This window comes from Legionella saoudiensis (genome assembly GCF_001465875.1).
In the GTDB taxonomy this organism is placed as follows: domain Bacteria; phylum Pseudomonadota; class Gammaproteobacteria; order Legionellales; family Legionellaceae; genus Legionella; species Legionella saoudiensis.
Genome location: NZ_LN901321.1, coordinates 272,031 through 387,373 on the forward strand (window position 1 = coordinate 272,031; position 115,343 = coordinate 387,373).

Genomic DNA, 115,343 nt, shown 5'->3' on the forward strand with positions numbered 1-115,343 from the left:
GAAATTTGTAACACGTGCAATTGCCAAAAATCATGTGTTTGAATACATCGAAATATACTACAATCGTAAACGACTTCACTCAATGATCGGGTATAAATCCCCTGAGTTATTTGAAGTTAAAATGGTAGCTTAGTTAGGTGTCCGTTTTTTCTAGGCAAGATCAGATGAAGCGGATTATGCTAGTCCAAACTCTAAAATTAATTTCAATGAAAAAACAAAAATTAATGAGCTAGTAGAAAAATTAATTGGTGAAGATGGTATTTATATTGGAGTCACTGCAACACCTGCAAGATTGGACTTGAATAACACTTTTAAAAACGACAATACAAAATGGATCTATTTCAATCCTCCAGCTAGTTATCATGGACAAGATTGGTTTTTTCCTCCTAATTATGAAAGTTCCTCCTTAGTTAAAATGCTCCCGGATGAAAATGATAGTAAGAAATTCTTAAATGAAGCAATTTTTAATTTTCTTATTAATAATTCTTATCTAAACTCGAATAAGAATGGAGCTGAAGTCAATTATAGTATGTTAATACATACTAGCGGTAAAAAATATGATCATGAAATTGACCAAAAAAATGTAGAGAAGACACTCGATATTTTGGCTCATAGCGAACATAGGATGTATCAAAGATATTATAATGAAATTTGGGATTTATGTGTAAAGAAATTTAATGATGAACAACAAGCTAATAATATTGTTCAATATATATTGAATAATATAAATAAATCACAAGTAATAGTTATAAATAGTGAACATGATAAAGAAAGTGTGAAAGGAGCGACTAGTCCGTCTGCCTTATATACCTTTGCAATAGGAGGAAATATAGTTTCCAGGGGAGTAACGTTTGAAAATTTGTTAACAATGTTTTTTGCACGAGATGCGAAGCATAAAATTCAGCAAGATACTTACATTCAACGAGCGAGAATGTTCGGATATAGAGGTAATTATCTAGATTATTTTGAATTATATATTCCCAAAAAGCTTTATGCTGATTGGCATAAATGCTTTATGTATCACAGATTATCTCTTGATCTTATAAGAAATAACAAGGGAGCTCCTGTTTGGCTTGAGGATAACAGAGTAACACCCGTTGCAAAATCTAGTATAGATGGAAAGACCATAATGCTACATGATGATTCAATGATTTTTGGATTGTTTAATTATGACGCAATGGCTGATCAAATAATAAACGAGTCGTTAAATCCAAAACTTGAAATTTTAAATCAATTACATGAATTAATTGGAGAAAATGCTTTTCCTTTATGCGTGATCGAATTTATTAAAAATTCTATAAGAAATAGTGAGAAAGATATAGCTATACATAATTCAAGTTCAGTTGAGAAAAGAGATGTTGATCCTAATACGATAACACGTTCAACTGGGGGGATATTTAGTGGTAGTGATTACAATAGATTTCCTGAGGCAATACATCACATTAAAATATTTTATATTCCAAATGGCAGGGCGAGACTTTATTACAAATATAGAGAGGTAAATGTCAAATTTTTAACTAAAAGAGTACGAAAATGATAAAGGATTACGAGCTACAGCATGGAGTAGTTTTGGTGCAATTAATTAGTTCTATGATAGAGCCAATTTTTTTTGAAAAGTTTAACCCAAAATCAAATGCTTCATATGTAATCAATAATAAGATTGGTATATATATTAAATATTGCGCGAAGAGGCTAACCCCCTGGAGATTTACATTTTTAAGAGCTCACCAAGAGGAGATTGAAAATTTAAAAAATAATTATAATGATGTTTTTATCATCTTAGTTTGTCACAAAGATGGTATTGTAGCTTTAGATTGGAATTCTTTAAAGACCATTTTAGATAATGAACATAAAGAAGTAGAATGGATTGCTGTCTCACGAGGAAAAAATAAAATGTATAGTATCACAGGTTCGGATGGTATTTTAAATTTCAAGGTAAGTAAAAGTGATTTTCCTCAAAAAATTATTGAAAAAGTGTAGAGAAAAACTCCAATTAATTTGTTAAATTTTTTTAAAAAATCAGGCTTTAGCCATTGAGGGGCATTTTAACAGTGTCGTACTCAAACACGCAAATCTCTCGCAAGGATATTTTAGTTTTTTGGAGATTAAGTTATCAATTATTTAATTTAAGTGAATATTAAGAATACAGATCATTTATGCAACATATGTAATGAGTATTTAAGTTTGAAGGATATGTAGCCATGCCTCAATAATCATAACCATGGCCAAAGTATCTAATTCGCAGTATCTCAATAGAGCGTTTCTAAGTTCTTCACGTTCGGAATTGCTCATATTGGTGAACTGTAACTTTGCATAAGCTATTGTTGCGGCACCACCCTCTTTTAAGTCTTCGCTATCAAATAGAAGTTGAGCACCTTCATCAGAGATATCTTTATTAATTGGTGGTAACAAATGATAGGGATCTTTTATTCGATTATTTTCTTTAACTATCCAGCATTGATTTATAAAGTTATGGCTTTGAATTCCATTTACGGCTCCATAGATTGGGTGGCTATATTTTTCTTGAAGGAAATCTGAGCGATTTAAAATAGCTGGGAACACCTGTTTAATTGAGTTAGACCCATTGGTAAGGGGGTCATAATGAAAACGTTTGACTAACTCCAAGATATCAACCATGCACCGTGGTCCTTCCCATTTTACTTTACTTTTAGAAGGTGATCTTGTTATGGAAAAAATAAAAGAGCATAAATCTTCTTTGTCATTGGGTGGCTCAATCATTTGCTCTAAATATTCACGAATAAAATTTAGATAGGTATTTTCATGGCTACTATATCTAAATATTGTCCCGTCATCATTTTCTAATTCCTTTTTCAGATGGCGAACAAATTCGATGCTTGGATCAACTCCAGGCTCAGAATTAAGATACTGACCAACATGAGAAACTTGACCGTTTTCATTAAGTGTATGATGTGAGAATTGAAAGGCGATGCCTTGATAAGGACGCGCACCCTTATTAAAAGGAATTGGCAACATAGCTGTTTCAAAGTCTATAAAGTGGTAGGGGTATCGCCATGAGTCCATTTCCGCTTTTAGGTTTTCTTTATCAATCCAGACACTATTATCTTGAGTTTTAACTTTTTCTATCTGAAGCCATTGCCTTTTTGTTCTGGAAAGACCCGATTTATCTGATTCTTTTATTGTGAATTCTGTTTCGTCAATGTCCTTTAGTTTGATCAGTCCTTGCTGAAAGTATTTCGGTTTGTCCCGGCAATCCCATAAATTGAGAATGGTAGGGTCATTAAAATCTGATTCTTTGTACCCTAATGCTTCACTCCAGCATTCTTTAAAACCAGATAAGAGCCCGTCGGATTCATGTGTATTAAATTGGCAATCACTGCATTCGCCTTTTGCTTTAGGCGGAAACTTCTGTCCACTCAAATATATTTTGCTGAAGTGGTGAAATTGATCTTTTACGGTTTGTCCTTCGTCATTTGTTTCTTGCCAAAGTACATTTATATGATCATCAACATTAACTTCTTTTAGGATTTTCACAGACAAATCTTCTTCAGTTATCGGTGAGGTTAATGTGACAATAGCTTTGCCGTTGCTATCTTTTTGAACTAGAAACTTTTGATTTAAGCTATCAGTCGGGCAAATAGTATCTTTATCGACAAGCATTAAATAACTACTTATGGTGAAGGAAGGATAAAGTTGTTCTAGCACCCACTTTTGAAAAGCGATATCAGCAATATATGATCGCCATTTTTTAGTGGTCATCTTTGTTTCATCTTTTTTGCTGATGGATTTTGCTTTAACTTCAATTATTTTGATATGGCCTTGTCTTTTCTGCAGGATATCAGCACGTAGGAAATAGTTTTGATATTGAAACGAGGCTTCAAATAGGGTTATCGAATCCCTTTGAATTAACTCTTGAGTTTTGTCTAGTGCCTCCTTTGTACTGGAGGCCTCAATTGATATACCATCTGGAAAATAACATCTTGCCAATGCTTCTACTTGAGCGCCGCCTTCAGCCAATGCTTTTAGAAAAGAGTCTTCATCCAGTTTATTTGTATATTCATCAGGTCGATCATAATACCAGAGCTTAGTTGGGCATTCTAAAGCCATTTTGAACTTTGATTTAGTTAGGAGCTTTGCCATCCTTGTCTCTACAAGTATTGGTTTAAATATTTATGTTATTAAGTTTAGTTGATAAAAATAAGAAGCCCCAATCTGGGGCAATAGATAGAGCTATGAATTCTTTTACGATAAAGCCTATTTACAAAACAGCAAGAGAATCATACAAGAAGCAGCAAACAATGTGGCTGATGATACCAATGCGAACCGGCCGAATTTTTGTGTTTTTTGTGTTAAGGAGTGAGCCTCAATCAATGAATCAGAGATCAATTTCTTCATAGCTTCAACCGATTCTTTAGTAGATTCTTGCAGTAATTTAATTACAGATTCTTTACTGCAGGCCAATGCCACATTGAGAACCTTTTCAGCTTTTTCTTTGGCATCATCTTTCCATTGAGAGGAAATGCTTTCCATTTCCTCTCGGAACTGTACTAACAAATCTTGTTGGGCTTTTCGATTTTCCTCAATCAGTTGTTCATTCATAGTCTGAAGCATGAGGATTGGATCGTCTTTACCCAAAAGTACACCATGTTTGACAGTGATGTCTTGAACGATTTTATCAAGTTTCTCTGACATTAAATCACCTTGGCGCTATCCAGCTGTCCAAACAGTTGATCGCGAACGATTTTTAAGCGTTGGCGGGTCATAATGCTTTTCTCTGGCGTACCTAAAACTTCATCGAAGGTCAGTTTCTGTTGAAGCATCTCAGTTAGATCCCGGCCATAGGTTTCTTTTTTCAGATCGGGGATTTGAATTAAGGCTGATATTCTGTCTTTGTTATCTCGGTAGGCTTTCAGTTGCTCAAAGGATTTACCTTCATGCTCTATGGCTCCCCAATAGGGATTGAGCCAGACGACAAACTGTGCTTCATTTGCAAACTGGTCAATCAGTTGTGCAAAGCCATTAATGGTATCGAATAATGCCTGGCCTCCGGTAATGACCGTATGAATCACCATTTCATGATCTAGTTCTTTTAACAATGCGGGAACTTGGTTGCTGATGAGGTAATGAGAAAGGGGCACAAAGGAGCTAGCACCGTTATCTATTACTACATCATGAGTTGTTGAGGCAATTTTTTCGATGAGGGTATCAAAAAGACGGAGGTTAATTTCATCACCGCTCATGACTTGAATATGGTCGACGTTGAGGGCTTTAAAGCCATAAAAGGTTGAGTTGATGGGGTCAGTGTCAATGCACAGTGGTGTTTGGCCTTTGTGGTGTTTGTATTGCGCCGTTGTTGCTGAAATAAATGATTTGCCGACACCGCCTTTGCCTTGCAGTGTGATATGAATTTTTGCCATTACAAGAGTTCCTCCAGGTTGGGTTTGGGATTAAAAGTAAAACCGCGAATTTCGTTTTTTGCCTTACTTTTAGCCTGTTCATCCTTGGTGTTCTCCTGCATAGATAGCTTTTTTTCTGCAGCAATCAAACGTGCTACATAGCCACAAAATGTTTTATATGAAAATGAGATTTTGCCTTCTTCAACTAAGGTTTCCCAGACAAGCTTTATAGACCAGCCGTCGGCTAGCGCTGAAGCGATATCTTTTTTTAGCGCAAGAAAAGCGGCTTTGTTGACCGATTTATCAGAGCATTTCCTATTTATCTGCTTGGCTGCGATTCGTTCGCTGAGGGAGTTTCCCATGTCATATTGTCAATTTATTGTTGTTCTCTTCGATGGTATGAAATATTACGTTACACTGCAATAGGTTATGTAATTTTTCTTCCCTTTGGCGTAATTAAATAAACCATTAAATGCACTTAAGTGTAATTTATCGTAATTAATAGTAATTATCAGTAATTAATAGGGCGTTACGGAAAATAACCTTGAAATTACATAAAATTACCTGATAGTATCCCATTTAATGAACTTAAAACGCAGGGCAAGATAGGTGAAGTTAGCTAACCAGCAAGCTGGCTACCAAACCTCACGAGTCTTATTCGCACCTTCGGTACTCAACGAAAAAACTGTGTTTTGAGATCAAATCGATACTCAAAGGATTGCATAACCACTTAATTAAGAGGTCGGCATCCTTATGGACGAGAAACTTAAAACACCCACCAGAAAAAATGGTCGTCATCTTCGCGTTCCTGTTTTGCCTTCCGAAGAAATTCAAATTAAATCGAATGCGGCCAATGCTGGTCTTTCAATTGCTGAGTACTTAAGACGGATCAGTCTCGGATATCAAATTCAAAGTAGTGTTGATAAGGATTATGTACTGCAGCTAGCCAAAATCAATGGTGACTTAGGACGGCTTGGCGGACTGTTAAAACTATGGCTGACTCAGGATAAACGAGTTGCACACTTTGATCTCCAAACAATAAGAACATTGTTAACTCGTATTCAAACCACCCAGGATGCGATGTTTGAAGTGGTGAAAAAACTATGATTATTCGCCATATTCCTATGAAAAAAATAAGACTCAGCAGTTTTTCAGGTCTTGTCCAGTACCTTTGTAATAAACAAAACAAACAGGAGCGAGTGGGCAAAGTCAGATTATCGAATTGTAATAGTCTCGATTCCATTTGGGCTGTTCAGGAGGTATTGGCAACACAGGCTAAAAACCAGAGAGCGACGGGTGAGAAAACTTACCATATGCTCATATCTTTCGCATCAGGTGAGAACCCCTCGGATAAAGTCTTACGAGAAATAGAAGAAAGTGTGACGTCTTCCATAGGATTTAAAGAACACCAAAGAATCTCAGTTGTGCATCATGACACAGATAATCTCCATATCCATGTGGCTATTAATAAAATCCATCCCAAAAATTTTAATATGATTGAACCGTTCAGGGCATATAAGACTTTTGCTGAGATTGCATCCAGGCTCGAAATTGAATTAGGTCTTCAAATAACTAATCATCAAACCCGAAAAAACCGTTCAGAAAACCTTGCTGACGATATGGAACACCATTCAGGTATTGAGAGCCTGATTAATTGGATGAAGCGCCATTGCAAAGAAAAAATCGAAACAGCCACTAGCTGGAAGGAGATTCATGGTATTTTGGCAGAAAATGGATTGATGATGCGTGTTAAAGCCAATGGTTTTGTGTTCTGCAATGTCCAAGGGCTCACCGTTAAAGCCAGTTCAATTTCCAGAACCTTTTCTAAAAAAAATCTTGAATGCATGCTAGGTTCGTTCGTACTATGCTGCTCAGAAAACAACGTACCTGCATCAAATGTTTATCGTTATGAACCATTAAATAAAAAAGTACTTGGTTCCGAGCTCTATGCCAAATATCAGCACGAAAAATCACACAATAAACGTTTTATTTCACAAAAGCTCAAACAGTTGCGCGAGGCTAGAGCCAAACTTATTGAAAAAACGAAAAAGCGAGGTCGAATTAAACGAGCGGCTTTGAAATTAATGAACCTTTCTAAAGTACAGAAAAAGTACTTATATAGTCACATAAACAAAACGCTGCTTAATGAGATTGATAACATAAGGAAAAATTACGCAAAAGAACGTAGCCGGTTGTTAGATTCCCATCAAAACAAAACCTGGACTGATTGGCTGAAACAAAAAGCACATGGTGGCGACCAGGATGCTTTAATGGCAATGCGTTATCGTAATCGCAAAAATAAGCATGATTACACCATATCAGGCTCTTCTTTTTCTTCTTCTTTAAATTTTGGACAAATCGACTCTGTTACTAAAGAAGGTACTGAGATTTATAAAAAAGATAACAGTGTTATTAGAGACAATGGAAAGGAAATTATCATTTCTAAAGGTGGTTCTATTCATGCTCTTAAAAGAGCCTTGGAAATGGCAAGGCAGCGCTATGGTGACTGTATTTGTGTGAATGGGTCTCCATTATTTAAAAAGCTTATCTTGCAAATTGTTATTCAATATCAAATGCCAATCACTTTTGCTGATTTGGAGTTGGAAAATCAACGTCAAAAACTAAATTTTGAACAGGAGAAATCTCATGAACAATCAAGCTCAAACCGACAAAGCCATCGAGGAAGAACTTCAGGAGGCCATGAGGCTGCTGGAACAGCCACTGGAAATAGAAGGGGCAGCACAAAGTCCAACTCTTTCAGCATTAGACAAGGCTCGCCAGCCAAAGATCACAACAGCTTGCGAAACTTGTCCAAATGCGATCTGGTTCAGCTCTCCGGAGGAGGTCAAGTGCTATTGCAGGATAATGCACATGATCACCTGGAGTGGCAAAGATTCAAACCTGATAACCATGTGCGACGGAAAGTTTTTGGGTTAAATCAGAATAGTAAAAATCGAAAGAAATAAGATAGTTATCAAAGAAAAGACTACACTGTATATATCAATATATTCAATCAGTAATAATATGAAAGAATATAACGAAATTGATGATCTGAATATTACTTATAGATAAGAGAATACGATGAAATTAAGCAATAACAAGGAAATAAAAAATACGACACTGATTGTTATTTTAATTATTTCAGGGCTATTTTTTTCATTTTTAGGATTTGATTTTATCGGGGTAGTGTTTTCTCTATTTTTGGTAATAGGTGTGATTTATTTATGTTGTCCTAAAACCAAGTCTTTGGCAAAACCGCAAATAGATTCTTTAAAAAACTCAAACCATATAATTGAAGATCGAGTTGAAAAAATTTCATTAGAGTCAACATTAACTGATGAACAAAAAAAACATTTAATGGCTCGTTGGGATAAATTTGGCAGATTAGATGCAGTTTGCCCATCTTGTGGCATCAACTTAGTTAAGTTTCCTAAAAGAAAAATTAAATGTAAAAGTTGCAAAAAAAATATAAACAGAGGAAAAAACTATTTTAGCGGTGATTATCTTTTATATGATGACAAAAATGAGAAGCTATATGTAGAGTTATTATGGTTGTCAAATGGGACTTGGAAAAATTGGTTTGAGAGTTTTGATGAAATTGAAAAATTTAAAGAAAAATTAGCAGAAGCTTATAAATATAAGGGCAATGTGGAAAATATTCCTTTAAATGATGCTATATGGGGAAAAATTCAAAAAAAATTAGTCGAGCTATCTTCTCAAGGTGACTGGAATGGGTATAAATGGTTGCTTGAGTCAGGGATTCGGTTTTTAAATGATGAAAATAATACAGCAGCAGCTTTGCCGTTAATTTATCAGTTTATTTACCTCTCATATATTGTGGATCATTCTTATGAATCTGAATACGATAGCTTGGTATTGTTTCCAAAACAAATGAGCACGGGAGGTGTTAGTTTGTTAATGACAATGGTCGAGGACACACCTGATTTTGATGAAAAATATTTGAATTTTATAAAGACCACAGCATTACCTAGTATATTCAAAAAAGATATTATGGAGTCACTGAATCAATATAAAATTCAGAGTGGAGCATTTGTAAAAGAGTACAATGAGCGGATGCAGAGAGAAACTAAGTTGTAGAATAAATTAAGAAGCATAAAAGGCTATAGATTTTTCAATGGAATTTTTATGGCGACAATTGAACGCAAAAATTGTCGCCAATAAAATTGAGTCTATGTAATACGAACTACATTACCCTTTTGTGATAATCTCAGGTTGTTATATCGCTTAGCGATTCTATCAACCTTTGGTTTTATCTGCCGTTTTACCCCTTCAATGCCTAGCATGCTTCTGTTTGCCAAATCATTAAAATCGGTGAATTGGCCGGGGTTTAATGACTGTTCGTCTGGTGCAAAAGTTGGGATAATAATGAAGCCATTGACTGCATCTGCTGCTTCGCCTCCTTTTTCCTTTCCAGGATTGATGCCTTGAGTTAATTCAAGGTGTTTGTCATCGTCTGTGGCCACAATGATTGGGGTATGAGGATATTTTTCATGTAGCGCTTTCGCCACAGACTTGAGGTTTCCAGCATCAAACGCTGAAACGACAGCCGGCAGCTCGGTTGCCTCTTGTATCGTTGCAGCGGTGGCATAACCCTCCGTTATCAGAATAACGGGTACATCTGCAAGTTTGTCGATACCGCCCAATACATGAAAACAACCTTCTTTTCTTGAGTCTTTTGCAAAGCGCTTCGTTCCATCTTCGGCAATATACTGAACAGTCCAAAGTGTTCCTTCGCAATCTATTGCTGGAATGCAGGTTAATTTTTTTTCTTCATCTGTATATACGCCAGAATGAACCTGAATACCTTTGGCCTGCATATAAGGCGTGGATTCCACAACCTCTGTCATCATGGATAATTTTTGCTTGAGTCTTATTGCAGTTCTCTTTTGTTTGGCTTCAAGCTCATGTTGACAAGTTTGTCGATGTTCAAGTGCTTCTGCCTTAAGCGATGCCTTCTTTTCATCAGTTAAAATGTAACCCTTACATTTCCAGTTAAGCTCAGCTCCGGTTCGATTGTTTTTAATATATCCTGCTGGAATACCATCTAAATGGGCTACATAAAATCCTGCCTTCTCACCATTTTTATCGCCCTCCGTGGGGATACGATGAGGTTTCCCATCCATGATCGGATGCTCGCCTGAAACAATTGCACCAAGGCTTATCAAAGCAGCTTTAAATTCATCTACAGGCAGAAGCACTTTATCTTGAGATGATTCCTGACGTTCAGGAAGCCAGGCTTTGATTTTCTCAACAGAAACACCAGGGTTTGCATACCAACATTTTTGCACTTTATCCCAGGTAATACCCGGTGTTCCATCGGGGAGTTTTCCGATGGTGGATTTGGCAATCTCTTTTTGTCTGTAGGGAACGCTTAACCAGACTTTTTCAGAAGTGGTTTTTTCAGATGTCATAAAGACTTCCTCTTTGAGTTGCTCATCCTTGATTTCAATAAGTTCTGACTGTTGAATGTCTTGAGTTTGCTCTAACGCATACAGGTGATTCACTATTTTCTCTGCATCTGCGGATGCTCTGAATATTTCTAATGGCTCGTCTTCCAAAACACGAATCCATGATTTGATGTAGGCAGTGTGTTGAGAAGGGTCATGACCTATACCAAGCTCAGCACCTAAAAGCATGCTTGCAATTTCTGCTCTCAATTCTTCTTTGGCATAAGCATCTGAACCAAAGGGGTGGCCTAAATCTCTATCCAGTCTTGAAGGATGACCGCTCCAATGCCCTAGTTCATGCAGGGCAGTAGCATAGTAGTTCGCTGCGGATTTAAATTGGTCTTTCGGTGGAAGATGGATACTATCTGTCGATAATCTATAAAAGGCTCTGTCAGCCTCAGAATGAATAATGGTAGCACTGGAGTTATGCAATAGTTTTTCTGCTCTTTCAATTAAGGACCAGTCCGGCTCTTTTGCAATGAGTTCAGGCATATTATCAATTTGCGAGGCATGGAATACCGTTGCATAAAACACCTTGGGTCGTTCAAGATTCACCTGCACTTTTAATGGATTACCTTGTGCATTAAGTACAGGGTTACCAGCATCATCGTGTTTGGTTTGTTCTTCATGAAATTTCCAATATTGGATTGTGGTACCTTTTTCTCCCTTGCGAACTTGCGCACCCATACTTTGTGCTTGTTTGTAGGTTAACCAACGGTTGTCATCACTTTGGTTCAGCATTAAATACAATGCATTAATTCCTCGATAACGCTTTCCTGTGATCGGATTATATGGAATTTGACCATTGCCTATGCCTGGCTCCCATGGTTTCAACCAGGGAGCGGTTCCTGCTTTGAGGCTTTCAATAATTTGATTGGCAACGACTTGATGATAAGGCATTTTAGTCATAAATAGCCTCCATCGCATCTTCTTCATTGAGTGCATCTTCAACAAAAGCTCCCATTATGTCAGCTTCTATCGGGCTGACTTCGACAAGAAAGCCAGGGATTACTAAATCTTCGAATTTTTCTGAAATCACATCCACTAACTCGGTTTCGTGACTCATGTGGTTTTCTCCCGTTTATTAATTACCCATATGGGTATGATCATTCCCTTGATTTGTCTTGTGTGAACAAGACCATAATATCTACCATCGAATGACCATTCGCTTTGACTGGTCATGGTCATCACTTCATTTACTTTAAGCGGATAATCTAAGATCCTCCATTGAGGTAATGTTCGGTTAATTCCATCCTTTAACTTTGGTTTTGAAAAGGGAAGCAACGTTTGATTTATCAAGACCCCTTCAGGTGTCACAGAGAGAATATCGCCAGATACAGCAACCACTTTTTTCATTAAATAACCATATCCACCACAATTAAGACCATGGTCTATATAGCCTCTGCTCTTGGCTAACCTAAACGACTCCCTGTCATCAGGACAAAAAATCACATAAGCATTTTTGAGGGATTCCGCACTGGTGATGCGATATAAACCTATAGGTATGGATTCAGTCAGGTTTATCCTAAAACCCATGGCATGGAACAGTGCGCCTAAAGTAATAAGACTCATCAAGAAAATAGCGATGAAGACGGACAATTTTTTCATAACTTGATGATCTCATCTTTACTTAAACGAGTACGTAAAATATCTGAGTGTACTGGTGCCTCGACAGATGCTCTGGCTAAGAAAATCGGATCGTTAAAATAAAGCGGCTGTTTCCCATAAATCGCAGGAAAACCAGCAACATAAACCACCATATCTCCCGCCTCACGTATCAAACCATCGGCATCTTTTTTCGGTCCTGGCATACGTAAACATTCATCAACGGTTAAAAGAGGTCTCGATATTTCCTGAACGGTTTTTGATATTTGATTTAAGAACGTAGAAAAGCGTTTTCCACTGGTGGTGATATGTTCTTTAACAATAGTTGTTTGACCTGTCAGCTTGGAAAGATGTTCTGCGGTTTCAACCCTGTTGGGTGGATAAGCATTTTGGATATGGCAATTCGAAGTGATGGTTTCATCAGGACCATAGCCGCGTTCACGACTTTTAAGCTGATTAATGTCCTGACAAATTAAGTAAAACTTTAAACCATAGCCAGCAACAAAAGCTAATGACTCTTGTAGAATGTCGAGTTTTCCAAGACTTGGAAATTCATCGATCATGCAAAGCAGTCGATGCTTATACGTTTTTTTCGTTCTGACATAGGATAAGCCTTTATCATCCGATACACGCTCAAACTCCATTTTGTCAGCTAATAACCTCACTATCATATTAATCATGACTCGAACCAGAGGTTGAAGCCTTGCTTTGTCATTGGGTTGAGTAACGATATATAGGCTCACAGGACATTCATGATTCATTAAATCGCGGATGCAAAAATCAGAGGCCGAGACATTATGTGCTACCACTGGATCGCGGTATAACGCCAGATAAGATTTTAAAGTGGATAATACGGAACCTGCTTCTTCCTCGGGCCGGTCTATCATGTCACGGGCAGAGGCTGAAATCACAGGATGGGTTTTGCCCTCGATATGGGGGTATTGAGTCATTTCAATGAGCAAGTCGGCAATATTAATATTAGGATCAACCAGCATACGGTCAATGTTGGGAAATGTGGCGGGTTCCCCCTGGTTGTTGAGTTTGTAAATCGCATGCAGAACAAAACCCACCAAAAGGGCTTGTGAGGTTTTCTGCCAGTGGGTTTCAAGTCCTTTACCATCAGGATCCACTACAAGTGTTGCCAAATTTTGTACGTCACCCACCTCTGATTCCGTACCGACTCTAATTTCATCAAGCGGATTCCAACGGGCTGAACCAGTTAATGTTGCTGGTTCAAAGCGAATCACTTTATTGTTGGCATGCTTTTGTCTCCAGCCGGAGGTCATTGCCCAAAGCTCACCTTTTAAATCGGTAATGACACAGGAGTGCTTCCACGATAAAAGGGTTGGAATCACAAGACCAACACCCTTTCCCGAGCGCGTTGGCGCATAAGTTAAAACATGCTCAGGACCATTATGGCGCAAATAGTGAATCTCTCCCTGCTTGTCTTCAATAGCCCCAACATAAACACCTTCCTCTTGGGAAAGCAAACCAGCATCGTTTAAATCATCCCTATTCGCCCATCGAGCTGAACCGTGAAGGTATTCGCTGATGTTTTCTGTTTTTAAATGGCGACTCGCGAACATCAGCATCATTAAAAAAAGACAGTTACTCATCACCACCATGCCAAATGCGGCATTAAAATATTCGGGATGGTAATGATGATAGTTCATGTTCCACCAGAGCAGATTCCAGGGTAGATAAACATGCGCAAATGAAAAGCCTAAACTATTGTGATAATGAAACTTATAAGCCACATATTGTGTGCCAATTTCTAGACTGATTAAAAACCCCAGAATAATCATTCCAATGAGTCGTATGGTTTTCTTTTTATCCTGTTTTTTCCTTACCTGTGGGCCAATAGATTTATTAGGCTTATTCAGATTCATAGGCTGTCTCCGGAAGCTTTGCGATTGACAAAATGGCTGACTTCATCGTCATTCTCTCCAGAACTAAAACTTCCTTCTGGGATACCTATCGACGTAATGTTTTGAAATGCTGAGTCCTGCTGTTCCGATGTTGATAAATCGTTTTGTGAATCCACTCGTTGATGAATTGCATCAGCAATTTTACCACCTGTAGTTTCGGCCACTGTTGCAGCTATTGCTTCCTTCATAGTGCTTGCCTTTTCACGAGCTACATCAAATGCTCCAGTGGCCAAATGTGACCCGAATGAACCTGTAAATTTGGAGGCCTGTCCCATGGCTTGGGCCAAACTACCGGTTTTGGAACTTACATTGCCCTCTGACGCAGAACCTAAAGTACCAGCGCCCATACTTTGGGAGGCTGCTTTGAACGCAGAATGAAGAGCTGATAAGCCTCCTGCACTCTGAGCACCGATAGCTCCTGCGCTGCTTGCTAAAGCGGCTCCTGCAACACCGGCAGCACCTATAGCACTACCCAGGCCAAGACCCCCACCACCTGAGCCTCCACCAGATACAATGCTGGCAAGAACAGGGGGGATTTTATTAATCAATATCAGCAAAAGAATGGATACAACGAGCATCACAAACATTTCTTTTAAGAGAATGTCCTTTGCCATAGCGGCATAATATTGATCGACAAAAGACTTACCGATACCTATAATCAAAATCATGGCAAATGCCTGTAATGCAATACCAAGCACTGTTTTGTAGTATTGAATCGCGATATCCTGAGTCCATCTCCCACCACCAAAACCTAACAAGATGATTCCGCCATAGGTTAAAATCCAGGCGGTAATCAGAATAATTAGCATGTTAATACTGACCAGTGCCAAAACGACCAAAATCACCCCTGCAACGATCAATCCCACCGTAGTTGCCGCAGGGGACCATAGAGACGAGTTATCAATTGCTTTTGAGACAATATCAAAACCTACGTCAATAATGTCAGAGGGAGAAATGTGCGTATCAATTCCGGAAGCCTTAGCTGCGAGTTGTCGCATGGAATCGATGATTGCAGTTGCAATGGCTGATCCATTATCTAAAATCCAATAGAAAAAACCGACAACCACTAAAAATCGAACCGTTTCAGCCATAAACTCCTGAATATCTGCTCTTCGTAATGACATAAGCCCATAGGTCCATACCATGCTAATTAATGCCAGAGACCAGAAGAGGTATCGAGCATAACTTAATATGGTTTGGCTCCATGTAGAGGCTGTACTGGAAAACCGATACAGAATATTATCCAGCAAATCCCTGCTGTCCATGCTGCCTTGTGCATGAGCCGACACGGAAAACCCAATTAAAAGGAATACGATTAAATAAGTGAGTGTCTTTTTTTTCATAGGATTACCACTTTATGCCTGAACTTTTGGAGTAACTTCCGCCTTTAAAACAAGCATCCGCTATGGCCTGCAGCTCATCGGCTGTTCTACCTTCTTTGGAGCTGTCGCAGGTTAACGATGCGAGATACTCAGCCTTTTTTCGTGCTTTCATTTCAGTGCTGTCACAGCCTATAAGCAGAAATGCTAAAAGTGCTACGGATAATCCTAATCGTTTCATTGTTGTCTTCCTCTTGTTATAAATGAGTTACCATTTTTTACCTGAACTTTTATGGTAGCTGCCCGATCTAAAACGCTCATCAGCAGCGTTTTGTATGGCTTCTTTATTCGCGGCTGCTGCATCTTTTGTGGTTTGTGCGCTTTGTTGTGCTAACAAAAGTCCTCTTATTTGAAGCAGTTGATGGGATTGTTCGCTTGCCAGTTGCGAGGCAGCCTGGAGTGCCTGTTTTTGTCCCTGGGCAGTTTGAGCCTGAGTTTGCAAGGTACGCAGTTTTACCGAATCATCTTTTAAACTTTGCTGCTGTTTATCAATTCCCTTGAGCATGGCATCGTTAACCCGTTTTTGAGCAACTGAAGCTGAGATTTTACTTTGTCTTATTTTTTGGATTTCTTCGGGACTACACTGGTTACTGCCATTAAAGCAGGGGGTTTTTTGATAGTATTCCTGACTTTGATACCTATCCAGGTAACTCTGAAGGCTACCTGCTTCCTGTTTGTAATAATCAATCGTATCGGTCGATTCAAGCAGATTATCTATTACCCCATTGGCATTGTCCCACTGAAACGATGTAAGTGATCTGGTGTTGTCCAGCATGTTTTGATATTGCTGAATCTGGTTGTTGTATTGATCAACCTGAGTTTTATACTCTTTAATCTGATTCAGTAGCATTTTTCCATTTTGTACGTAATTGGGTAAATCAAACACGGGCATATTGGAGCAGGCATTAAATGTCCATAAATAAACAAACAGGATTCGAAGTTTCATCACAGTTCCTCTTTTTTGTTATCTGAACTGCCGGTAGGGCTTTCTAAAAGTTAAATCTTTTACGACAATGATGTTGAATCGATAACCTGGACGAATGTTTAGAGTCGGTGCTACATTCAGATTTTTTGCCACCAGTTGCGACGTTACCTCACCCACCTGTTGTCCTAATGCCTGACTTAATACACTGCCCGCTGTAGGGGGGCTAAATCCATACTGATTGGACTGATTACTATTTTGACTGTAACTGATTCCCCCAACGATACCGGACATCAAGAGGGCTGAACCATAAATTCGTAAGTAATGATTATTTACTTGATCACGAAAGCCTGCGAAACCTGCACTATCAGCTCCTGGCATAGAGCCAATATCCAAAGATTTTCCATCTGGAAAAGTAAGGCGTTGCCAGGCTACCAGCACCGAACTCTGACCAAAGCTCACCTCACTGGAATAAAGGCCAAAAATCTTTGTACCTTGTGGGATTAAAAGATGTTGACCTGTCGCCGTATCATAAACGTTCTGGGATACTTGACCGATGATTTGTCCAGGCAGTTCAGAAGAAATACCGCTTACCATCACTCCAGGAATAACACTTCCGGCTCTTAACTCGTATCTACTGTTGGGATTCTCGAGTCGTGAATTTAAATGCCAGCGCATTTCATCTTCCTCACCGCCCAAAGTTTGTGGCATGGGTCTAGCATTTTGTCGTCCCTCGAGCAGTTGAAGTTGCTCTTTAAAGGAACTGCCGCCATCGACATCGAATGGTGCAACAGAATTGGCTCTGTGTGTAGTCATACTTTCTCTGGTATTTAGGTGAGGATTATCAACCATAATTGATGTTTTTGCTTTGACCGCTTCTTCAAATGCTTGGGTTTTTTCCTGACGAATTCGTTCCAGCTCCGTATCGGATACATTTTGACTATCCATGTCTTGTTTTTGAAGGAAGTTTTGCTCCACAGGTAACTCAAGTACCGGCTCATGATTGATGATGAGTGCCTCAGGCATCACACCGGTTTTGTGATTCCCAACGATTTCATTGGCCAGATTTATGTTATTTTTCTTCTGTCCCGTGACTTTTATGACCTCTGGAGCTTGGTTTTGTGTATTGGCTCTCTTATGGGCAACAAACACGATTAACACGACAAAAAGGGTCAACACGCCAATGGCTATCACTAAAGGGAGGTTATTCACACGCTTGACTCCTGTTGCTTTGAGTTTTTGCGGTGAACTATTCGGTGATAATAAATCGATGTTTTGGTTCATTTTGTTACTCCTTGTATGACCATGGGCTGGCTGGAGCGATTTGTTCTTTAGTTTTGACATAGACTCTGCTTAATGTTTGCGAGCCGACATATAGGCTGACTCGATAAAGAGAGCCTTTTCGAACATCATCAATCACATAAAACAAATTTGCTTTTTGTCCTGGTTGGACGCTTTCAATCACGCCATAACCTTTGTTTCGCATTTCATGAATCAAATTAATGCCAAAGCCATCACTGACTTTTTGACTGATATAAAATGTATTTTGAGCCGGCGGATAAATATGTGTGAGTTGTAACGCAGCATCTTTAGCCAAATAAATATCTTTGCTCTGAGAGGCAACTGTAAAATTTCCATACTGCATGCTTGCGCAGCTCGACAAAACAGTTACCAACAATAAAACACTTAATTTCCTCATCTCTAGCACCTCGTAATGGTAATTTTTTCTTGAGAAGAGCCACTTCCGATAATCAGTATTGCCTTGTCGAACACACTATCAACAATATATCGGCAGCCCTGCAGGCGATAATTGACCATCACCGATTCTGGTTTTTTAAACAAACCACCATTTCTTAAGACCAGTAGTGCAGGGGCTTCGCTTTCAGACATGCTTCTAGGCATTTCAATAATGGTTTTCACACCATTGTTATAAACCCGAACCGGTTTCAATCGGGAATTGCCTTGTATCCTGTAATTGAAATGAAGGTCGCCTAAATATTCGTTGGTTTCGGTGAATGTATTGGCTTTTCGGCGCTCCGCTTGCATGTGCTGAATCAAACGCCATTTTGCTTTTGCATCATCTGGATAAGTAAAAGAGACATAGGGCATAAAATCGTTTTGATCGGACTTCAACCTAAAATGATAGGTTCTTCGGTCTGTAGTAACGACTAGAGAAGTATCTAGCCCAACATCTTTTGGTTTGATTAACAGGTGGATTTGTTGATCCATGCCTGAACCCGTAATCGAAGGCTCAACGAGAAAACGTGGATCGCCGACATTCATATCGTTAAGCTGCTCACCAGACTGCAACGCAATGTCGCAAACCTGTAATGGTGCGCATACCACCCTGATTTGACCTGAACCATAAACAAAACTAATTGCGCCATCGGAAGAGTGAAATGGTTTGCTGGTTTTATCCCCTTTTTGCCATTCTTCTGCAATGCTTAAAGCCTGCTTTTCTTGATTCGTGAGTTGCGGGATGCTTTTAGAAAAATAGAAATTAGCCAGCTCAGTGTTGTCCACAGCAAAGCTTGTCAAAGGAAGTAATAAACTGAGGGTAAAAATTATTTTTTTCATACATTTTCTCCATTCTTTAAGTCATAAGACCAATTGAAATCGCGGACATAAATCAGATGAGGGTTCTTTAAAATCGATTCATTGGATACATCATTGAGCTCATTATCCTGATACATTGTTACAAGTGCTTTCATCTGGGCGGGCTTTTCTTTAAGCGTTCCGTCACGATTTCTTACTGTCTCGACCCAATCAACCTGCCAGGTGTCCTCAGACTCTTGCAGGACAGAGCGTATTTCAATGCTGACGATTTCATGTGCTGCTCGGTCAAATGGATTTGAGTGTTGTTTGTCACTGTAAAATTCCTGAACTTTGGTCAAGGCCGCATCGTTCTGGTTCAAATAGGAATAAACTTGAAATACAGCCTTTTTCTGCAGTGCGACATCAACACTGACCATTCTGATGTTTTCAATAAAATGGGCTGCAGCTGCCCGGTAATCATCGATACTTGCATCACCGACATGGTCTGCACGAGTGACTGAAAGTGTATTGCCGCTGGCATCCTGCTGAAACACCAAGGGGATAAATTTGGACTGACTTCCAATTGTTATTAGTCCGCCAATAGCAGCCAAAGTGATTAAAAGACTACCCAAACTGACTAATTGCCATATTTGCAATGATTTCATAAGACCTGCAGTATGGAAATTCCAAGCTCTTTGGGCATTGAGGTAAGGATTATCAGTTAAGTCGTTTTTTTTCTTTTTAAGACTTAGCTTTTGTTTTAATTGGTTCATGCTGCTACTCCAAATTGATTCATTGTGATTCCTTTTTCTAAAAGCCAATAAGAGACCCACTCAGCGCCATATTTTTGCTCAAGCTGTTTCATTCGCTCGATGGAGTCAGGATCTGTGGCACCCACAAATGCTAACGCCATTGGACCTAAAGCCAATTGGTAAAGACGTTGTCCTTTTTCACTGACATAATAGTAATCACGCTTGGGTTGAGCTGATGCAATGATGTCAATCTGGCGTGGGTTTAACCCCATGCGTTCATAGATTAGGCGTGTTTCAGGATCACGAGCATACAGATTAGGTAAAAAGATTTTTGTGGCGGTTGATTCAACTATAATGTCTAAAATTCCAGAATTCGCGGCATGCGATAAATGTTGCGTTGCCATGAATACCACACAATTTTTCTTGGCCATCGAATCAAGCCATTCAGCAATTTTGTTTTTAAATACCGGGTGTGCCAACATCAGCCATGCTTCGTCGAGTACTATCAGGGTTGGCCTGCCATCCAGTGATGTTTCAATTCGCCGAAACAGATACAGCAATACGGGCAAAGCAAATTTCTCACCCAGCCCCATAAGATGCTCAATCTCAAAGGTCATAAATGAGGACAGTCCTAAACCATCGGTTTCGGCATCCAGTAAATGCCCCATCAATCCATCGATGGTGTATTGCTTCAGGGTTTCACGAATGGGTTCATCTTGAATGGTCATAACCAATTCAGATAATGTTTTAGAACCACTCTGATGCATGCTCATAATGGCATGACCGATTTCATTACGTTGGGCAGGAGTAGTATTTAACCCATTTAAGGCAAGAATCGTATCAATCCATTCCATTGCCCAGGCTCTATCTGCTTTGGTCGATAAAAACTGTAAGGGCGCAAATGAAAGAACGGAGTTTTTATCAGCAATGGTGTAATGTTCTCCACCGCTGGCCTTACACGTGGGATACATGGACATTCCCTTATCAAATGAATAAATGCGTGCATCTTTGTAGCGACGCCAGGATAGTGCAATTAATCCTAAGTGAGTTGATTTCCCTGAGCGTGTAGGACCAAACATAATGCCATGACCTAAGTCTCTTACATGAAGATTCAGGCGAAAGGGTGTGTTCCCCGTAGTGACACAATGCATTAATGGAGGGGATAATGGTGGAAACAGTGGGCAAGGGGATTTGTTTTCGCCGGTCCAAATGCTGGAGGTCGGTATCAAATCAGCCAAATTCATGGTGTTGATTAAAGGCCGTCTTATATTTTCAACACCATGTCCTGGAAGACTGCCCATAAAGGCATCCATGGTATTAATGGATTCTGTTCTTGCCGTAAATCCCAAGGCATTGATGTTCTTTTCAATCAAAAGTGCTGCTTTTTCAACTAACTCACGGTCTTCGTTCATCAAAATGACAACCGAGGTGTAATAGCCTTGACCCACCATTCCTGAATTGGTTTCAGCAATGGCTGATTGTGCGTCATTCACCATATTGAGCGCGTCTTCATCAATCACACCTGAATTGGTGTTAAAAACCTGGTCGAAAAATCCCCTGACTTTTTGTTTCCACTTTTTACGGTATTTGGTGAAATGCGCCACCGCTTCATGAGCATCCATAAAGATAAAACGAGAACTCCAACGATATTCAACTGGCAATTGAGTTAGGGCGGTTAGAATCCCTGGGTAGGACTCCATTGGAAACCCTTCAATCGCAACACACTGAATGAATTTCCGGCCAATTTTGGGTGTAATACCCGGTGTTAATTCCTGACCACCAATTAACCCATCAAGGTAAATCGGGTTTTTAGGAAGATTGACCGGATGGTTAAGTCCTGTGACACAATACTGAAGATGCCTTAAGAAGTTATCCTGAAGCAGGGTATTATTATATTCATCACGATGTTGTTCAGCGTTCAGTCGTTCGAGGTTAAGGGCTGAACTTAGTCGTGATTCAAAGGTTTTGCAGGCTTGTTTGAATTCTTCAATCAGTTGATGCGTCTTTGCCTTTTGACTTAAATTCAGTCCTTCGTCATCAAACATCAATTCCACAAAACGCTTTTGGGCAATCACTGGCGGATACCAGGTCAAGGTAATCACAAAATACCCTTCATATAGGGTTTCCATGCTTTCAAAGAGTATCCTTCTTTCCTCATCAATCGCATAGGAAATCGGATCTGGGAAGTGAGAATAAGCACGCTCGCTATAACCTGGAGCCGCTCGTCTTATAGCGTCTACATGAACCATCCAGCCATTGCCCATAGTAGACATTGCCTGATTGATTCGAAACGAGACCATCTCACGAGCCTCATCCGTTGTATTGGTATTGTCTTCACCCTGGTATAGCCAGGCTGCCATAAAGGAGCCGTTTTTACCGACAATCACGCCATCATCAACAACTGAGGCATAATTGAGTAAATCAGCAGTACCTCCTGAATTATGGCGATGATTTTTTAAATGGTATTTACGGCTCTTCTGGCGAATTTCCCAAAATAGGAGGCTCAAAAGTAATAATCCTGTCGTGCTGATTAGAAAGGTGATTAATGCAATCATTGATAACCTCTTTTATTAATTTTGAAAGGAGTTGAACGGGCCGAATAATAAGCTTGGTAACGTCTTTGCCTTAAATATATGGCTCTCATATAAGGATCGGATTTGGCCATTAAACGAAGCCCTTTCAAGGATAGAAACCATATGGCTATACCTGCAAAAGCCGCCAGCCAGTCTTGAGCTGCAAAGATTAGAATTGCTGATAAGAGCCCTGAGAACATGACCAGTTCACGGTCTCCGCCCATAAACAAACTGGGACGGTTTCCGCAGCGTCGTATTGGGATTGAACGAAGACTCATAGCCGGGACTCCGTTGCAACGATCCCAACAGATGGTTTAGAAATTTCAGCGCCTTTGCCAGTAATTGCCGTCATGGTATTTTGAGCTGCTACCAGAAATGAGAGCACCAATACAAAAAAGACAAGAGATCGCATAAATCCATTTAATTCACCGCCAAAAATAAGTGTCGCACCTGCTGCAACCAATCCGATGATGGCAGCACTAAAGGCAAAAGGGCCTGTAATGGATTTTTGAATTTTAGTCAGCCATGAGTCGAAGGGAAGTCCTCCACCTGCAGAGGAAGCAGCGGCTGGATGGGTGATTAACAACAAAAGTAAAACGATTAATCCCATTATCCAGTAGTTTTTTTGATTAAACAGAGTTGTTTGATTCATTTATTTTCTCCTTAAATAAGTTTTTCGATGTTGTATTGACCGTTTTCATAACCATGGACATTAATAATTTCTTGAATTTGTCGCCCCTGCGGAGTTCTTGAGATGTGCACAACACAATGGACAGCCTCTCCAATTAAAGGTTCGATCTCGGAAGGCGCGGCTGGATTTCTAGTAATGAGTGATTTCAATCGATGAAGCCCTGCAATACAGTTATTCGCATGCAAAGTAGCTGTTCCTCCCTCATGTCCCGTGTTCCATGCATCCAACAAATCAAGCGCTTCACTTCCGCGAACTTCCCCCACAATGATTCGATCAGGCCTCATCCTCAGTGTGGTTTTTAAAAGCTGGGTCATACTGACATCAAGCGTGGTATGGTATTGAACACAATTTTTTGCTGCACACTGGATTTCCCCTGTATCTTCAATGATAAAAATACGTTCTTCAGGCGCATGAATAACCATTTCATTTATAATGGCGTTCACCAATGTGGTTTTGCCAGAACCGGTGCCACCAATGACTAAAATGTTTCGGTGTGAAGAAACGGCTTTTTCAATAACCTCGCATTGTGCTTCGGTCATAATTCCCGATTGAACATAGTCATTGAGTGTAAAAACCGATAAAGCTTTTTTGCGGATGGCAAAGGTTGGACTCGAAACAACCGGCGGCAGTTGTCCGGCAAAACGTGAGCCATCAAGAGGCAGTTCTCCCTCCAACAAAGGCTTCATGCTGGTTACTTCTTTTCCATGAAAACCGGCAACAGTTTTGATGATGGATTCGGCACGCGCTGCATTGATATTTCCTATAAATCGCATGTTTTCACCAAGCCGCTCCTGCCAAAGCTTTCCATCCGCATTGAGCATGATTTCAACGGTTTTAGGATCCCTTAGAGCTTGTTCAATCATGCCGCCCAAGTCACGTCTTAGCTTTTCACGGGCTCGGTCTTTAACCGTTATCGCTTGTTCTTCTTGTGCTTTCATACGGTATAATCCTCAATTACTTGATGCTTTTTAAGCAGACTTCAACTCGTGTTTGAATTTGCTAATTAAGCGGTCAACAATGCTATCCTTATTGGGAGGAGATTCATTGAACCATTGATCTTTCTGACGTTCCCGATAAATGCGTCTTTGAATTTCATCACGGTGAATCGGAATCGATTGAGGGGCATCAAACCCAAGGCGAACTTCACCATCACGATAACCCACAACAGTGCAGTAAATTTCTTCACTGATAACAACGGATTCCCCTACTTTTCTTGTTAAAACCAACATATTGTTTTTCCTTCTGCTATTTAAATAAAAAGGCTTTGCACTGCCTGATATTCTCTTCAACCACTTCTTTGCTGGCTGGTTGATATTTTTCTGATGTGACATAAAAAGCACTTCGTTTTTTGATATCACGACAAAAGCCAATCATTTGCGGCAGGGTAGGAGGCATTTCGCAATGATCGCGACAATCAATAATGACCTGATTCAAAATCTCATCACTGAATTGACTTAAAGCTTCAAGCCACTCCTTCTTGGCAAACTCCAAAAAACCATCACTTTTAAACTGACTGCGCCATAGATGTCCGTAGAAGACCGCGAAGCGCGTAAAAAGTTTCTCAATACACTTTTTTCTACTTTCGGTAGCATTGCAGGTTGACGACATTTGATTGCTGGTATTCGTCTTCACTGGTGATCGCTGCGTCTCCTGTTTCTGGATTCCAAAATGGATCAATGGCTCTGTCCTTAGTATTTGGGCCGCACTTCTCATTCCTTTTCTCCTTCGTTAATTCAATTTTGACTTCATCTTCCCAACATCTTTGAGATAACCAGTTGGCTGGAAACTTCCATGCTGGAACCCATTCGCCATGCGCTTCTTTTTGTGTACGGGCTTTGATTTGTTTATCAAGAGATTGCAACATGCTTTGTAGCAAAGGCTCATCTGGATTGAGTTGTTTAAACATTTCAAAGGCACGCTCACGTGACTTTTTCTCGGGGTACATATGCCAGAAGTGGTCGAAACGTTGTAATAAATAAATATAATTATTTTCTATTAATAGAGGTGTGTCGGCTTTTATGATTTTATCTATGTCGGCTTTTACCTCTGTATCTTCAGAATCTCCTGTATAAACAAGAGGTTTTGTGTGCGGCTTTGTCTCTACTTGCTGTGTCGGGTTTGTGTCGGGTTTATTTTGGACACAATAACGGATATCCGCTAAAAGGCATTTTAAAATAAGATGTTTATCGAAAGACTGAATAGCAATAAGCCCTGATCGCTCAAGCCCTTTAATGGCTCGGCGAATTTGCTGACGACTAGGACTCCCTGATTCTGTAATGCCTTGATGGGGTTCAATATAAAGCACTTCAGCTAGCGATTGGTAACTAATTCGTCGCTTAATTCCTACTATGAGTGTGTTGCGATCCATGTAAGGTCGAATTCCTCTTAAGTAGGTAATTTGCTGTATATATGAAAGCCCACAGAGCGCATCCAATTCCTGATCATTCACTGTAAAGTACATAAATAATCCGTTATTCCTTAACTTAAAGTCTTAGCGACCAATGAAACATGTGATACCATTTTGAGAATAAAAGGCTAAAAATGGCTCTTAATGAGCATAATTACTCGAAACGAGTAATTAATGGATCTCAAAATAACACATAATGAGTAATAGTCAATGGGTAAATGAATTAATTTATTTGCCAAATACCGTGGAATGGATATGAACATCAAAGAGAAAATCGGTCAAAGAATCATGAGTGAACGAAAGGCCAAAGGATTGACGAGAAAGGCATTGGCTGAATTGACAGGTGAATTGAAAATCTCTCGTATTAATAATTATGAACGAGGGGACCGTACACCTGGCCCAACTGAGATAAAGTTATTGGCCGACGTGCTGGAAGTATCTGCTTCATATTTGATGTGTTTAACTGATAATCGTGAAGGGAAGATGACGAAATCCCTTGGCATGGGTGCATTGATTCCTGTCTTGGATTACAAACAAGCAATTGATCCAGCTGCTTTGATCCAGAAAATTAAAGAGGATGTTGATACTAAAGTTGAGTTTATCCCGGTCAGTACTGCTGTCAGTGATAGCATTGGAAAGAATGCTTTTGCACTACAAATTAAGGATGAAAGCATGATGCCGGAGTTTCGGATTAATGATATTCTCATCGTAGATCCCGAGACAAGCCCTAAACCTGGCGATTTTGTAGTGGCTTTGATTGAAGGAGAGCAGGAAGTGATTATTCGCAAGTATAAGCAATTATCGGCCTCTAAAGAGGCCCAGCAGTTTGAATTAATTGCACTTAACGAAGATTGGGCTGACATTCGTGTTGGTTTCAGTGAAATGAAAGCCCAGATTATTGGATGTGGTATTAGTTTGGTTAGGGGATTAAAAAGTTAAATACTTAGGAATTTGCCACCGCAATCCCGATAGTCATTGCCATGACATGTTAAAAGTATAATTTGATGTTTTTTAGATGCACGGTGCAGAATTTGTTTCATTTTCTCGCGCCTGATATCATCGGAATTAACCAGGGCATCATCGAGAATTACTGGAACAGAAGCCCCTTTTTCGGCCAATAAATCGGCATATGCCAATCGTAATAAAATTGCGAGTTGTTCTCGAGTACCAATACTTAAATTTTCGAATGGCTCTCGAATACCATCTCTTAAAATATGTTGAAGACAAAACTCTTCATCGATAATAGGTTCAGAGTTAGGGAATAAAATTTTCAGATAGGGTGTCATTGCTTCAGTTAAGGGTTTAACCAGCAGCTCCTTTGCAGATTGAATGTTTTCTCTAATCAGTTGACACAATAAGTTTAAAGAGCCAACGTGCATTTCCAGACGTTGGACTTCATTGCATAATTCTTTTAGCTCCTGTTCAGCTTGCTCTTTTTCTTCTGCCAGCCCTCGGTGACCACTGGTTTGAAGTTCGATGGTTAAATCTCTTATCGTTTGCTTTAAATCAGCCATTCTTTTTTTAGTGTTATCTAAAACTTGTTGACGCCTCTCTACTTCTGATGCAGCTCCTACATAATCAAGCGATAGCAAAGTATTCTCAAGCTCACTCAGCTTTTCTCTGAGCATTTGTTTTTCATGTGCTATCTTTTTCTCTATGTTTTTCAGCTGTTCATCAGTATTATCATTTCTTGTTTTTTCTATTTTTTTTATTAGTAGAACCAAATTTTCTTTTGTTGATGATAGGGCTATTTTAGCGTGTTTAAGTGCTTCCTGTTTTTTTACTAGCTGGTCATGAACTTGACGTTCATTATCACTACACTTAGTAAGTTCTTTAGAGGCAGAATTTTCAAGAGCTTCAGCCTCATCTATTGAAATCTGATCAGAATCACCCAGTTGCTTAATTAATGTATTTTCTTCTGTTTGATGATCTTTTAATTGTTGCTTCAATGATTCAATACCGTTGGGTGAAATAAGTTGAACTTGTGCTTGTAATGAGTCTATCTCGGTTGAAAGAGTTTTTTTCTTGTCGAACAGTTCCTCTGCTTCAGATAAGGAAACTATATGATGTTGTTCAAATTGATTAATAAGTAGTTTTTTAGCATCATCTAATTTCGTTTGGACCGCACTTAATTCTTCTCCTCCCGGGATAATACAAATTTTGTTACTCCCAAAGGTTATTATTGACTTATCAGATATGAATACTTCTCCCTCACCAGTAATAATATCATCATTCAATTTTACTGAGTCTTCATTAATCGAATATTTAATTCGAGTAGCCACAGCATCAAATTTTGCTTGTAATGAGTTAACTTGTTCCTTGAGCTTTCTTAGATCAGCTAAAGTTGAAGAGCCTATTAAGATCTCCGATAAGCTATGTTGTTTCTGTTTGATTTCATCATTTAGGGTTTGCGCTTTATTGAGCTGTTCTTCAATATGTTTAATATTTTTTTGAACTTCAGTTAATTTTTGATAAGACCTTGCTTTTTTTAGGGTCAACTGACTTCGCTCATGGCAATCTTTTGCTTTTGATAAACTCTCTGTGGCAATTTTAAAGTTTCTTTCAAATTGTTCAACTTCAGTTTCTAATTCTTGTATTTTTGTCTGAGCTGATTTTTCGTTTGCTGTTTCTATTTGTAGATTCTCAATTAAATCTAAACGATCTTTCAGAGCTTTTTGGGCACTTTCATGTTTTAGCTCAATCAATTCTACATCTGTCTTAGTTTTTTTATGTTGCTCATTAATTTCCTCAGCATGTCTAAGATGTTTTTGAGCTGTTTCAAGTTGTTCTTTATCTTTTTCTTCAACTTGATGATCAACAAGGGTAGCTAAGTCACGTTGATATTCGGATAGTTGATCGACTCTTTTTTGGTAATTACTTAACTCATCTTGTAAATTTTCTAATTTTTGTTTAGCAGCCTCTTTACTATCAAGTTTTTCTTTAAATACTCCTTTGGGCTTGCCGGTTTTTTCTGTTTGATATTCATTAAGCTCATCACTAAATTTTTTCAGTAGGCTTTCACCTTTCCCTTGGCTCAGCATATCTGTTAACTCATGATTGAGTACGCTTTGAATTGCCTGGCTAGCTTTAAGGTTATTTGATACGGAGAATTGTTGCCATGCACTGCCTTGTTCAACCCATAATACTCCATAAATTCCTTGTTGCTCGGACTTGGTAAGCCCTCTTTCAATCGTATCGAATTTTAATAATTCAGCCAGATGTATTTCGGCTTCTGTTCCTGTCCATTTTATGCCGTGTTCATTAGTTAGTATGGCACGACCTTCTTTTTTCTTAGAGAATATTTTTTCAAGATTGTAACTATTTCCACCAAGATCAAATTGAATTTTTACTTCAGGACAACCTCCATTATATCCAACGAAATCTTCTGCACCTTTACCATTAAATCTATCAAATAATATGGCTCGCAATGCTCGTAAAAGGGTTGATTTTCCAGCTTCATTGTTGCCATAAATTACATTTATACCTGCAGAAAGTCCTTTTAGTTCAAAAGGCTTGTCATATTGCTGGAAATTTTGAATGGAAATTGAAGTTAGCAACATAATTTAATTTGCCTTTTTATTTGATTGCAATTCTTGCCATAACATTTGTATAGCTCGTTCGGCATAGGGATTCTGTTCGTGTGAATTATTGTCTCTGATAGCCAACAGTTTCTCCAATGTATTGCTTAAGAAGCCAATAGAGTGAAAATCCTGTAAGTCCTCTTCCGAAGGACTTAATTTCAGATTTTGATCATTCGCTTCTAGCATAGCAAATTTAGCTTTCCAACCATCAAGTAATTGCTCCAATTGTTGTCGATTTTCTAGTGATAAATTGCCATCAAGGCTGAGTGAAATAACTTGATTTTCAGTACGGTTAAGCTTTTTGAAATGATTTTCTAATGCATCTAAGTCATTTTTCTCAAATAAGCTAAAGTTGGTTCGATGCCATTGGTATTTTCCTGTCTCTAATGATTCAACCTTCGGTACAGTTTCTTTTTTGTCCAGCGTTACCAATAAAGCTTTACCTGGTTCGTTATCATGGAAGCGATCTTGTTCCGGAGTTCCTGCGTACCATGCTTTTGTTGAGACTTTAAGTTGGCCATGCCAGTCACCTAGTGCAAGATAATCTAAAGCTGCTGTTTCTGTTCGTTGGAAAGAAATCATATTATGTAATTCAGCAGATTCAGGTAGAAAGCCCTCAATGGAACCATGAGCTAATCCGACTTTGAAAGCAGAGGAGGGGGCATGATATTCATCATACCATTCAGTTAAGTCTCTATATTCATGACGCAATTTTAAAGGTGCAGGCAATATATGAAGCTTATCATTTGCAATCAAAATTGGTTTTGGATCTAAAGCCAATATTATGTTTTCTGTCTTTTCTGGTAAATCTTTTATTCGAGTCCAAACACTTTGTGCTAAAGCAGGATCATGGTTCCCTGGTAATAATATCCATGGTCCTTTATATTCTTGCATGGCATTGAGTGTTTTTCTGATGGTTGTATCACTGATTTCGTTGGCGTCAAACACATCGCCAGCAACCAGAATAGCATCTGCTTTATGTTGATTTGCAAGATTGGCAAGCGTTTTAATGACATCGAATCTTGACTCGCGAAGGAAAGCTGCAATATCTCCTTTGATGTTGGAGAATTGCTTTCCGATTTGCCAGTCGGCTGTATGGATAAAGGAAATTTTCATTAACTCTCCTGAGTTGACGGCTTTGGAGCTCGATTCTTAAATTCAGTTAGCCATTGTTGTAATTCTTTAAAGTCTTTTTCTAGTTCACCGGGTTCTGGTAACCTAATAGGAGCTTCAATAGGTTGCGAGTGTTCATATCTTGAATATTTTGTCATTAGTTCATCAAAATATTTACAATCTTCCAACGAAATTTTTGCTAGATTGGAAATTTTCCCCATAGTGTTAACTGCACGTCGATAGCGCTCGACAACACCTGACATAAGCTCACATTCAATCATCCTTTCCAAGAGGATTCTAAAATCACTGCATAGCGATTTTACGTATGGATCATATGCTTCTCTTCCATATTCTTTTAAAAGCCCTTTTGCTTTAGAGAGACGATCATTTATAAGATGATTTAATGCTTTATCTGGTTTTTTTGCAAAGAGAGGAGTATCACCAGGTTCACCAGTACCCCATGATTCTTCTCGGATGCATAAGATTTCAGGCTCAATATTTGCTTTTTTTGCATAATCTTGAATCATACCTAAAAGAGATAGTCGATGAGTGAAGATAATTACTTGTCTTTCTGTAGCGAGAGAGCAGAGTCGTTGAACAACTGCTTCTTCATAATCTTGATCTAGGGATGAAATAGGATCATCAAATACAAAAGGAGATGGATAATTTTTTCCACATACATCTGCTAGGAATGCGGCAATAGAGACGACCCGGTTTTCACCTTCACTAAGCACATCCTGCAGATTGTGATCTGCACCTCTTAATTTGAGAGTGTGTAAGACTTTACCTTTTGAAACTCGCGATTTTATTAATTCGACCTCAAGTTTCGAGGCTCCCAATACTTTGAGCTCGCTATTAAAACGATCAACAAAAGATGCAGTGATAAGCATTTCAGAAAGTTCACCTTTTTTCTTAGATAAAGATGTCGAGTTGGTTTTCCTTTTAGCTTCATGAATATCATGAAGAATTTTAAGGCGACTAACTTCTTCTTGTATTGCAACTTTTTGTTCAGAAAGCCATTTTTTAGCTTTTATTTGATTCAGTTCATTATTTAGTGCTTCTGCATTATTCTTTTGAGCATCTTCTAAATACTTATCTGCTCTTTGTTTGTATCCTTGAGATATTGTTTGTAGCGAATCTATGGCAGTCTGGGCTGACAGAATGGGATTTAATTCAGACTCTGATTCGATTATTAATAAATTTGCTTTTCTATCACTTAGAAAACTAATTATATTCACCAATGAGTCTATAAGACTTCGATCCTCTATACCTGCAGCATCAAATTTTGTTTTAAATTCTATTATGCTTTGAATGTTGGGTAAATTATTTATAGCCTGATCCAGTATCTGTTTTGCCTGCTCGGCTTGCTTCTGTGTTTCTCCTCTTATGTATGATTCAAATGAAGAAAACCTCTTTTGGGCCTCTTCAGTTAGTTCTTGGTGACATAATACACAAACAGAATCTGTTTGAATAACTGGAAATTTTTGCTCAGTATAAGCCATTTTTTCTGAGTATTTTCGTGCAGCTTCCCATAGCTCTTTCCAAGTGTCAGAGCCTATGCCTTGAAGCTTTGCGTCGCTGAACACTTCATTAGCGGCAGCATCAGCAGCATCTTTTTTCAGAATGAATTGTTTTTTAGTATTAAGAAATTGTTTACATTTTTCATCGGATAATTCCTCTGAGTAGATTTTAATATCCCTAATAATGTTATCTACATGAAGTTTTCTGTTCTGCAATTGCTTCGCCTTGTCCGCTGGAGAATTTTCGGAAATCCTTTCATGTAAAATTTGTAACTCTTTTTCATCTTCAGCTGTAAACAGGCAATAATGTTCGATACTATCAGCGGAAACCTCATTATTAAGTTTTTTTAACCATTCTGAACTGACAGTGTTAAGTAATGTATCAGGCATTCTAGGCATTTTGGAGATAAGTTTTTCTGCTTCATTACCAAGTTTCTCGCCGACTTTCTCACATATATCAATGAGCTGGCTAAAAAAAGATAGAAGTAAAGGTTCATAGCTAACTTCATTTTCCTCTCCAACAAACACTCTACTAAAGGAAGCATCGAAAATATCAACGGAGCAGAGTTCATCACATATGCCTTGGCCAGACCATTGATACTCTATAGGTGTATGATTTTTTAGAAAAGATATTTTTGCATTTCGAGGCACATCATCTGATGAGAATACATTATTATGCAGCTCACCTCGAATACAATCCCGAACACCACATATATGTTTTAGTAGTCTAACGTAGCCCGTTTTTCCTGAGCCATTATGCCCATACACTACAGTTATATTACTACTTCCAAAATTCAGAGGTTTTTGTGGAGCAAGTTTGTTAACACCGCTAACTTCACTAATTGAACATAGCCGTATTTCCTCTGTGTCATGTGAATTAAAAGCATCATTTGGTATGCTGTAATCAATGTTAGGGAATTCATTGCTAGTTTCTAATCGACATAGCCTAACAAGTTCGTTAATAGTTGATTCATTAATTTCAGTAAACTCAATTATGCGTTTAGCAGCAACTTGCAGCCACCTAGGGCACTTTGACAACCATCTTGTTATCTGCTGGTTCTCAATATTCATGTTAACTCCCTAATAACTAGTTGCATAATTTGACTCCAGAAGCCTTTAGAAGACTAATTGTTATCTTTTAATTTTTTTTGCAATGGTAATTTTTAAAAGTTATTCGTAAACAGTCGTTCCCAAAATAGTATCTCTGCTATATCCAAACTTCGAATGCTTGTAAACGATAGTTCGATAAGATCTTGGGAGCTCTATGGTCTATTACCTATTATTTTGTAGCAAGTCCGATAAGTACCTCCCTGAAGCTATTGAGTCCCGCCTCCAGATTTTCAATGATTTCCTCAGCGAGATCATCTGGTTCAGGTAGGTTATCCAGATCAGTTAAACTTTTGTCTTTCAACCAGAAAATATCAAGGCTTGTTTTGTCGCGCGCAATTAGTTCTTCATAGCTGTACTTGCGCCAGCGCCCCTCTGGGTTTTTTTCAGGATGCCAAGTTTCTTTGCGGTCACTTGGATTCTTTGGGTTGTAACACGCTATGAAATCAGTCAAATCCTCAAAACGCATTGTCTTTTTCTTGAGGGTATGGTGGATATTAGTACGGTAATCATAGAACCAGACTTCTTTGGTCCAAACACTTGGGCTAGCAGGTTGGTTGTCAAAAAATAGAACGTTTGCTTTAACCCCGTTGGCATAAAAAATACCTGTTGGTAAACGCAGGATGGTGTGCAAAGTGGTATTTGCAAGCAGCTTTTTGCGGATAGTCTCACCAGCACCACCTTCAAATAAGACGTTATCTGGTACCACAACTGCTGCCTTGCCAGTGGTTTTAAGCATACTACGAATATGCTGTACAAAGTTAAGCTGCTTGTTTGAGGTGGTTGCCCAGAAATCTTGGCGGTTATAGGTCAGATCGTCAGTCTCCTGTTCTCCCTCTTCATTGGTAAAACTCATAGAGCTTTTCTTACCAAAGGGTGGATTTGCCAATACATAATCGACGCTGACAGGACTTGCTGCTACTAATGCATCATTCGGGGAAATCAGACTATCACCATCAATTTCGCCAATGTTATGCAAAAACATATTCATCAAACACAAACGACGAGTGTTTGCGACAATTTCATTGCCATAAAACGTACTGTGCTTCAGAAAATGTTTTTGCTCTTTGTCGAGTGAATAGTTTTCCGGGTTTGTCAAAAAATCATAGGCCGCAAGAAAGAATCCACCTGTGCCACAAGCTGGATCTGCAATTGTTTTACCCGGTTCAGGCCGAACGCATTCTACCATTGCGCGAATCAATGCTCTTGGGGTGAAATATTGGCCTGCCCCAGATTTGGTATCTTCCGCATTCTTTTCTAATAATCCTTCGTAAATATCGCCTTTAACATCCGCACCCATCATGATCCACTGAGTGCTGTCGATCATGTCTATCAAGCGATATAACTTGGCTGGATCCTGAATTTTGTTTTGGGCTTTCGTAAAAATCTGCCCCAACATACCCTTCTGCTTGCCAAGTTCGCGCAACAACTCAACATAAAGCACCTCAAGTTCTGCGCCTTTCTTCGAGGTGAGTGTTTGCCAGTTATATTTTTCAGGGATGCCCACCTTACGGTTGTAGGGAGGCTTAGAATACTCATCCGCCATCTTCAGGAAGATCAGATAAGTGAGCTGCTCAAGATAATCACCGTAACCTACACCGTCATCACGCAAAGTAGTACAGAAGCTCCAGACTCTGGAGACAATGGAAGAAGTATTCATCAAATTTGTTCCTTAGATTTAAACTTAAATGCCAATATTGGCCTGTTTTCAATTGTAAGCCTCATTGCTAACTTTTATTAGATCTTGTTTTGTCGCTAATTTTTTAACAGACTTTTTTTGCGGATCTTTCTCGGCTTTAATCCGTGCCAGTAATTTACTAGCCGACTCATCATTTGGGTTTTGCGGAACTAGCTTGCCGGAGAAAGCCTTTTTAAGGATAGATTGACGGAGAGTTTCTACAAGCTTTAAAGCTTGCTCGATCTCAGTTTCATTTTTATCAATGATCGAAAACTGTAATTCAAGTTCATCAACTATTTGCTTCTGTTCCTCAGTCGAACAATACGGAATTACTAAATTTTCTAAAGTGGTTAGATTGATATTTTTTTGTGCGGTGGCTGGTGCATATGCTTCTATACGAATCCGTATTGCCTTGATAAACAACTCCACATACTCAGGTAAAACCGAGTTGTAAGCAGTGAAACCAACAACACTATCAGGAAAACACCCATCAAAGCCTAAAAAAGCTGTTTCAGCAATATTAGCAGCAATAGTTATGCATAGCGTTCCAATAGGCCAAAGTTTACTTTGCTCTAAACCAAATTCACTATAAGTTTGTTCAAAATTTGTAATTTTACGGTTAGCAGCCTTAACTTCACCTGTTTGGATAAAGGGATATTTACCACCAAACAACCTTGAATCATTTCTTGGTCGATGTTTTGACTTTCCTCTACTAAGATCGCCAATATTTGCCAAATAAGTGTAGGTAAATCCCAATGGTACCTGAGGTAGGTTTTCTACTTCATCATTCGAAAGGGATATAGGACAAGAAGATTGTTTCGTCTTACCCGGCTTTTTCCCTTCTTTTCCCCTCGCTTCCCACTCTTTGACCGCTGCTTTCCATTTTTCAAGTTGGTGTTGGTAGCGTGTGTCGCGTTCTTTTTGGATGCGTGAGAGTAGTTGCTCTGAAGTTTCCAGTTTGTCGGCATTTTCCTCACGCCATTTGGCGGTGAGTTTGCCTTCAAAGGCGTGTTTGAGTATGGCTTGGCGGTAAACCTTGAGTTGTTCGCGGGCAGTTTTGAGGGCGGCGATGCCGTTGTCTAGCTCGGAGAAGAGTTCTTCGATTTTGGCGACGATGCGTTTTTGTTCGTTGAGAGGGGCTATTGGTATTTCTATTTGAGTGTAATCATTAAATTTCAGATTTCTTAGATTGTTGCTACCAGCTTGATACTCTGAAATTTTTCCTGACTTGTAAAAACTCTGAAGATAAAGATTCAAGTAAGTTGAATTTATCTCAATTGAGGGTCTTATAAGCCTAAAAAAGTTCGTACATATTTTTTTGTATTCTGTTTTTTTTGACAATACAGCTCTGTCAATTAATGCTGTGCGGCCGACAGGTTGGTCTGGTCCACCACCAGAAATCTCAAGAATTATATCTCCTTCACGTAACTCTCTTCTTTCTAGACTTGATTTTTTTACCTTGCGGAGCGTAGCTGTTTCGCCCCTTTCTTTATCCCAATTCCTAAGTTCCGAAGCTCTAATGCAAAGAACATCAATATAGTTTGGATCATTAAAAGTATTATCTTTACCCCAATCACCTCCTAATACATAAATAAGTAACTCTTCGAGGGTAGCACTTGACCAGTTAGCTGGATATGTCAATTTTTCCATCACGCCACTAACTCCCGATTCAATTCATCCATCATCCAATCCATTCGATCACCAAACAGTTGATACATACGGCCTAGACCACCTTGAGCATCAAAGGGCGACATCTCAAGGTCATCGCGTTCAAAGTGGGAGGAGCTGGCAATATGATCTCGGATTAAATGTAACCAAGCCATTTGTTGTTCGTTAAATTTGTCACTGTTACCTGAATGATACTTCATAATCCAATCCTGAAAATTCTTTCTAACGGTTTTATTAAATGGGGTGATACGCTTGTCGATACTACAGACACGGCGGATCAGCGCTACCAATGCTGTCAGTTCGCTTATCGGGTTATCCCCGTGATAGTTGTCAAGGTGTGCATAAGCTTGCCAGATACGCAGCGGAGCAAGTTTTGGTCTATCTAGCTTTAGCTGTTCCAGAACGGCTTTGATTTGCGGATAAGTGACCTCAGAGCGTCGTGCTGGAGTATGAAAGTAAATGCTCAAGGCATCGATTTTATCAGCTTGCTCATTAAGATATTCGGCAAACTCTTGAGTTAAGGCTTTAGCGTTTTCAGTGGTTTCACCAGCCCATTCGGCTTTAAGTACTGTGTCCAAATCGTCGTGAACTATAGTTTGTTCTTTGTCTCGTCGGATCGAGTCAATCAATTCTATTAGTTCACCGTTAAATACATTGGCTACTTGGCTCACCAATTCTTTTTGTGCTTGGTCGCGGGCAGTTTCTCCGGGATCGGAACCCACCGGTTGGTTTGTGATTTCCAGGGCCTTTTGCTCCACTCGGTCGCCATCAATGGCATTAAACAGTTCGCCGACAATCATCAACAGTGGTGTGCCTCCAGCTTTTTCGGCAATGCGAGCGCGCTCTTTATCGTCCAGCTGTTTATCAAGTCGTGCCAAGCGACCAGCAAGCGAAGACACTGTATCGCTGTCACTGGCTCCCATCATGACTCCCATCGCCAAATCTTTGAGTGATACTCCCGGTTTGGTGATCAAGGGTTGGCTGGCGGTTTTCAGCGATTGGGTGACGCCAATTGCATCGACAATCACGTAATGAGTTTTTGCACTTTGTGCCGAGGGTGTAACCTTTTGCAGGCTGTCTTTATCCAGCGTACGGGTGCCGCGGCCTTTCATTTGCTCGAAGTAGTTTCTGCTTTTTACATCGCGCATAAACAGGAGGCATTCTAATGGTTTCACATCAGTTCCAGTGGCAATCATATCGACTGTGACGGCAATGCGAGGGTAGTAGTCATTACGAAACTGAGCCAGCACCGATTTTGGGTCTTCACCTTTTTCTATGATGTTGCCATCAGCATCGGTTTTGTCATTAGCTACACGGTAGGTTACTTTTTTGCAGAATTGATTACTCTCGCCAAATTCTTCACGTATAACTTGGATTATGTCGTCGGCATGGCTGTCGGTTTTGGCGAAAACTAGAGTCTTAGGTACTTCATTGCGTCCAGGAAAAATAGAAGGTAGAGCCTCTTTAAAGGTACGGATTACGGTACGTATCTGATCAGGATTAACGATGTTTCGATCTAGTTGTTTGCTTGTGTAGGTTTCATCTTCATCCTGGGTTTCCCAACGTTTACGACGGGTGGTGCGTTCGCGTTTTTCCACCTGTTGTTTGGCGGTAATTTTTCCGCCTTGTTTGGTTTTCTCAGTTTCAATTACAAAGATCTCATTACCGACGTTAACACCATCAGCTACTGCTTTTTCATGGTCATACTCGCTGACTACATTCTTACGGAAGAAGCCGTAGGTTCGATTATCGGGTGTTGCGGTCAAGCCTACTAGATAAGCATCAAAGTATTCCAGTACCTGTCGCCATAAGTTGTAGATAGATCGGTGACATTCATCGATAATGATGACATCGAAAAACTCAGGTGGAATTTTTCGATTATAAACGACTGGTAAGGGCTCTTTCGGGCGGATGTATTGTTCCGCCGGGTTTTCTTCTTCCAAAGCTTCATCAAGCGGTTCATCTTTCAGAATGGAATACATGCGCTGGATTGTACTGATGTACACCTGGGCATCTTTGGCTATGTATTGGTTTTTCAGTCGTTGCACTGTATAGAGCTCGGTGAACTTGCGGTTATCGTCATTGGGGACAAAACTCATGAACTCCTGCTCTGCCTGTTCCCCCAGGTTTTTGGTATCTACCAGAAACAGGATGCGATTAGCACTCACAGGTTCTTTTAACAAACGATAGCTTGCAGTGATGGCAGTAAAAGTTTTGCCAGAGCCAGTGGCCATTTGCACTAATGCGCGGGGTTTGTCTTGCTTTAGCGAAGCCTCTAAATTAGTGATTGCTGTAATTTGGCAATTGCGTAGGCCATCGGTTTTCAATGGAGGGAAATCTTGTAGGCGACCACGCAGGCTTTTGCTCTCACACATCCATTTAGCTAATGTTTCCGGGCAGTGAAAATTAAATACTTCACGTGAACGAGGATTCGGGTCTAAATTATCAGTAAAACGAGTGAGCACCCCAGTGCTTTCGTATATAAAGCGCAATGGCTGGTTGTTGTTGACCCACTTTAGTTTTGCATTTGCATAATTAGAGGATTGCTCTTCAACGGTAGTTATTTTTTCGCCCCAATACTCGGGCTTGGCTTCAATGATACCTACTGCCATTTTGTCCACAAACAGTACATAATCAGCAGGGCCAACATCCGTTTGATATTCACGCACAGCCACACCTAGTGCGGCAGAGAAATCGATCTTTTTCTTATCCTGTACAGCCCAACCTGCTTTTTTAAGTAGGGTATCTATTTCATCGCGGGCTTTTTGTTCCGGATTTTGATTGACCATATTTACTTCCTGGCTAATTGAGCTACTTTCTTAATTATCATTCATTTCAGTTTGCTGCATGCTCCCAGCTTCGATCCAATCATCAACTTGAGAAACTTTAAACTTCCAAAGCCGCCCAATTTTATGCGCAGGCATGCCTCTGTCATTAATCCACTTGTAAACAGTATCTCTTTTAACACCGAGGTATTCGCCAATTTCATCAACCGATAACCACCTATCATTCATTGCTCTTCTCTTATGATTATTTTTTTTGCAATATAAAAACAAGTATAGCTAATGAAAACCAGATCACATTAGGCTAAAAAGGTTTAAAAACGGCTTATGCTAATGAAATTATTTTGATTAATCAATTTGCAAGCATGATTATAGTCAAAGTGTGTAAATATTGGTTTATTTGATGGGTGGATCTGTTCTTTAAGTTATCTAAAACTATAGAACAGATCTGGTTTGATAGAAATTAGAAGCATTAATGCCCAATCATCATGGCAAAATAATGGAACAAGTTGTGTGCCTTTAAAGGGCCTAAGAACTTTTTTCCAGCCAATACTTGGCTGATCACCAGTGGGCTCGCCTCAAGTATTTGGGCTAGTTCATTACAGTTCAATTTACTGTAAGACAGAATAAAATCAATCAAATATTTCTGAGAGTCTTTTTTTAATTGAAACTTAACATCAATAATAGGTTCTGAAACTTCGATAAAACATTCCATGTAACATCCTTCATTTTCATTTTATTATGGCAACTTACAGTCGAAAACAGTAAACCATAGCCGTGATATCGATAAAATTAGTTTTTTTACATGGAAAAGATCAGAGGTAAAATGCAGTTTTGACTTATTTTATATCAATTATTATCGTTTGCTATCCCTTTCTATACGGCTGTTATTGCCTCCGAAAAGCTCGAATCTGTTTTCTGCTCAATAACAGGCTTAATTCTTTTGGCGATCAAGTAAAGGAAAAGGGCGCCCAATAGTGCCCACATACCCAGCTGATTAAACACATTCAGGTAATCAGCATTGGATAGCAATGGATTCGTGGACTCACCTTTGGTCATAGCATTGGAAAAGTAATGTGATAATGATGCTGATACGCCTGATACCATCATCCAAGTGCCCATCAGTATACCTTGCAATTGTGGTGGGGAAATTCTGCCGATCATCGCATAGCCTACTGGTCCTATCAGTAACTCTGCAATTGCTTGCGTGATAAAATGGAGCATTACCCAATAAACACTAATATACCCATGTTTATTGGCAGAGAGAATGCCAGCGGATAACAAGAAGAAGGAGCCGGCCAGTATCAGAAAGGCCCAGATAAATTGTTTGGTTACTGATACATTGTATCCGTTTGCCTGCAGTCGGGTTAGTACTATTGATAATAATGGGGCGCCAATAATGATCACTATGGAATTGATATTCAAAATCCATTGGGTCGCCATTTCATAATAGAACAGGTGTTTATCGACATTGTTTTTAATGAATAGGGTTACGCCCATTGGGCCTGTGAAGTAGGTCATCCAGAATAGAATGGATGTTACTGTCAGAATTAGAAAAGTCATAATCTTTTGCTTATCTAAAGTCGATTTTTGTTGGTAGCCAAGGTATAGAATGACAAAAAACATAAAAACGCTGAGACCTACTACAGCCCCATTACTGAACTGGACTTTATAAAAGCAAATTAAGGTGAATGGGATAAGAGATAAGATAATTCCCCATCCAATAGTTTGTTTGTAATTCAGCGAAGCTTTTCTCCTAACTTGAAGTAAGGGGGTATCACGATCATTCAGGTTCGACCAGTAACCCCACATAAGCAAAAGCGTGATTACGTTTGGCATTATGCTGGCATAGAGCAGCGTTTGATACTGATTGGAGTAATCAAAAAAGCCGCTGATAATGTAGCCAGCACAAAATCCTACATTCATGGCGGAGTAGCTGAAGAAAAAGGCTTTATCTCTGCGATTATCATCCGGCGCAAATCGTTGGGTCAGTATGCTATTGTATGCGGTAGTATTTAAGCCACATCCAACAAGAAATAAACTCAGTCCAAGGTAAAGTAGTGACTTAACTGAAAGTGCCAAAAGTAAAATACCAATGGTTTGTATGGCTGTGGTAATCAAAAACAAGGCTCGGTTACTTAGAAATCGTCCGCCAATCACTCCACCGAGTAAATGCAGAACATAATTAAATGCTAGAAATAACCCAACAATGCTATTTGAAAGGGTATTAGCCAATCCTAATTGTTTCGTAAGAAACAGAGATAATGAGGAATAGAGAATCGCATAGGAAAAGGTTGAAAAGGCTTGTATTAAGTACAGGGGTATAATTCCTTTTGGCATTTTTTCTGATAACAACATATTTTATCCCTAAAACTATTTTGGAAGGTGACTCTATCATTAAAAATGGATAAACTTAATCCCTTTATGCAATTATCCTGATTTTCAAAAGATGATAATTGATATTTAATTGCTGTATGGGTGTTTAGGATGAACAAAATTACCAGAGTTTCATGGGATGAAATCAAACATAAGTTAAAACCAGTCAACGAATCGATATATCGTGTCATTGAAGAAATTAAACCTGACAAAAAAATACCATTCTTTTTAGCTCGTTATAAATTTGGTGAGCATTTCGGTATTAAAAATCATGCTTATCTGCCAACCAATAGCGGCAAAATGGAAAAAATTGACAGCAAGCACAGCGATAATGAGTTATTTTCTCATCTTGGCTATGGCAAAAATAGTTTACCTTTGGGCTTAATACTGGATAAGTTTTGTGAGTGGCATTATTTTGGTGAAGATGAGCGTATCTTTCCAGACTGTGTTCAGGGGCCTGGTGCAATTTTTAATATGCAGGTTATTTTTGATGAAGATCAGACTGTTGATAACAATGTACTGTCCGTTTCTTCTGGCGCGCTTTCATCCTTTTTATTGCCGAATATCGGTTGCAAAAGAAAACATGCCAGAATCCAGAAATATTTTAATGTTGCTGTTCCAGCCCCCAAGTCTCCTTATGAACATTACCTGGTATTCAAAGAGATTTTGATGGATAAAAATACTAACGATAATTGGCATAGCGAGATTCTTTATTTTTCCGAGCAGTTTATCAATGAAGTTAAACATAATGATAAATGGCTAAAGCTGAAATTGTATTTCTCGGAGTCATTAAGGAAAAAGCTGACGCAAAATACCTACGATGCCTCCTGTAACGATTTATTCCTAAGTGCCAAGAGTATTAATCGTTTCAGACCTACGCCATTCATCATGGATACGGCAAAATACATTTTTAATATTTGCATGGGTTCAGGCATTGGTGTGAAGCCGGCAATTGATGAGCAATACTTCCCGGTTAAAACGATTCAGAAAATTTATAATGAATGTTATGACTTAGAATACACCGCGACCGTAATGGTTCCATCAGCCTTGAATGGTCCGTCTGATAGTGTTTATTATCCTTTACAGTGTCCATTTGCCAAGATTAATACATTTAAAACCAATCAAAGCAACAGCGCTTTCAGTGAACTGGAAATGCTAAGAAATGTGCTGTTGGCTTATCAGTCGGAGTTTACTGCAGATAATAGTTCTGCGTTTGGAAGTCCACTTTACCATGTGAGCAAACAAACGCAATTCTCTTTTTACCACTATAAATCTTCTAATAATAAGAACATTAATAGTTCAGACGAATTAGAAGGTACCGATAACCGATTTGCTTTTTCTTATTGCAGTAACAGAACACAATTTGCCAGCGATGCGAAATTATTTAGAGGTTGCGTTCGATTAAGAAAATAATAGAGTATTTATCATTTCAGTATTAAATCATCAATTGTTAGATCGAGCAGCTTCAAGTATTTGTTGCTAATTTCCTTTTTTTCGATTGGTGGAATATATATAGTCGTTATTGAAGAAATAACTGATTGATCAATATGACTGAGTGGAATCCACTCTATTCTAGGGATGTAAGTGGGCAGAGAGGGGGCCTCATAAAGACAGATGGAATAATCTGCTGGATAGTAACCAATTAGATAATCTTTTAAAATTGGTAAGTTATTAGCTTTTTTTCCATCAGTTCTTCCAAAGTTTGCTATCTGCCAAAGTATTAAATGCGCATGAACATCAATGTACCGTTCAAATAATACCAGCTCTGTAGCTTCAATTGAAAAACACCCCTGATCACCTGGATCAATTTCAAGATCACTAAACAAGCAGTCTTGGGCTGATAATGCAGGTAAAATAATAGCTTTACCACCATTTTCTTTAATTTTTCTTACAGCATTAAGTGCCGAGTCTGCAAAAACAGTAGGATGGCCGTAAAAAACAACACATAAAATTGAAACTTTCTTGTATTCTTCGATGATATGATTTGTTAATGCCTGATATGCTTCAATCCGCTTTTCAAAGCTAAAGTAGATAGAATCCAACGATTCAGAATTTTTTGCTTCTCGTTGAATCCATTGTTTTAGGTTATTTTCATTAATGAGGTAGAGTACCTTATCAGCACTTTGGATAACCCGTTTAGTTTCTTCGGTCAGATGGGAAATCGATTTTATTCCTGACCCTACTACTATAAGCTTATTCATTAACTTGTTTTATATTCACTATCTTATTGCTATCAGGCTGATGGTGTCTTTGTACAGAAACTATTGTATTAGAATTAGCCTGCCTCTGTTTGTTTTGATTTGTGTCTAACAATAAATCTTTGTGGCTGATCAAATACTCATTTCCTACAGCGTGTTCAAGTTTTTCCAGTAAACTCATTTGATGTCACCTTACTTATATTAAATTTTGATAAACATTGTACAAATAAAACTCTTATAGGTATAGCCTAAAAAACATTTGCAGTGATGTGCTCAATATGGTGTAATAAATACTCGAAACGAGTATTTTATTTCGTGAGTTACAGGAGTTGAGAAGTCATGAGCAATATTCACCTAATCCCTCGATTAATTCGCTTAAGAGACGCTCCGACCTATCTAGGTATGGACCGCCATCGATTTAATAAAGATGTCAGGCCAAATCTGGTTGAAATTCCAATGGGAACTCAGGGAGTAGCATTTGACCGGCTTGATTTAGACGCTTGGGTAGACGATTATATACAGTGTAGTGGTCGTCCCGCGGCAGTTAAGCGTAGGAGTTTGGAACTATGGGACGAAAAAGAACGCCAGGGCTGCAAAAGCGTGGCAGCGTCTGGTGTATTGACAAAAAGGTCTTCGGACGACGACTTTGCGAAAGCACTGGTACTGACAACCTCGAAGAGGCGGAAAAGTATCTCGCAAGGCGTCTCGAAGAAATAAGGCTGGCAACAGTCTATGGGGTTCGCCCAAAGAGAACATTCAAAGAAGCCGCTACTAAATTTCTGATGGAAAACCAACACAAACGCAGTATCAGTGATGATGCTGGCCGTTTGCGAGAATTGGTTAAGTACATCGGGGATATGCCTATTGAAGCAATTCATATTGGTAGTTTGCAATCCTTCATTGAAGGTCGAAGAAAAGATGAAGTAAGCACGAGAACCATCAATCATGGCTTGAAGATTGTTCGGCGCATATTAAATTTAGCGGCTAGTGAATGGATGGATGAGTTTGGCTTAACCTGGTTGAATTCAGCGCCAAAGATAAAACTTTTACCTGAACCAGATTTAAGAAAACCTTATCCATTAAGTTGGGATGAACAGCACAAACTGTTTCAGCAGTTACCTGAGCATCTGAAAAATATGGCTTTGTTTGCTGTAAACACCGGATGTCGGGATCGTGAAATATGTGAACTGCGCTGGGATTGGGAAATACAGATTCCAGAATTGCCACACATCATCGTTTTTATTGTGCCAGGTGAACTGGTAAAAAATGGTGAAGAACGGTTGATTGTTTGTAATGAAACAGTTCGGGAAGTGATAGAAGGGCAGAGAGGTAAACATTCTACTCATGTCTTTAGTTTTAAAGGTCGACCATTAAGTCGTATGTTATCGACGGGTTGGCGACAGGCTAGAGAAAAGGCTAAGTTGCCTGAAGTAAGAGTGCATGACTTAAAGCATACGTTTGGCAGACGATTGAGAGCTGCAGGAGTAAGTTTTGAAGACAGGCAAGATTTACTTGGGCATCGTTCAGGTAGGATTACAACTCACTATTCTTCAGCTGAGCTGCAAAGTTTATATCAAGCTGCGAATAAGATTTGTGAGAATCGTAAAAGCGGAGTGATATTAACGTTATTACGAAACCCAAAGAGTAGACCTGCCAGTCAAAATACTCTAAGGGAAAGTCACGTAAGTTTGTAAGTGCGTGATCTAGGTCACGCAAAAGTCACGCAGGACTTTTGTGTTAAAACAGGTAGTCAACGTAAGTTATTGATTTTAAAGGTCTAAATTGGTGGGCCCACTAGGACTTGAACCTAGGACCAACGGATTATGAGTCCGCTGCTCTAACCAACTGAGCTATGGGCCCGGAAGAGGAGTTTATTTTAAACTTAAATTGATTATTGTGCTAGTTTTTTTAGTAAGTTTTTATTGCTTTTTATAGTTTATTTCTGCGTTGCAATTTTGAGACGGATTTAGATTTTAAGAAGTGGCTAAGTGGAATAGTTGAAGGGGTGGGGCTGTAATAGTTCTTACTATTCTTAAGTTAAAATTGTTTTAATTGTAGTTGGGTAAGAGTATGGTTCTGAGCGCAATAAAATATTTATGTTCGGAATTTGCCGAAACTTAAAAGACGTCATCCTGAGGAGTTTACGACGAAGGATCTCCTGAATGTGGCACGTATTTAATTCGTGCCACATTCAGGAGATCCCTCGCGGTGTTTGGGATGACGTGTCTCTTAAGTAAGCGAGCAGTAGCCATAGCCTGAGACTATGGCGATAAATTAGCCTTCATCACCCTCAAGGAAACTTCTTAGTTTCTCAGAACGTGAGGGGTGGCGTAGTTTACGTAATGCTTTTGCTTCGATCTGGCGAATACGTTCACGCGTTACGTCGAATTGTTTACCAACTTCCTCTAAAGTATGGTCGGTATTCATTTCAATACCAAAACGCATGCGTAGTACCTTGGCTTCTCTTGGGGTTAATGTTTCCAAGATTTCCAGAGTTGCTTCGCGTAAGCCTTCAGCGGTGGCCATATCGATTGGCGACTCAATGTTGTTGTCTTCGATGAAATCACCTAAGTGCGAATCATCATCATCACCAACAGGCGTCTCCATAGAAATTGGCTCTTTAGCAATTTTTAGAACTTTGCGAATTTTGTCTTCGCTTAGTTCCATTTTTTCTGCTAACTCTTCGGGAGTTGCTTCACGGCCTGTTTCTTGCAGTATTTGTCGGGAAATACGATTGAGCTTGTTAATGGTTTCAATCATATGTACCGGAATACGGATGGTACGTGCCTGATCCGCAATTGAGCGAGTAATTGCCTGTCTAATCCACCAGGTCGCATAAGTAGAGAACTTGTAACCACGACGGTATTCAAATTTATCTACTGCTTTCATCAAACCAATATTACCTTCCTGAATTAAATCGAGGAATTGTAATCCGCGGTTGGTGTATTTTTTCGCAATCGAAATTACTAGACGTAAGTTTGCTTCAACCATTTCTTTCTTGGCGCGACGAGCTTTGGCTTCACCAATCGACATTTTACGGTTGATGTCTTTAATTTCGCTAATGCTTAAACCGTATTCAACTTCAAACGAAACTAAACGCGATTGAATACGTAGAATTTCTTCTTTGTATTCTTCAATACGAGGCATATCCAGTTTCTTAGCATGCTTCGCCGTGATATTAGCTAACCATTCAAGATCAGTTTCTTGACCTGGGAAGGTATCAATAAACAGCTTACGTGGGATACGTGCTTTTTCAATACATAGACGCATTACATTACGCTCATATTCTCGGATATGATTACGTAATTGGCGGAAATGACGAGTTAATCGATCAACCTGGCGTGAAGTTAACTTCAGCTTTAAGAAGGATTCGGACATGGCATCTAAAGCTTTTAGTGTTTTAGCATGTGCTCTGCCGTGCTCATTTCCTGCATTAATTGCTACCTCAAGACAGGCACGCAGTTCGTCAAAATAAATTTGCGCCTGTTCGGGGTTGGGGCCATCATCGACTTCGCCAAGACCACTTTCGCCTTCACTCTCACCTTCTTCATCGTCATCCGCTAAGATCATTTCTTCTTGCTGTGCTTCATCAAGCATAGAGCCAATGCTTGCAGCCGGAGCAACTTCTTCATCACCATCGGCAAAGCCGCTAATGATTTCGTTAAGGCGAATTTCTTGAGTGCTGACACGATCGTAATCATCAAGAACTAATTGTACTGTTTCTGGGTAATGAGCCAGAGACTTAAGAACTTGATAAATACCTTCTTCAATGCGTTTCGCAATGCGGATTTCACCTTCACGAGTCAGGAGCTCAACAGTACCCATTTCGCGCATGTACATACGTACTGGATCGGTGGTGCGACCGGTTTCTTTGTCTACGGACGCAAGTACCATCGCCGCTTCTTCAATATCAGGGACTTCTTCGGTGTTAAGTAGAAGAGCTAATTCGTCATCGCCTGGTGGGAGTTCGAATACTTTGATGTTCATCCCTTCCAACATACTGATGATGACATCGAAATGTTCCGTATCGACGATGTTTGGCAATAAGTCATTGATTTGACTGTAAGTCAAATAGCCTTGTTCTTTTCCAAGGCTGATGACTTTAGTTATCTGAGAGCTTTGCTGTTCTTGATCATTCATGGTCATAGGCACTTCTTTTTAAGGACAATTAAGCATTACAAAATGTTCTGATTATAAACTGGCTAGCAGTAACATGCCAGTAGTTTATTGAACTATTTGCACTGATTTGTTCTACCCCGCGCCAGGCTTGGAGTAGGGGTTGTTTACATTTCTATGCTCGTGCCATTTTGGCTCAAATCAACAAAATGTAAACAGCCCCGATATGTTTTTATGTTTACACGTGTCGCTCCTGTAACATTTTTTGCAAATTTATTCGCTCTGCTTCGGTTAAACCCTGTTGACGCGATTTTTCAATAAGCCGACGAATAATTAATTCTTGGTTTTGTTTTTGCAAAAATAAGATGATATCAATAAATTCTTTAACAAGTTCCAGTTCAGGAACTTGATGATTCCACGCCGCTAGCCGGTTAATAAAATCAAAATAGGAGTGGTTGCGCCAGGTTTCAATTAATGAAGCGGTATTGGCGTGCGGATTTAGGGCCAGTTGTTGCAAGAGTTTTAATAAAATTTCATGCTCATTCGCATCTAATAAATTTGGATTAATCTGCTCTTTGCATTTGGCATAGATTTCTGGGTGTTGCAAAAGTAAAGCTACTGCAACACGCATGGGAGTGCGTGTGATAGTTGCTGTTTGTCCTTTGGGAGTTGGCGCCGGTGCTTGATCGGTTAACAAGAGGTTGAGCCGATGGCTTTCGATATGAGTTAAACGCGCCAACTCATCAATCAATAATTGTTTATAGGAGCCTTCTGCCATTTTTTGCAAAAAAGGTTTAACCAAATTAATTAATTGTGTTTTTCCTGCTGGGTTTTGCAAGTTAATGTTTTTAGCCAGCGTATTGAGGAAAAAACGATGTAAAGGTATTGCTTGTTTTAAGCGGTTTAAAAAGCTTTCATTACCTTCGGAGCGTACCAAGCTATCGGGATCATGCTCTTCGGGTAGAAAGATAAAACGAGCATCTAAACCTTCATTTAAGTAAGGCAAACTGCTTTCTAATGCACGCCAAGCAGCCTGCTTTCCCGCATTGTCCCCATCAAAGCAAAACACCAATGATTTAGTATGTTTGGCCAGCAGTTGTATATGATAACTGCTGGTTGCAGTACCCAAAGTCGCCACGGCATTCATAATTCCATGTTGTGCTAAGGCAATAACATCCATATAGCCTTCAACAATAATAATGTAATCAATGGACTTTTTTTGTTGCAATATTTGATGCAATCCATAGAGCTCTTTGCTCTTTTGAAAGATGATGGTTTCCGGCGAATTCAAATACTTAGGCTTTTGGTCATCTAGTACGCGTCCGCCAAAACCAATGATACGTCCGTGGCGATCATGAATGGGGAACATCACTCGATTACGATAACGATCATAAATTTTGCCATCATCATTTTTAATCAGCATACCTGTGGTGATCAATTCTTTTTGATTACGTGGGAATGCTTTTTCTAGGTTATGCCACCCCTCATTGGCAAAGCCTAACTGATATAATTTCGCTATTTCACCGCTTAAGCCTCTGCCCCGTAAATAATTAATCGCAGGTTGCCCTTCGTGTTTGAGTTGTTTTTGATAATAAAGGTTTACTGCAGACATAAGTTTATATAAATCTTGGGATGCATTGTTTTTTTCGGTTTGTCCCTCACGAGGAACGGTAAGCCCTACACGTGTTGCTAAGGTTTCAATTGCGTCAATAAAGCCTTGATTTAAAAAATTCATTACAAAGCTAATAGCATTGCCCGAGGCTCCACAGCCAAAGCAATGATAAAATTGTTTCCTGGCCACTACGTTGAAGGAAGGGGACTTTTCATTATGAAATGGGCAGCACGCAGTATAGCTATTTCCCCTTTTTTTAAGGGGAACATAACTATCAATTAGCTCAACCAGATCAGTGCGGTGCAGAAGATCGTCAATGAATGGCTGCGGAATTAAGCCAGACATAGATATCCTCAGCTTAACTTGGCCTTAATCAAAGTGCTCACGTGCGACATATCAGCGCGACCTTGCAGGCTTGGCTTTAATTGCGCCATTACCTTACCCATATCGGCCATTTTTTCAGCGCCAGTCGATGTGATTGCGTCTTGGACTAGTTTTTCTATTTCTGCCGCAGATAATGGCTCAGGTAAGTACTTGGCAATTACTGAAAGCTCAAATTGTTCTTGAGCAACCAAATCGTCACGATTCGCTTTTTCGTATTGAGATATAGACTCTTTACGTTGTTTGCTCATTTTATCCAAGATTGCTAACATGCGTTCTTCATCGACTTCGATACGTTCATCAACTTCAATTTGTTTTACTGCAGCAGTAATTAAACGTAATGTGGTTAATAGATTTTTATCTTTTGCACGCATTGCGTCTTTAATATCATTGTTGAGACGTTCTTTAATAGTCATGATCTAATCCTTAGGTGAAGGAAACGAGGCTAGTACAAAAACCAAAAGGCCACAAAAATGTGACCTTGGTCAATAATACAGAATGAAAAACTTATTTACGGCGACGTTTTACATTTTGTCGTGAAGAAGTGTCACGAGAAATTTTCTTTAGGTGACGTTTTACTGCAGCAGCTTGTTTACGCTTACGCTCAGCAGTTGGCTTTTCATAAAATTCACGACGGCGTAGCTCGGTTAAAATACCGGCTTTTTCACAAGAGCGCTTAAAACGGCGCAGTGCGTATTCTGGGTTTTCGCCTTCTTTGACGCGAACTGTAGGCATTAAGTTTATCCTCTAACAATTTATTCTGAGTAGGTGGGCAATTCTAGTGCGACTTGAAGCCCTCGTCAAGATTATAGCACGAAATTATTTTGTTTTTATTTTATGTTATAATTTTTAGTTGATTTATTATTATCAGGTTTGCCATGTTGGTATTAGGTATTGAGTCATCTTGTGATGAAACTGGGGTTGCTATTTATGATTCGGAGACAGGCTTATTAGCGCATGCCTTACACTCACAAATTGACACGCATAGGGTACATGGCGGTGTTGTGCCTGAACTTGCTTCGCGAGACCATGTAAATTACCTTATTCCCTTGCTTGATGAGGTATTGCACCGAGCAAACCTTCAAAAGCAGAATCTTGATGGCATTGCTTATACTGCGGGCCCTGGATTAATTGGCGCTTTACTCGTTGGGGCTTGTTTTGCTAAAAGCCTGGCTTATGCATTAAATATTCCTGCTTTGGGTATTCATCATTTAGAAGCACATTTACTTGCAGCCAAAATGGAAACCCCCTCCTTGGAATTTCCTTTCATTGCTCTTTTAGTGTCCGGTGGCCATTGTCAGTTAATTGAGGTTAAGGCATTGGGTGAGTATCGATTATTAGGCGATACCTTAGATGATGCCGTGGGGGAGGCTTTTGATAAAACCGCCAAATTAATGGGGATTCCTTATCCTGGTGGGCCGGTATTAGCTGCACTCGCTGATCAATGTGAATCCACTCCCTATCGTTTTCCGCGTCCGATGACGGATAGACCCGGCTTGGACTTTAGTTTTAGTGGCTTAAAAACTTTTTCACTAAATACTTGGAATCAGAGTAATAAAGATGAACAGGCGCGTGCAGAAATTGCTAAGGCATTTCAGCACGCAGTAGTAGAAACCTTAATTATTAAATGTAAGCGGGCTGTGCAAGAGTCTGAATGCACGCGTTTAGTCGTTGCAGGCGGGGTCGGTGCCAATAAGTCACTACGCTTGGCCTTGCAGCAATGGATGCATGGCATTGGTGGGGAGATTTATTTTCCTGCGCTTGAATATTGTACGGATAATGGTGCAATGGTTGCTTATGCTGGCTGTTTGCGTATGTTGGCAGGGGAAGAGGATGCGCAGGTTGGGGTTGAAGTTAAGCCTCGTTGGCCTTTGGCTTAAAAAATCTTTATGAAACCTGGTCGCTTGCAACCAGGTTTCATTAGGAGTAACACAATCTAAACCTTGTCTTGTGGCTCTTCGTCTTTAGGCTTTTTCACCTTTGGAGCTGCAGTTTTTTTCACAGACTTGGGTTTCTTTTCTGCTTTATCTTCTTTTGTCGTTGTTTTCTTTGTGGTGGCAGTTTTTTTCACCGGCTTTTTTTTAGGCGCAGACTCTTGCGTAGAGGAGGCTCTTTTTGCTGCTGTTTTGCGCGCGGAAGAGATCTCAATGACTTCAGCGGTTGTGATGTGCTCATCAGCCGCGATATCGGCTGAATTGGCTGGAAGAGGGGTATCATCCATTACTTCCTCAAGGACGCTTTTTTGTTTGAACTTCACCTTGGATTCTGTGCCATCAATCAAACGCAGAATATTGTCTTTGTGTTTAACTAGGATTAATACAGCCATAAAAAATATCGCAGGAAATATATCAATGCGACCAATAATCAGCAGGGAATAGAATGGGGCCAAGCTGATGGAAACAATGGATGCTAAAGAAGAATAGCGCGAGAATCGGACAACCAGTAACCAAGTTGCCGTCACCATGATTCCCACAATAAATTGAAAACCTAAAAGAGCACCAATCGCAGTAGCAACGCCTTTTCCGCCTTTAAAGCCGAAAAAACAGGGGTACATATGGCCAAGCACTGCTGCCAAGGCTACATAACTGACCAGAGTAGCATCAGCGCCAAACATTTTGGCAATCACCACAGGAATAGTACCTTTGAGTAGATCTGTAGCCAGAACAATGGTAGCGTATTTTTTTCCAGCAAGGCGCAATACATTTGTTGCACCTGGGTTTTGCGAGCCCTCGGAACGCGGATCAGGCAAAGCAAAGGCCTTAGATACAATAACCGCGGAACAAATTGACCCCATTAAATAAGCAAGTATGAGCAAAAAAGCAGCTAAAATCACGGATTACTCCTTTATTTAGACTAGTAATATCGGTTTTTGGGATAAGAATTACCTAAAACATTTAATAAATCAATGCCTTTTTCGCTAAAAACCCCCCTCAAATACCTTAATTATCCATGCTCATCTTGCACTTTGGAGCCTTAAATCGTAATAGTATTGATCTCTTTATATTCTAGGCGATTCTTAGTAAAAATTCGCGTATTTACTGTTCTTCTGGTAAAAAAAGTGCTTGCAAATTATTAGTATACCTTCTGCCAAAATCAGTTACCTGCCAATACGTTTCTGTCAAATGAACTAGTTTTTTTTCAGCAGCGACTGTTAACGGTTTCAAAAGCGCATCCAGCGCCAATCCAGTGCGCTCGGTAAATAGCTCTAAGGGAATAGCCTGCTCCAAACGTGTGGTATTTAGCATGAATTCGAAAATTAACTCCTTACCTTCCACCTGTTCAATATTGGCAAGAAATGGTTTTTCTGTATTCAGATAATCTTTAGGTTGGCGATGTTTACGCGTACGTAATACACGCCCATCTGCGGTGATTTTTCCGTGAGCTCCGGCGCCAATGCCTAAATAATCGCCAAATAACCAATAATTTAAATTATGGCGTGATTGCTTATTCATTTTAGAAAAAGCTGAAATCTCATAACGTGCAAATCCCGATTGCTTTAACAAGTCTAGACCTTGCTCCTCTAAGATGCACGCATCATCCTCAGAGGGGAGTGGCGGATTTTCTTTGTAAAAAACAGTATTCGGTTCTATGGTTAATTGGTACCAGGAAAAATGTTCAGGCTGATAGGATAAAGCAGTACGTAAATCGGCCATACCTTGAGCGATGCTTTGTTGGGGTAGGCCATGCATAATGTCTAGATTTAAGTTATCGAAGCCTGCATAACGCGCGGCAGCAATAGCTCGATGCGCTTGTTGCTCATCATGAATCCGCCCTAGAATTTTTAAGTGTTCAGGATTAAAACTTTGAATGCCTAGAGATAGACGGTTGATTCCACTGTGTCGATAATCAGTAAAGCGTTGTTGCTCTACAGTTCCCGGATTTGCTTCCATGGTAATTTCAATATCTGAGGCAAAGGGCAGGATTTTTTTTAGTTCAGAAAATAAAGTATGGTAGGCTTCCGCTGATAACAGGCTGGGGGTGCCTCCGCCAATAAAAATAGAACTAATTTCTCGCGATTGGAACTGAATTAAATCAGTTTTTAAATCGGAAAGGAGCGCCTGAATGTAATTTTGTTCAGGTAAAATTTCCGGACTTTTATGGGAATTAAAATCACAATAAGGGCATTTTCGAATACACCAAGGGATATGAATATACAACGATAAAGGAATCATTACGCTTTTAGACTGGCTTGTTTGGAAATGCAATAGTATCATGACATACGTTTTGTCACAAAAATGAATAAGAAAAAAAGGGGATAACATGGCAAAAAAACGCGTTAGAGTCGCCGTTACAGGCGCAGCAGGACAAATCGGATATGCATTATTGTTCCGTATTGCTTCTGGACAAATGTTTGGTGCGGATACTGAAGTAGAATTAAACCTATTAGAGCTTGAGCCAGCACTGCAAGCATTACATGGGGTAGCCATGGAACTTGATGATTGCGCATTTCCATTATTGAAGCGCATCGTGTGCACTTCTGATCTAAATAAAGCTATGGATGGAGTTAATTGGGCTTTATTAGTAGGTTCAGTACCGCGTAAGCAAGGCATGGAGCGTTCTGATCTGTTGCAAATTAACGGCGGAATTTTTACCAAGCAAGGCCAAGCAATTAATGATAATGCCAGTGATGATGTGCGCGTGTTTGTGGTGGGTAACCCCTGCAATACTAACTGTTTAATTGCAATGCATCATGCACGTGATGTCCCTAATGACCGTTTCTATGCGATGACTACCTTAGATGAATTAAGAGCACGTACTCAATTAGCACAAAAAGCGGGTGTTGATATTACTGCAGTAAGTCAAATGACAATTTGGGGTAACCATTCTGCTACCCAGTACCCTGATTTTTATAATGCGAAGATTAATGGTAAATCGGCGGCAGAAGTAATTAATGATGATGCTTGGCTAAAAGATACCTTTGTTTCTACTGTGCAACAACGTGGTGCTGCCATCATTAAAGCACGAGGCCTTTCTTCAGCGGCATCTGCGGCAAATGCAGTAATTACCGGGGTGAATCATCTGATATTTGATACACCTGTTGGAGAGACATTCTCTATGTGCCGTCATTCCGAAGGGGAATATGGTGTTGATAAGGGCTTGATTTTCTCTGTTCCTTGCCGTCTTGAACGAGGTGAGTTAAGTGTTGTCGAAGGCTTAACCATGAATGACTACGGTCGTGAAATGTTTAATAAAACTTTAGATGAGTTGAGACAGGAACGCGATACTGTTAAATCTTTAGGGTTATTAGATTAATCCCCACTAGAATGTTAATTTAAACTCTCCTTCTTCCAATAAAGAGGGAGAGTTATCCGACACTGGCTGTATATTTTGAGATGTCTTTTTCGCTAATTCCGCTGTTTGGTATCTTTGTATTAGTTCGGAACTATCCAAAATAAATTTGGCTTCTGCATTACGTAATATGGTTGATATGGAACGACCATTAGACAAAGTCTCATTAAGTTTTTCCACTAATTGCACGGCCTTAGTAATTGGGTCAGGATTATTTTGTACAAAATGAGGAATATGTTTAATAATCGCCTCTGCCAGCTGCCTATCGGTTAAATAAAGCACCAGTCGTGTACGTACGATTTGCACAAAGTTATTATCTGACTCCATAATCAGGTTGCTTAAAAAATCCGGTTCTCTTTTTAATTGAGCACTTAATTTTTGGCTGAAGCCAAAATGCTCTCGATACTCCAACAGCATAGTAATAATTGAGTTTTGGTTATCATGTTTAACAGTAGTTCCGGATTTATGCGTTAACCAGGTCAGTAAGTCTGCTTCTTGAGGTCTGTGATTTAATGCGCTGAATTGAAATTTGGGGGAGGCGTTTGAATGGGACAAGTAATTATCCCACTTCATAGGCGGTAAATTTAGGGTTTTAGCTAAGCAGTCAACCTGTGCTTTTATCACCCCAAAATCCAGATGCCATTTTTCCAGATGAGGAATAACAGCCTTTAAAAATTTTAACAACTCAATAAATTTTCTTTGTGGAATTGGATGGAAATTATCCAAAGATTGCTTGAGCTGTTGGATTTCAGAGTAAATAAAACGTTCATTTCTCATAGGTGCTCTATGAAAAACGGGTTGCAAGGCGTCTTTTAGTGCTGCAAAAGGATCTTTCATAAATCTATCCCCAGTAAGCGCTCTTTATAAGTATAGTTTATTAAAATGTAAATGTACAGATATTGATCAATTCCTTATTTTTTTATGAGCTTCACCATGATTAGGTACGCGAATGAAAAATAAATTCTGTGAAAAAGATCCTGACCCGGTTTATACTTTTGATTTTGCAGCTTTTATAGTGAGAGCGCTCATGGATTTGAGAATTGATAATACCCCCTTCAAAGCGTTATTCCAGCCTTTAGATTTAGGCTTTACTCAATTAAAAAACCGTCTATTGATGGGCTCTATGCATACAGGCCTTGAAGAAGATAAAAGAAGTTTTAGTCGTTTGGCGCAATTTTATCGTGAACGGGCACTTGGAGGGGTTGGCTTAATTACCACAGGTGGTTTTGCTCCGGATAGGGCAGGGCGCCTAGCTCCTTTTTCGGCAAAGCTAACCAATAGCAAAGAGCAGCAGCTGCATGAGTTGGTCACGCACACGGTACATGATGCGGGCGGGAAAATTTTGCTGCAAGCCTTGCATGCGGGGCGTTATGGTTTTCATCCTTTTATTGTCGCTCCAAGTGCAATTAAATCTCCGATTAGCCCCTTCAAACCCTGGGCAATGAGTAAATACCGGATTAAAAAAACCATCAAACATTTTGCACGCTGTGCTCGCCTGGCCCAATTAGCTGGGTATGATGGAATTGAAATCATGGGCAGTGAGGGGTATTTAATCAACCAATTCATTGTGACCCATACCAATCAGCGTACGGATGAATGGGGTGGCAGCTATGAGAATCGGATGCGCTTTCCTGTTGAAGTAGTACGCAGTGTGCGTGAAGCCGTAGGTGAGAAGTTTATTATCGTTTATCGTTTATCCATGCTCGATTTAATTGATGATGGCAGTAGTTGGGAAGAGATTGTGCAATTGGCTAAAGCGATTGAGCATGCAGGAGCAACCATCATTAATACCGGCATTGGCTGGCATGAGGCTCGTATCCCCACCATAGCGACGATGGTCCCTGAGGCGGCATTTACTCCGATAACTAAACATTTAAAACCTGAAATCAGCATTCCTGTAATTACCTCAAACCGCATTAATACGCCAGAGCTTGCGAATCAGCTTATTGAGTCAGGTGTCGCCGATATGGTATCCATGGCAAGGCCTTTTTTAGCGGATGCACAATTTGCAGAAAAAGCTAGATTAGGTGAAAGTCGGGCGATCAATGTCTGTATTGCTTGTAATCAGGCATGTTTAGACCGTGTGTTTGTTAACAAAACCGCTTCGTGCTTGGTAAATCCTCGCGCATGTAATGAAAGCGAGTTGATTTATGAAGAAACCTTCCAGCCTAAGTCGATTGCCGTAGTGGGTTCTGGGCCTGCTGGTTTAGCCTTTGCCGCCGTTGCCGCTGAGCGCGGACATCGGGTCACTGTTTTTGAAAAAGCGGAGCAAATCGGTGGGCAGTTTAATTTAGCGAAAAAAATCCCGGGTAAAGAAGAATTTCAGCATACCTTGGATTATTTTAAATATCAGTTAGAAAAGTATGAAGTACGTGTTCTTCTGCAAACCGAGGCAACTGTTGAGCAACTAACAGAGTTTGATGAAATTGTTTTAGCAAGTGGTATTAAACCCCGCATTCCAGATATCCCCGGAATTGAGCATCCAAAAGTTGTAAGTTACATTGAGGTGATCACCGGCCAGAAATCGGTAGGAGCGCGCGTGGCGATTATTGGCGCGGGCGGCATTGGTTTTGACGTGGCCGAATTTTTAACTCATGAATCTCATACATCTGCCGGAGAGTTTTATGATGAGTGGGGGATTGATGTAACTGGAGCACATCGAGGAGGTATTAAGCCTGCAGAAATAACCCCAAGCCCACGAGAGGTTTATTTACTGCAACGTAAAAAAGAAAAGTTAGGCAAGCGTTTAGGCAAAACTACTGGTTGGATTCATCGCTTAAGCTTGAAACATAAACACGTCAAAATGCTTTCCGGCGTTAGTTATGAACGTATTGATGATGAAGGCTTACACGTGCAAATCAATGAAACCCCACAAATTTTAGCAGTCGATAATGTCGTGATTTGTGCAGGACAAGTTGAGTTTGCTGCATTACAAGCACCACTCAAAGAGGCCGGTAAGGTAGTGCATTTAATAGGTGGAGCTTATAAAGCTTTAGAACTTGATGCCCGTCATGCGATTGATCAAGCTTGTCGTTTAGCTGCACTGATATAAAGATTAGAAATAGCCTGGTTGCGCGCAACCAGGCTATGCTTTTGTTAATGAATAGAATAACCTGTAATATTACTGCCATTAAAATTAACTACATAAACGAATGATCCATTAGGGGTCACAATAATCGCCGTTGGACCGTTTCCTGTGGCATAAGGTCCATTAGGTAAAAGACTTAAAGCACCCGTTATCGGATCAACACTATCGGCATTGATCGTATTTTCATTAAAATTCGTAACGTAAGCAAATTTATCATCAGGCGTTAAGGCGATGCTTGAAGCTGCTGTTGATATGATTGTGGGGGTTACGTCAGTTAACGATCCCGTAGTAGGATTGACTGAGTAGACCCAAACAGATGTGTCATAGTCCATCGTTTTGAATCCACCTCCATTATTAGCTGCAACATAAACCAAGGTCCCTGTAGAATTGGTAATAATTTTTCCAGGATAAAACCCTGTCGTAAAGGGGCTATCGGGCATCGCGCTGAGCTCTCCAGTAGTTTGGTTAATTGTATAGCCGTAAATATAGCCATAAGCATAATCAATTACATAGAGAAATTGCCCATTAGGGGTTACGACAAGACCTACAGGTTGGCTAAACCCTCCAGCAGGATAAGGACTTGTTGAAAGTTGGTTCAGGGCGCCACTCGTCGGATCAACTGTATAGGCTGAAACGTTACCTCCATTTTGATTGGCTACATAAGCAAATTGCCCATTGGGTGAGAGTCCAATAAATGCAGGGCCTTGTCCTGCCTCATAGTTATCTATAAAGCTTAAAAAACCAGTGGTTTGGTTAATACTAAATTGAGCAACATTGAGGTTACCAAAATCGGTATAGTAAACGTATTGGCCATTAGGGCTTATAGCAATTCCCGAATATTGATTGCCTGGGTTGAAAGGACTTCCTGAAACAGGCGTTAAGACACCGGTAGTGGGGGCAATCGAATAGCCGGTTGCACCACCACTAAGATTGGCAACGTAAAGAAATTGGCTGTTTGGCGTTGCGGCAAGATTACTAGGGTCTCCTCCGGTTATAAACGGGCTTCCAGGAATTGGTTCTAGCGCTCCTGTTTGTGGGGTAGAACATTGTAGCGCATTCATATTAAAAAATGCGGCATTGGTATTACTTCCCTGCACTACTACATTGGGGATATAAAATGCATTAGGATTATTGGAAATAAAGGATATGGAGCAACTGGCCTTGGGGCGTAATATTGCAGGGCAACCGTTATTTTGTGATACGTTATTTAAGTAATTGGCATCAGTAGATGACGCGGTGATATTTCTTGCGTTCACTAGTGAGTTATTCGTAACCGTGATAAAGCCTGGAGGATTCACACAACCCGATGTACCAATATTTATGGTGCAGTTTTGCACAAAGTTAGAGCATACAACGGCATTACGATTGTTAACCGTTAGGGTTAATTCAGCCTTTGCTTTAGAGGTATTTTGGGGAGGTGTTTCCGTTAAAGGCGCAACCTCTGCGAATGTTTGTTGTGCAAATAATAATAGCAGTCCTAATAACCCTTTGTGTATCATAATAAAAATCCCTAAATTATTGTTATTGATGCATTGGGGACTGTAACAAAGGAAGAGACGAAAGACAAAATATTAATGCTAAGTTGGCAGAAATAACCCTTATTAGACAAGAGCCTATAAGGGATTTTTATCAGAAAATTGAAGCTTTGGGAGGTGATGTTTTACTTAGAGCAGCATTTCAGCAGAACCTTATTGTGCAAACAGTAACAGAATTCTTGGTAACTCTTTGTTTATTATAAAAAACCCATAAGCCAAAGTTGTTTTTACCATGAATGAAGGTAACAAAGAAATAAAGTAAAGACAAAATATATTCACAAAGTTGTATGAATATTAATGAGAATTTCAAATTTTTCTCAGCCGAATTTGAATTAAATGTAACAAATATAGTGCATCACACTGTTTATTTTGTTATTATACTGAGCAAATTTTATATAGCTTGGCTTTTTTAGGCCATGCATTACACGATTAGGAAGTTTATGATTCAAGATATACCAAACTTTGCCTCCTTTAATTTTTCAGATGCGATAAATAAGGCACTGGAGGATATGAAGTTTACTACCCCATCACCCATTCAAGCTCAAACTATTCCACTTTTGTTGGAAGGAAAAGATATTATTGCCTTAGCGCAAACCGGGACAGGTAAGACGGCAGCTTTTGCATTACCGATTTTACAAAGTTTATCTCCCAGCATTCAAGGTACCCAAGCGCTAATTTTAGCCCCTACACGAGAGTTGGCTATTCAAGTTGCAGAACAATTTGAATTATTAAGTGCCAGACAACGTGGCGTAACTGTTGCTACCCTATGTGGTGGACAAGAGTATGGTCGTCAATTAAAACAATTACGTGCTGGTGCGCAAGTGGTTGTTGGTACGCCGGGTCGCATTTTAGATCACATTGATAAAGGAACGTTGGTTTTAAATAACTTACGTACATTTATTCTTGATGAGGCAGACGAAATGCTGCGTATGGGCTTCATTGAAGATATTGAAACCATTATGGCCAAACTCCCAGCACAAAAACAAATAGGGTTATTTTCAGCAACAATGCCCTATCGCATTCGTCAAATTGCCAATACTTATTTACAAAATCCTGCCTCTGTTGAAATTCGTGCAGAAACTGCAACTGTAAAAAGCATTGAACAACGTTTCTTATTTGCTTCAGGTTACCAAAAACCAGATGCATTGCTACGTGTTTTAGCGGTTGAGGAGTATCAAGGCGTAATTATCTTCGTGCGTACCAAGAGCAGTACTGAAGAGGTTGCGGAATTACTACAGCAGCAAGGTTTACGTGCTATGGCGATCCATGGCGACATTACCCAAGCCTTACGCGAGCGTATTATTTCTCAGTTCCGTCAAGGGGCAATCGATATTCTCGTTGCTACCGACGTTGCCGCACGTGGTTTAGATGTTGAGCGTGTTACTCACGTAATTAACTACGACTTACCACATGATAATGAGACTTATGTGCATCGTATTGGTCGAACTGGCCGAGCAGGTCGTTCTGGTGTTGCAATTTTGTTTGTTACACCTAAAGAATCACGTTTAATCAGTAGTGTTGAACGACATACGCGTCAGCGTATTACTAAAGTAACAGTGCCTAATGATCATATGATTCAAGTTGCACGACAACAGCGTTTTATGGCAAATATCACCGCACGTTTAGAGAATGAGCATTTGCATTCATACAGAAAGATAGTTGAAGAGTACATTAAAGAGAATAATGTTTCTGCTGTTGATGTTGCTGCTACTTTGGCCTTGTTAATTCATAAAGATCAGCCATGGCAGCAAAAAGAACAATCGTTACCTAAAGCTGCTCGTCCTGAAAGAGAAGGGCGTGGAGAGCGCGAGCGTGGATCTCGATTTGACCGTGAGCGTTCATTCTCACGTTCTGATGAGCGACGTTCTGACCGAAAAGGCTTTGGTGATGGAGGCCGTAAGAAGTTTAACGAAGACATTACTGAACAGGATTTATTCCGTATTGATGTAGGTAAGGTTCATGGCGTAAAACCAGGTAATATTGTCGGTGCCATTGCCAATGAAGCAGGCTTACAAAGTCGCCATATTACCGGTCTTAAAATTCATGAAGATCATTCTACTGTACGCTTACCGAAAGGCATGTCTAAAGAAGTAGTAAATGATTTAACTAAAGCATGGGTTTGTGGCCGACAGTTAAAATTAACGTTAATTAGTAGTGGTGCTTAATTAGCTATAGAACACAACGCTTTTCTGTAATTAGAGAAGCGTTGTTTTTATTTCGCAGCAAAATAAAGTGTCGCTGCCGCTGCTAGTGATGCAGTGAGAATCAAACCTGCCGTTGTTGTTTCAGGAGTAAAAAATTTATAGGGATGGGCTGTTGGTTTCTCTGTAACTGGATTACTGTCTTCCGTGCCAATCTTATTCAACTTTATTTGCGTAATATTGTTTACCACTGAGCTAATTCGTTGCTCTGCTATGGTATTAGAGGTAATTAAGCTGAAATAGTCTTGTTCTAATAATTTGATTGCTGCATCTATTTGTTGTGGGGTTAGGCTTGCGTCTTGGCTATAGAATTGGATTGTGCGAAATAGGGTTTCGGAATAGGCCGCACTTACTTGAAGTAATTCAAGCTGTTGCCAATTTTGGGAATCAGCAATTTTTGAGTGGAGCTGATAACGGGGATTTTGTGAATCATTTTGCGTGAATGCGTGAATTGCATCAGCTAATTGGGTTTCACTAGAAAGAATTTGATGGAGTAGGTGTAGGGATTTTTCGATGAACTCGTGTTCAAATATGGTCATTTAAGGTCTCCTTACCGTAAAAGAAATACTATAAGGATCTTTCAAAATTAAGGCAAGAAGAGGAACACAGGGTATTTCCTTATGGATGAAGATGTGTTCTTATGTTGGGCTCAGAGGTATTGGGGATCGGTAATGCAAATTAAATAAACAAAAAGATTATTTAATGCTATAATTATCGATTAATTTTGTTTTTAAAAACAATCAATTATAATTAAGGGTATACATGAGACTGTTAGCAACTTTAGGTGCTTTTTTATTTTCTGGAATTGTTCTAGCAACACCTCTCCATAATATAGTTGTATTTGGTGATAGCTTGTCGGATAACGGCAACCTTTATGAATTCATGAATCATCAATTGCCTCCATCACCTCCTTATTTTAAGGGCCGTTTTTCTAATGGACCTGTATGGATAGAACATTTAGCCGCTTCTTATTTTCCTAAGGATACTGGCGCACATTTATTAGATTATGCTTATGGCGGTGCGGGTGTTTCTTCTGATGAAGAAGATGATGACGTTTTGTTTACTTTAAGAAGAGAAGTAAAAGATTACTTGGCTGCTCATCAAAATAAGGCAAGCGCAGATAGCCTTTATGTGGTATGGATAGGTGCTAATAATTATTTGGCATTGCCATCTGAAGTTGATAAAACCTTACGCGAGGTAAATGAAGGAATTACCGAGAGCTTACAACGCCTGGCTGATAAGGGAGCAAAACATATTTTAGTAGTTAATATTCCTGATTTAGGAAGTACTCCTGCAGCGATTGAGTTTGACGCAATTGAAGCTATGTCTTATTTTTCACAAACACATAACGCATTATTAAATAACACATTAGCTAACCTAAAACAGCAATATCCAGAGGTTGAATGGCTATTTTTTGATATGAATCAATCATTTAACGATGTAGTTACTAATCCACAATCGTATGGATTTAACAATATTAAAGAGACTTGTGTTGATTTAATGCCTGAAAGTTTCAGGAAAAAATCAGTATTAAAAATGGTTTCTGTAGCCAAACCTAAGCTTAATAATGATGCATGTGATGGCTATTTATTTTTTGATTTAGTGCATCCAACTGCAGTTGCTCATGAGTTGTTAGCGGATCGCGCTCGGAAAGCGCTTGATGAAGCAGGGGTTGTATTTGCTGAGTAAGCTTAGTTCTTTAGCGCATGTAATACGAGATCGCGCTTGAATAGGTCCCCGATCCCGTATTACGCTATGCTAATAAGGGCTACAGTTTAATAAAAGGACTGTTACAATTTTCAGGGATGTTATGTATTACATTTTAAGACTGTTTTTTATATTTTTTCTCGTTATCTCCACTGCTTATACAGAGCAATTGGAGATAAAGCTTAATGGCAAGAGCATTAAACTACCTTATTGGTCTGCATTAAAAGATCCCCACGGCGCAATTGTCCTCATCCATGGCGGTGAGCAGCCACAATGGTCAACTTTTCTTGAGTATGTAGCAAAGCATTTATCAGATTATGGCTGGTCTACCGTGCTATTGAATTGTGAGCAAGATAGTCCAGAGTCGTGGATAAAAGAACTACCCGAAGCAATTAATACTCTGCGCCAGCAAAAAAATAACCGCATTGTGGTTATTCATTATGGGGAGCAAGTCAATCAAACTTTAGCTGCTTTCGATAAGCAGGTTGGAATAGAAGGTCTGATTTTACTTTCTGCTTATGATTTATCGCAAGCAGGTGAGAAAAAGGATGACAAAAAAATTGAATTAAAAGTTCCTCTATTTGATATCGCAGGTCAATTTGATTATGGTGCGGTGCTTGAGCAAATGAACGAACGTAAAAAAGCGTTTGCCCAAAGCAAATATACCTCCATGAACGTACCTGGCGCGAACCATGATTATGAATATAATGAATCGATGGTAGTATCATTTCTTAGCGGCTGGATGCTGAAACTTAGCGAAAACAAACCCAAACCGCCACCAGTGCTTGTTTCTTATGTGGCCTCGATAGCGGCTTTCATCCCCAAAGAGGAGGTTGCTTTAGATGAGGAGCCTGAGGATTGGACGGGTTATAATGAGGATCCTCCAGAGCCAATGCAGGAAATTATCGTAAATAAAATGTAATCTGATTGTTGCAGCCAAGTAATAAAAAAGTCCTCATCGCGAGGCTTAGCGAAGTAACACAACAATGAATTGGCGCAAAGCACCATTCTTTGATTGCTTCGCTAAGCTTAGCTAATAAAACTTACATGTCCAGTGAACGTTTAGTTTTTACTGACTACCAGCCCTTGCTTTCACAAATCAGCTCATAGGCCTTCACAATTTTTTGCGTCTTCTCATTGGCGACTTTAATCATCTCCTGGGGTAAGCCTTGCGCAATTAACTTATCTGGGTGGTTGCGGCTTAATAAACGACGATAGGCTCTCTTAACTTCCTGTTTACTGGCACTCGGCGATACCTCCATTAAGGCATAGGCATAGTCCAGATTTGATTTAGATGGTTTATAGTTGTATCTGCTGTATGACGAATAGGAATCTGAGGAAGACTGATTGGCATCCTGCTGTTTATGAGCGGAACCGAAATCTTCATAAAAGCGATATTGTTGATGGAAGGGCATAAAGCCAAGATGAGAGAAAATAATATCTAAGGTTTGTATTTTTCGTGTTGTTAAGCCATCAATTTGTGCTGCTTGATACTGAATATCCATAAAGACTTTTAATAAATTACGGTTATCATTGCAGGCACGACGCAGCCTTAAAAGGACGCTAATAAGATCAAAGTGGGAGCTTTTGCCCTCATTAAATAAGCGCATAGCCAGTATTTTTTGTTGTTGGCCCAAATGCATTTCGCTCATAATGGAACGAGCCATATTTAATTCTTCTTCGCTAACGCGACCATCAGCTTTTGCCAGATAGCCCATAATGGAAAAAGTTGCCTCAAAAAACATGGTTTGTACATTGCTGCGTTTTTCAGTCAAATACAATAAAAGTGGATTAGAAAAATGATTCGCAAGCCCTCGGTCGAAGATATTTCCCACTAAAATACCAAAAATCGCACCTGTGGGACCTGCGGATAAAAAGCCAAAGAATGCCCCGAGAAGTTTTCCCCACCAGGTGCTAATTGTAAAAAAATCCTTAAAATTCATTATATAGAATTACCTTAAATTAATGTCAGTTCCACTGTATATGAGGGTATTGCTCTCATCTGCAATAGTCTTGTCGATTTATACCACATTTTAAGTATATACTGTCGGCTTTTAGGTTTGGCTTTATATGCGATTTTTTTACTCTTTTTTAATGTATTTACTCACACCATTTATTGTAGTTCGTTTATGGTGGAAAGGACGTCGCTTACCAGCGTATAGAGAGCGTATCGCCGAACGTTTTTGTTTGGGAGGAAAAGAACACCAACCCGTTGATGTTTGGGTGCATGCTGTTTCCTTAGGCGAAGTGATAGCTGCTATTCCGTTGATTGATGCGATGTTAGAGCGAAATTGGTCGGTATTCGTTACAACTATGACGCCTACTGGCTCTGGGCGTGTACAAAGCCATTATGGTAATAGGGTAGGGCATCAGTATGTGCCTTACGAGCTACCTAGAATTCTTAAACGCTTTTTTAAACAAATTAAACCACGAGTTGGTTTGATCATGGAAACAGAACTATGGCCTAACTTAATTTATGAAGCACGCGCGGCTAATGTACCTTTATTGCTCGCTAATGCGCGTTTGTCTGATGGGTCAATGCAAGGCTATAAAAAAATTAAATTTATTATAAAACCATTGCTTAACCGTTTTGCGGCTATTTTGCCACAAGGTGAGGAGGATGCTCAGCGTTTTATTGATTTAGGGGCACAAGCCGAGCGAGTACGGGTTTTGGGTAATATTAAATATGATTTACAGACAGACCGTATTAACCATCAAAAATTTAGTGAATTAAAAAGTCATTGGGGGGCTGAACGGGTAGCTGTTATTGCGGCCAGTACTCATGATAATGAAGAGTCGCAGATTATTGCCCAGTTACGACGTTTGCAAGAAGCAGTTCCTGGCATAATATTATTAATTGCACCAAGACATCCAGAACGTTTTCAAGAGGTATATCAACAATGCGTGCAAGCAGGGTTTAACACGGGATTACGCTCTAATTTAGCTTCTTTAAGTCTTAATAATGAAATTGTGGTGTTGGATAGCTTAGGCGAGCTTTTGGGCATGTATCAAATAAGTGACTATGCTTTTGTTGGGGGCAGTCTAGTGCCAGTAGGTGGTCATAACGTGCTTGAACCAATCGCGATGAATGTTCCCGTTATTAGTGGTTCCCATGTCCATAATTTTAAACTAATTTGCCAGGAGTTAGAAAAGGCAAAAGCAATTGTCTTGGTGCAGCAGGCGGATGAGGTGATTGATGAGTTGATTAAGTTGCATACCCATCCTCTTTACCGTCAAGAACTTATTGAAAATGCAACTACTGTATTTGAAAAAAACAAAGGTGCGGTTTTGCGGCATATGCAGCAAATAGATAGTTTTATGAATTAAAAACTATGGCTATGATTAGGTTTTGATGCAGTTAAGGGAGCAACCCTCTCCGTAAGCGTTCACGCTGTATGTATTCCATTAAAATTAAATAAAAACTGCTGTCATTGCGAACAAAGTGAAGCAACCCAGTGAGTTTTAACGAAGCATCGTTCTGGGTTGCTTCGCCATGGCTCGCATTGACGAAAGTTACATAGCTCGTGAACGCTTACCCTCTCTCCGCGGGCGGGGCTTGCCTCAGGCTAAGTTCTTGTATTTAAAAGCTAAAAATTTAATCCTCTACGCTCTTCCGTTTCAAGATCTAGCAAAGCTTGAAGCGCCTCATCATCCTCTTCTGAATTAGCCTCTGTGCTGTCAGTGTTATAATTAGGGGCCAGTTCAATTTTTAATAAAGAGTTAGGAGCTAATGGATTATTAAATGCAATTACTGTACTGTCATCAATCACAAGGTACTTTGCGAGCTTTTGGTGGGTAATGATTTTAAAAAATGAAAGGATACGTTTTATATCATCCAGATTTTTTATGGGGTCCACAATGCTGTTTCCAAAAGGTAATAACCAAGGATATCCCATAGAAGTACCATCAATGGCTCGTCCCAAAATTACAGTCTGCAAGACTTGAAATATTTTATAGGGATCTAAATTTGTTGGCATTTTCCCTGGTTTAATAACTAAGCTATGGCCATGTAACTCGCCGCGTATACATTGTTGTTGGTGGTAACAAATATTAGCAAACATCCCATCGGGGTTATTTTGGAGCGGTTGAATTAATTTATGTAAAACATCCAATGAATCATCGAAAAAATACGCTTGTGCTTCTTTAAATAAAGCGGCTATAAAGCTTAATTGCATATAGATAATTGGAAACTTAGATAGGTAATTAGGGACCTGCCGTAGCAGCTTACAACTATCTATTTGTGTTTGGTTATAACTTCCATCATAACAACGCAGAATTTCTTCATAAGTGGTTCCAACAGGTAATTTGGCAATTAAATCGTAAAGTGATAAAGGCACAATTTTTATTTCTAAATCTGCAGGGCATTTCTCAGAAGACTTTATTTTCTTGGCAAAATCAAATAAATAATGAAATGCAGACCCATTCTTATTCCTTACTCGGTTTAAGGTATCGACACTCGCTGTCTGGCGAAGACTGGATACAAAGAGCAAAAGCAAATTGCTTCCTGAGGATATATCGATTAAATGATTGATTAATTGCTGATTAGTTTGTTTGCTGCGATGGTGACGAATGCCAACGCAACCATCATAATCAATATGAGCACTAGTTACATTAGTTTGCGAGTATTTTTGTACATCTTCAGAGGTAAGAACATATCCATTCAGGTCATGGTAGGAGTAATTTTGTTCACCAGGATAACTATTTGTATCTTCTATAACTGAGTAAATGCTCTCTGTTTGCAGGGTATCTAATGCAGTAGCGGCAAAGAAACCAGGGGCAGAGTAGAGAGTTATTTTCTTTTGCTTTGGAACATTAGACGGCTCTAGAGAATCTTGTTTACGTTTCATCGTTACATTTAAATAGAAAAAAGAGCTATTATAAGTGCCTTAACTTAAGCAAATATTAAGAAAAATTGTAGCCGTATTAGACAGTGTAATACGGGAGCTTGTGGCACAAATACCCGGTATCACGCTGCGCTAATAGGGCTACTAACAAGTAAAATGAATTGTAGTCCGCGAGCGATGTCGCGGACATTTAATGTAGAATGAACTTAAGATCCTTGATTTTGTCTTTCTTTGATTTCAGATAAAGTTTTGCAGTCGATGCATAGTGTAGCGGTTGGTCTTGCTTCTAAGCGCTTGAGGCCTATTTCTATACCACATGCTTCGCAATAGCCGAAATCATCATTTCTTAAACGTTCCAACGCGTCTTCAATTTTTTTAATTAGTTTGCGTTCCCGGTCACGAGTACGTAATTCAATACTGAATTCTTCTTCTTGGCTTGCTCTGTCCGATGGATCAGGGAAATTCGCTGCCTCATCCTTCATATGAGTAACCGTGCGATCTACTTCTTCCATTAATGATTGACGCCATGCTAGCAAAATCTTTTCAAGATGGGCTAGCTGCTTTTCATTCATATACTCTTCCCCTTCGCTTTCAATGTAAGGAGAAATTCCCATGCTACCTATCGTGTCATTTTTCACGTTGTATAGTCTCTCATTATTTTTATCAATTAATTGTTCGGTCATATTAGCCTCCATCCCACTGCCCGCTGGTTTTCATATCAATAATAGCAAACCAACCGAGACGATTTTTACTCATTTGGGATCTCTTCAGAAGGCGGTAGGTATACCAAAAAACTGTTGTATCATCAACAATATTTATCGCCAACCACCACTTACTCTGTCATGACCCTGTAAATCTTTCCAGCATTGCACGTTTTTGTAGCCTAGTTCATTAAGTATAGCTCTAACTTTTAACTTTTGATCATAACCATGTTCTAGTAAAATCAGGCCATTAGGTAAAAGATAATCATAACCTTGTTCAATAATCAAGTGAAGATCCGCTAATCCATCTTGAGCACTAGCTAAAGCGCTTCGCGGTTCAAAGCGTAGATCACCTTCTTCCAAATGAGGATCTTGCTCGGCAATGTATGGTGGATTAGAAATAATGGCATGGTATTGTTGCTTTGGAAGAGCGCTGTACCAATTTGAATGATGAAAGCTTATATTATGTGCCTGATACTTTAAGGCATTTTCTTGGGCAACCTGCAATGCTTCCTGGCTAAAATCACAGGCAGTGATCTTCCAGTTGGGTCTTTCTTTCGCAATAGCAATCGCGATGGCACCGCTTCCGGTTCCCAGTTCAAGAATGCATGCAGCTTCATCCTGCGGGATTTTTTCTAAAGCCAATTCAACGAGTAATTCCGTTTCATGGCGAGGAATTAAGGTATGCTCATTAACTTTTAGGGTCAGCGACCAAAATTCACGTTCTCCTATAATGTAGGCAATAGGAATACCTTGAGCACGCTTCATCAAGAAGCTCTGATAGGTTTCATAGTGCTCGTTACTGAGTAGCTCTTCAGGATGCGCAAACAAATACGCTCTGTTTTTACCTAAGACATGACAGAGTAAAATTTCAGCCTCTAGCTCTGGGTTATTACCCAAAGCTGTGCGTATACTAATCATTGCGCCCCAACTCTGCGAGTAATTCCGCATGGTATTCACGCTGTAAAGCATCAATAACGAGGGATAAATTACCTTCCATTACATCAGCAAGTTGATAGATGGTCAGATTTATACGGTGATCTGTCAGGCGGCCTTGTGGATAGTTGTACGTACGAATGCGTTCGGAGCGATCACCTGTACCCACAAGTGATTTACGTGTTTGTGCTTGCTCTTGTCTTTGCTTGCTTTGCTCAGCATCTAATAAGCGGGTTTTTAGCAACGACATTGCTTTAGCACGGTTCTTATGCTGTGAACGCTCATCTTGGCATTCTACAACCACTCCTGTCGGAATATGCGTGATACGAATGGCTGAGTCGGTTTTGTTAACGTGCTGGCCTCCAGCCCCTGAGGAGCGGTAGGTATCAATGCGCAAGTCATCAGCATTAATTTGTATCTCATCAATTTCTTCAACTTCTGGCATCACTGCTACCGTACATGCGGAAGTATGGACACGGCCTTGAGATTCCGTTTCAGGAACACGTTGCACCCGATGAGCTCCAGATTCAAATTTAAGTTGCGAATAAACCGCAGTACCACTGATGCGGGCAATTACTTCTTTATAGCCTCCATGCTCGCCATGGCTCGCACTAATTAACTCCAATTGCCAACCTCGATTCTCAGCATAACGGCTGTACATACGATACAAATCACCTGCAAAGATAGCCGCTTCGTCGCCCCCGGTTCCTGCGCGCACTTCAAGATAAATATTCCGCTCATCATCAGGATCTTTAGGAATTAAATGCCATTGCAATTGCTCATCTAACTCGTCAATTTGTTTTTTGGCATCGTCAAGTTCTTCTTCGGCCATTGCGGCAAGTTCTTTGTCACCGCCCTCCAGCATTTCCTGTAGGGATACCAAATTATTTTGTGCTTCAAGATAGGTTTCATAGCAGTTGGCTACAGGCTCTAATTGCGCATATTCTTTGGATAAGGCTTTAAACTGATTCTGATCCGCAATCACTGAGGGCTCAGATAATAAGCGCTCTACTTCTTGGAAGCGTTCCAGCATTTGCTGCAGTTTTAACTCAAGAGATTTCTTCATAAGATGATTGGTAAGTTGTTGTATTAAAGAGGTATTGCGCTAGAACAAATAAATCTTCACGTCCATCACGAGCTATTTGTTTTAAGCCTGTGGTTGGGGTGTGCGTTAATTTATTAACTAAGCGCTCGCTAAATTCATTTAAAACCGTTTGTTGACAATGCCCTGCCGAAAGTTTTTTAAAAGCGCGCTGCAATTCTTTTTGGGCCAAATGTTGCATTTGTAAACGGTAATCGCAAATGACCTTTTTGGCTTTTAGAGAACGTTGTTTGCGTAAATAATTATTCAACTCGTCTTCAATTAACTGTTCTGCATGCAAGGCTGCTTGGCGCCGTTCTTCCATGCCTTGTTCAATTTTATTCTGTAAATCGTCAACATTATACAAATGTACCTGCGCAAGCTCGGTAATATTAGCCTCAATATTGCGAGGCACCGCCAAGTCTAAAAAGAACATGGGGGTGGATGCCCTTTGTTGCAAGGCATGCGCAACCAAATCTTTATTAATAAATGGGATAGGGCAGGCCGTTGCAGTAATAACTACATCGACTTCGGGCAAATGCTGCGCCAGGTTACTGATGGGAACCGTTTTGCCTCCAAATGCTTGTGCAAGTTTCTCAGCATTTTCTAAAGTACGGTTGGCGACAAGAAAGTGGTGTACCCCTTGCTGATGTAAATATTTAGCCACGAGGGCTGCAGTGTCTCCTGAGCCAATTAATAAAATGCGCAATGATTTGTACTCTGCAAAAAATTGGCCAATTTGTTGCACTGCTGCATAGGCTACAGAAACTGGATTGATGCCAATACCGCTTAAGGTTCTGATTCGTTTTGAGGCGCTAAAGATATATTCAAAAATAGGGCGTAACTGGGTTTTTATCGACCCAATTTGATTTGCATGCTGGTAGGCTTGTTTCATTTGTCCAAGAATTTGCGGTTCCCCGATCATCATGGAATCTAAACCACTAGCAACTCGCAACGCATGTTTTATACCTTGTTTGCCTTTATGAATGTACAAATAAGGCGTTAATGCATCAGGGGCAAGTTGATGCTCTCGCGCTAGCCAATCAGTAAGAGCTTGAGTGTCTTGGGTGTCGCAATAAATTTCAGTACGGTTGCAGGTAGATAAAATCGTCGCTTCGTTCACTTCAGGAAGACTTATTAAGCTATTGAGTAAGGAATCTTGGGTAGCCGGAGATAGCGCAACTTTTTCACGCACGTTTATTGGAGCAGTTTTATGATTGAGTCCGCAAGCAACAAACACCATAGAAATATGAATTAGTCTATATTTAAAGTAATCGGGGGATTGTAAACGATTAGTCGCTAAATTTGTAGGGTTTAACAACAATTCTGCTGTAATGGCAGCAATTAATTGCTATTCATTTAGGCAATATGTTGCGATAAAAGGGATTTAGGAAAAATTTTGTAAAATTAAAGTACAAAATTATTCAGCCGCTAACATACAGTAGAATGTTTTTGCACTAAATGTGCTAACTGATGGGGAGACGGTCATGGATATAATCCTTCAAGGTGAACATAGCGGCGATGAGGCAGCACAAAGTTTAGAGCGCGTTTTGCAACTCTTTAAAGAGCGTTATCATATTGCTGCCTTTCGTGAAATTCATCTAACGGTAACATTAATCGATGAGCAAGGTGATGATGTGGAGTTGGTGGATAGTGAGTCAAACCAGGCTTATCGTGTTTTTGAGGTGTATCGGCAAGGATATGAATTGGGAAAAAAAGGAACGCCCTTACTACAATTAGTGGTTGATAATACAAAATAAGACGTAGACTATGAAGCGCATATCAAGCGAAGCGCCCGTCATTCCGAACGCGATGTTCGCCATGACGTACGCTTGTGGAGGTTTGAATCTCAGGCAAGACTCTTGCTTTGCCCTTAGTTTTCTGGATTAATCAGAAGGAGTTAATTATGTTTTTGGCGATTATTGCCATCATCCTTACCTTACTTTTAGTTGTAGGGATTCACGAAGCAGGGCACGCCTTAGTTGCGCGTTATTTTCAGGTTAAAATTAAAAAGATTTCTATTGGCTTTGGTAAGCCATTATTACGTTGGCAAACCAGCAGCGGTTGTGAATGGGTTTGGGCCATGTTTCCTTTAGGCGGCTACGTACAATTAGAAAATACACGTATTAGTCCTGTAGAACCCTCCGAATATTCTGGGTGTTTTGATAAAAAGCCCATTTGGCAGCGAATTTTAATTTTATTGGCTGGAGCTGTGGCGAATCTTATTACGGCATGGATTGCCTTGATCTTGGTTTATAGCATCGGTCTAACTTATACCTTACCGCAAGTAAAATCAGTACAACCGAATAGCCTTGCCGCTCAGGCAGGAATCACCGTTGGGGATCAGTTTGTATCGATTGCTGATAGAGCAACACCGACTTGGAATGATGTAGGGATGCAAATGGTTGTCTTATGGGGACAAAAAGAAGTTCCAATGGTTTTAAGTCATGGAACTGAATTGAAAAAAGTAACGATTAATTTGAGTCAGGTAAGTTTTCGAGGGGCCAAGTCGCATCTGTTGAGTCAGTTGGGCATAGAACCTAATCTTTCTGCTCCCAGAGATACTTTGCGATCTTCTTCTTTAGGCGCTGCAATACATCAAGCGAATGCGGTGATAGGAAATATGCTGTACTTCTTTGTAATGATTTTCAAGCAGCTATTTACCGGAGTAATTCCTTTCTCAATGCTCCTCGGCCCTTTGAGTGTTTTTGCCGCTTCGGTCGCCTCATTGACGCAAGGAATTGTAGTCTTTATGTTTTTTATTGCTACCTTAAGCCTGGCTGTTGCTTTAGTTAATCTGTTTCCGATTCCAGGCTTAGATGGCGGTTCCATTGTTTATGCGATATTGGAGAAGATTCGTGGCAAGTCGATATCGGTAGCTATGGAATTATTAGTGCATCGTTTGGTATTTATTGTATTTTGTGTGGTATTGGTGCATTTATTGATGAATGATTTACAAAGGATTTAGGTTTAGCCTGATTGCAGGGAGCAACTAGGCTAGGAATTTATTACTGTTCGTGCGCAACACCATAAATCCACTTGCTCTACTCCTGCCTTTTTCAGTGTTAATGCAAGCTCATTGGCGGTGGATCCCGTTGTCAGTAAATCATCAATTAAAGCAATATGCTGGAAAGGAAGTTTTTTACTGATAAACGCATTACGTAAATTTTTTTGCCTTTGCTCCTTATCCAGACTGGCTTGTGGTGCTGTATTAAAAATCTTTTGGCAACTGGTTAAATCATAGGGAATATTTAATCTTTTAGCTAAGCTTCGTGTTAAAATTGCCGCATGATTGAATCCTCTTTGTCTTATTTTTTTCGCATGCATGGGAACAGGAATAAGACATTGGGGCAAGTTGTCCATAGACAGGCTATTCAACATTAAATGGCTTAAAAATGAATGCAGATAAAGTCCATTATGGTATTTAAATTGATGCAGCAACCCACGTAATGGCTCTTCAAATTTATAAGTTACATAAGCATATGCAAACTGTGGTGGCTTTTTAATGCAGCCGCCGCAGATTAAGGAGCCAGCATCAGCTATAGGAGTTGCACAATGCCGGCAAGCTAGCCCTAGTTGGGGCATGAACGCAATACAATGCGCACAAACAGCATGAGTGCTTTTGTGAAATTGATTGCAAAGTGTGCATATAGAGGGCAAACGTAAACTCTGTGTTACAATGAATAGTTTCTGGCGCACGCGTGTTGGATTCCATCTGATTTTGAATAATTTTTCCTGGTTCGCATAATGACCCGTACACATGAAATTAGCAAGGCATTTAACCAACATGCCGTAGAATATGAGCTTGCTGCGAAAGTGCAGCATGAAATTGGGACTCGTTTATTAGAGCGACTCCACTATTTAAAAATCGCTCCTCAGCGTATTCTTGATTTGGGCTGTGGTACCGGTATTTTTTCCCGGGAATTAGCTCAAATGTATCCTAAAGCGCAAATCGTAGGTTTGGATTTAGCGTATTTAATGTTATTACAGGCGCAGAAAAAACATAGTTGGCGACGTAAATGGCCTTTGGTAAGTGCTGACATGAAACAGCTTCCGTTTGCGGCTGGAGCCTTTGATTTGGTTTTTGCAAATCAAGTAATTCACTGGGGAGAATCTTTAGAGGCTGTTTTTCGTGAATTGAACCGAGTAATGAAGCCAAATGCTTGTCTTATGTTCACGACCTTAGGTCCTGATACGTTTAAAGAGTTAAAACATGCGTGGTCTGGTGCGAATGATTTTGCGCATGTAAATGAATTTCCAGATATGCATGATGTGGGCGATTGCTTGATGGCCGAGCATTTCCTTGAGCCGGTAATGGATATGGAATTATTGGCTGTTCATTATGAATCGTTACCTAAGCTTGTGCACTCATTAAAAGCTCAAGGCGTAAAAAATATTAATTTAAGACGTAATCAAGGCTTAACTGGCCGCAGCTCATGGAAAAAATTTGAGCAAAACTATAGTTCCCTACAAACTGATACGGGACGTTATCCTCTAACCTATGAGGTGGTTTATGGCCATGCATGGAAAGGAGAGCAGCGAAAGACGGAGCAAGGAATTGAAACCTTAATTCCTATCTCACAAATCAAGAGATTAACGCGTTAATATTTTTTTAATGTTCACCTGATATAATTTGGCTAATTGAATTAAATTAGAGCACATTATGCTTCATAATTTGGCGGCACAATTTAGAGCTACTTTAATAAACTATTTGAAAGAGCCGACGAATATTGAAAATCAAAAAGCGCTAACAGCAGCGTCCTTCGCTATTTATTCTGATGCAATAACAGCATGTGGTATAGAACCTGATAAATATATGGAACACATTGATGCAATGATAGGACCGGCATTAAAAGGTATTCGAATTCATCCGCATGCCGGAGCGATATTGGATGCCTTTTATAACGATTTAAGTTGGTCTGACCTACGCCGTGAAAACCAGGCATTCCATGTTTTAACGCTTGCCCATAATAATTATTTATTAAAAAATTTGCTTAATCCAACTCAATTGGCGCAAAAAAAATTAGAACGCATCAAAACGGTAATTGACCAATTGGCTGCTGAACATAATCCTTACGTAAAAGAATTAGACGCAGCTTACGGAAAACTAAAAATGCTGGTTAACGAGTACATTCAGCAGACCCCGCAACAACAATATGCTAATCATGCTCTCTTTGAGCACAAATTAAAGAATATTTGTAATCGGCATAAAACTGCTATTGAAAGTGATGTGCGTATTAGAACCGTGTTTTATGATTTTTTAGCGATGGCTTCGAGTTTTATTCTCTTTATTGGGGAATCACTTGCCAATACGTTTCATAGCAAAAGTAGATTCTTTCACAATGTTTCTGCCCAACCTACAAGTGTCTTAGATGGCTTTTCTATTACTGCTCCAAATGTGGAAGTTCATCCTGATGATGAGGGGCCTACAAATGAGAGCAATTTTGTAATCTGACCTTATTGCATTGCGCACAATAATGTTATGCAACTTAGTGAATAACATGGTATTTTCAATAATATTCTTTGGTGAAGGGAGTCACTATGTCAACGCAAAAATTACACGCTGGTGAACGCAAAATCATATTTTTAGCTTCTTTAGGTGGAGCTTTGGAGTTTTATGATTTCATCATATACGTTATTTTTGCTCCGATGATTAGCCAGATTTTTTTTCCAGAAACAGACAAGCTGGCTTCTTTAATGAAAATATATGCAATTTTTGCAATTGGCTATTTAATTCGCCCTATAGGAGGAATTGCGTTTAGTCATTTTGGGGACAAATATGGCCGCAAAAAAACATTTATTTTTTCCGTAGTATTAATGGCGGTGCCAACGGTAGTAATTGGGCTTTTGCCTACCTATGAGCATGTGGGGGTATGGGCTAGCATCTTGCTTGTGTTGATGCGTATGTTGCAGGGGCTTTCTATTGGCGGTGAAATACCTGGAGCAATTACTTTTACCTGTGAGCATGTAAATCCACGCTCCCGAGGATTAGCCTGTGGCGTAATCTTTTGTTTTCTTAATTTAGGTATTTTTTTAGGGGCAGCAATTAGCTTATTGCTAACCAGTTTGCTAACTAAAGAGCAGCTATTATCTTATGGTTGGCGTATTCCATTTCTTGTAGGCGGTTTGTTGGGGGTATTTAGTTTTTATATTCGCAAGCAAATGACGGAAAGTCCTTTATTTATGGTATTTAAAGAACAGCAGGAGCGGGAGCGCATTCCGTTTATTGAGGCGATTACGCTTTATTGGCGACAAATAATGCAAGGAGTAGGTATAACTTGCCTTGGTGCTGTGGTCATAAATTTATTATTTTTATACATGCCCACCTACCTTTCTACAATTCTTTCCTATCCTAAAGAAGAGGCAACCCTATTTAATACGATTAATTTATTTTTCTATTCATGCTTGCTGGTATTTTTTAGCTGGCTTGCGGATCGCGTTGGGCGAAAAGCCATACTGTTGACTGGAGCGATAAGCTTTATTTTATTTGGATATATTTTATTTGCTATTTTATCAATACAAACAACGCAAGCACTGGTTATCGCTTTATCCCTATTAGCTATTTTAAGTAGCTCCATTATGGTTTATCCAAGTGTGTTGGCAGAGCTTTTTCCTACGTCCATTCGTTATACGGGTATTGCCATATCTTATAACATTGCGTTTGCTTTTTTTGGCGGGTTAACGCCATTGATTGCCACATATCTGGTTGAGTCTTTTGCCAATGTACTGGCGCCAAGCTTTTATCTAATTTGTAGCGCTGTATTATGTTCATTCGCCGCAATGACCATCAAACAACTTCATTCCGAAGGAGCAGAGCGTAAAGCGCGCAGCTTAGGGCTTACCAGTCATTCGAATAATCACTAGGTAAGGATTCCAGCTCCAGTTCTGTTGTTTGTATGGTTTCCGGATCATTTTGACGTACAGTTCCTCTCATTAACGGATCGTGAGGATTAACATAATTGATGTGTTTATAAGGAGATGAGTATGCAGTGGTTGGGTCTGGGTCAGTATAGCTGGGTGTATCTGTTACAACATAAGTTTTTTTTTCAGGGCTGATTACGAAACCATTTGAATCAGTGGTGGCGCAGTTGGTAAGTAAAAGCATACCTCCCAAACAGCCAAGAGTGAGTTCCGTCTTTCTCATACATTACTCCTAAAGACACGCTCATAATTGTATAATTATAGTACAGTTGGTTTGTTTTGGTTGGTGGCTGTTTCCCTTTATGCTATAACATTAAGCTCCGATGAGCTGTGCAAGGAGTAAAAATGAGTGATCTCATGACTAAAGCTCAATTATCTGACTCAAAAGATTGCCCTGAGTTTTCAGCAAAACCAATTCATCAAATGATTAAAACGCGACAGGCTTTGTTAGGTGAAAAATTAATAATTAGTCGCGCTTTACCCACTCGCGAACGGCGGATGATAGGTGCCTGGTGCTTTCTGGACCATTTTGGCCCTTTAGCTTTGCAACAGGATCGTGAGTTTGATGTAGCACCGCATCCTCATATAGGGTTACAAACATTTACTTGGATGATGGAGGGGGTAATACAACACCGGGATAGCTTAGGCTCAAACCAACTGATTAAGGCCAGACAAGTAAATCTTATGACGGCAGGGCGAGGCATAGCTCATTCCGAAGAGTCGCTCCATTCAGGACAAGTACTACAGGGTGTGCAGTTATGGATTGCTTTGCCTGATTCGGTGCGCCATATGGAGCCTGACTTTAAGCATTATCCTGAGGTGCCGGTAATTGAGCATGATGGATTAGTCATTGACCTTATGGTGGGCGAACTACTGGGTGTTAAAGCCCCGGTTTCCGTTTATTCACCCCTCATCGGCTTAGATATTAATACGACAAAGAGGGTGTGCACCAAGCTTCCTTTAAATCCCAGTTTTGAGTATGGAATTTTGCCGCTAGATAATGAGCTGAATATAGAAGGAACGCTAATTGATCATAATATGTTACTTTATCTAGGCTGTGGGCGTACGGAATTAGAACTTAATATTCCTCAAAAAGCACGTTTCTTGTTGATTGGTGGTGAGCCGTTTAACGAGGAAATTCTCATTTGGTGGAATTTTGTTGCACGCAATAAGCAAGAGATTATTGAGGCCACTAATAATTGGAATAATCATACTTATTTTGACGAAGTGCAGGGGTATGTGGGGAAGCGAACCCCCGCTCCGGTAATGCCCTAAGCTCCTTTTGATCCGTCAAAAAATGAGTATCTCTGGCACCGCGGAGAATGATGTGTCCCCGCAGGTAAGCGTTCACGAGCTATGTAAATTTCTTCATTGCGAGCCATGGCGAAGCAACCCAGATCGATGCTTCGTTAAGACACAGTACTGGGTTGCTTCAGCAGTTTTTTATTTAATTTAATAGAATACATACAGCGTGAACGCTTACCTATTTAACTGCGGCTACTTTGTTCAAATCACTGCGTTCCTGCAACATACGTGTCAAAGCAATTAAATCTACGGCTTTATCACCAAACAATTGGATTGCATCCAACGCTATTTGATAATGGTGATTTATTTCTGCCTCTAATTTCTCTCGCGTGTATAAAGAAGCAAATGTAATTTTCTCATTAGCGAGATCGGAGGATCGTCCTTTACCTAAAAGTTCTGTAGGTGCATAGCGATCCAAATAATCATCTTGCAGCTGAAATACCAAGCCTATATGACGGGCATAGGTTCTTAATGCCGCTTTGCTTTGTTCACTCGTAGAATTATTTGCAGCTAAAACCATTTCAATACAGGCGGAAATAAGTCGGCCTGTTTTGAGATGATGTATTTCACAAAGAAGCTCTTCACTAATTGATGCTTTGCCTAATTCAGATAAATCCAAGCTTTGTCCACTAACCATTCCGGTTACTCCACTGGCTCGGACTAGTTCTTGAGTGATGGCAATCACCTGAGCTGCTGGGAGGAGTTGAGATAAATGAGACAATAGCACTTCGATTGCCAGTGCTTGCATTCCATCCCCCACCAAAATTGCCGTAGCTTCATCAAAGGCTTTATGACAACTGGGTCTACCGCGGCGAAAATCATCATTATCCATTGCAGGTAAGTCATCATGAATTAGAGAATAGCAATGAGTTAATTCGACTGCGGCAGCAATTACATCCAGAACCTGGAGATCTAGATTAATTAAGCTACCCGTTAAATAAACAAGGATAGGTCTGATTCTTTTTCCTCCAGGAAAAAGAGAATAGGTCATTGCCGTATAAATTTGCTCCGCCGGTATTGATATTTCATCGGTAATCCGCGAAAGAAATTGTTCTTGACGTTCGAGATAGGTTTTAATCACTTAATTCTTCATCCGAAAAGGGTTCTGCAGAAGATTGTGCAGTAGTTAGCATTTCAATTTTTTGCTCTGCTTGCTGTAATACATCTTGGCAGCGTCTGGCTAAGCTGATTCCCTTTTCAAATTGTTTTAGCGAGTCCTCAAGAGTTAATTCCCCTTTTTCTAGCTGTCTAACAATTTCCTCTAACTCCCCAATAGACTGCTCAAAGTGGATGTCTTTGCTCATAGACTTTGCCCTGTTTGTGCAAAAAGTTGTAATTATACATTGAGTTGTTTTCTGGATTCAATCCTTAATTTAAATCTCGATGCAGGTTGGTGCTGAGGTTTGCAGGCCAACCTATAGGTAGGAATTTTTTACGAGTTCAGCTATGATGCCAGCACGTTAATCAAGGTCAGTAATTTATGAAAACCAAAACCCAATTTGTATGCAATCAATGTGCTGCGGTCTTTAAACAATGGGCAGGGCAATGCACACAATGTGGGGCATGGAATTCGGTCGCTGAAGAGGGGATTGTCCCTGTTAGTCGCAATGTTCGCGGGGGCTCTTGGGTAAATCAGCGTTCTGTTATTACTGCCGTAGAAGATGTGGTAATGGATAAAGAAGTCCGTATGGATTGTGGATTATCTGAATTAAATCGTGTCTTAGGAGGAGGGCTTGTTTATGGTTCTGTGGTGCTTATTGGAGGTGATCCTGGCATTGGAAAATCTACATTACTGTTGCAAACTTTAGCCAATCTTTCTCTGCAAGAAACCGTATTATATGTTACCGGTGAAGAGTCTTTACAACAGGTGGCTATGCGAGCCAAGCGCTTAAGTCTCCCGTTAGCAGGATTAAGGCTTTTAGCGGAAACACAGGTAGAATCAATTATTTCCCATGCTCAAAAAGAAAATCCCAAAATTATTGTTATTGACTCCATTCAGACTATTTTTACAGAAAGTATCAGCTCAGCACCCGGAGGGGTTAGTCAGGTACGTGAATCTGCGGCACAATTAGTGCGCTTTGCCAAAATGACGCAAACGGCAGTATTTCTAGTTGGGCATGTCACTAAAGAAGGAGCTTTGGCAGGCCCACGAGTTTTAGAACATATGGTTGATAGTGTGTTGTATTTTGAAGGGCAAAGCGATAGTCGCTTTCGAGTGATTCGCGCAATTAAAAATCGTTTTGGCGCGGTTAATGAATTGGGTGTGTTTGCTATGACGGACAAGGGGTTGAAAGAAGTTGCTAACCCGTCTGCAATATTTTTATCGCGCCAACCCGAGCCAACTCCAGGTAGCGCGGTAATGGTCACTTGGGAAGGCTCTCGGCCTATGCTTGTAGAAGTGCAAGCATTAGTCGATGAGGCGCATGGCCAGCAATCCAAACGAGTCACGGTAGGTCTTGAGCATAACCGTTTGGCCATTTTACTTGCGGTTTTGCATCGCCATGGTGGAATTGCAACCTATGATCAAGATATTTTTATCAATGTAGTCGGCGGCGTTAAAGTTACAGAAACGGGCTCTGATTTAGCTTTGCTTGCCGCAGTAGTTTCCAGTTTGCGAAATCGTGTTTTTGATAGCGAAACCATTATTTTTGGTGAAGTTGGCTTAGCAGGTGAGATTAGACCCGTACAAAGTGGTCAGGAACGATTAAGGGAGGCGGCCAAACATGGATTTAAGCGTGCCATTGTTCCTTTTGCTAATGCGCCAAAACAACAGAATGCTTCCATGGTAATTGAACCAGTAAAATATTTACATGAAGTTTTAGAAAAAATGTGATTATAGAACATAAGTAGTTGAGATATTACTTAATACCCCTTAGTATTGCGCCCATTGGCTGGTTAGAGGCCGCAAATCGCACGTCATTATGTCGAAATGACATATCTATTTATGACTTATATTTTGTTTTGATTTGATAAAGAATTAACAAGGTAGTTGTTTTTTTTTAACCCTGTGTTAATATTGAACAAATCCAGATATCCGGGAATGGTTTTTAATGGCTGCTGCTTTTTATAACATTAAAGATATTATTTTAGGTCTTCCTTCTCATTCTGGGCATGAGGCATATCTTGGTGCCGTATATAGACCAGATAGTCAACAGATCGTTTATAAAAAAAATAAATATGGCATTGCTTCTTTTTCTCGCTTGGAAGTGAGTTTTAGCCAGCTCGCTAAATTATTTTTATCACCTGATTTAACTCCCTCACAACGACTGGTCGTAGATGATGAAAATCAAGTTGTAGGGGTAGCAGTTCAACATCTTTGTTATGTTGTCGAAAACAAAGAAGGATTGGAAAATGCATTTTACACTCTAAATAATCAGCGTGTTAATTGCAAAACGACAAAACATCGAATTACTGACTTAACTAAAATCCCCATCTATTTCTTACACAATTTACCACAGGGTTTTTATGCCCGCCTGGTTAAAGCAGAGAAAGATAACCAGCTAACTATTGATTATGATTCTTTAGCAAGCATCCTTGCCACTTCATATACTATGGAAGAGGATGATTTACATAAAGGGAATTTTGGCTTTTATCTAGTGGAAAGAGAAGGGAAGCCGCATGCTGTATTTTTTAAAATCGACCATGATTTAATGTTCGTTGACAGCATTATGGGCTTTCATACACGCAGACCATTCCATTTATTCCACGGTCCAAGCGCCTTTGATATTTTTGCCGAAGATCTATTATCCTTTCCAAACTTGAAGCGTTCGGCTAATTCTTATTGGCCAACAAAGTTTGGTTATGTAGCCAATCCTTTTGACAATAAGGAATATCATAGTTTCGCTGAAATAGCGGCATTTTCCCGTTTAGCGAAAAATCCAACATTTATTCGCTCAAAATGGAAAACTTTTTTTAAACATTGCTCTATTCCACGGTCTTTAATTGAAACCACCTTAAAGGAGTGTGCCAATATTCAAGATCCAGAGGACAGAGCTCATATTGCTCTAATAACGCAAGCGATGGTTACCCGCCTCGCTCATTTACGCGCCGTTTTATTTTCAATTAAAGAATTTCGTGAGTTTGTGGTGAGCTTGAGTGATGAGGAAAATGAAGAGCTTTTGCGTGAAATTATTCCCACCAATGACGCTTTAGAACCCCAAATTAAACGGACTCTGGCACAATTTCATACCTTATGTGCTGAAAATGGGTTTGCAGAGGGTGATACACCATTGCATACAGCGATTAAATTAGGTGAGTATCGTTATGAAGAATCGATGCGTATGTTTGGTCATTTTATTAATGTAAAAAATAAAGAAGGTAAAACACCTTTGGATGTGGCTTTGGACCGAATTAATGCATTTGCACCTAACGTGGATAATAACGTAAGCATTGACATGCGCTTTGTGATGAAACATTTATTAGAAAATGGCGCACAAAAGACTGAGGCATTTAAACAGGCTAGATTAGATAATGAAATTAAAAACTATATTTTTGCACACCCGTTTAAAGCAAGCATTGTAGCTACTTCTTCTTATACTAATTTACAACAAACTCTAAGAGAGATTGGCGAGGCGCATCAGTTTTGCTTGAAATATAAAAAGAATATGGCTATTGACTGCATTCGCCAGTGGATTGAGGTAAGAAAATCCCATCCTGATTTTCAGCGCGAATTAGAGCAATTAAAACAAGATGTTAATGGCCAGTCGTCTGAAGCTGAAGCCGCTCCATTAAAATATCTTCGCCAGTTACGAAGTCGGTTGTGGATTGTCCGCCAATTAAGAGGATTATATGGTTGGACCTCAACGCAGATGGATATTAATCAAATGATTAAGCAAGCCAAGCAGGAACTTTATCCCCAAGAAACGAGTTACTTTTCATTTTTCAGTAGGGGTAAAACAGAGGCTGCGCTACAGCCACAGCCTGACGCAATAAATTTGCCCTCAATGGGTTTGCATCTCACCTAAACGGAATGGATAGGTATGACGGCAGCGTGCATACCCTGCGCCTATTTTTCTAGGATCATTGTAAAAGGCGTAGTGGGTTGCATTATATTCACAACAGGGTATTGAGCTGATAAAGCAACCACGCTTGGCATTCCAGACATAGCCTCTGGGAGTGAGCTCCAGTGTTCTGCCGTCGTAGCAAATATAACGCGGTTGTGAAGGAGTATTTCCTACAATGCATCCTTGTGCGTGAACAAAATTTGCGAGGACTAATAAACCGAACAGAATAATTCGCATGAAATGACCCTAAACTTGCTATACTAAATATAAACTTAATTTATCTTATACTATCTATTCAGTAAAGATGAGGATTTTCTCGTAATTTAAGGTTAAATTAATAATTTAAGCTTAAAATGAATACATAATGGTTTTTGGAGTGTGACTATGGCTAAACCTGATCCTAAAAATGCAGATTTATGGGAAAACTTACATAACTTAGAATGGAATAGCCTCAGTGATACTGAACGAAGTGACTTCGTGAAAGCATGTGATGCATTATTAGCTGTAGATTCTAACAATCCTGTAGCATTCAGAGCAGTAGCAAAAGAACATGCCAAGATTTTGGAGCTTGAGGATGAGAAGGCAGCTAAGGAATGGGCAACTCCGGCTTCCTGGAATTTTTTGACCACTTATGATCCTAACGATTATTACAAAGACTCTGCTTTTTTGGATGAGAATGATGATGTTACATTTCGTAGCATTCAGCAGGAAGCGGCTGCTCAACGCGTTAAACTCGGGTTGAGCGCAGTTTCTGATGTGGAGATTTTGCTAGGAGTTATGCAAAACAATACAGAGGAGCTTAGAAAATATCTTGCAAATCATGTGGTGCCTACTTTTAATCATCTTGAAAGTTGGGATCCCGAGGCTCCATCAGATAAGAATATTTTATCAGATGATATTTTATTAGATATCCAAAAAGAGGCGTTAGCGCATTGGGTTTTAATGACCATAGACAATCTGGAACTTGATGTATTAGATCGATTAATTGCTAAAATGGATGATGATTTTGCTGCGGAAATAAAAGCCTTACCTGAATTTCCTGATAAGCATGCTAATTTAATTGAAATTGATCGCATTTGGAATTTAGTGGAAAAGCGTGTTCTCGCACGCCAAAAAGAATTATTAGTACAAGGGTTTATTAATGAATATAATCAATTTCTTAAAAGCGGTATAAGTGATACAGATATTTTAGATATGGAATCCCTTTTGCTTGAGGATGATGATGCAGATTTTATCGCTGGTTTGCCTGATTCAGGTACTGCATTTGATACTCATAAAGATGATTTAAGTCCTGAGCAAGTTAAAGTTCTTAGAGAGCAGTTAGGTGAACGCTATTTAAAGGTATCTGTGGCACATCGTATTCAGAATGGCGAATCTTTGGATTCATTATTTGACGCCAGTACCCCAGAAGAGTTTACCAGAGTATTAAAAAAGTTTTACCCTGCACACGACTATATTGATCATGTGGTTACCCCACAGTTCATGAAAGAATGTAAAGAGCAAATGGCGCCACAAATGAGGGCCAAGATAGCTCAAGAAGTTAGAAACAAGATGTTAAGCGAAACGACTCCTCAGCAGTACCAAGAGGATTATAAGTGGTTGCGTGATCTGGCTACTTCTAAATCGGATGAGACATTTAAAAATGCGATAAAAGCAAGTAAATCTACCGCAAGTTATGTAAGGGCGAATTTTCCAGACATCGATATTTCTAACAAGGAAGGGCAAAACCAGGCATTACAGAAAATATCTGATGTGGTAGATAATCTGTTTCCCGCTGATAATAGAGCACAGATGGATGAAGTACGCCAGGCAGCGCGTACGCGCATATTTGAAATGACCATTTCCTCCGCTCTTCAGCTGCCGATAGGGTCTCATAAGCGCTTGGTTGAAGCATTTGCCAAAATGAGCGTGGAAGAGCAAGAAAAATTACTGCCTAGAAATACAGATGATGCAGAGAGAATTAATCATGTAAGACATATCGCAATGGCACGGGATATAAGTGTGCTTAAACATTATATGCCCGGCGCTGCGGAAGAGGATTTGCAAGGGATATTAAGTTCTTCTCAACAGATGGATGCGGTACAAAAAATCCAGAATCCTGGAATACGTAAAGCATTAGGCGCCAGGTTTCCTATTGCATTAGACTCAGCTCAGGTTAAGGCAATCAATAAGGCTTTGGATAGAGCGGTTTGGGATGATGCCAGTTACGTACAAATGGTTGCTGAGATAAGAACAATTTGCGCCATTTCAGAACCAGGAGCTGTAAAAGCATTTAATGCTGCTTTTGGTCTGGCCGCTAATGGGGTCACTAAAAGTGATCCGCATGGTTTTATTGGAGAGATTCTTAATTATAATGAAAAGTATCAACAGCTTTTTAAAGCATACCAAGATCCCGCAAATACGATTAATAAAGAATTTTTAGGAATGATGCTTGCGCTTCCGCATGCATATGGAACAATTCCTAATACGCCTGCTTCATTTGCAGCATTGCAAAAGCAAGTTTTGAATTTTGCTGATCGCGAGCTTTTTATCAATGTATGCGTTGGTGCTGGCAGTACCGGATTAAATGAGGCACAAAGAAATCAATTTAAAGCATCTTTAGAGCGAGCAATTACACCTGCAGTATTTAACGAAATGCAAGCGGCACTTCTACAAGATGCCTGCGCGGAGCAAAAGCCTGAGGTTGCTGCCAAAGCTGTAAGCAATGTACAAAAAATTCTGACTCAAATGCAAGAATCGCAAGAAAAGATCAGTAAACATCTTAATAGCGCTCAGTTTGTTTTTGATGTTCAGGAAATACATATAAATAACCTGATTATTAGAGAACAAGAAAAAGACCCGAAACCAGGTGAAAGCCTAAGAGAAAAATATACGGCTCTGGCAAAAAGCTGCGATGTTCAGATGAATGAATTAAGGCATGCGCACGCTCGTCTGCGAAGCTTGATTGATGCCTTGCCTAATACTGATGACATTCAGGATCATAACACTAAAGCCCAGGTAGGGGCTAAAATTGAGGCCTTGAAGGGTAAATTGCAGGCTCAATTAGATAAAATTGATGAGCAATTAGAGCAATATGCTGAGATTAAAGAGCGTATTAACGGGCGAGGTGGTATCCTCGATATGGTGCAGCGAATAAAGGAGGAGCCCTATTGGTGTTACGCTCGTGCAGGTATCAGCAGTGGTGTTAAAACACGCGAGGAATTAAAAGATTTACCTATCCAAAGAAACGCGCCAGATCTTGACTCAGATCCGAATCATGTTGTTATTGATAGTGCTAATGATCCGGGGAAAGTTGCTAAATTTAACCTTGAGAATTCCTTAGCAGGTTCGCAAGTTCGTTATTTTGATATGGTTCATGAGTCTAATCTTCCAAGTGATGCGAGCAAGAAGGTTACGATTGAAAGCCGTTTCACTTATGATACAAGTAAAAGTGTTACAACAACCGCCACGCATCGCGGAATACATAAAGAGAATCCTGGTCGTATTACTATTGATAAATTCCCTGACTATCAAGAGGGAAGCCCGCAGGATAAAGATGCGCTTGAAAAAGCAAAAGTGGATTATGCAATGGTAGTTGCCACTCAGCTTCTTGCCACAATGGACCGACCACCAAGCAAAGAGAATCCTCTTCGTTTGCGTGGAGCGAATGAAGAACAATTAAAATACATATGGACTGCATTGGTTGTTCTTGGTGAAAAAAACCCCCATATGCATTTTGGTCCTGAAGCAATAAAAGTAGTTAATGAGCATATATTTAATCCAAAAACCCAATTAGGTTGGGGGTGGAGTAATTTTTCCAAAGACTCTCTTTATGAGAAAACATTTAAAAAGCATAGTGATAGCGTTACTGCCGCAATTAACGACTCCAAAGAGCATGCTTCTGAGCGATTAAATAGGAAAGGAACGCCTAAATCTGAAGAGCAAATGAAAGAAACCAGTCAGCTCTATAGAAGTACAGTAAATGCTAATAGGGGGCAATCTACTACGCAGCCGGTGGCTGCTGAGACGGAAGCTGAGCAAGCGCGGCGAGCTCCTCCTAACACTCATTAATCTTAATCAATTTCCCGCAGCATGGCTGCGGGCATTTACTATCTGTGATACGAACCTATTGTAAGTTGCTATTTCTACTATTCTAGCTAAAATGGACTTATTTTGGCCTAAATAATAAAGGGGATATTAATTGGATTCTAATCAATTAGCTATTGGGGTATTTGATTCAGGGATGGGGGGGTTGACCGTTTTACGTGTATTAAAAGAATGTCTACCTCAAGAATCATTTATTTATTTAGGGGACACAGCTCGTCTTCCTTATGGCACCAAGAGTCCTGATACCGTAAAACAATATGCGATGCAAATGGCAAAGCTCCTTGTAGAGCGGCGGATTAAAGCTTTGGTCATTGCATGTAATACGGCAACAACCGCCGCACTACCGTATTTGCAATCAATGTTGCCGGATATGCCCGTACTTGGGGTGGTTGTGCCAGGAGCTCAAGCCGTTGTTGCTGCGACTAAAAACCAGCGCGTTGCTGTTTTAGCAACCGAAACAACGATTGCTTCAAAAGCATATCAAGAGCTTATCGTTAAGCAACTGCCTAAAGCAGTAATTAGTACACGTGCATGTAGTGTTTTAGTCGCTTTGGCAGAGGAAGGAATGACCAATAATCAAGTGGCTCGAGAGGCATTAAAGCATTATCTGGATGGTTTTAAGGATGAAGACACCGTATTGCTTGGCTGTACTCATTTTCCAGTATTTAAAAGCTTATTAGCCGATTTATTACCTCAAGGGGTTACTATAGTGGATTCCGCACATGCAACGGCTCATTCCTTATGTACTCTGCTGGAGCAGAAAAACTTACTCAATGATTCATCTAGGGCGGCAACAGTTAATTATCTAGTAACTGACTCAATTAAACGCTTTCAGTCTGTAGGTGAAATATTCCTAGGCGAGACGCTTAATGTGGCAGATATTGAATTAGTTGATGTGCGCTAAAAACCAATTTTTTTGACGTAGTCATGTTTACGTCCCTCTCCCGTATTACGCTGCGCTAATACGGGGTATGGCGTCTAATAGCGGATTTAAATTAAGGGATAATTACTCAAATATTAACCCGTTATTGCCATTTGCACAGCAATGACAACAGTTAAACATACCTCGTGAAATTAGCTCCACGTGCAACTAGAACTATTTTTTAAAATAAAATACACCCATCCACATTAGTTTGTGATGAATTAGGAAGTGCAGGGTACATCAACAAGGCATTTTGCAACAAGCCGTTAGCATCATGCCATAACTGGCTATCATCATCTCTGACAGATGCCACATTTCGCAGTAAATTAATGCAGCTGTCATGTTGCCTATTAATTGTTTTTTGAGCGAAGAATGAACCTTTAGGTGATGAAGGTGATGCATCAATTCTATCTAAATCAACAATATAGCTAATCAACTCAGGTAACTCGGGCTTGTTTAACAGATTAAGCAGACTGGGCATGTTAGGGTGTGAGAGTAAGCTTTCTTCACAGAGAAGCTCTTCCAGCAACACCAATAAATCAGTATTAGCCTGGGTATATTCAAGGGCATTTATTTTTTTTAACGCAGATTGACGTAAAGGAAAAAGCGTTTCTTCAAGTTTAATTTTCATAATACAACTCCAGGATGAAATCACTTAACTTAAGGAGTTATTCTTCCCTGGGTGGCCGGCTCATAAGACTATGAACAGCCTCTTTAACACTTACGTTTCCTTGTAACAGTGCATTGATATGCTCACAAATAGGCATTTCGATTTGGTTTTGTTGGGCTAGAAAGCATACTTGTGCCGCGTTACTCTTTCCTTCCACAACTTGACCAATTTGTTTCTCTGCTTCATTTATAGTGGTATTTTTTCCTAAAAGCAAGCCAAAACGACGGTTACGTGATTGATCGTCGGTACAGGTTAATACTAGATCCCCCACGCCTGCTAAACCAAGAAAGGTATCGGCATGAGCACCTAGGCTTAGTCCTAAACGGCTCATTTCCGCTAAGCCTCGAGTAATCAATGCAGCTTTAGCATTAGCTCCATAACCTAAACCATCGCTAATTCCACAACCAATAGCTAAGACGTTTTTAACTGCGCCACAGACTTGTAAGCCAATCAAATCATCGCTGAGATAAACTCGAATATTATTATGATGGAGTAATTCTCTAATATTTTTTTGAAAGGTGGAATTATTTCCAGCAAGAGTTAAAGCGGTGGGTAAAAAGCGAGCCACTTCTTTAGCAAATGAAGGCCCACTAATCATGGCAACCGGTAAATCAGGACCAAAACGCTGTTCTACTAGCTGGCTGAGTAATAAATGGCTGTGTGGATCAATTCCCTTGGTTATCCAGGTTAAGCCTTGATGGGATTTCGGTTTATCTATCTTAGAAATAATTTCTGCAAAGGCATGGGAAGGAACGGCAATAATGACATGATCTGCTTCACGCATGCATTGGTTTAAATCATCGCTAGGGAATAGTGTTTGCGGGAAATTAATATTAGGTAAATAACGAGAATTTGCTTTTTCTTCAGCCATAAGGGCAACGTGCGATGGGTTATGCGCCCATAGCAAAACACGATGCCCTATCTGGGATAAATGAATTGCAACAGCGGTGCCCCATGAACCGGCACCTAATATGGCAATAGTTTTTTTATCCATATCTTAGTGAGTAGTAGTTTCTTCTTTAGTTTGGGCGCTTTGTTGCTTTTCTGCAAGTTGCTGCATGTATAAAGCATCAAAATTAATAGGTGCTAATACGAGCTGCGGGAAGCTGCCGCGAATAACTTGTGATGTAATCGCCTCACGAGCATAAGGGAAGAGAATGCTTGGGCAGAAGCTGTTAAGTAAATGATCTAGCTGCTCATTTGGAGCGCCTTGAATGGTAAAAATACCGGCTTGTTTTACTTCAACTAAGAAGGCAACTTCTTTTTGGTTGTTTACTGTAGCAGTAACTGTTAAAACCACTTCATACACATTGGCTTCTAATTGGGTTGAATTCGTATTAATGTCCAGAGTTAATTCAGGCTCCCATTGTTGCTGGAACACTGCAGGAGTATTTGGCGTTTCAAAGGATAAGTCTTTAACATAAACGCGTTGGATCATGAATTGAGTTTCAAGGTTTTGTTGTTCTTGGTTTGCTTGTTCAGCCATGATGTTTCTATCCTCTTAGTAATTGATCTAATTTTCCCTGAGCCTCCAGGGCATGCAAATCATCACAGCCACCAACATGATGACCATTAATGAATATCTGGGGTACTGTATGCCTGTTGCTTTTTTGCATCATTTCTTCACGAAGTTCGGGCTGTAAATCCACACGAATTTCTGTAAACGCAGCATTTTTTTTATTTAGTAGGTCTTTGGCTTTAACACAATAAGGACAATAACCTGTAGTGTAAATAATAACTTCTGCCATAATTTACTTTCCTTTCACAATCGGTAAGTCAGCATTCTGCCAAGCGGCCATGCCCCCATTGAGTACAGAGGGTTTATACCCTTGGGCACTAATTTTAGTTGCAAAGGAAGGAGATTGTAAGCCCCGCTCACACACTAAAATAAGCGGTTGGTTCTTGTATTTCTCCATTTTTTGCTGTTCAAAATCTTCACTTTTGGCATTAATGGCATCAATGATATGCCCTTTTTTAAACGCTTCTTTATCCCGTAAATCAATTACTATGGCATTTTCGTTATTAATAAGATCAACGGCGGCTTGAGGTGATAGTGCTTTCGCTTTTTTCTTTTGTGTTACTAATTCATTTAAAAACGTTAAAAATAAAACGACAATGAATAATAGCCACAGTTGCCAGTGATTTGTAATAAATTGACCTAAGTGTTCCATGTTGTACTCATGATTTTTAATAATGAAGCGAATTATCCCCAGAATGCGGTGTTAACGCAAGTAAAGGAATTTGTTTCGTAAATTTATAGCGGGTTAATGGGGGTGTTTACAAAAAATTCAAGTGCATTGCTAATAATACGTATGCCATCTGAGCGAATGACACCTCATCCTATGTCATCCTGAACTAACAATAATATAGGTGAGCTCAGAACCGGATTCTTTTCAATAACACATAAACGGCCCCCGTACCCCCATCTTTAGGCAGAGCGCTATGAAAGGCGAGCACATCATCTAATTGGGGTAACCAACGATTTACTAAATTTTTGATAACCGGAGGGGCCCCCAAATGTCCCCCTTTTCCATGGATGATTAAAAGACAGCGTTTCCCATCTTCTGCTTGGCTATGAATAAACCGGCATAATAAATCACGCGCATTCTCCGCTTTTAATCCATGCAGGTCTAAACGGCTTTCCCAGGGAATATTGCCATTTTTCAGTTCCTTGAAGCGTTGACTAGGTAATCCCGATTGAGCATAGGATAATGAGGTTTGTGATAAAACGGTCTCTTGGATGGTATCGGATAAATAATACTCCGTTCGCTCCTCAATAACCGGTTCTATTCTTTTTTTCCGTGGAATTGGAGGCTTAGGAGGCGGCTCAGTTTTTACCCGTTTATTTTTTTCATTTAATGGTTTGACGCAGCGCATATGTTCACGAAACAAAGCTTTGTCTTCATCAGACAGAAAGTCGTCATCAACCATTTTTATCAATATTTAAGAGTTATGCCTGAAGTATACTTAAGATCCTTCAAAATGCCAGGTTTACGAGGTACAATCTGTATCTTTTCTGTATAACCGCCACATCCTGGTAACATGGAGTAGGAATGAGTAATTATATTCTTAAAGAAACGGAAGAATTATCAACAGTTTTGGATTTTTTACGTTTTAGTTTGTCTTGTGCCATTGATGCACAATTGTACTATGGTCATGGCACAGACAATGCCTGGGATGACCTGCGTTCTTTAATACTTAGAAGCTTGTCCCTTCCCTATGATATTGACCCAATGCTATTAAATGGTCGTTTAACGACCAGTGAAAAGAAGTTCTTATGTGAGCAGTTAGAGAAACGGGTTAATCAACGTGTCCCAGTTCCATATCTAATTAAAGAAGCGTACTTTTGTGATTTGCCTTTTTATGTGGATGAGCGCGTATTGATTCCTCGTTCGCCTATAGCAGAATTGATTAAAGATCAGTTTGCGCCCTGGATTGAGGCGGATAAGGTGCATCGGATATTGGATTTATGTACAGGAAGTGGCTGTATTGCCATTGCATGTTGCTATGCGTTTCCCGAAGCGAAGGTCGATGCCGTTGATATCTCCAGTGAAGCGCTTGCTGTTGCTGCTATTAATTGTGAAGAGCTTGGGGTTGAGGAGCAATTGACCCTAATTGAATCGGATTGTTTTAGCAAAGTGCCTAAGGTCCGCTATGATTTAATTGTTAGTAATCCTCCTTATGTTGGGAAGGAAGAAATGCAGACGCTGCCAGATGAATTCCGCCATGAACCTGTATTGGCTTTAGAAACGGGGAATAATGGATTGGCCATTGTGGAAGATATATTAAGAAATGCGCATGAATACCTTAGTGAGCATGGGATTTTAGTTGTTGAAGTGGGCAATAGTGAAGAGGCGCTTAATGATGCTTATCCTCATGTTCCATTTACGTGGTTAGAAATGAGCCATGGCGGACAGGGGGTATTCTTGTTAACGAAACAGCAATTGGACGAATATTTTAATGTCAGGTAATACCTTTGGAAGCGTATTTACGGTCACTACTTTTGGTGAAAGCCACGGCCCTGCCATTGGTTGTATTGTTGATGGTTGTCCTCCAGGTTTAGAATTAGGCGAGGAAGACATTCAGCCTTTTTTAGATAAACGTAAGCCGGGTCAGTCTAAATACACCACACAACGAAGAGAGGACGATAAGGTACAAATTCTTTCCGGCGTTTTTGCAGGAAAAACCACCGGCACGCCCATTGCTTTGTTGATTCCCAATATGGATCAACGCTCACGCGATTATGAGGAAATAAAGAGTTTGTTTCGTCCGGGGCATGCGGATTTTACTTATCATCATAAATATGGCCATCGCGATTATCGGGGTGGGGGACGTTCTTCTGCACGTGAAACAGCAGCACGGGTTGCTGCTGGGGCGATCGCTCGTTTGTATTTACAGCGTCATTTGCAATTGGAAATTGTGGGTTATTTAGAGCAGATGGGCGATTTAGTCCTGCGTTTTGATAGTGAGCAAGAAATTAATAACAATCCATTTTTTTGCCCTAATAATCACCAGGTTAATGAACTTTCTGAGTATGTAGATCGTTTGCGCCGACAAGGCGATTCTGTTGGGGCTCGCGTTAAGGTTATTGCTAAAAATGTTCCTGTAGGCTTGGGCGATCCTGTATTTGATAAATTGGACGCAACTTTAGCCTTTGCAATGATGTCAATTAATGCGGTCAAAGGTGTTGAAATAGGAGCAGGTTTTGCTGCGGTGCACCAGTTGGGTTCTGTTCATCGAGATCAAATGTCACAACAAGGTTTTTTAAGTAACAATGCCGGTGGAATTTTAGGTGGTATTTCGACTGGGCAAAATATAGAGGTCAGTATGGCTTTAAAACCTACCTCGAGTATTACTACTCCAGGCAAAACCATGAATATTTTTGGTGAAGAGGTGACTGTTGTGACTAAAGGCCGCCATGATCCTTGCGTAGGAATTAGAGCAGTGCCTATAGCTGAAGCGATGATGGCTCTGGTGCTGATGGACCATTATTTACGGCAAAAGGCAATACAATAAAAGAGGGCATAATGAGCATAGAATTAAATGTAGCTATAGTAGGCGTTACAGGGGCGGTTGGCGAAACTTTTCTCACGGTTTTAGAAGAGCGACAACTTCCAATTAAGAATCTTTATCCTTTAGCCAGTTCTCGTTCAGTAGGTAAGACCATAGCGTTTAATAATCGACAATTGGATGTTTTGGACTTAGCTGAATTCGATTTTAGCCAGGCTGATATTGCCTTGTTTTCCGCAGGGGGAGCAGTATCTAAAGAGTATGCCCCTAAAGCTGCAGCAGCAGGATGTATTGTTATTGATAATAGTTCTTGTTTTCGTTATGAAGATGATATTCCGCTAGTGGTTCCTGAGGTTAATCCACATCGTATTGCGGATTATCGAAATAGAAATATTATTGCAAATCCTAATTGCTCTACCATTCAAATGGTGGTGGCGCTAAAGCCACTTTATGATGCTGCGGGAATTTCACGAATTAATGTGGCTACTTACCAATCGGTTTCTGGCACCGGGAAAAAAGCAATTAGTGAGCTCATTTCACAAGTAGGAGATTTACTCAACGGCCGACCCGCCAAAGTGGATGTGTATCCTCAGCAGATCGCTTTTAATGCCATTCCTCATATTGATCAATTTGAAGACAACGGTTATACCCGCGAAGAAATGAAGATGGTTTGGGAAACACGTAAGATTATGGAAGATGCAGAAATCCTAGTGAACCCGACTGCTGTACGAGTACCAGTAATCTATGGTCATTCCGAAGCGATTCATGTGGAATTAAAAAGACCAATGTCTGCTGCTGAGGCACGTACTCTTCTCTCTCAAGCTCCTGGGGTTCAGGTAGTTGATAATCCCGCTAAGGCCAGCTATCCCACAGTGATGAAAAACGCAGTAGGGCATGATGATGTATTTGTTGGGCGTATTCGTGAAGATCTTTCTCATCCTAATGGATTAAACTTGTGGGTGGTTGCGGATAATATCCGTAAAGGTGCTGCATCAAATGCGGTGCAAATTGCTGAGATTTTGCAAAGGGAATATTTGTAGACCTGAATAATCCTTCACCCTGCCACCCTGGGTTGCTTCGCTACGCTCGCAATGACGTATTTAGAAAGCTAAGTAGTAGTGATCTACTATCAATGCAAGATGGAGACGTCAACTGTGCCACCGTTCATTGATGGAGTTCGATAGTAAGTAGCAAGGCTCTACTGTTACTGCAATGACGGAGACACTAACTGTACCCGTCATTGATGGAGTTCGCAAGCTGAGTAGTTGACGGAGGCACTAACTGTGCACCGTCATTGCGAGCGTAGCGAAGCAACCCAGGGTGGCGAAGTGAAGGTCAATGCTTACATTAATGACTCAAAAAGATCGATCCACCTAGGATTTACGCTTTCAATAAGAGCTAATTTTTTCTTCCTAGAACCCGCTTTAATTTGTTTTTCGCGCGCAATGGCTAGGAGCATATCTGCATACAGTTCATAATAAACTAATTTCTTACATTCATACTGTTTTGTAAAACCTGGCTGTAAACCATGTTTATGTTGGTATACGCGCTGAATTAAATTGTTAGTTACACCCGTATAAAGGGTTCCATTACGTTTGTTAGCCATAATATAAACGGCAGGGTTCCATTCTTTCATGAGTTGTTATCCTAAGAGGTTTACTTGATTGCAAGCCATTTCCTAAGGGCTTGGAAATTGAATTTTATATATTTATTGTTTTACCGTCATTAAATTAAGTGCATTACAAGACTATAAAACATAACTGCGCTTACAATGACATGGGTAATAAACATCTCGTCATTGTTGTAAACCTCTGCGGTCATTGTGAGAGAAGTTTAATTAACCGCAACCTCTTGAAAAAATACCCCACGCCCACATTAAATTAATAGTGACATTTTGTTAAACACCAGATACATTTAACAGAATGTACTGCAATTAGCCATAAAGTTTTTTTAGGTATATACTCAGTAATTATGAGCACAAAAGTAACGATTCCAGACACCAATTTGCCAACAGCCCGAAGGGCTGAAAGTAGTTATTTTGCTGCCGAAACCAAAGAAATGGAGCGCCGAAGGCGCCTCATGGAACAAGATGGTGAGCGCAGAATAGCTCGTGTGAACGCGCGTGAACATAATACCGATGAAAATACCGGAGCTACTCCTGAAGAGGCGATGGATAACGGCATGCTTCAACACCCATATCTTGATAGCCAACGTTTTGACGGTATTGATCCCAATGTGAATCCCGAACCTCCTTTAAATACTGCTGCGCGTCGTGAATACGATAATAAACGTCGTGAGCAAGAAATGGAGAAGCAATTACGCTTAGGTAATATGCCCAAATTTAGTAAGGCACCTACACCTAGAGGACCTTACTAATGACCATTGCCAATGACATTATCAGTCATCGTATGCCTGATTTTGATGCTTATGTGCGCGCAGGCGAGTCTTTAGATGATATCGATGAATATGGTTTTACCCCCCTTATTGAATGCGCCATTACCCGTCAACCCAAAATTGCAGCAGAATTACTTGCCCGTAAAGTTGATGTGAATGCGAAAGATGTAACAGGAAATACACCTTTACACTGGGCGGTTGATAATAATGACATCGAAATGGTGCGCTTATTATTAGAGCATGGTGCTGATGCAAACGCCTACACACGAAATGGACTTTCCATATTGGTTTATCCGGTATTACGCGGTCAAGATCCATTAAAACATTTATTATATCAATACGGTGCACGGCTTGATTTTGCTTTGGATTTCATCAACGGCAAGCTGTTGGGTCATCGTTTTGAATTGCAGGGTGATGTCGATATAATCAATGCTCAAGGCGAATTCATTGAGCTGGATTATGAAGGTTTTATGCTCGAATTCACGGTTGCTGTACTCAAAGATTCTTTAAGACGCTTTACCAGTAGCTATTCAACACGCCATCTTCGCGACTACTTTCCTTTACTGCATGTGATAATTGATGCCTTTAATGACGCAGCCGAGTTATTACAATTTCAGCATATTCCTATCTTACAAGACCAGCATTTTACCCGTATGCAACAAATATTACAGGCGCCCATGTTAATTCTTCCTGCCGCCAGTCGAGGACATGCGATGGGTTTTATCCGTTTTGGACAATGGTGGGCAAAAATAGATAGAGGTGAAAATAGCATCAAGGAAGGCACAGTTAATATCTACCAAATTACCCGTCCAGAAGCAATTAACTTAAGCTTCTTGCAAAACTTTATGTATAAGAAACAAAGTCGTCGTTATTTTCACCAGCAAATTAATCAACAGTTAGGCTTAATCCCGGTAGCGCGAATGCCAATTAGCCCTCAAATTTCAGGCAACTGTTCTTGGGCCAATATACAAGCGATAGTCCCTGTCGCATATGCCATCCAAGGAATTATTACGCAAAAAGCATTCAATCCTGTACCCGCAATGAAACTTTATGACGAATGGGTGGAATGGGATAAAGATAGGGCATTAGACGAATGTATCCAACGTTTTTATCTGGCAAGCCCTCAACGCAAGGCAAGTATTGCAGCAATGTTGGGTGGAGTCTTATTTCAAGCCTGTGAATTCAGCCAGGTTAAGCATCTAGAACGGGCAGAGAAAATACTCCGTATTTTGATGCTGGATGAATATTATTATATTTTAAAAAGTTATTTGACGGAGTATTGTATCAACCGCTTCACTAAAAAAGGTAATAACCTGCTTAAAATTCTCGATGATTGTGGTATTAATCCCAACATTGGGGTCAATCCTATTGCTTCTGAATAGCAGTTGCCTTCTTACGCTCAAAGTAATCTATACTTAAAAAGTATTATGACGCTATTAAACAATAGGTTGTAAATCTTTAGCGCCTGTTGAGTAATTTAATAAGGAGATTGTTATGCTACATTGGGCGGTCATATTTTTGCTGATTGCGATTGTTGCGGGTTTATTTGGTTTCAGAGGAGTTGCTTCAACCGCTACAAGTATTGCTAGGGTCTTATTCTTTTTATTTATCGTTATATTTCTCATTATGCTGATTATGAGTTTATTTGGAGGTCCTACTCCGGCGGTAGTGCCTTAGCACTTTTTTCCATAAACAGGGCCCGTATTATATACGGGCCACGCAATAGCGTTAATTAAATTAAGTATCCTGCAAACCCCTAAAGATTTGTGATGGAATCAATGACTAAACAACCATTCGCATCCTTAATTAAGTGGATCTTAAATGTGCGTAATGGAAGAAAGTCTTCAACATGATCGGCCAGTGTCATCTTATTTTGTAGCGTTATTACCGTACCCCACCCGTCTGTTATTGGAGCGGCATAAGGAACTTTATCAACAGTTAATTCCAATATCCCTTTGCGGTTTTGAACGGTTTCAAAAACCTTTTGTTGCTTTAACTGATTATAAATAGTACTCCAGGCAGTTGGAGTATAAAACGCAGAGGCTTTTTTTACATAATAATTTTCGTTGGTTTTGAAATTTACATTAAAAGTAGCCGCCATGGCTTTATAAAGCCAGGCGGTTGTATTTAAGTTTTCATCTTGATTTGCAGCACATTCAGCATAACCAAGATTTGTACAAAATAAAAAACTAAGTAACAGCGGTTTGAGAAGCTTCATTATTTCACCATCTTATTAATGCATAAATTAAAAATCCGTGTTTTTATGAGGATAAAGAAGCCATATCAATAACAAACCGATAACGTACATCACTTTTTATTACGCGCTCATAAGCCTCATTAACTTTCTGCATGGGAATTAATTCAATGTCAGAAACGATATTATGTTTTCCACAAAAATCGAGCATTTCTTGGGTTTCTTTTATCCCACCAATCAGGGAACCAGCCAAGGTTAAGCGTTTACCAATAAGCGCAAAAGCATGTATGGGAATTTCCTCTGCCGGCACGCCTACTACGACCATTGCTCCATCACGTTTTAGCAAGCTTAGGTATTGGGTCCAATCTAATTTAGCGGAAACCGTACAAATGATAAGATCAAAATGGTTATTTAATTTAGTAAATGTTTCGGGGTTAGATGTTGCATAAAAGTGATCTGCCCCTAAACGTTTTGCATCAGCCTCTTTATTCATTGAATGACTCAGTACAGAAACCTCTGCTCCCATGGCATGAGCCAGTTTTACACCCATATGCCCTAAACCGCCTAAGCCTAAAATAGCAACGCGTTTTCCAGGACCAGTATTCCAATGCCTGAGTGGAGAATATAAAGTAATACCTGCACAGAGAAGAGGAGCTGCGCCATCCATTGGTAAATTTTCAGGTACTCGCAACACATAATTTTCATCCACAACGATTTTGGTGGAATAGCCGCCTTGGGTTGCTTCACTACCATCACGTGTTCTGCTGTTATAGGTTAGTGTTGCGCCTTCATCGCAATACTGTTCTAAATCTTCTTTGCAATTTATGCACTTACGACAGGAGTCAACAAAACAACCTACGCCAACTCGATCCCCTTCCTTAAAACGGGTTACTCCTGAACCAACCTTACTCACCGTCCCAACAATTTCATGCCCTGGCACCATTGGAAACGCGGAACCACCCCATTCATCACGAACTTGATGAATATCTGAATGACAAATACCGCAATAATGAATATCAATTAATACATCGTTTTTTCCTAGGTCACGACGATTAAATTCATAGGGGGCTAATGCGGATTTTGGATCAGCGGCAGCATATCCTTTTACAGGTATCATTTTTTAGTCCTTTAGTATGTGGTAATGGATCTAAAGATAGGGGGCTTTGGCTTGGCAGTCAAGGAATGTAAAGTGTGAGATGAGGAGCAGATGCCTGGCTGCAAGCAACCAGGCGATAAAGATTATTTTTCAACTTGTTCTTTAGGAGAGGCTTCCTTTTTTTTATTTCCTTCACGTGCTGTAGAGGAACGGGAGCTACCTTGTTGATTCGTATTGGATCTTCGGCGTTGTTGCTGTTGGCCTGAACCCGCATTACCTGCATTGGCAGCCACATTTCCTGCACGTTGCTGTTGATTGCCACCGGAACGACGTCTGCGGCCTTGTTGTTGAGGTTTACGCTCATTACCAGTACCGCGGGACGCTGATGATTTCCCTTGGTTAGGGTTCCGATTATGCGTCTTTTTCGTATGGCTAGGTGCTGTGGTCGTTGTGGTATCCGCATGCCCGCCAAATAAACTTGACCATAAACGCTTAATGAAGCCATTATGCAGGTTTTTAGGGGTAGGGTGACCTGCAAATGGTTTTACTGCAGGCTCGTCACGGACTGCTGCCTCTTGGTCATTGCTGGCAACCTGCAATTCAGGCTGTTGAATTAAGCTGTAACTAGGTTTTTTAGTTTTACCTACATTATCTTCTTTCAAGCGAGTAATTGTATACTGTGGTGAATGCATATAAGGATTAGCGATAATCATTACAGAAACACTATGTCTTTTTTCAATTTCTCGAATGAAACTGCGTTTTTCATTCATAATGAAAGTAGCCATTTCGGGAGGAAGTTGCACTTGTATTTCAGCGGTCTTTTCCTTTAACGCTTCTTCTTCAATAAGACGGGTAATGGATAGCCCATGGGATTGAATATTGCGCACCGTACCACGACCTTCGCAACGAGGGCAGACTTCTTGAGCTGTTTCACCTAAAGATAATCTGAGACGCTGACGGGACATTTCTAATAAACCAAAGCGAGAAATACGACCCACTTGGATACGCGCTCTATCTGCTTGTAGTGCTTCTTTTAAGCGATTTTCAACATCACGTTGGTTCTTGCTGGAGCTCATATCAATGAAATCGATAACCACTAAGCCACCCAAGTCACGTAGCCGTAATTGGCGCGCAATTTCATCAGCAGCTTCAATGTTCGTATTAAATGCCGTGGCTTCAATATCAGAACCACCAGTGGCTTTAGCTGAGTTTACATCAATTGAAACTAAAGCTTCAGTCCGGTCGATAACTAAGGCACCTCCGGAAGGAAGCATTACCTGGCGCTGGTAGGCTGTTTCTATTTGGCTTTCAATTTGGTAGAAATTAAATAGAGGAACGCTGCTATTGTATAACTTCAAATTAGGTAAAAACTCAGGTTTTACACGTTCAATATATTGCTTCGCTTTGATGTAAGAAATCTGATCGTCAATAATAATTTCACTAATAGATTTCCGCAAATTATCGCGAATAGAACGAATAATTACATCCCCTTCCTGATGAATTAGGCAGGGCGATAACTCGGTATTGTAAGCTTGTTTGATGGATTGCCATTGATTACATAACATATCCAGGTCATCTTGTAATTCTTCTTGGCTTTTACCTACGCCTGCCGTACGGATAATGAGACCCATATCTTCAGGTAGCGTCAACGCGTTTAAAGTTTCACGCAATTCATCACGTTCATCCCCTTCAATGCGTCGGGAAATACCACCTGAACGAGGGTTATTCGGCATTAATACTAAATAACATCCGGCTAAGGTAATAAAGGTGGTTAACGCAGCGCCTTTGTTGCCACGCTCTTCTTTATCTACTTGGATTAATAATTCCTGGCCTTCGCGAATTAATGAAGTGATTGGTGGCTTTTCATCACCAAAATCATCAGGATTTTTGCTTAAATATTCAGGTGCAATTTCTTTTAGAGGCAAAAAACCTTGACGTTTCGAACCATATTCTACAAAAACAGCATCAAGACTTGGCTCGCGACGGGTAACAGTTGCTTTATATATGTTACCTTTTTTCTTTACTTCTCCTGGGCATTCAATGTCCAGGTCAAACAAACGATTGTCTTTAATAAGTGCAACGCGAACCTCTTCCGTTTGCGTGGCATTAATTAACATTTTTTCCATCTGTAACCCCATATTTAGGGCGCTTTCATTTAAGTTACGATAGTGTAAGGCTCAATATATCTTAGAGGTTCATCTTTTGAACAGTAAGAGTTGTGATCTTTAAGCGAATCCGCAGCCCTGTGGACAGACTTTACGCATGTTCCCTGAATCATCGGAGGTGCATACTGGGTAATATACTGAACACGAACCAAACACGTAAAAAGGAGACGTGTAAAAATCTTAATGTAATTCGCTGTCGGTATAAAGCATGTCTGGCATGCGTAGGTTTCTGTCAAGTATGTGATCAATTTGTCTCTGGCATATTGGTTCGCTTCCTTATATCTTTAAGCTTAAATGGAAGCGCGATTTTTTTGTAACTAGTTGCCTTATACCCTGTTATCCTTGTGCTGCACTGTGTTTGCAGACTCAAAATTAGGCCTGAGAATAAGTTCACGTTCTTAGCCAAATGGCTCAAATAGTGAATTATAAGCAGATACCTTGGCACTGCGGTAAATAGTTACGCTTTTTTTATATTTATGCGTTATAATTCGGTTGCATGGAATTATTCCCATGCTACAGGCGATCATATCAAAAAAAACACGCCCAGCAAACAGGTTTATTGACAATGAATGAAGTAAGTTATAGAGAGATAAGTAATGAAGAAGAAGGACAACGTCTGGATAATTACTTAATCCGAATTTTAAAGGGCGTACCTAAAAGCCACATTTACCGTATTATTCGGGGCGGCGAGGTTCGTGTTAATAAAAAAAGAGCACAGGTTAGTTCTCGCTTGCATGCGGGAGATATGGTACGTATACCACCAATTCGACTTTCTGAGTCAAAAGAAGTATTTGTTGGTGATGCTCTGGCAAAACGCCTTAAAGAATGCGTTATTTTTGAGGATGCTTGCTTTTTGGTAATTAATAAACCTTCAGGGATTGCAGTGCATGGGGGCAGTGGTTTAAGTTTAGGGGTTATTGAGGCATTAAGAAAGACTCGGCCTGATCTGGCTTATTTAGAATTAATTCATCGTTTGGACAGAGAAACCTCCGGCTGTCTTTTACTAGCTAAAAAGAGAAGTACGCTCAGAGCAATGCATGCATTGCTGGAGGCGCGTGAAGTACAAAAGACCTACTGGGCCCTATTAACGCATCGGTGGGAAGGGAAAAAACAGTTAATCGTTCGCGCCGCATTAGAAAAAAATACATTGAAATCTGGTGAACGGGTAGTTTCGGTAACTGATGAGGGCAAAGCTTCAGAAACAGGGTTTAAATTACTGGAGAATTATCAACAGGCATGTTGGGTTGAGGCAAGCCCTAAAACGGGGCGCACTCACCAAATTCGGGTTCATAGTGCACATTTAGGACATGTTATTGTTGGTGATGAAAAGTACGGATCTATTGCAGGAGAAGTAGAAGGGATAGATAATCAACCTCATCGTCTTTATTTGCATGCACGCTCTATTCAATTTGAATTGAATGGAACTAAGCATTTCTTTCAAGCTGATGCAGATGAAGTCTTTTCTAACACACTAAAACAATTGCGTGCGAGGAGTGTAGTGAGCAATGAGCAATCATTATGATTTGGTAGTGTTTGATTGGGAAGGCACTATTGCAGACACTTTAGGTGCAGTATTTCATACTGTTGCTGTAGAAGCAGATTTACTGGGTTTTGGAACTTTTGAGCCCGAAGAAGCAAGAAAATATGTGGACTTGGGACTGGAGCGTGCATTAATAAAAGCATATCCGCATTTATCTGCTAAGGAGCATGAGCAGCTAATATATGCGGTGCATCGCTCAATGCATACTCGTTCACTGGAAGTTTTTTTAATCCCTGGAGTCCGTGAATTTATTCATCAACTTCAGGATGCCCATATAAATATGGCCGTGGCTACGAATAAGGGGCACCAGTCATTAGCACGCGCATTACAGACTACAGGTCTGGATGAATTCATTAAGATAACTCGTTCTGCCGGACAAGTTCCTGCAAAACCGCACCCACAGATGCTTGAAGAAATTATGGATGAAATGGGTGGGCATGCGGCTACTACATTGATGGTAGGTGATTCAGTTACTGATATAGAAATGGCAAGAAGCATCCATGTTAACGCCATTGGCGTCGATTTTTATCATCAACAAGAGGCAGCCTTAAAAGCTGCAGGTGCTTTGGCTGTATTTGATGATTACAAATTGCTTGCAGACTATCTGCATTTATAAGATAACGGATTACGTATGTTGTCCGTAAGTAAGGTGATTGCAGGAGACGTAGCCCGTATTCGCATGGCGTAATATGGAAATAAGACAGAATCCTATCTCGATCCCAAACTATATTACGCTCATTCAGGCGTCAGTGGTAAGTTTCTTAATTATTGAAACAAAAGAGTACTGCATTTTTTCGTTAATAATATCCTCAGGACATTAATTAAATGTCTTCTAGGGTTATGTCTGCAAAGGGAGTATTAAGCATTGAGTACGTTGACCAGTTTACCTAATTTATTAACCTTGCTTCGTATTGTACTAATTCCGGTATTAATTATTATTTTTTATTTACCTGTTAAATGGGCTGGCGCTGTATCCGCAGGTATTTTTGCGGCAGCTAGTTTTACGGATTGGCTCGATGGTTATTTGGCACGTAAACTACATATGATGTCACCGCTAGGAGCATTTTTAGATCCGGTGGCTGATAAGCTTTTGGTTTCGACGAGCTTATTACTTTTAGTTGGTGTTAAGGATCTTAATTACATTACTATTCCCGCAATAATTATTGTAGGCAGAGAAATTGTCATTTCAGCGTTAAGAGAATGGATGGCTGAAATTGGTAAACGAGCCAGTGTTGCTGTAGGTTATGTCGGAAAAATAAAAACATTTTTACAAATGGCCGCATTATTTCTTTTATTAGCGTTTAACCCAGCAAGTTCTTGGTGGGGAATTTTTGGTTTTATTTTGCTATATGTGGCTGCAATTTTAACCATTTGGTCTATGGTTATTTACTTATCGATTGCATGGCCAGAATTATCGAAAAAAAGTTAAATTTTTTGTTGACAGGTTCTGAAAACCCTGTAGAATGCAGCCCTGTAGAGACGCGGGAATAGCTCAGTTGGTAGAGCACAACCTTGCCAAGGTTGGGGTCGCGAGTTCGAGTCTCGTTTCCCGCTCCAAATTAAAGCGACGACACAGTCGCTTTTTTTTTAGAGCAGCATACAAGTGGTACGTGCGTGGCAAGTATCAGTTGGCTGTGTGGCAGAGTGGTTATGCAGCGGCCTGCAAAGCCGTGGACGCCGGTTCGATTCCGGCCTCAGCCTCCAAAATAAGAAGAAAAGCCCAGGTGGCGAAACAGGTAGACGCAAGGGACTTAAAATCCCTCGGTGGTAACACCATGCCGGTTCGATTCCGGCCCTGGGCACCAAATCTTCTTTACTTTATTATCAAGAACTTATCCCAGAAAAATATCTTAAAGTTTTTTTTAATCTTTTCATTGTATTTTAGCGCATGATACAAACGTAAATCCGTATTCGCGCAGGGTAATACGGGATTGAGTTTGATTCATGCACAGATCCCCCATACTACGCTGAGCTAATACGAGCTACAGTTAAAATTCATTTTCTAAATTCCTCTTGCTTTTATCGAGCTAAATGATTAACTTCCATCTTTTGGAAACGCAGGTGAGATAAACATGACTAAGAAAAATCAAATTGAGCCTCAAGAAGACGAGACGGATTTCATGTCGCTTTTCGAAGAAGAGGGGTATAGCGACGATATGATGGTCGATGTGATGAGAGATACTATTAGTGCATGTAATACTCAAATGCAAATCGCGGTTGAGCTTACAAAGCTAATTGTTGATGGCAGTGTAACTGAAAATAGAGAAGAGCAGGTGTTTTCTGTTTTTAAAAAAGCTATTAGCGTAGTTGGTGAAAGCTTTCCATTAAAAAATATATTGTCGTAGTAGAAAAGGAATAACTCAAGGTGCGTCATCCCCAACACTCTTTCTCGAAAAACGTCATAGGATGATGACGCATCGCCAACAAGGGCTATAACTCGTATTGGCTCAATCCCATTGTAATCATTTTGAGGCTTGTGTACTTAGTGGCTGAAAATTACTATGCTGTTCAGTGCATGAATTTTGTAGCATAGGTTTATCTATTTATGTTTGAATTAGCTCATTTGGATAAGGGCAGTTTTCATCAGCAATTCCTCAAGTTTCGTATAAAGTATTATTTTAACGAGACGAAAGAGTTTCTTGCTCGTCACAAATTATTATCAGTTTTTATCATTTGTTTATTAGCGCCTGGAGTGGAGCATATTCAAGCAATAGGCTTTCCCTTTTATGCTCTTATTGATCCAACTAATACATTAAAAGAAAAACTCATTTATTTAATTTTATTACTTACCTTCTTATTGGCAATGACTAAAACTCAACTGTCCTTTATCCGCGGAGGAGAACTTAGGGAATATTTGCACACCTTGCATATCTCATCGCACACGTATAAGAAAATAGATTTTATTATTCTCCTTTTATCACTAAATATTGTCTGGATGGCTGTTTTTTTTGGGGCTGCGAGTATCCTGCACTATGCTAAAGAACCCTTATTTGTTTTATCCCAATACAGCTTATACACGTCCATGATATTAACAATAGTCACTTTATTATTGAATTATCTTTATCGAAAAATAGCGAATGGTATTTTATTGTTTTCTGCATTAATACTTATTGTTTGGAGTTCAGTGCAGGCGAGTTGGCTTGTAAATTATGGTGTTAGTAGCCTGGTAATAGTACTAAGTGTATTAACCATTTGGACTGTGCAACCTTTTGTGCGCGCGAGAAATCATTTATTTAAAATGCCCCGGTTCCAGGTAGGGGAGAACAACAAATGTAAAAAAATATTCATTATCCAATTAGCCGCTTTAAGAGCAAATAAAAGAGTATTGATAACACGATTACTTTTCTGCTTTGCTATAACTGGAGTCATTTTACAGGTACCTAATCGAGAGGGAATGCTTCTGATTTTAGTAGGTTTGCAAACTTATATCCTATCTACGCTGTTTGCTCTTTTTGAAAAAGGAAAACAAGATTACGCTGTATTCCATAAGGTTTTTCCATATCAGCAACAAATTAATTTTGTAAAAGAAGTATGTATTGCTTTGCTCTTGTTATTTATTATTTTAGTTCCAGTTTTTTTCTATTATCTTTTCATTTTTGAAAAATACTTTTTATGGTTCTCACTAATGGGGGCGATGAGTTCTGTAGGGTTGATAATTAATCGTATTTTTTATGCGCGATCATTACGTTTTTGTTTATTTTCCACAATGCTAACTACTATGGGTAGTTGCGTGGTGCAATATCATATTTTGGGAGCCTGTTTTGGAGCGTAATATTAAATTGCAAAAGATTTATAAATCTTTTGCAAATAAAGTTTTGTTTGCAGATTTATCTTATACCTTCCATCAGCAGGTGTACCATATTATAGGAAAGAATGGTGCTGGCAAATCAACCTTGTTACGTTTAATCGTTGGTTTAGATACTCCCGATTCAGGTTGCATCGTGCTGAATGATAATCATGTAGTAAGAGAAAATAGTGTTAATGCAAAAAAATTGTTTTATGTTCCTGATGATTTGGCTATTTATCCTTTCTTAACCGGAAGTGAGTTTCTATTGTGGCTTGCAAAAGCAAGAACAAACAATAGTGCAGAAATTAATTCGCTTCTTGAGCAATTTGAATTAGAGCAGCATGCGCATACTAAAATTGCCGATATGTCGTTTGGTACAAAAAAGAAATTTCTTTTAAGTTCCGCGCTGATTGGGCAGCCTGATTTTATTATTTTAGATGAACCTTTAAATGGTTTGGATAAAAATGCTCAGCAGGTATTATTGGCGATATTAGCAGAAAAGGCGGCTCATTGTGGTATTTTATTAACCACGCATCATGATGCTCATCTTGAACGTTTAAATCCAGTAAAGGTAGAGGTACAGCGCCAGCGGTTAGAACTGGAGAGCCTGGTTTAACATGCCTTCCGCCGCCGCAAAACTCAATGTGTTGGGTTTTGATCTGGCTTACACATCTTAACTTAATCGAGCGCCTTAAAAAGATGAGGTTGCGCTACTAGCTATTTTAGCGTGAGACACTGGGTGTCTGTGCATCATTTAATAAGAACTTCCAAGTAGGACTCTTTAATGCCCCTCGATACAATCCAAAAGCCTTATCCGTTTTCTTCTGCTCAATAAACACAAACTCTTGGGAGTTAATCCAAAAAGGGCTCCAGGCAAGCATTCCCTTAGGACTAATACGCGTAACTTTTTCCAAATTAACATCAAAGGTCCATAATTCGGTTGGTGCTCCCTCCCAACTTGCTACAGGAGAATTCTCATCCATATCGACATCCATAATTAACATCTCCCCATTGGGCGAGGCATTAAGCTGGGAGCCACTGCTCATACTCCCTTTAGGGATAAGGGTATCAATACGCCATTTTTTGATTAAGGTCCCCTTTAAATCTAACCAGTAAATGAAATACAAGTCATGGCTAAAAAAGGAAGTACCATTACTAGCCCAAGTTGGTCTATATACATTTTCAGTGTTTTTAATGGTGCGATACCCGGTGTCATCAGCATTGATTAATCCTATGTACCATTCATTATCAATAAAGGTATTGAACAGTAGCTGTTTACTATCAGGAGACCACACTGGATTAAAGTTGTTTTGCGAGGGGATATTTTTTAAACGGGTTATTTTCCCCGATTCAAGCGCTAATAATACCAGGTAACGATTTGTAGATTGATTGTTATCCGCTATATTGTAGGCGATGAATTTTCCATCAGGAGATATTTGGGGCATATATCCTTCAGCAACTTTTCTCGCATGGCTGCCATCAATATTGGCCGTCCAAATAGAGCCCGTACGTTCAAAGGCAAGAATAGGTTGGGCTTGAGCAAAGGCGCAGCAGATTAAAGACAACAGGAAAAAATAAATTTTCATAAAATTTCCAAAATCATTCAGTAGCAAATAAGATCAAGGCAACAATGGCAAAGCCCATACCTAATATTTGTTTTAAGGTTAAACTTTGCTTTAAGAATATCATGCATAGTATCAGTGTAATCATCGGATACATTGAGGTAACTAAAACCACCGGCATGGTTGGCCCATTGCGCAAGGCTAAAATAAAGAAAATACAGGCAATGCCACTAGCTAAGCCATTTAGCAGCCCATAAAGCCCTCCTTTTGCATGCAAATCAGGTCGAAACCCCAGCAGCATTAAGGCAATAAGCCCTGAAATGAGTACTCCTAAACTGGAATAAAAGGTAATGGAAAGTGGACTAATAAAATTGGATGCTCTCGTTCCCCAATATCCCCAGGCGCCATAGAGGAGCAGGGCAATTAACGATGGGAAATACCATGAACTAAGATTCATTCACTTTACCTTATTGGATTGAGTGCTTTTAGTTTGTACAGAATACCTGTTAGTTTATTAAATTAATACTATTAAATAAAAAAATATGCCGATTTGTCTCTTAATTATTTCATCTGAATGCCATAAAAAGATATCCACAAATTCTGTGGATAAGTGTGTGAGTTAGCTGATAATGAAATAATTAATTTGTGATGGGGTATTAACTATATCGCTGGGCTGTGTTTTTCTCTACAATAAGTCTTTAACCAAAATTCAAGCAATTATGTTTAAACCACTAGCCCTATTTATGGGGTTACGCTACACGCGTTCCCGGAAGAAAAACCATTTTGTGTCATTTATTTCTTTGAGCTCAATGTTGGGTATTGGCATTGGGGTAATGGTGCTGGTTACTGTTTTATCGGTAATGAATGGTTTTGATGAGCAAATACACAATCGTTTTTTTGGTATGGCTCCTGAAATTACGGTTACAGGCCCTAATGAGCGTTTAAGTAATTGGCCTGCCGTTGAGGAAAAAATTCGCACGATTCCTGAAATTAAATCCGTTGCACCTTATGTTGGCGGTCAGGGACTGTTAGTTCATGATGGTCAGGTTTTACCGATAGTATTAACCGGCGTGCTGCCTTCAGCAGAGGAAAATATCACCCATTTAAAAGATAAATTACTGGGTGGTAGCGTTGATAACCTAAACCATTTTGGCATTATCTTGGGTAAAAACATAGCTGATACCATGGGCGCCATGATTGGAGATAAAGTAACGGTAATGATCCCGCAAGCAACCGTGAACCCGACAGGCATGATTCCCCGTTTTAAACGCTTTACGGTTGTTGGTGTGTTTTCTGCGGGTACGGGGTTTAATTTTGATACCCGCTTAGCATTCATCAATATGGAGGATGCACAAAAGCTTTTTCAAATGGGCGATGATGTTACTGGCCTGAAAATGAAAATTAATAACGTATATCAAGCACCGGAGCTATCTATACGTTTATCCCATTTATTAGGTGATGAGTATCAAGCAGGCAATTGGACAGAGCAGTATGGGGCATTCTTCGAAGCAGTGAAGATGGAAAAAACCATGATGTTCATGATCTTATTGCTCATCATTGCGGTAGCTGCATTTAATTTAGTCTCATCCCTGGTAATGGTAGTCAATGATAAACAGGCAGAAATTGCAATTTTACGGACAATTGGGGCTACACCCGCGACCATACTTTGGACCTTTATCGTGCAAGGGATGATGGTAGGGATTGTTGGGACAGTTTTAGGCTTAATAGGTGGTTTACTGTTGGCGGATAATGCCACTACTATAGTGAATCATTTACAAACCTGGTTCCATTTTAAGGTCTTATCGTCCAGCATTTATTTTGTGGATTATTTACCTTCTAAAATCATGTTTAGCGACATCTGGAAAGTATGTGTGATGGCATTGTTAATGAGCTTCTTGGCAACTATATATCCGGCCTGGCGCGCTTCAAAAACTGTAATCGCGGAGGCTTTGCATTATGAATGATATTATTTTAAGCACTAAACAACTTTATAAATCTTATAATGATGGGAACTCGAAAGTAGAGGTACTGCGAGGAATCGATATATCCATTGCTCGCGGTGAACGAGTGGCTATTATTGGCCCTTCGGGTTCCGGAAAGAGTACGCTTTTACATTTATTAGGTGGTTTGGATAAGCCGACCAGCGGCGAGGTAGTGGTTAATGAGGTGAATTGGCAAAAACTTAGTGAAAAACGCCGTTGCCAATTACGCAACAAGGGTTTAGGGTTTATTTACCAGTTCCATCATTTACTACCTGAATTTAGTGCCTTAGAAAATGTATGTATGCCATTATTATTGGCGAATAGCTCTATAAATGAGGCTCAAGAAAAAGCAAGTACAATTCTTGAGGCAGTAGGTCTTGGGGCAAGAAAAGAGCATAAACCATCACAGCTATCTGGCGGTGAGCGTCAACGCGTAGCTATTGCGCGTGCTTTAGTGCATCAACCTTATTGTGTATTAGCGGATGAACCTACAGGAAACTTGGATCAGACAACAGCAACTAAGGTTTTTGACTTGATGTTGGAGTTAAATAAAAAAATGAATACCGCCCTGGTTATTGTGACGCATGATCAACAACTTGCACAACGGATGGATAGAGTACTGGTTTTGGGAGAAGGGACTTTATCAAGTTAATGTATTTTAATCGATAGGGAGTAATCAATATGGGTCTTAACGATGGAAAAGCACAAAGCGCGAAGTTAACCACTATTAAATTGAATGGAGGAAAGCGGCAACGTTCTGCATCAGAGGGATTTGACCGTGCACAGTATGATTTGAAAGATTTTGGCACCGTAATACCTGTTCCCCCTAAATCTTCAACCCATGGCTTTTTATCGCATAAAAGCCGACCTACCACACCAACAAATTCACCAGCTCCTGAGCCTAGTCCTATGAGCTACAATAATTAATACTCTTAAAGCCATGTCGCCTGGTTATTTGCAACCAGGCACACGTTTGAATTTTAATAATCAGCATGCCCTGGTGTGCGCGGGAATGGGATCACATCACGTACGTTTGCTAAACCAGTTACATAACTAACTAAACGCTCAAAGCCCAAGCCAAAGCCGGCATGAGGAACACTGCCATAACGGCGTAAATCTCGATACCACTGATAGCTCTCTTTATTAAGGTTGCACTCTTCAAGGCGCCGGTCGAAAATCTCCAGACGATCTTCACGTTGGCTTCCACCAATAATTTCGCCAATTCCAGGAGCTAACACATCCATTGCGGCAACTGTTTTACCATCATCGTTAAGACGCATGTAGAAGCTTTTTATGTCCTGTGGGTAGTTGGTCAAAATCACTGGTTTTTTACAGTGAACTTCAGCCAAGTAGCGCTCATGTTCTGATTGTAAATCTAGCCCCCAACTAACAGGGAACTCAAATTTTTGTCCTGATTTTTCCAGAACCTTAATCGCATCTGTATAAGTCATTATCTCGAAATCAGAGTTAACGATATGTTCTAGACGCTCTATACATCCAGGCGCAACAAATTGATTGAAAAATTCCATATCATCAAGACGTTCATCCAGTACCGCTTTACATAAATAGCGCAGCATATTTTGACTGAGGTCACAAATATCATGAAGGGTTGCAAAAGCTACCTCAGGCTCAATCATCCAAAACTCCGCTAAATGGCGGCTTGTATTGGAGTTTTCGGCACGGAAGGTTGGTCCAAAGGTATATACCTTAGACATCGCTAAGCAATAGGCCTCCAAGTTTAATTGGCCGGATACAGTTAAGAAGGACTCTTTACCAAAGAAATCTTTACTAAAATCAATTTGTCCTTGAGCATTTTTAGGAGGATTCACTAAGTCTAAGGTGGACACACGGAACATTTCCCCTGCACCTTCACAATCACTTGAGGTAATAATGGGGGTATGAATCCAGAAATAGCCTTGCTCATGGAAAAATCGATGCACTGCCTGAGATAGGCAATGGCGAATGCGGGTCACCGCACTAATGGTATTCGTGCGAGGGCGTAAGTGGGCAACCTCTCGTAAAAATTCTAGAGTATGGCGTTTGGCTTGAATAGGATAAGTGTCAGGGTTTTCTACCCAACCAACAACAGTAATATGCTCTGCTTGAATTTCAAAAGATTGGCCTTTACCCTGAGAGGCAACTAATTTACCACGCGCGATGATGGAACAACCCGCATTAAGCTTAGTAACTTCATCCTGATAATTTGACAACACGTCAGTGGCTACAATTTGAATCGGTGCAAAGCAGGAGCCATCATGCAGGCTAATGAAGGATAAGCCTGCTTTTGAATCACGACGGGTTTTAACCCAGCCTCTTACTGTAACTTGCTCATCTACGCTGACTGCACCATCTAAACATTCTTTGATGGTAAAAACTTCTGCCATTTTTTATTCCTGTAGTTGAATATAATATGCGATGATACACTAAATAAAATCCGTGAGGGAGCATTATGAAGCAAAGAGTTTTATTTGCATTATTATTTTGTTGTTCGACCTTGATACAGGCTAAAGATACTGTGTTGAAACTATACAGACCTTATGGCGAGGCTACCGGCCAGGTAATGCCTATCGTAAAACGCACTGTTGGGGGATATTGTCTGTCGCAATCACGGATTATTGTACGGGAGGATGCGTGGCGTTGTGAGGCTGAAGGTAAAACCTATGATCCTTGTTTTGTTAAAGCGGGAACTAATCGAAAAGAAGCTTTGTGCCCACAATCACCTTGGGTTGCAGACAGCGTACAAATTAATGTATCTGTCCCTTTAAATAATGCACAAAACGAGACGCTTGACATGTCTCGTACTTATCCCTGGGGGATTGAGTTATCTAATGGAGAGCGCTGTTTAGCGATTTATTCAAACGAAGTTTATGATGAAATGCCGGTTCGATATCGTTGTACTAACGAAAATCTATTATTAGGTTATTTACAACGTTGTAAAACCACTTGGAGCATGTTGGAAAAAACGCCAGAGGGAGTGGTAACCTCGGAGTTAGCAAAGGCTTGGTTTTAATAAGAGCAATCTAATACTGTATAGCCTACGCTTCCTTTGGAGCTGCATCTTGAAAGGCTTTTAACGCTAAGCAATGAGCATCAATTTCACGGATCAAAGAGTAATCATCCAAAGCAAAATTAAAACGTTTTGCATTAAATACTTGTGGAATAAGGCAAAGATCTGCTATTGACACACTATCTCCCACACAAAAAGGTTGGGTGCGTTTGATGGTTTTTAGTTTAGTTTCAAGCGCATCAAATCCTTTTTTTAACCAATGATGATACCATTGTGTGACCTGAGAATCGTTCGCATTAAACTCTGCTTTCAACTGACCTAATACTCTTAAATTATTTAATGGATGCATATCACACGCAACCATTAATGCCAGGGACCTCACGGTTGCTTTAGCAAAGGGATCTGCGGGCAGTAATGCTGGGGTAGGGTAGGCTTCTTCTAAATATTCGATGATGGCTAAGGATTGGTTAATCATCTGCCCATCTAGTTCCAAGCAAGGGACTAACTCTTGTGGGTTGACTTGCTGGTATTCGCGGCTATGCTGCTCAC

107 protein-coding genes, 4 tRNA genes and 1 pseudogene (2 of these 112 cut by a window edge) are annotated in these 115,343 nt (G+C 39.9%); 45 read left to right on the forward strand and 67 right to left on the reverse strand.

Features of this window, described 5'->3' with window-relative positions; all coding sequences use genetic code 11:
• The 3 genes from BN3124_RS03610 to BN3124_RS03620 form a co-directional block, all read left to right on the forward strand.
• Window positions 1-133, forward strand: a protein-coding gene (locus tag BN3124_RS03610; protein WP_149865194.1) for an IS3 family transposase; it begins 1,024 nt to the left of the window's first position. Within the gene, window positions 1-133 belong to an annotated coding region that runs on past the window's edge; the region does not span the whole gene.
• Between the two features lie 165 nt (window positions 134-298).
• A complete protein-coding gene (locus BN3124_RS03615) occupies window positions 299-1,537 on the forward strand; it encodes a Z1 domain-containing protein (RefSeq protein ID WP_149865195.1) in 1,239 nt (412 codons plus the stop codon).
• Window positions 1,534-1,980 carry a hypothetical protein gene (locus tag BN3124_RS03620; RefSeq protein WP_058533504.1) on the forward strand — a complete coding sequence of 149 codons (447 nt, stop codon included), beginning with the start codon at window positions 1,534-1,536 and terminating at the stop codon, window positions 1,978-1,980. The genes BN3124_RS03615 and BN3124_RS03620 overlap by 4 nt, the downstream gene beginning before the upstream one ends.
• 198 nt (window positions 1,981-2,178) lie before the next feature.
• Here the strand turns inward: BN3124_RS03620 and BN3124_RS03625 are convergent, their stop codons facing one another.
• From BN3124_RS03625 to BN3124_RS03640, 4 genes are all read right to left on the reverse strand, one after another.
• A complete protein-coding gene (locus BN3124_RS03625; protein ID WP_058533505.1) occupies window positions 2,179-4,119 on the reverse strand; it encodes a DUF2779 domain-containing protein in 1,941 nt (646 codons plus the stop codon).
• A gap of 114 nt (window positions 4,120-4,233) precedes the next feature.
• Window positions 4,234-4,671: a conjugal transfer protein TraM gene (locus tag BN3124_RS03630; RefSeq protein WP_058533506.1), complete on the reverse strand. Its 438-nt coding sequence runs from the start codon at window positions 4,669-4,671 to the stop codon at window positions 4,234-4,236.
• Window positions 4,671-5,396 (reverse strand): ArsA-related P-loop ATPase, encoded by a 726-nt coding sequence (locus tag BN3124_RS03635; protein ID WP_058533507.1) that lies wholly within the window; start codon window positions 5,394-5,396, stop codon window positions 4,671-4,673. The genes BN3124_RS03630 and BN3124_RS03635 overlap by 1 nt, the downstream gene beginning before the upstream one ends.
• On the reverse strand, window positions 5,396-5,737 hold the full coding sequence (locus BN3124_RS03640; RefSeq protein WP_058533508.1) for a TraK family protein: 342 nt from the start codon (window positions 5,735-5,737) through the stop codon (window positions 5,396-5,398). The genes BN3124_RS03635 and BN3124_RS03640 overlap by 1 nt, the downstream gene beginning before the upstream one ends.
• Before the next feature lie 391 nt (window positions 5,738-6,128).
• Between BN3124_RS03640 and traJ the strand changes: the two genes are divergently transcribed.
• The 3 genes from traJ to BN3124_RS03655 all read left to right on the forward strand — a co-directional run bounded on the left by traJ (window position 6,129) and on the right by BN3124_RS03655 (window position 9,473).
• Window positions 6,129-6,482: a conjugal transfer transcriptional regulator TraJ gene (gene traJ, locus BN3124_RS03645; protein WP_058533509.1), complete on the forward strand. Its 354-nt coding sequence runs from the start codon at window positions 6,129-6,131 to the stop codon at window positions 6,480-6,482.
• The gene (gene traI, locus BN3124_RS03650) at window positions 6,479-8,341 is read left to right on the forward strand and encodes a TraI/MobA(P) family conjugative relaxase (RefSeq protein ID WP_058533510.1); all 1,863 of its coding nucleotides are present in this window, start codon (window positions 6,479-6,481) and stop codon (window positions 8,339-8,341) included. The genes traJ and traI overlap by 4 nt, the downstream gene beginning before the upstream one ends.
• Window positions 8,342-8,456: 115 nt before the next feature.
• Window positions 8,457-9,473, forward strand: a complete 1,017-nt coding sequence (locus BN3124_RS03655; RefSeq protein ID WP_058533511.1) for a hypothetical protein — start codon at window positions 8,457-8,459, stop codon at window positions 9,471-9,473.
• A gap of 92 nt (window positions 9,474-9,565) precedes the next feature.
• Here the strand turns inward: BN3124_RS03655 and BN3124_RS03660 are convergent, their stop codons facing one another.
• Genes BN3124_RS03660 through BN3124_RS03745 form a run of 18 tightly spaced genes read right to left on the reverse strand, consistent with a single transcriptional unit; the run spans window position 9,566 to window position 25,689 of the window.
• The gene (locus BN3124_RS03660) at window positions 9,566-11,752 is read right to left on the reverse strand and encodes a zincin-like metallopeptidase domain-containing protein (RefSeq protein WP_058533512.1); all 2,187 of its coding nucleotides are present in this window, start codon (window positions 11,750-11,752) and stop codon (window positions 9,566-9,568) included.
• Window positions 11,745-11,909: a hypothetical protein gene (locus tag BN3124_RS17140; RefSeq protein ID WP_058533513.1), complete on the reverse strand. Its 165-nt coding sequence runs from the start codon at window positions 11,907-11,909 to the stop codon at window positions 11,745-11,747. Before BN3124_RS17140 ends, BN3124_RS03660 begins: the two co-directional genes overlap by 8 nt.
• Complete coding sequence (gene traF, locus BN3124_RS03670; RefSeq protein ID WP_058533514.1) at window positions 11,906-12,451, reverse strand: conjugative transfer signal peptidase TraF; 546 nt, start codon at window positions 12,449-12,451, stop codon at window positions 11,906-11,908. The genes BN3124_RS17140 and traF overlap by 4 nt, the downstream gene beginning before the upstream one ends.
• On the reverse strand, window positions 12,448-14,337 hold the full coding sequence (locus BN3124_RS03675; protein ID WP_058533515.1) for a type IV secretory system conjugative DNA transfer family protein: 1,890 nt from the start codon (window positions 14,335-14,337) through the stop codon (window positions 12,448-12,450). The genes traF and BN3124_RS03675 overlap by 4 nt, the downstream gene beginning before the upstream one ends.
• Window positions 14,334-15,719, reverse strand: a complete 1,386-nt coding sequence (gene trbL, locus BN3124_RS03680; RefSeq protein WP_058533516.1) for a P-type conjugative transfer protein TrbL — start codon at window positions 15,717-15,719, stop codon at window positions 14,334-14,336. Before trbL ends, BN3124_RS03675 begins: the two co-directional genes overlap by 4 nt.
• A 4-nt stretch (window positions 15,720-15,723) precedes the next feature.
• The gene (locus tag BN3124_RS03685; protein WP_058533517.1) at window positions 15,724-15,936 is read right to left on the reverse strand and encodes a hypothetical protein; all 213 of its coding nucleotides are present in this window, start codon (window positions 15,934-15,936) and stop codon (window positions 15,724-15,726) included.
• Between the two features lie 27 nt (window positions 15,937-15,963).
• Window positions 15,964-16,701, reverse strand: coding sequence for a P-type conjugative transfer protein TrbJ (gene trbJ / locus BN3124_RS03690; protein ID WP_058533518.1), 738 nt, complete (start codon window positions 16,699-16,701; stop codon window positions 15,964-15,966).
• A gap of 18 nt (window positions 16,702-16,719) precedes the next feature.
• Window positions 16,720-17,961 carry a TrbI/VirB10 family protein gene (locus tag BN3124_RS03695; protein ID WP_058533519.1) on the reverse strand — a complete coding sequence of 414 codons (1,242 nt, stop codon included), beginning with the start codon at window positions 17,959-17,961 and terminating at the stop codon, window positions 16,720-16,722.
• A gap of 4 nt (window positions 17,962-17,965) precedes the next feature.
• The gene (locus tag BN3124_RS03700; protein WP_058533520.1) at window positions 17,966-18,376 is read right to left on the reverse strand and encodes a conjugal transfer protein TrbH; all 411 of its coding nucleotides are present in this window, start codon (window positions 18,374-18,376) and stop codon (window positions 17,966-17,968) included.
• Window positions 18,377-18,378: 2 nt separating this feature from the next.
• Window positions 18,379-19,254 (reverse strand): P-type conjugative transfer protein TrbG, encoded by an 876-nt coding sequence (gene trbG, locus BN3124_RS03705; protein WP_058533521.1) that lies wholly within the window; start codon window positions 19,252-19,254, stop codon window positions 18,379-18,381.
• Entirely contained in the window at window positions 19,251-19,985 is a 735-nt protein-coding gene (locus BN3124_RS03710; RefSeq protein WP_058533522.1) for a conjugal transfer protein TrbF, read from the reverse strand. Before BN3124_RS03710 ends, trbG begins: the two co-directional genes overlap by 4 nt.
• Window positions 19,982-22,519 carry a VirB4 family type IV secretion/conjugal transfer ATPase gene (locus tag BN3124_RS03715; protein WP_058533523.1) on the reverse strand — a complete coding sequence of 846 codons (2,538 nt, stop codon included), beginning with the start codon at window positions 22,517-22,519 and terminating at the stop codon, window positions 19,982-19,984. The genes BN3124_RS03710 and BN3124_RS03715 overlap by 4 nt, the downstream gene beginning before the upstream one ends.
• Window positions 22,516-22,815, reverse strand: a complete 300-nt coding sequence (locus BN3124_RS03720; protein WP_058533524.1) for a conjugal transfer protein TrbD — start codon at window positions 22,813-22,815, stop codon at window positions 22,516-22,518. The genes BN3124_RS03715 and BN3124_RS03720 overlap by 4 nt, the downstream gene beginning before the upstream one ends.
• A complete protein-coding gene (locus BN3124_RS03725) occupies window positions 22,812-23,189 on the reverse strand; it encodes a TrbC/VirB2 family protein (protein WP_058533525.1) in 378 nt (125 codons plus the stop codon). Before BN3124_RS03725 ends, BN3124_RS03720 begins: the two co-directional genes overlap by 4 nt.
• Window positions 23,190-23,200: 11 nt before the next feature.
• A complete protein-coding gene (gene trbB, locus BN3124_RS03730) occupies window positions 23,201-24,166 on the reverse strand; it encodes a P-type conjugative transfer ATPase TrbB (RefSeq protein WP_058533526.1) in 966 nt (321 codons plus the stop codon).
• Window positions 24,167-24,196: 30 nt separating this feature from the next.
• Window positions 24,197-24,457, reverse strand: coding sequence for a carbon storage regulator CsrA (csrA, locus tag BN3124_RS03735; protein ID WP_058533527.1), 261 nt, complete (start codon window positions 24,455-24,457; stop codon window positions 24,197-24,199).
• A 16-nt stretch (window positions 24,458-24,473) separates the two neighbouring features.
• A complete protein-coding gene (locus BN3124_RS03740; protein ID WP_058533528.1) occupies window positions 24,474-24,836 on the reverse strand; it encodes a hypothetical protein in 363 nt (120 codons plus the stop codon).
• On the reverse strand, window positions 24,805-25,689 hold the full coding sequence (locus tag BN3124_RS03745; protein ID WP_058533529.1) for a hypothetical protein: 885 nt from the start codon (window positions 25,687-25,689) through the stop codon (window positions 24,805-24,807). Before BN3124_RS03745 ends, BN3124_RS03740 begins: the two co-directional genes overlap by 32 nt.
• Window positions 25,690-25,890: 201 nt before the next feature.
• Here BN3124_RS03745 and BN3124_RS03750 point away from each other — a divergent pair, with 201 nt between their 5' ends.
• The gene (locus BN3124_RS03750) at window positions 25,891-26,574 is read left to right on the forward strand and encodes a LexA family protein (protein ID WP_058533530.1); all 684 of its coding nucleotides are present in this window, start codon (window positions 25,891-25,893) and stop codon (window positions 26,572-26,574) included.
• On the opposite strand, the gene BN3124_RS03755 is transcribed toward BN3124_RS03750, so the two are convergent.
• The 9 genes from BN3124_RS03755 to BN3124_RS03795 form a co-directional block, all read right to left on the reverse strand.
• Window positions 26,571-29,195: an AAA family ATPase gene (locus BN3124_RS03755; RefSeq protein ID WP_058533531.1), complete on the reverse strand. Its 2,625-nt coding sequence runs from the start codon at window positions 29,193-29,195 to the stop codon at window positions 26,571-26,573. The two genes, BN3124_RS03750 and BN3124_RS03755, sit on opposite strands and share 4 nt — an antisense overlap.
• 3 nt (window positions 29,196-29,198) lie before the next feature.
• Window positions 29,199-30,332 (reverse strand): metallophosphoesterase family protein, encoded by a 1,134-nt coding sequence (locus tag BN3124_RS03760; RefSeq protein WP_058533532.1) that lies wholly within the window; start codon window positions 30,330-30,332, stop codon window positions 29,199-29,201.
• Complete coding sequence (locus BN3124_RS03765) at window positions 30,332-32,920, reverse strand: AAA family ATPase (RefSeq protein ID WP_058533533.1); 2,589 nt, start codon at window positions 32,918-32,920, stop codon at window positions 30,332-30,334. The genes BN3124_RS03760 and BN3124_RS03765 overlap by 1 nt, the downstream gene beginning before the upstream one ends.
• A gap of 208 nt (window positions 32,921-33,128) precedes the next feature.
• Window positions 33,129-34,616 carry a class I SAM-dependent DNA methyltransferase gene (locus tag BN3124_RS03770; RefSeq protein ID WP_058533534.1) on the reverse strand — a complete coding sequence of 496 codons (1,488 nt, stop codon included), beginning with the start codon at window positions 34,614-34,616 and terminating at the stop codon, window positions 33,129-33,131.
• Window positions 34,617-34,664: 48 nt separating this feature from the next.
• The gene (locus tag BN3124_RS03775) at window positions 34,665-36,284 is read right to left on the reverse strand and encodes a restriction endonuclease subunit S (protein ID WP_058533535.1); all 1,620 of its coding nucleotides are present in this window, start codon (window positions 36,282-36,284) and stop codon (window positions 34,665-34,667) included.
• A complete protein-coding gene (locus BN3124_RS03780) occupies window positions 36,284-39,091 on the reverse strand; it encodes a type I restriction endonuclease subunit R (RefSeq protein ID WP_058533536.1) in 2,808 nt (935 codons plus the stop codon). The genes BN3124_RS03775 and BN3124_RS03780 overlap by 1 nt, the downstream gene beginning before the upstream one ends.
• A 30-nt stretch (window positions 39,092-39,121) precedes the next feature.
• The gene (locus BN3124_RS03785) at window positions 39,122-39,316 is read right to left on the reverse strand and encodes a helix-turn-helix domain-containing protein (RefSeq protein WP_058533537.1); all 195 of its coding nucleotides are present in this window, start codon (window positions 39,314-39,316) and stop codon (window positions 39,122-39,124) included.
• A 241-nt stretch (window positions 39,317-39,557) separates the two neighbouring features.
• Window positions 39,558-39,800, reverse strand: a complete 243-nt coding sequence (locus tag BN3124_RS03790) for a hypothetical protein (RefSeq protein ID WP_058533538.1) — start codon at window positions 39,798-39,800, stop codon at window positions 39,558-39,560.
• 161 nt (window positions 39,801-39,961) lie between these two features.
• Window positions 39,962-41,443, reverse strand: a complete 1,482-nt coding sequence (locus BN3124_RS03795) for a peptide MFS transporter (RefSeq protein ID WP_058533539.1) — start codon at window positions 41,441-41,443, stop codon at window positions 39,962-39,964.
• Window positions 41,444-41,572: 129 nt separating this feature from the next.
• Here BN3124_RS03795 and BN3124_RS03800 point away from each other — a divergent pair, with 129 nt between their 5' ends.
• Window positions 41,573-42,874, forward strand: a complete 1,302-nt coding sequence (locus BN3124_RS03800; protein ID WP_058533540.1) for a hypothetical protein — start codon at window positions 41,573-41,575, stop codon at window positions 42,872-42,874.
• A gap of 11 nt (window positions 42,875-42,885) precedes the next feature.
• On the opposite strand, the gene BN3124_RS03805 is transcribed toward BN3124_RS03800, so the two are convergent.
• Entirely contained in the window at window positions 42,886-43,662 is a 777-nt protein-coding gene (locus BN3124_RS03805; RefSeq protein WP_058533541.1) for an SAM-dependent methyltransferase, read from the reverse strand.
• Window positions 43,655-43,840, reverse strand: a complete 186-nt coding sequence (locus BN3124_RS03810; protein ID WP_058468142.1) for a hypothetical protein — start codon at window positions 43,838-43,840, stop codon at window positions 43,655-43,657. The genes BN3124_RS03805 and BN3124_RS03810 overlap by 8 nt, the downstream gene beginning before the upstream one ends.
• 385 nt (window positions 43,841-44,225) lie before the next feature.
• On the opposite strand from BN3124_RS03810, the gene BN3124_RS03820 reads away from it, so the two are divergent.
• Entirely contained in the window at window positions 44,226-45,353 is a 1,128-nt protein-coding gene (locus BN3124_RS03820) for a tyrosine-type recombinase/integrase (protein WP_230849061.1), read from the forward strand.
• Window positions 45,354-45,442: 89 nt separating this feature from the next.
• On the opposite strand, the gene BN3124_RS03825 is transcribed toward BN3124_RS03820, so the two are convergent.
• From BN3124_RS03825 to rpsU, 5 genes are all read right to left on the reverse strand, one after another.
• Window positions 45,443-45,519: transfer RNA gene (locus BN3124_RS03825), tRNA-Ile, on the reverse strand.
• 414 nt (window positions 45,520-45,933) lie between these two features.
• Window positions 45,934-47,805 (reverse strand): RNA polymerase sigma factor RpoD, encoded by a 1,872-nt coding sequence (gene rpoD, locus BN3124_RS03830; protein ID WP_058533544.1) that lies wholly within the window; start codon window positions 47,803-47,805, stop codon window positions 45,934-45,936.
• 208 nt (window positions 47,806-48,013) lie between these two features.
• Window positions 48,014-49,732 carry a DNA primase gene (gene dnaG, locus BN3124_RS03835; protein WP_058533545.1) on the reverse strand — a complete coding sequence of 573 codons (1,719 nt, stop codon included), beginning with the start codon at window positions 49,730-49,732 and terminating at the stop codon, window positions 48,014-48,016.
• 8 nt (window positions 49,733-49,740) lie between these two features.
• Complete coding sequence (locus tag BN3124_RS03840; RefSeq protein WP_058533546.1) at window positions 49,741-50,184, reverse strand: GatB/YqeY domain-containing protein; 444 nt, start codon at window positions 50,182-50,184, stop codon at window positions 49,741-49,743.
• A 91-nt stretch (window positions 50,185-50,275) separates the two neighbouring features.
• On the reverse strand, window positions 50,276-50,503 hold the full coding sequence (rpsU, locus tag BN3124_RS03845; protein WP_058533547.1) for a 30S ribosomal protein S21: 228 nt from the start codon (window positions 50,501-50,503) through the stop codon (window positions 50,276-50,278).
• Between the two features lie 143 nt (window positions 50,504-50,646).
• Here rpsU and tsaD point away from each other — a divergent pair, with 143 nt between their 5' ends.
• Complete coding sequence (gene tsaD, locus BN3124_RS03850; RefSeq protein ID WP_058533548.1) at window positions 50,647-51,648, forward strand: tRNA (adenosine(37)-N6)-threonylcarbamoyltransferase complex transferase subunit TsaD; 1,002 nt, start codon at window positions 50,647-50,649, stop codon at window positions 51,646-51,648.
• Window positions 51,649-51,704: 56 nt separating this feature from the next.
• Here tsaD and plsY read toward each other — a convergent pair whose 3' ends face one another.
• Window positions 51,705-52,601 carry a glycerol-3-phosphate 1-O-acyltransferase PlsY gene (plsY, locus tag BN3124_RS03855; RefSeq protein WP_058533549.1) on the reverse strand — a complete coding sequence of 299 codons (897 nt, stop codon included), beginning with the start codon at window positions 52,599-52,601 and terminating at the stop codon, window positions 51,705-51,707.
• 202 nt (window positions 52,602-52,803) lie between these two features.
• Window positions 52,804-53,940 carry a radical SAM family heme chaperone HemW gene (gene hemW / locus BN3124_RS03860; protein ID WP_058533660.1) on the reverse strand — a complete coding sequence of 379 codons (1,137 nt, stop codon included), beginning with the start codon at window positions 53,938-53,940 and terminating at the stop codon, window positions 52,804-52,806.
• 88 nt (window positions 53,941-54,028) lie between these two features.
• On the opposite strand from hemW, the gene BN3124_RS03865 reads away from it, so the two are divergent.
• Window positions 54,029-55,021 (forward strand): malate dehydrogenase, encoded by a 993-nt coding sequence (locus BN3124_RS03865; protein ID WP_058533550.1) that lies wholly within the window; start codon window positions 54,029-54,031, stop codon window positions 55,019-55,021.
• Between the two features lie 6 nt (window positions 55,022-55,027).
• Here the strand turns inward: BN3124_RS03865 and BN3124_RS03870 are convergent, their stop codons facing one another.
• Window positions 55,028-55,894: a hypothetical protein gene (locus tag BN3124_RS03870; RefSeq protein WP_058533551.1), complete on the reverse strand. Its 867-nt coding sequence runs from the start codon at window positions 55,892-55,894 to the stop codon at window positions 55,028-55,030.
• A 190-nt stretch (window positions 55,895-56,084) separates the two neighbouring features.
• Between BN3124_RS03870 and BN3124_RS03875 the strand changes: the two genes are divergently transcribed.
• Window positions 56,085-58,109: an NADPH-dependent 2,4-dienoyl-CoA reductase gene (locus BN3124_RS03875; protein WP_058533661.1), complete on the forward strand. Its 2,025-nt coding sequence runs from the start codon at window positions 56,085-56,087 to the stop codon at window positions 58,107-58,109.
• 44 nt (window positions 58,110-58,153) lie between these two features.
• Here the strand turns inward: BN3124_RS03875 and BN3124_RS03880 are convergent, their stop codons facing one another.
• Window positions 58,154-59,644, reverse strand: coding sequence for a lactonase family protein (locus BN3124_RS03880; RefSeq protein WP_058533552.1), 1,491 nt, complete (start codon window positions 59,642-59,644; stop codon window positions 58,154-58,156).
• A 476-nt stretch (window positions 59,645-60,120) separates the two neighbouring features.
• On the opposite strand from BN3124_RS03880, the gene BN3124_RS03885 reads away from it, so the two are divergent.
• The gene (locus BN3124_RS03885) at window positions 60,121-61,845 is read left to right on the forward strand and encodes a DEAD/DEAH box helicase (protein WP_058533553.1); all 1,725 of its coding nucleotides are present in this window, start codon (window positions 60,121-60,123) and stop codon (window positions 61,843-61,845) included.
• Between the two features lie 47 nt (window positions 61,846-61,892).
• Here BN3124_RS03885 and BN3124_RS03890 read toward each other — a convergent pair whose 3' ends face one another.
• Window positions 61,893-62,420 carry a hypothetical protein gene (locus BN3124_RS03890; RefSeq protein ID WP_058533554.1) on the reverse strand — a complete coding sequence of 176 codons (528 nt, stop codon included), beginning with the start codon at window positions 62,418-62,420 and terminating at the stop codon, window positions 61,893-61,895.
• 223 nt (window positions 62,421-62,643) lie between these two features.
• On the opposite strand from BN3124_RS03890, the gene plaA reads away from it, so the two are divergent.
• Window positions 62,644-63,570 (forward strand): GDSL family lysophospholipase PlaA, encoded by a 927-nt coding sequence (plaA, locus tag BN3124_RS03895; RefSeq protein WP_058533555.1) that lies wholly within the window; start codon window positions 62,644-62,646, stop codon window positions 63,568-63,570.
• Between the two features lie 121 nt (window positions 63,571-63,691).
• Window positions 63,692-64,510: an alpha/beta hydrolase family protein gene (locus BN3124_RS03900; RefSeq protein ID WP_230849063.1), complete on the forward strand. Its 819-nt coding sequence runs from the start codon at window positions 63,692-63,694 to the stop codon at window positions 64,508-64,510.
• A 154-nt stretch (window positions 64,511-64,664) separates the two neighbouring features.
• Here BN3124_RS03900 and djlA read toward each other — a convergent pair whose 3' ends face one another.
• Window positions 64,665-65,531: a co-chaperone DjlA gene (gene djlA, locus BN3124_RS03905; RefSeq protein ID WP_058533556.1), complete on the reverse strand. Its 867-nt coding sequence runs from the start codon at window positions 65,529-65,531 to the stop codon at window positions 64,665-64,667.
• A 127-nt stretch (window positions 65,532-65,658) separates the two neighbouring features.
• On the opposite strand from djlA, the gene waaA reads away from it, so the two are divergent.
• Window positions 65,659-66,915 carry a lipid IV(A) 3-deoxy-D-manno-octulosonic acid transferase gene (waaA, locus tag BN3124_RS03910; RefSeq protein WP_058533557.1) on the forward strand — a complete coding sequence of 419 codons (1,257 nt, stop codon included), beginning with the start codon at window positions 65,659-65,661 and terminating at the stop codon, window positions 66,913-66,915.
• 260 nt (window positions 66,916-67,175) lie between these two features.
• Here the strand turns inward: waaA and BN3124_RS03915 are convergent, their stop codons facing one another.
• The 5 genes from BN3124_RS03915 to hemA all read right to left on the reverse strand — a co-directional run bounded on the left by BN3124_RS03915 (window position 67,176) and on the right by hemA (window position 72,393).
• Complete coding sequence (locus tag BN3124_RS03915; protein ID WP_058533558.1) at window positions 67,176-68,435, reverse strand: hypothetical protein; 1,260 nt, start codon at window positions 68,433-68,435, stop codon at window positions 67,176-67,178.
• Between the two features lie 203 nt (window positions 68,436-68,638).
• A complete protein-coding gene (gene dksA / locus BN3124_RS03920) occupies window positions 68,639-69,115 on the reverse strand; it encodes an RNA polymerase-binding protein DksA (RefSeq protein WP_058533559.1) in 477 nt (158 codons plus the stop codon).
• A 132-nt stretch (window positions 69,116-69,247) separates the two neighbouring features.
• A complete protein-coding gene (gene prmC / locus BN3124_RS03925) occupies window positions 69,248-70,054 on the reverse strand; it encodes a peptide chain release factor N(5)-glutamine methyltransferase (RefSeq protein WP_058533560.1) in 807 nt (268 codons plus the stop codon).
• Entirely contained in the window at window positions 70,047-71,135 is a 1,089-nt protein-coding gene (gene prfA / locus BN3124_RS03930; RefSeq protein WP_058533561.1) for a peptide chain release factor 1, read from the reverse strand. The genes prmC and prfA overlap by 8 nt, the downstream gene beginning before the upstream one ends.
• Window positions 71,119-72,393, reverse strand: coding sequence for a glutamyl-tRNA reductase (gene hemA, locus BN3124_RS03935; protein ID WP_058533663.1), 1,275 nt, complete (start codon window positions 72,391-72,393; stop codon window positions 71,119-71,121). Before hemA ends, prfA begins: the two co-directional genes overlap by 17 nt.
• Before the next feature lie 244 nt (window positions 72,394-72,637).
• Here hemA and BN3124_RS03940 point away from each other — a divergent pair, with 244 nt between their 5' ends.
• Together BN3124_RS03940 and BN3124_RS03945 are read left to right on the forward strand one after the other, a co-directional pair.
• Window positions 72,638-72,910, forward strand: a complete 273-nt coding sequence (locus BN3124_RS03940) for a hypothetical protein (RefSeq protein ID WP_058533562.1) — start codon at window positions 72,638-72,640, stop codon at window positions 72,908-72,910.
• A gap of 146 nt (window positions 72,911-73,056) precedes the next feature.
• Window positions 73,057-74,118 (forward strand): M50 family metallopeptidase, encoded by a 1,062-nt coding sequence (locus tag BN3124_RS03945; protein ID WP_058533563.1) that lies wholly within the window; start codon window positions 73,057-73,059, stop codon window positions 74,116-74,118.
• 29 nt (window positions 74,119-74,147) lie between these two features.
• On the opposite strand, the gene BN3124_RS03950 is transcribed toward BN3124_RS03945, so the two are convergent.
• Window positions 74,148-74,849 (reverse strand): ComF family protein, encoded by a 702-nt coding sequence (locus tag BN3124_RS03950; protein ID WP_407927375.1) that lies wholly within the window; start codon window positions 74,847-74,849, stop codon window positions 74,148-74,150.
• Window positions 74,850-74,897: 48 nt separating this feature from the next.
• On the opposite strand from BN3124_RS03950, the gene bioC reads away from it, so the two are divergent.
• From bioC to BN3124_RS03965, 3 genes are all read left to right on the forward strand, one after another.
• A complete protein-coding gene (gene bioC / locus BN3124_RS03955) occupies window positions 74,898-75,755 on the forward strand; it encodes a malonyl-ACP O-methyltransferase BioC (protein WP_058533565.1) in 858 nt (285 codons plus the stop codon).
• A gap of 58 nt (window positions 75,756-75,813) precedes the next feature.
• Window positions 75,814-76,605 (forward strand): hypothetical protein, encoded by a 792-nt coding sequence (locus tag BN3124_RS03960; protein ID WP_058533566.1) that lies wholly within the window; start codon window positions 75,814-75,816, stop codon window positions 76,603-76,605.
• An 86-nt stretch (window positions 76,606-76,691) separates the two neighbouring features.
• Window positions 76,692-78,014: an MFS transporter gene (locus BN3124_RS03965; protein ID WP_058533567.1), complete on the forward strand. Its 1,323-nt coding sequence runs from the start codon at window positions 76,692-76,694 to the stop codon at window positions 78,012-78,014.
• On the opposite strand, the gene BN3124_RS03970 is transcribed toward BN3124_RS03965, so the two are convergent.
• On the reverse strand, window positions 77,989-78,294 hold the full coding sequence (locus tag BN3124_RS03970) for a hypothetical protein (RefSeq protein WP_058533568.1): 306 nt from the start codon (window positions 78,292-78,294) through the stop codon (window positions 77,989-77,991). The two genes, BN3124_RS03965 and BN3124_RS03970, sit on opposite strands and share 26 nt — an antisense overlap.
• A gap of 122 nt (window positions 78,295-78,416) precedes the next feature.
• Here BN3124_RS03970 and BN3124_RS03975 point away from each other — a divergent pair, with 122 nt between their 5' ends.
• On the forward strand, window positions 78,417-79,346 hold the full coding sequence (locus BN3124_RS03975; RefSeq protein WP_058533569.1) for a pirin family protein: 930 nt from the start codon (window positions 78,417-78,419) through the stop codon (window positions 79,344-79,346).
• A 208-nt stretch (window positions 79,347-79,554) separates the two neighbouring features.
• Here BN3124_RS03975 and BN3124_RS03980 read toward each other — a convergent pair whose 3' ends face one another.
• Entirely contained in the window at window positions 79,555-80,457 is a 903-nt protein-coding gene (locus tag BN3124_RS03980; RefSeq protein ID WP_058533570.1) for a polyprenyl synthetase family protein, read from the reverse strand.
• Entirely contained in the window at window positions 80,450-80,680 is a 231-nt protein-coding gene (locus BN3124_RS03985) for an exodeoxyribonuclease VII small subunit (protein ID WP_058533571.1), read from the reverse strand. The genes BN3124_RS03980 and BN3124_RS03985 overlap by 8 nt, the downstream gene beginning before the upstream one ends.
• Window positions 80,681-80,856: 176 nt before the next feature.
• Between BN3124_RS03985 and radA the strand changes: the two genes are divergently transcribed.
• The 4 genes from radA (at window position 80,857) to murI (ending at window position 89,369) form a co-directional block, all read left to right on the forward strand.
• A complete protein-coding gene (gene radA / locus BN3124_RS03990; protein WP_058533572.1) occupies window positions 80,857-82,209 on the forward strand; it encodes a DNA repair protein RadA in 1,353 nt (450 codons plus the stop codon).
• Between the two features lie 217 nt (window positions 82,210-82,426).
• The gene (gene ankK, locus BN3124_RS03995; protein ID WP_058533573.1) at window positions 82,427-84,340 is read left to right on the forward strand and encodes a Dot/Icm T4SS effector AnkK/LegA5; all 1,914 of its coding nucleotides are present in this window, start codon (window positions 82,427-82,429) and stop codon (window positions 84,338-84,340) included.
• Window positions 84,341-84,763: 423 nt separating this feature from the next.
• Window positions 84,764-88,429: an AAA family ATPase gene (locus tag BN3124_RS04005; protein ID WP_058533575.1), complete on the forward strand. Its 3,666-nt coding sequence runs from the start codon at window positions 84,764-84,766 to the stop codon at window positions 88,427-88,429.
• Between the two features lie 130 nt (window positions 88,430-88,559).
• Window positions 88,560-89,369, forward strand: a complete 810-nt coding sequence (gene murI, locus BN3124_RS04010; RefSeq protein WP_058533576.1) for a glutamate racemase — start codon at window positions 88,560-88,562, stop codon at window positions 89,367-89,369.
• Window positions 89,370-89,568: 199 nt separating this feature from the next.
• On the opposite strand, the gene BN3124_RS04015 is transcribed toward murI, so the two are convergent.
• From BN3124_RS04015 to BN3124_RS04040, 6 genes are all read right to left on the reverse strand, one after another.
• Window positions 89,569-90,018 carry a hypothetical protein gene (locus tag BN3124_RS04015; protein ID WP_058533577.1) on the reverse strand — a complete coding sequence of 150 codons (450 nt, stop codon included), beginning with the start codon at window positions 90,016-90,018 and terminating at the stop codon, window positions 89,569-89,571.
• A gap of 37 nt (window positions 90,019-90,055) precedes the next feature.
• The gene (locus BN3124_RS04020; RefSeq protein WP_058533578.1) at window positions 90,056-91,051 is read right to left on the reverse strand and encodes an NAD(P)H-dependent glycerol-3-phosphate dehydrogenase; all 996 of its coding nucleotides are present in this window, start codon (window positions 91,049-91,051) and stop codon (window positions 90,056-90,058) included.
• A gap of 3 nt (window positions 91,052-91,054) precedes the next feature.
• The gene (gene secB / locus BN3124_RS04025) at window positions 91,055-91,543 is read right to left on the reverse strand and encodes a protein-export chaperone SecB (RefSeq protein WP_058533579.1); all 489 of its coding nucleotides are present in this window, start codon (window positions 91,541-91,543) and stop codon (window positions 91,055-91,057) included.
• A gap of 7 nt (window positions 91,544-91,550) precedes the next feature.
• On the reverse strand, window positions 91,551-91,805 hold the full coding sequence (grxC, locus tag BN3124_RS04030) for a glutaredoxin 3 (RefSeq protein WP_058533580.1): 255 nt from the start codon (window positions 91,803-91,805) through the stop codon (window positions 91,551-91,553).
• A 3-nt stretch (window positions 91,806-91,808) separates the two neighbouring features.
• Entirely contained in the window at window positions 91,809-92,228 is a 420-nt protein-coding gene (locus tag BN3124_RS04035; protein ID WP_058533581.1) for a rhodanese-like domain-containing protein, read from the reverse strand.
• A 205-nt stretch (window positions 92,229-92,433) separates the two neighbouring features.
• Complete coding sequence (locus BN3124_RS04040; RefSeq protein ID WP_058533582.1) at window positions 92,434-92,988, reverse strand: Smr/MutS family protein; 555 nt, start codon at window positions 92,986-92,988, stop codon at window positions 92,434-92,436.
• Window positions 92,989-93,110: 122 nt separating this feature from the next.
• Here BN3124_RS04040 and prmB point away from each other — a divergent pair, with 122 nt between their 5' ends.
• Genes prmB through BN3124_RS04055 form a run of 3 tightly spaced genes read left to right on the forward strand, consistent with a single transcriptional unit; the run spans window position 93,111 to window position 96,107 of the window.
• Complete coding sequence (gene prmB, locus BN3124_RS04045) at window positions 93,111-94,028, forward strand: 50S ribosomal protein L3 N(5)-glutamine methyltransferase (RefSeq protein ID WP_058533583.1); 918 nt, start codon at window positions 93,111-93,113, stop codon at window positions 94,026-94,028.
• On the forward strand, window positions 94,018-95,073 hold the full coding sequence (aroC, locus tag BN3124_RS04050) for a chorismate synthase (protein WP_058533584.1): 1,056 nt from the start codon (window positions 94,018-94,020) through the stop codon (window positions 95,071-95,073). The genes prmB and aroC overlap by 11 nt, the downstream gene beginning before the upstream one ends.
• Before the next feature lie 11 nt (window positions 95,074-95,084).
• Window positions 95,085-96,107: an aspartate-semialdehyde dehydrogenase gene (locus tag BN3124_RS04055; RefSeq protein ID WP_058533585.1), complete on the forward strand. Its 1,023-nt coding sequence runs from the start codon at window positions 95,085-95,087 to the stop codon at window positions 96,105-96,107.
• 302 nt (window positions 96,108-96,409) lie between these two features.
• Here BN3124_RS04055 and BN3124_RS04060 read toward each other — a convergent pair whose 3' ends face one another.
• A complete protein-coding gene (locus tag BN3124_RS04060; protein WP_058533586.1) occupies window positions 96,410-96,703 on the reverse strand; it encodes a GIY-YIG nuclease family protein in 294 nt (97 codons plus the stop codon).
• A 362-nt stretch (window positions 96,704-97,065) separates the two neighbouring features.
• On the opposite strand from BN3124_RS04060, the pseudogene BN3124_RS04065 reads away from it, so the two are divergent.
• The 3 genes and pseudogenes from BN3124_RS04065 to BN3124_RS04075 all read left to right on the forward strand — a co-directional run.
• Window positions 97,066-97,443, forward strand: a pseudogene (locus BN3124_RS04065) (Smr/MutS family protein); the annotation flags it as partial.
• On the forward strand, window positions 97,443-98,843 hold the full coding sequence (gene ankH, locus BN3124_RS04070) for a Dot/Icm T4SS effector AnkH/LegA3 (RefSeq protein WP_058533588.1): 1,401 nt from the start codon (window positions 97,443-97,445) through the stop codon (window positions 98,841-98,843). The pseudogene BN3124_RS04065 and the gene ankH, both read left to right, overlap by 1 nt.
• A 112-nt stretch (window positions 98,844-98,955) precedes the next feature.
• Window positions 98,956-99,138: a DUF1328 domain-containing protein gene (locus BN3124_RS04075; RefSeq protein ID WP_058533589.1), complete on the forward strand. Its 183-nt coding sequence runs from the start codon at window positions 98,956-98,958 to the stop codon at window positions 99,136-99,138.
• 79 nt (window positions 99,139-99,217) lie between these two features.
• Here the strand turns inward: BN3124_RS04075 and BN3124_RS04080 are convergent, their stop codons facing one another.
• The 3 genes from BN3124_RS04080 to BN3124_RS04090 all read right to left on the reverse strand — a co-directional run bounded on the left by BN3124_RS04080 (window position 99,218) and on the right by BN3124_RS04090 (window position 102,877).
• Window positions 99,218-99,679, reverse strand: a complete 462-nt coding sequence (locus tag BN3124_RS04080) for a hypothetical protein (protein ID WP_058533590.1) — start codon at window positions 99,677-99,679, stop codon at window positions 99,218-99,220.
• A 43-nt stretch (window positions 99,680-99,722) separates the two neighbouring features.
• Window positions 99,723-100,772, reverse strand: a complete 1,050-nt coding sequence (locus BN3124_RS04085; RefSeq protein ID WP_058533591.1) for an NAD(P)-dependent alcohol dehydrogenase — start codon at window positions 100,770-100,772, stop codon at window positions 99,723-99,725.
• Between the two features lie 122 nt (window positions 100,773-100,894).
• Complete coding sequence (locus tag BN3124_RS04090) at window positions 100,895-102,877, reverse strand: Rne/Rng family ribonuclease (protein WP_058533592.1); 1,983 nt, start codon at window positions 102,875-102,877, stop codon at window positions 100,895-100,897.
• 604 nt (window positions 102,878-103,481) lie between these two features.
• Between BN3124_RS04090 and BN3124_RS04095 the strand changes: the two genes are divergently transcribed.
• The 9 genes from BN3124_RS04095 to BN3124_RS04135 all read left to right on the forward strand — a co-directional run bounded on the left by BN3124_RS04095 (window position 103,482) and on the right by BN3124_RS04135 (window position 108,859).
• A complete protein-coding gene (locus BN3124_RS04095; RefSeq protein ID WP_058533593.1) occupies window positions 103,482-104,438 on the forward strand; it encodes an RluA family pseudouridine synthase in 957 nt (318 codons plus the stop codon).
• Entirely contained in the window at window positions 104,422-105,072 is a 651-nt protein-coding gene (locus BN3124_RS04100; RefSeq protein ID WP_058533594.1) for an HAD family hydrolase, read from the forward strand. The genes BN3124_RS04095 and BN3124_RS04100 overlap by 17 nt, the downstream gene beginning before the upstream one ends.
• Before the next feature lie 249 nt (window positions 105,073-105,321).
• Window positions 105,322-105,885 carry a CDP-diacylglycerol--glycerol-3-phosphate 3-phosphatidyltransferase gene (pgsA, locus tag BN3124_RS04105; RefSeq protein WP_058533595.1) on the forward strand — a complete coding sequence of 188 codons (564 nt, stop codon included), beginning with the start codon at window positions 105,322-105,324 and terminating at the stop codon, window positions 105,883-105,885.
• A 52-nt stretch (window positions 105,886-105,937) separates the two neighbouring features.
• Window positions 105,938-106,013, forward strand: a tRNA-Gly gene (locus BN3124_RS04110).
• Between the two features lie 73 nt (window positions 106,014-106,086).
• Window positions 106,087-106,160: transfer RNA gene (locus tag BN3124_RS04115), tRNA-Cys, on the forward strand.
• A 14-nt stretch (window positions 106,161-106,174) separates the two neighbouring features.
• Window positions 106,175-106,261, forward strand: a tRNA-Leu gene (locus BN3124_RS04120).
• Between the two features lie 267 nt (window positions 106,262-106,528).
• Window positions 106,529-106,801 carry a hypothetical protein gene (locus BN3124_RS04125; RefSeq protein ID WP_058533596.1) on the forward strand — a complete coding sequence of 91 codons (273 nt, stop codon included), beginning with the start codon at window positions 106,529-106,531 and terminating at the stop codon, window positions 106,799-106,801.
• Window positions 106,802-107,001: 200 nt separating this feature from the next.
• Window positions 107,002-108,228 (forward strand): hypothetical protein, encoded by a 1,227-nt coding sequence (locus tag BN3124_RS04130; protein ID WP_058533597.1) that lies wholly within the window; start codon window positions 107,002-107,004, stop codon window positions 108,226-108,228.
• Window positions 108,218-108,859, forward strand: coding sequence for an ABC transporter ATP-binding protein (locus BN3124_RS04135; protein ID WP_058533598.1), 642 nt, complete (start codon window positions 108,218-108,220; stop codon window positions 108,857-108,859). Before BN3124_RS04130 ends, BN3124_RS04135 begins: the two co-directional genes overlap by 11 nt.
• 106 nt (window positions 108,860-108,965) lie before the next feature.
• Here BN3124_RS04135 and BN3124_RS04140 read toward each other — a convergent pair whose 3' ends face one another.
• Both BN3124_RS04140 and BN3124_RS04145 read right to left on the reverse strand, forming a co-directional pair.
• Window positions 108,966-109,829 (reverse strand): TolB family protein, encoded by an 864-nt coding sequence (locus tag BN3124_RS04140; protein WP_078061470.1) that lies wholly within the window; start codon window positions 109,827-109,829, stop codon window positions 108,966-108,968.
• A 13-nt stretch (window positions 109,830-109,842) separates the two neighbouring features.
• A complete protein-coding gene (locus BN3124_RS04145; RefSeq protein ID WP_058533599.1) occupies window positions 109,843-110,262 on the reverse strand; it encodes an EamA family transporter in 420 nt (139 codons plus the stop codon).
• Window positions 110,263-110,524: 262 nt separating this feature from the next.
• Between BN3124_RS04145 and BN3124_RS04150 the strand changes: the two genes are divergently transcribed.
• The 3 genes from BN3124_RS04150 to BN3124_RS04160 are packed head-to-tail and all read left to right on the forward strand — an operon-like array spanning window position 110,525 to window position 112,714.
• On the forward strand, window positions 110,525-111,769 hold the full coding sequence (locus tag BN3124_RS04150; protein ID WP_058533600.1) for a lipoprotein-releasing ABC transporter permease subunit: 1,245 nt from the start codon (window positions 110,525-110,527) through the stop codon (window positions 111,767-111,769).
• Window positions 111,762-112,439: a lipoprotein-releasing ABC transporter ATP-binding protein LolD gene (lolD, locus tag BN3124_RS04155; protein ID WP_058533601.1), complete on the forward strand. Its 678-nt coding sequence runs from the start codon at window positions 111,762-111,764 to the stop codon at window positions 112,437-112,439. Before BN3124_RS04150 ends, lolD begins: the two co-directional genes overlap by 8 nt.
• Window positions 112,440-112,468: 29 nt before the next feature.
• Window positions 112,469-112,714: a hypothetical protein gene (locus BN3124_RS04160; protein ID WP_058533602.1), complete on the forward strand. Its 246-nt coding sequence runs from the start codon at window positions 112,469-112,471 to the stop codon at window positions 112,712-112,714.
• A gap of 53 nt (window positions 112,715-112,767) precedes the next feature.
• Here the strand turns inward: BN3124_RS04160 and asnS are convergent, their stop codons facing one another.
• Window positions 112,768-114,171, reverse strand: a complete 1,404-nt coding sequence (gene asnS / locus BN3124_RS04165) for an asparagine--tRNA ligase (RefSeq protein ID WP_058533603.1) — start codon at window positions 114,169-114,171, stop codon at window positions 112,768-112,770.
• Between the two features lie 65 nt (window positions 114,172-114,236).
• Here asnS and BN3124_RS04170 point away from each other — a divergent pair, with 65 nt between their 5' ends.
• On the forward strand, window positions 114,237-114,797 hold the full coding sequence (locus BN3124_RS04170) for a hypothetical protein (RefSeq protein ID WP_058533604.1): 561 nt from the start codon (window positions 114,237-114,239) through the stop codon (window positions 114,795-114,797).
• A gap of 25 nt (window positions 114,798-114,822) precedes the next feature.
• Here the strand turns inward: BN3124_RS04170 and maiA are convergent, their stop codons facing one another.
• Window positions 114,823-115,343 carry the 3' portion of a maleylacetoacetate isomerase gene (maiA, locus tag BN3124_RS04175; RefSeq protein WP_058533605.1) on the reverse strand. It continues 112 nt past the right edge of the window, so 521 of the gene's 633 nt are visible here — the last part of the coding sequence; its start codon lies off the right edge, out of view; it ends in the stop codon at window positions 114,823-114,825.

Excerpts from the sequence above, each read along its gene's own strand:
- prfA (WP_058533561.1), bottom strand. The coding sequence starts at position 71,135 with ATGAAGAAATCTCTTGAGTTAAAACTGCAGCAAATGCTGGAACGCTTC.
- BN3124_RS03725 (WP_058533525.1), bottom strand. The coding sequence starts at position 23,189 with ATGAATCAAACAACTCTGTTTAATCAAAAAAACTACTGGATAATGGGA.
- prmC (WP_058533560.1), bottom strand. The coding sequence starts at position 70,054 with ATGATTAGTATACGCACAGCTTTGGGTAATAACCCAGAGCTAGAGGCT.
- BN3124_RS17140 (WP_058533513.1), bottom strand. The coding sequence starts at position 11,909 with ATGAGTCACGAAACCGAGTTAGTGGATGTGATTTCAGAAAAATTCGAA.
- plaA (WP_058533555.1), top strand. The coding sequence starts at position 62,644 with ATGAGACTGTTAGCAACTTTAGGTGCTTTTTTATTTTCTGGAATTGTT.
- BN3124_RS03630 (WP_058533506.1), bottom strand. The coding sequence starts at position 4,671 with ATGTCAGAGAAACTTGATAAAATCGTTCAAGACATCACTGTCAAACAT.
- hemW (WP_058533660.1), bottom strand. The coding sequence starts at position 53,940 with ATGATTCCTTTATCGTTGTATATTCATATCCCTTGGTGTATTCGAAAA.
- waaA (WP_058533557.1), top strand. The coding sequence starts at position 65,659 with ATGCGATTTTTTTACTCTTTTTTAATGTATTTACTCACACCATTTATT.
- BN3124_RS04160 (WP_058533602.1), top strand. The coding sequence starts at position 112,469 with ATGGGTCTTAACGATGGAAAAGCACAAAGCGCGAAGTTAACCACTATT.
- BN3124_RS04145 (WP_058533599.1), bottom strand. The coding sequence starts at position 110,262 with ATGAATCTTAGTTCATGGTATTTCCCATCGTTAATTGCCCTGCTCCTC.
- BN3124_RS03765 (WP_058533533.1), bottom strand. The coding sequence starts at position 32,920 with ATGAATATTGAGAACCAGCAGATAACAAGATGGTTGTCAAAGTGCCCT.
- BN3124_RS03720 (WP_058533524.1), bottom strand. The coding sequence starts at position 22,815 with ATGAGTCTTCGTTCAATCCCAATACGACGCTGCGGAAACCGTCCCAGT.
- BN3124_RS03625 (WP_058533505.1), bottom strand. The coding sequence starts at position 4,119 with ATGGCAAAGCTCCTAACTAAATCAAAGTTCAAAATGGCTTTAGAATGC.
- BN3124_RS03660 (WP_058533512.1), bottom strand. The coding sequence starts at position 11,752 with ATGACTAAAATGCCTTATCATCAAGTCGTTGCCAATCAAATTATTGAA.
- BN3124_RS03750 (WP_058533530.1), top strand. The coding sequence starts at position 25,891 with ATGAACATCAAAGAGAAAATCGGTCAAAGAATCATGAGTGAACGAAAG.
- BN3124_RS03715 (WP_058533523.1), bottom strand. The coding sequence starts at position 22,519 with ATGATTGCATTAATCACCTTTCTAATCAGCACGACAGGATTATTACTT.
- hemA (WP_058533663.1), bottom strand. The coding sequence starts at position 72,393 with ATGGTGTTTGTTGCTTGCGGACTCAATCATAAAACTGCTCCAATAAAC.
- traI (WP_058533510.1), top strand. The coding sequence starts at position 6,479 with ATGATTATTCGCCATATTCCTATGAAAAAAATAAGACTCAGCAGTTTT.
- rpsU (WP_058533547.1), bottom strand. The coding sequence starts at position 50,503 with ATGCCTACAGTTCGCGTCAAAGAAGGCGAAAACCCAGAATACGCACTG.
- BN3124_RS03640 (WP_058533508.1), bottom strand. The coding sequence starts at position 5,737 with ATGGGAAACTCCCTCAGCGAACGAATCGCAGCCAAGCAGATAAATAGG.
- BN3124_RS03805 (WP_058533541.1), bottom strand. The coding sequence starts at position 43,662 with ATGAATAAGCTTATAGTAGTAGGGTCAGGAATAAAATCGATTTCCCAT.
- BN3124_RS04100 (WP_058533594.1), top strand. The coding sequence starts at position 104,422 with ATGAGCAATCATTATGATTTGGTAGTGTTTGATTGGGAAGGCACTATT.
- BN3124_RS03940 (WP_058533562.1), top strand. The coding sequence starts at position 72,638 with ATGGATATAATCCTTCAAGGTGAACATAGCGGCGATGAGGCAGCACAA.
- BN3124_RS04090 (WP_058533592.1), bottom strand. The coding sequence starts at position 102,877 with ATGGAAAAAATGTTAATTAATGCCACGCAAACGGAAGAGGTTCGCGTT.
- BN3124_RS03695 (WP_058533519.1), bottom strand. The coding sequence starts at position 17,961 with ATGAACCAAAACATCGATTTATTATCACCGAATAGTTCACCGCAAAAA.
- BN3124_RS04055 (WP_058533585.1), top strand. The coding sequence starts at position 95,085 with ATGAGCATAGAATTAAATGTAGCTATAGTAGGCGTTACAGGGGCGGTT.
- dnaG (WP_058533545.1), bottom strand. The coding sequence starts at position 49,732 with ATGTCTGGCTTAATTCCGCAGCCATTCATTGACGATCTTCTGCACCGC.
- BN3124_RS03655 (WP_058533511.1), top strand. The coding sequence starts at position 8,457 with ATGAAATTAAGCAATAACAAGGAAATAAAAAATACGACACTGATTGTT.
- BN3124_RS03755 (WP_058533531.1), bottom strand. The coding sequence starts at position 29,195 with ATGTTGCTAACTTCAATTTCCATTCAAAATTTCCAGCAATATGACAAG.
- BN3124_RS04040 (WP_058533582.1), bottom strand. The coding sequence starts at position 92,988 with ATGGTTGATGACGACTTTCTGTCTGATGAAGACAAAGCTTTGTTTCGT.
- BN3124_RS03870 (WP_058533551.1), bottom strand. The coding sequence starts at position 55,894 with ATGAAAGATCCTTTTGCAGCACTAAAAGACGCCTTGCAACCCGTTTTT.
- BN3124_RS03885 (WP_058533553.1), top strand. The coding sequence starts at position 60,121 with ATGATTCAAGATATACCAAACTTTGCCTCCTTTAATTTTTCAGATGCG.
- BN3124_RS03965 (WP_058533567.1), top strand. The coding sequence starts at position 76,692 with ATGTCAACGCAAAAATTACACGCTGGTGAACGCAAAATCATATTTTTA.
- BN3124_RS03975 (WP_058533569.1), top strand. The coding sequence starts at position 78,417 with ATGAGTGATCTCATGACTAAAGCTCAATTATCTGACTCAAAAGATTGC.
- BN3124_RS03710 (WP_058533522.1), bottom strand. The coding sequence starts at position 19,985 with ATGAACCAATTAAAACAAAAGCTAAGTCTTAAAAAGAAAAAAAACGAC.
- BN3124_RS04020 (WP_058533578.1), bottom strand. The coding sequence starts at position 91,051 with ATGGATAAAAAAACTATTGCCATATTAGGTGCCGGTTCATGGGGCACC.
- BN3124_RS03790 (WP_058533538.1), bottom strand. The coding sequence starts at position 39,800 with ATGGAATGTTTTATCGAAGTTTCAGAACCTATTATTGATGTTAAGTTT.
- BN3124_RS03820 (WP_230849061.1), top strand. The coding sequence starts at position 44,226 with ATGGGACGAAAAAGAACGCCAGGGCTGCAAAAGCGTGGCAGCGTCTGG.
- BN3124_RS03685 (WP_058533517.1), bottom strand. The coding sequence starts at position 15,936 with ATGAAACGATTAGGATTATCCGTAGCACTTTTAGCATTTCTGCTTATA.
- BN3124_RS03840 (WP_058533546.1), bottom strand. The coding sequence starts at position 50,184 with ATGACTATTAAAGAACGTCTCAACAATGATATTAAAGACGCAATGCGT.
- BN3124_RS03800 (WP_058533540.1), top strand. The coding sequence starts at position 41,573 with ATGAACAAAATTACCAGAGTTTCATGGGATGAAATCAAACATAAGTTA.
- BN3124_RS04130 (WP_058533597.1), top strand. The coding sequence starts at position 107,002 with ATGTTTGAATTAGCTCATTTGGATAAGGGCAGTTTTCATCAGCAATTC.
- rpoD (WP_058533544.1), bottom strand. The coding sequence starts at position 47,805 with ATGACCATGAATGATCAAGAACAGCAAAGCTCTCAGATAACTAAAGTC.
- traF (WP_058533514.1), bottom strand. The coding sequence starts at position 12,451 with ATGAAAAAATTGTCCGTCTTCATCGCTATTTTCTTGATGAGTCTTATT.
- BN3124_RS03960 (WP_058533566.1), top strand. The coding sequence starts at position 75,814 with ATGCTTCATAATTTGGCGGCACAATTTAGAGCTACTTTAATAAACTAT.
- BN3124_RS03865 (WP_058533550.1), top strand. The coding sequence starts at position 54,029 with ATGGCAAAAAAACGCGTTAGAGTCGCCGTTACAGGCGCAGCAGGACAA.
- BN3124_RS03810 (WP_058468142.1), bottom strand. The coding sequence starts at position 43,840 with ATGAGTTTACTGGAAAAACTTGAACACGCTGTAGGAAATGAGTATTTG.
- traJ (WP_058533509.1), top strand. The coding sequence starts at position 6,129 with ATGGACGAGAAACTTAAAACACCCACCAGAAAAAATGGTCGTCATCTT.
- asnS (WP_058533603.1), bottom strand. The coding sequence starts at position 114,171 with ATGGCAGAAGTTTTTACCATCAAAGAATGTTTAGATGGTGCAGTCAGC.
- BN3124_RS03700 (WP_058533520.1), bottom strand. The coding sequence starts at position 18,376 with ATGAGGAAATTAAGTGTTTTATTGTTGGTAACTGTTTTGTCGAGCTGC.
- BN3124_RS03775 (WP_058533535.1), bottom strand. The coding sequence starts at position 36,284 with ATGGAAAAATTGACATATCCAGCTAACTGGTCAAGTGCTACCCTCGAA.
- trbJ (WP_058533518.1), bottom strand. The coding sequence starts at position 16,701 with ATGAAACTTCGAATCCTGTTTGTTTATTTATGGACATTTAATGCCTGC.
- BN3124_RS03760 (WP_058533532.1), bottom strand. The coding sequence starts at position 30,332 with ATGAAAATTTCCTTTATCCATACAGCCGACTGGCAAATCGGAAAGCAA.
- csrA (WP_058533527.1), bottom strand. The coding sequence starts at position 24,457 with ATGTTGGTTTTAACAAGAAAAGTAGGGGAATCCGTTGTTATCAGTGAA.
- BN3124_RS03985 (WP_058533571.1), bottom strand. The coding sequence starts at position 80,680 with ATGAGCAAAGACATCCACTTTGAGCAGTCTATTGGGGAGTTAGAGGAA.
- bioC (WP_058533565.1), top strand. The coding sequence starts at position 74,898 with ATGACCCGTACACATGAAATTAGCAAGGCATTTAACCAACATGCCGTA.
- ankH (WP_058533588.1), top strand. The coding sequence starts at position 97,443 with ATGACCATTGCCAATGACATTATCAGTCATCGTATGCCTGATTTTGAT.
- prmB (WP_058533583.1), top strand. The coding sequence starts at position 93,111 with ATGAGTAATTATATTCTTAAAGAAACGGAAGAATTATCAACAGTTTTG.
- trbL (WP_058533516.1), bottom strand. The coding sequence starts at position 15,719 with ATGAAAAAAAAGACACTCACTTATTTAATCGTATTCCTTTTAATTGGG.
- BN3124_RS03770 (WP_058533534.1), bottom strand. The coding sequence starts at position 34,616 with ATGAATACTTCTTCCATTGTCTCCAGAGTCTGGAGCTTCTGTACTACT.
- BN3124_RS03635 (WP_058533507.1), bottom strand. The coding sequence starts at position 5,396 with ATGGCAAAAATTCATATCACACTGCAAGGCAAAGGCGGTGTCGGCAAA.
- BN3124_RS04035 (WP_058533581.1), bottom strand. The coding sequence starts at position 92,228 with ATGGAACACTTAGGTCAATTTATTACAAATCACTGGCAACTGTGGCTA.
- BN3124_RS03900 (WP_230849063.1), top strand. The coding sequence starts at position 63,692 with ATGTATTACATTTTAAGACTGTTTTTTATATTTTTTCTCGTTATCTCC.
- BN3124_RS04150 (WP_058533600.1), top strand. The coding sequence starts at position 110,525 with ATGTTTAAACCACTAGCCCTATTTATGGGGTTACGCTACACGCGTTCC.
- BN3124_RS03795 (WP_058533539.1), bottom strand. The coding sequence starts at position 41,443 with ATGTTGTTATCAGAAAAAATGCCAAAAGGAATTATACCCCTGTACTTA.
- BN3124_RS03970 (WP_058533568.1), bottom strand. The coding sequence starts at position 78,294 with ATGAGAAAGACGGAACTCACTCTTGGCTGTTTGGGAGGTATGCTTTTA.
- BN3124_RS04005 (WP_058533575.1), top strand. The coding sequence starts at position 84,764 with ATGGCTAAACCTGATCCTAAAAATGCAGATTTATGGGAAAACTTACAT.
- BN3124_RS03620 (WP_058533504.1), top strand. The coding sequence starts at position 1,534 with ATGATAAAGGATTACGAGCTACAGCATGGAGTAGTTTTGGTGCAATTA.
- ankK (WP_058533573.1), top strand. The coding sequence starts at position 82,427 with ATGGCTGCTGCTTTTTATAACATTAAAGATATTATTTTAGGTCTTCCT.
- BN3124_RS03785 (WP_058533537.1), bottom strand. The coding sequence starts at position 39,316 with ATGAATGATAGGTGGTTATCGGTTGATGAAATTGGCGAATACCTCGGT.
- dksA (WP_058533559.1), bottom strand. The coding sequence starts at position 69,115 with ATGACCGAACAATTAATTGATAAAAATAATGAGAGACTATACAACGTG.
- djlA (WP_058533556.1), bottom strand. The coding sequence starts at position 65,531 with ATGAATTTTAAGGATTTTTTTACAATTAGCACCTGGTGGGGAAAACTT.
- trbG (WP_058533521.1), bottom strand. The coding sequence starts at position 19,254 with ATGAAAAAAATAATTTTTACCCTCAGTTTATTACTTCCTTTGACAAGC.
- BN3124_RS04015 (WP_058533577.1), bottom strand. The coding sequence starts at position 90,018 with ATGAAAATTAAACTTGAAGAAACGCTTTTTCCTTTACGTCAATCTGCG.
- tsaD (WP_058533548.1), top strand. The coding sequence starts at position 50,647 with ATGTTGGTATTAGGTATTGAGTCATCTTGTGATGAAACTGGGGTTGCT.
- BN3124_RS03875 (WP_058533661.1), top strand. The coding sequence starts at position 56,085 with ATGGATTTGAGAATTGATAATACCCCCTTCAAAGCGTTATTCCAGCCT.
- BN3124_RS03915 (WP_058533558.1), bottom strand. The coding sequence starts at position 68,435 with ATGAAACGTAAACAAGATTCTCTAGAGCCGTCTAATGTTCCAAAGCAA.
- BN3124_RS04095 (WP_058533593.1), top strand. The coding sequence starts at position 103,482 with ATGAATGAAGTAAGTTATAGAGAGATAAGTAATGAAGAAGAAGGACAA.
- BN3124_RS03740 (WP_058533528.1), bottom strand. The coding sequence starts at position 24,836 with ATGTCGTCAACCTGCAATGCTACCGAAAGTAGAAAAAAGTGTATTGAG.
- BN3124_RS04075 (WP_058533589.1), top strand. The coding sequence starts at position 98,956 with ATGCTACATTGGGCGGTCATATTTTTGCTGATTGCGATTGTTGCGGGT.
- grxC (WP_058533580.1), bottom strand. The coding sequence starts at position 91,805 with ATGGCAGAAGTTATTATTTACACTACAGGTTATTGTCCTTATTGTGTT.
- lolD (WP_058533601.1), top strand. The coding sequence starts at position 111,762 with ATGAATGATATTATTTTAAGCACTAAACAACTTTATAAATCTTATAAT.
- BN3124_RS04085 (WP_058533591.1), bottom strand. The coding sequence starts at position 100,772 with ATGATACCTGTAAAAGGATATGCTGCCGCTGATCCAAAATCCGCATTA.
- trbB (WP_058533526.1), bottom strand. The coding sequence starts at position 24,166 with ATGAAAGCACAAGAAGAACAAGCGATAACGGTTAAAGACCGAGCCCGT.
- aroC (WP_058533584.1), top strand. The coding sequence starts at position 94,018 with ATGTCAGGTAATACCTTTGGAAGCGTATTTACGGTCACTACTTTTGGT.
- BN3124_RS03945 (WP_058533563.1), top strand. The coding sequence starts at position 73,057 with ATGTTTTTGGCGATTATTGCCATCATCCTTACCTTACTTTTAGTTGTA.
- BN3124_RS03675 (WP_058533515.1), bottom strand. The coding sequence starts at position 14,337 with ATGAATCTGAATAAGCCTAATAAATCTATTGGCCCACAGGTAAGGAAA.
- BN3124_RS04170 (WP_058533604.1), top strand. The coding sequence starts at position 114,237 with ATGAAGCAAAGAGTTTTATTTGCATTATTATTTTGTTGTTCGACCTTG.
- BN3124_RS03890 (WP_058533554.1), bottom strand. The coding sequence starts at position 62,420 with ATGACCATATTTGAACACGAGTTCATCGAAAAATCCCTACACCTACTC.
- BN3124_RS03745 (WP_058533529.1), bottom strand. The coding sequence starts at position 25,689 with ATGTACTTTACAGTGAATGATCAGGAATTGGATGCGCTCTGTGGGCTT.
- BN3124_RS03780 (WP_058533536.1), bottom strand. The coding sequence starts at position 39,091 with ATGGTCAATCAAAATCCGGAACAAAAAGCCCGCGATGAAATAGATACC.
- BN3124_RS04060 (WP_058533586.1), bottom strand. The coding sequence starts at position 96,703 with ATGAAAGAATGGAACCCTGCCGTTTATATTATGGCTAACAAACGTAAT.
- radA (WP_058533572.1), top strand. The coding sequence starts at position 80,857 with ATGAAAACCAAAACCCAATTTGTATGCAATCAATGTGCTGCGGTCTTT.
- secB (WP_058533579.1), bottom strand. The coding sequence starts at position 91,543 with ATGGCTGAACAAGCAAACCAAGAACAACAAAACCTTGAAACTCAATTC.
- BN3124_RS04125 (WP_058533596.1), top strand. The coding sequence starts at position 106,529 with ATGACTAAGAAAAATCAAATTGAGCCTCAAGAAGACGAGACGGATTTC.
- BN3124_RS03880 (WP_058533552.1), bottom strand. The coding sequence starts at position 59,644 with ATGATACACAAAGGGTTATTAGGACTGCTATTATTATTTGCACAACAA.
- BN3124_RS04140 (WP_078061470.1), bottom strand. The coding sequence starts at position 109,829 with ATGAAAATTTATTTTTTCCTGTTGTCTTTAATCTGCTGCGCCTTTGCT.
- BN3124_RS04080 (WP_058533590.1), bottom strand. The coding sequence starts at position 99,679 with ATGAAGCTTCTCAAACCGCTGTTACTTAGTTTTTTATTTTGTACAAAT.